Source organism: Blautia sp. DFI.9.10, assembly GCF_024461705.1.
Taxonomy (GTDB): Bacteria; Bacillota; Clostridia; order Lachnospirales; family Lachnospiraceae; genus Blautia_A; species Blautia_A fusiformis.
Map to the genome: position 1 here is coordinate 115,344 of NZ_JANGAA010000001.1, position 115,343 is coordinate 230,686.

The following is a 115,343-nucleotide window of genomic DNA, read 5'->3' on the forward strand; positions in this document are numbered from 1 at the left end:
AGTAAGGTCGTTATCGAATTCCTGTGTGTTATCCTTCGGAAAATATGCCTGGGAAGTGGTAACGCCCCATTTGTAATTTCCTTCATCCGGCTCCATTTCACCTGTAAGGATCTTGAAGAAGGTTGTGATGGCCTGCTCGTTGGCGCCCACAAAGGCAACCTTATCTTCACGACCAAGAGTGAAGGAAATGTTGTCCAGAACCTTTACTCCATCAATGGTCTTGGACAGATTTTCCACCATGAGGACCTCGTTTCCGATCTCACGGTTCGGGCGGAAGTCGATGTATGGATATTTACGGCTGGAAGGACGCATGTCATCCAGCTGGATCTTTTCCAGGGCACGCTTTCTGGAAGTCGCCTGCTTGGATTTGGAAGCATTGGCGCTGAAACGGGAGATGAACTCCTGGAGCTCTTTGATCTTCTCCTCTTTCTTTTTGTTGGCCTCTTTCATCTGCTTGATCAGAAGCTGGCTGGATTCAAACCAGAAGTCGTAGTTTCCGGCATAAAGCTGGATCTTGCCATAATCGATATCAGCAGTATGTGTGCAGACCTTGTTCAGGAAATAACGGTCATGGGATACTACGATAACTGTATTGTCAAAATTGATCAGGAACTCCTCCAGCCATTCGATAGCAGGAAGATCCAGGTGGTTGGTCGGCTCATCAAGAAGAAGGATATCAGGATTTCCGAAAAGAGCCTGTGCAAGAAGAACCTTGACCTTCATACTACCGGTAAGGTCTGCCATCTGTGTATAGTGGAACTCGGTGTCGACTCCGAGACCGTTGAGAAGAGTAGCAGCATCGGACTCTGCTTCCCATCCGTTCATTTCTGCAAACTCACCCTCAAGCTCACTGGCACGGATGCCATCTTCGTCTGTGAAATCTTCCTTTGCGTAAATGGCTTCTTTCTCTTTCATGATCTGATAGAGTCTTTCATTACCCATGATGACAGTATCCAGAACCGGATAAGCATCATATTTGAAGTGATCCTGCTGCAGGAAAGAAAGTCTCTGACCGGGGGTGATCACAATGTCGCCCTTGGTAGGCTCGAGCTGACCGGAAAGGATTTTGAGGAATGTAGATTTTCCTGCGCCGTTGGCGCCGATCAATCCATAACAGTTACCCTCTGTAAATTTGATGTTAACGTCTTCAAACAGCGCTTTTTTTCCAACGCGCAGTGTGATGTTATTTGCTGAAATCATATCATACCTCTTTTTTCATTAAATAAATATCGTTTCAATTACATACGAAAGCATTACAATCGTTTCCTATTGTACCGTAAACTGAAAAATTTGCAAGCTGTATTTTCCTTTTTTCGGCTAAATAAAGGAAAAACAGGGGATTACTATGAATCACAGGAAAATAATAACCTTTTATTATATAAAAAAATGGGTTATACTGTCGTATGTGGTAATGAAGTATTCCGGGAATATGGATATCCGGCTCTCTGGCACATCAGAAACACCCAGGAACGTGGCAGATCGGATGGAATGCGGAAACTATCATAAATCAGCAGCTTAGTTGAACAGAAGAGAGGTTAAAAATGTTTATCACCAGAGAAAGCGATTATGCGATGCGGGTTATCCGCGCATTGATGTGGGAGCCGCGTTTGAGCGTCAGCGAGATCTGTGAGAGGGAATCGATCACAGCACCCTTTGCATACAAGATACTGAAGAAGCTTCAGAATGCAGGGCTCGTGGAAGGATACCGCGGAGTTCATGGCGGTTACGCGCTGAAGAGAGATCCGGAAGAACTGTCATTATATGAGATATACAGTGCGATCGATCCGGATATGTCCATCATTGAGTGCCTGAACGGCACATATCAGTGTCCAAGGAACGGACAGGACGGAGTTCCCTGCCATGCACATGATGAGCTTCAGGAGATCCAGGATCAGCTGTGGACAATGCTCCGTCGGAAATCCATGAAGGATCTTTTCGGAAAAGAGGAGAAGTGATTCCCGGATGTGAGTTGGGATAAGCGTATGAGATGATAAGGAGAGCAGTTTGGAGAGGGAAAATTCCGAACAGCTCTTTTTTATTTGTGAAAAAGATAACGGCGTTTGTACAGGATAATATACAAAAAACAATGAAAGAAAATGGACATAACTGGGAATCTATGATATAATAACCAATGGAATTTTAGGCCTTCATAAGCCTAAATAATATATTTTTTAACAAACCTTTAAGGAGGAAAAAACAATGGCAAGAAAGATGAAAACCATGGATGGTAACCATGCAGCCGCTCATGCATCATACGCTTTTTCTGATGTAGCTGCTATTTACCCGATTACCCCTTCATCTGTAATGGCTGAGGCTACAGACGAGTGGGCAACTCAGGGAAGAAAGAACATCTTTGGACAGGAAGTACAGGTTACAGAGATGCAGTCTGAGGCAGGTGCAGCAGGTGCCGTTCACGGTTCTCTGGCAGCAGGTGCCCTGACTACAACCTACACAGCTTCCCAGGGTCTTCTGCTTATGATCCCGAACCTTTACAAGATCGCTGGTGAGCAGCTTCCGGGAGTTATCAACGTATCTGCCCGTGCACTTGCTTCCCACGCACTTTGTATTTTCGGTGACCATTCCGACGTTATGGCCTGTCGTCAGACTGGATGTGCAATGCTTTGTGAGTCTTCTGTACAGGAGGTTATGGACCTTACACCGGTTGCTCATCTTGCAGCAATCAAAGGAAAAGTTCCATTCATCAACTTCTTCGACGGATTCCGTACATCTCATGAGATCCAGAAGATCGAGACATGGGACTATGAAGATCTGAAAGATATGGCAGATATGGACGCGATCGCAGAGTTCCGTAACCGTGCTCTGAACCCGAACCATCCATGTCAGAGAGGTTCCGCTCAGAACCCGGATATCTTCTTCCAGGCAAGAGAGGCATGTAATCCATATTATGACGCTCTTCCGGCAGTTGTTCAGGAGTACATGGACAAAGTTAACGAGAAGATCGGAACAGACTACAAACTGTTCAACTACTACGGAGCTGCTGACGCTGAGCACATCATCGTAGCTATGGGTTCCGTAAACGATACCATCGAGGAGACCATCGATTACCTTATGGCAGCTGGCAAGAAAGTCGGTGTTGTTAAAGTTCGTCTTTACAGACCATTCTGTGCACAGGCTCTTATCGATGCAATCCCGGATACAGTTAAGCAGATCTCTGTTCTTGACAGAACAAAAGAGCCAGGAGCTCTTGGCGAGCCTCTGTATCTTGATGTTGTTGCAGCTCTTCGCGACAGCAAGTTCAGCGATGTTAAGATCTTTACAGGACGTTACGGACTTGGTTCCAAAGATACAACACCTGCACAGATCGTAGCAGTATATGAGAACACTGAGAAAGAGAAATTCACAATCGGTATCGTTGATGATGTTACAAACCTTTCTCTTGAGACAGGCGCACCACTTGTTACAACACCAGAGGGAACAACAAACTGCAAGTTCTGGGGACTTGGAGCTGATGGTACTGTAGGTGCTAACAAGAACTCCATCAAGATCATCGGTGATAACACAGACATGTACGCTCAGGCTTACTTCGATTATGATTCCAAGAAGTCCGGCGGTGTTACAATGTCTCACCTTCGTTTCGGTAAGAAACCGATCAAATCCACATACCTGATCCACAAGGCAAACTTCGTTGCATGTCATAATCCGTCCTATGTTAACAAATATAACATGGTACAGGAGCTTGTTGACGGAGGTACATTCCTTCTGAACTGTGCTTGGGATATGGAAGGACTTGAGAAACATCTTCCAGGACAGGTTAAAGCTTTCATCGCTAACCACAATATCAAATTCTACACCATCGATGGTGTTAAGATTGGTATTGAGACTGGCATGGGACCAACACGTATCAACACAATCCTTCAGTCCGCATTCTTCAAACTTACAGGAATCATTCCTGAGGAGCAGGCTATCGAGCTTATGAAAGCTGCTGCTAAAGCTACTTACGGACGTAAAGGTGATGACGTTGTTAAGAAGAACTGGGCAGCTATCGATGCCGGTGCTAAACAGATCGTAGAGGTTCAGGTTCCGGAGAGCTGGAAGAACGCTGAGGACGAGGGACTCTTCATGTCTCACGCATCCCACGGTGCTCAGGAAGCTCAGGACTTCGTAAACAACATCCAGTGCAAGATCAATGCTCAGGAAGGTAACAGCCTCCCAGTATCTGCATTCAAGGATTATGTAGATGGTACAACACCATCCGGAACAGCTGCATATGAGAAACGTGGTATCGCAGTTAACGTTCCTGTATGGGTTCCGGACAACTGTATCCAGTGTAACCGCTGTGCATACGTCTGCCCACATGCTGCAATCCGTCCGGTTGCTATGACAGCAGATGAGACAGCTAACGCTCCAGAGGGAATCAAGACACTTCCACTTACAGGAATGAAAGACTATACATTCACAATGACTGTATCCGCTCTTGACTGTACAGGATGTGGTTCCTGCGCAAATGTCTGCCCAGGAAAGAAAGGCAACAAAGCTCTTGAGATGGCTCCGCTTGAAGCTAACACAGAAGAGCAGAAATTCTTCGATTACGGTGTAACACTTCCTCAGAAAGAAGACGTTATCGCTAAATATAAAGAGACAACTGTAAAAGGCAGCCAGTTCAAACAGCCGCTCCTTGAGTTCTCCGGCGCTTGTGCAGGTTGTGGTGAGACACCATACGCTAAGCTGATCACACAGCTCTTTGGTGACAGAATGTACATTGCAAATGCTACAGGATGTTCCTCTATCTGGGGTAACTCTTCACCATCTACACCATACACAACAAACGCTAAGGGACAGGGACCTGCATGGTCAAACTCTCTGTTCGAGGATAACGCAGAGTTCGGTTATGGTATGCTTCTTGCACAGCGTGCGATCCGTGGCGGTCTGAAAGAGAAGATCGAAGACCTTGTAGCTAACGGAACAAACGAGGATGTTAAGGCAGCTGGTCAGGAATGGCTGGATACTTATGCTGTAGGCGCAACAAATGGTGCAGCTACAGAGAAACTCGTTGCAGCTCTTGAGGCTTGCGGATGTGACAAGGCTAACGAGATCCTTGCACAGAAAGACTTCCTCTCCAAGAAATCCCAGTGGATCTTCGGTGGTGACGGATGGGCTTACGATATCGGATTCGGTGGTGTTGACCACGTTCTTGCAAGCGGACGTGACATCAACGTTATGGTATTCGATACAGAGGTTTACTCCAACACAGGCGGACAGTCTTCCAAATCTACACCGACAGGTGCGATCGCTCAGTTCGCAGCAGGCGGAAAAGAGACTAAGAAGAAAGATATGGCATCTATCGCAATGAGCTATGGCTATGTATATGTAGCACAGATTTCCATGGGTGCTGACTTCAACCAGACTGTAAAAGCAATCGCAGAGGCAGAGGCATATCCGGGACCATCCCTGATCATCGCTTACGCTCCATGTATCAACCATGGTATCAAGAAAGGTATGAGCAAAGCTCAGACAGAGGAAGAGCTGGCAGTTAAGTGCGGATACTGGCACAACTTCAGATTCAACCCGGCTGCTGAGAACAAGTTCAGTCTTGATTCCAAGACACCGGATATGGAGAACTATATGGACTTCCTGAACGGTGAGGTTCGTTACAATTCTCTGCAGCGTCAGAATCCTGAGAAAGCTGCAAGACTGTTTGCTAAGAACGAGTCTGAGGCTCAGGCTAGATATGAGTATCTGCAGAAACTTATCACTCTTTACGGAGCAGATAAGAAAGAAGACTAATTATTGATCAATAGTTACTGTTTATACAGTGTGCTTGCTGATTAAGCATTAGGTGACAGGCCTGCGGTGTTTAGCGCACCGCAGGCCTGTTTTCATATACAGGAGAGATATACATGAAGAGAATTTTTTCGAAGGAGAAATCCCGGAAAGAGAAAAAAGCAGATTTTTATATTCTGTATACGATTGTTTTTGCGGCGATCTCGCTGTTTATTTACAGTTGTTTTTATTTCAATGGAAAATCCCTGATCTGGAGTCATGACGGTGTTCCGCAGCACATCAATGCATTGGCCTATTATGGAAAATATCTGCGGAATGTTCTGCAGACGCTGGTGACGGAGCATAAGCTTTCCCTTCCTATGTGGGATATGCATATCGGATACGGTTCCGATATCCTTACAACACTTCATTATTATGCGATCGGTGATCCGCTGACCTTACTGTCCGTTTTTGTACCGGAAAAAGACACAGAGATCTTATATGAGCTTCTGATCTTTCTCCGCATTTATCTGGCGGGTATCACATTCAGCATTTACTGCTTTTACCGCAAGAATCCCAAACAGGCTACATTTCTTGGAAGCCTTGTTTATATTTTTGCAGGATGGACCATTTATGCGTCCATGAAGCATCCATATTTTTCCAATCCCATGATCTATCTGCCGCTGGTCCTTATGGGAATTGAAAAGATTTACAAAAAAGAAAAGCCATACCTTTTTATCTGTGCGACGGCTGTAGCGGCAATGTCTAATTTTTATTTCTTTTATATGATCAGTATCTTTATGGTGCTGTATGCAGCTTTCCGGTATTTTGGAATATTCCGTAAGCGTTCAGTAAAAGATGTATTTCAGTGGTTCCTGAAATTTGCTGGCTTTTATCTGGTCGCACTTATGATCGCTGCACTGATCTTTTTACCTGTGGTCATGACTCTGTTTGGAACAGAGCGCTTTCAGGCGCAGAATTATGTGCCGCTGTTATATGACCGCATTTACTACGAAAAATATCTCGGCTGCCTGATCGGCGAAAATATGATCCAGTGGGGAGTTGCTGGATATTCCGCAGTTGCAATGGCAGGCGTGTTTGTGATCTTTTCCAAAAAGAAAAAATATACGGGACTGAAGCTGGGCTTTGTGCTTCTGAATCTGTTTTTGCTGATCCCCTTTGCAGGTCATGTACTGAATGGATTTTCATACGTGTCCAACCGATGGATCTGGGCGTATGGAATGCTGATCGCATATATCTTGGTACAGGCATATCCGGAACTGTTTACGCTGGGCATCAGGGAAAAACGACGGATATTTGTGATGCTGCTGATATATGGCGTGCTGGCACTGTTTTCAGAATCCGCTCGTACGGAACGCAATATCATGGCACTGATGATGCTGGTCCTGGCTGTGTTTACAGTGGTTTCCTACGGAAACGTATTTACACAGGGAAAATATCTCTGTGGAATGATCGTGGCCGTGCTTGTGACAAGCATCCTTCTGAATGTTTCATACCAGTATTCTTACGAAAAAGATTATCTGTCAGAATTTGAGGAAAAGGATCAGGCGCTGGAGAAGCTTCAGTCCGGACCGGACAAAGCGATCCGGTCAATGGACGATTCAGCGGTTACCAGATATGACCAGTACAAAACGGGCTCTTATGTAAACACTGCCATGTATATGGGAACCAACAGTACTTCCTATTATTTCAGTGTGGCCAATGGAAATATCAGCCGTTTCTTTGATGAGATGTATCTGAATACCCCCTGGGATTATCATTACAGCAGCCTAGACGGACGGAGTATCCTAGATCGTCTTGCCTCGGTGAAATATTTTGCCATCAAAAAAAGCGGATATGGGTATCTGCCATACGGCTATGACAGTGAAGCAGCAGTCACAAAAAAATACAGGATCTACGAAGACGAGGATTCCCTTCCTCTTGGTTATACCTATGATTCCTGGATCCCCAGAGAAAAGTATGAAAAGCTTTCCGTGACCGAAAAGCAGCAGGCACTCCTGCAGGGGGCAGTTCTGGAGGACAGCAGTCTTTCTGAGACAGACCTCATCTTTGACGATAAGAAAGCAGATTTTACACTGGAAGCAGGAAAAGGCTGTAAGATCAAAGACGGAAAGATCATTGTGGCCAAAGAAGGAGCAACCGTACAGATCGGATATCAGGGAGAGCCGGAGGCAGAGGTTTATCTTGTGGCAAAAAATCTGGATTTTAATGCCTATTCTCCACGTGCAGTGGTCAGTGATAAAAAATGGGATTCCATGACAGAATATGAGAAGAATACCGTGCGTTATGAAGACAATAACTGGCGCTACTGGAAAGAAAGCAAGGAATCAGCAGTGGATGTTTCGCTGGGCTCCGTGGACAAGACTATCCGGATCTTTACAGATAAATACAACGGCTACAGCGGAAGACATAATTTTCTTCTGAATATGGGATATAAAAACTATTCTGCAGGAACTATGACACTGACATTCTCCATGCCGGGAGAATATACCTTTGATGATCTGTATGTGGCATGTCAGCCCATGGCTTCTGTTGAAGAACAGACAGAGGAGCTTGGAAAAGAAAGTCTTCAGAATATCAAAACGGAGACAAATTGCATTCGTGGAGATATCACAACCACTTCCGATAAGATCCTGGTATTTTCCATTCCATACAGCGCAGGCTTTACCGCCTATGTAGATGGAGAAAAAACAGAACTTGTGCAGGCAAACAGTATGTATATGGGACTGGAATTAAAAAAAGGCAGGCATACGATCGCACTCAGATATTGTACACCGTATATTGTGCCCGGAATGATACTGACGGTGCTTGGCCTGATCCTGTTTGCCGGGATCGTAATATCTTACCGGCGCCAGGGAAAACAAAAAGAAAGGGGAAAACAGGAGAAATGAGCCGATTATCGGTAGTTTTGCCTGCCTGTAACGAGGAACCGATGGTGGAGAAAACCTGCCGGACTCTCAGAGAGCTCCTGGGGCAGGCCGGGATCCGTTATGAACTGGTCCTGGTAGATGACGGTTCCTCTGACGGGACCTGGGCAGCCATAGAAAAAGTATCCAGGGAAGATAAAAATGTGACAGGTGTGCATTTTTCCAGAAATTTCGGAAAAGAAGCAGCAATCGTGGCCGGCCTTGCACAGGCATGCGGAGATGCGGTGGCAGTGATGGACTGTGACCTGCAGCATCCGCCGGAAATCCTCTTGGAAATGTACCGGCTCTGGAAGCAGGGCTACGAGGTTGTGGAGGGCATCAAGAAAAACCGGGGAAAAGAAACTCTTTTTCACAGAAAAAGTGCCGGATTTTTCTATCGGATCATGTCCCGTGCCACCGGCTTTGATATGGAAAACGCTTCCGACTTCAAGCTGCTGGACAGGAAAGCGGTGGAGAGTGTTCTCGCCATGCCTGAGCGCAGCATGTTTTTCCGGGCGGCATCATCCTGGATAGGCTTCAAAAGCATCTCCGTACCTTTTGAGGTGCAGGAGCGTGAGGCCGGAGAATCCAAATGGTCTGCAGGAACGCTGATCAGCTATGCGTTTCGGAATATCGTGGCATTTACAACACTTCCGCTGCAGTTTGTAACAGCCGGTGCTGTGGGTTGCTTTGGGTGCTCCCTGCTCCTTCTGGTCTATTCTCTGGTCCGGTATTTTTCCGGGCATGCGGTGGAAGGCTATACCACACTTCTGATCGTGATGCTCTTTATCGGAAGTGCTGTGATGATGAGCCTTGGGATCATCGGATATTATATCGCCAGGATCTATGAGGAAGTAAAACGTCGTCCAAGATATATCGTATCAAAGATCATACGAGGAGGAGATACCAATGAAAAAGTGGATCCTTAAATTCTATGAAAATGATGTGATCCGTTATATTTTCTGGGGTGGTTGTACGACTCTCGTAAATCTGTTAAGCTTTTATATCATGAGGGCAATGGGAATCCCGCTGATGAGTGCCAACATCATATCGATCATCCTGGCGATCCTGTTTGCCTATGTTGTGAATTCCAGATTTGTATTTCATGACCGCTGTGAAACATGGAGGGATCATATACGGCCCTTTCTGAAATTTATAAGTGCCCGTCTGGTGACCATGGTCATTGAGGTAGGTGGCGTATGGTTTCTGGCGGAGATCCTGGGATTCCGGGATATGTTTGCAAAATTCTGCACACAATTTATCGTGCTGGCGTTGAATTATATCTTTAGTAAATTTATTATTTTTACCACAGGTAAAAGGATTGGAGGTAGCAAATGATGACTTTGGATGAGGCAGTGAAGAAAGTCCGCCCTCTGGATGAAAAGGCTATGGAGGGGGCGAGAAAGAGATGGGACAGTATTGCAAAGCCCCTGCATTCTCTGGGAGAGCTGGAGAATATGCTGACACAGATCGCAGGTATCACAGGTACACCGGAGGTACGTGTGGAGAAAAAAGCAGTGGTTGCCATGTGCGCGGATAATGGAGTTGTAGAAGAGGGTGTGACCCAGACCGGACAGGAAGTGACGGCTGTTGTGGCTGAGAATTTTCTGGAAGGGACTACTACCTGCTGTGTGATGTGCCGTCAGTGTGGAGCAGAGCTTTTTCCTGTAGATGTGGGAATGGTCACAGATACAAAGGTCCGTACAGATCTTAAGGTTGCCTATGGGACCAGAAATATGACCAGAGAGCCGGCAATGACAAGAGGTCAGGCAATCCGTGGCATCGAAGCCGGAATTGCCATGGCAGAGGAGCTGAAGGAAAAAGGCTATCAGGTTCTTGCAACCGGCGAGATGGGCATCGGAAATACCACCACCAGCAGTGCGGTAGCAGCTGTGCTTCTCGGAAAACCGGTGGAAGATATGACCGGACGTGGTGCCGGATTGACCAGTGAAGGGCTTGTCCGGAAGATCAATGCGATCAAAAAGGCGATCGCCCTGAATAATCCGGATCGTTCAGATGCCATTGACGTCCTGGCAAAGGTAGGGGGACTGGATATTGCAGGAATGGCAGGAGTATTCATTGGAGGAGCAGCACTTGGAATGCCGGTTGTCATGGACGGATTTATTTCCTGCGTATCTGCACTGATCGCAGTAAAGATCTGCCCGCAGGTAAGTGATCATATCATTGCGTCTCATGTATCCAAAGAGCCTGCAGCACAGCTGCTCCTGAAGGAGCTTGGCAAGGAAGCGATCATCCACGCCGGCATGTGCCTGGGCGAGGGAACCGGAGCTGTGGCACTGTTTCCGATGATGGATCTGTCCTGTGCAGTATATAATTCCATGAGTACCTTTGGTGATATCAATGTAGAACAGTACGAGGAGCTGAAATAATATGCTGGTTGTTGTAACAGGAGGCAGCGGAAGCGGAAAATCTGCTTTTGCGGAAGAAACCGTACTTTCCCTTGGCGAAGCCAGAAGGATCTATATCGCCACCATGCAGGCTTTTGACGAAGAAAGCCACAGGCGCATCCGCAGACACCGGCACATGCGTGCAGGAAAAGGCTTCGAGACAATTGAAAGATATACAGAGCTGGATGAGCTGCTCATTCCGAAGGACTGCGTGGTCCTTCTGGAGTGCATGTCCAATCTGGTTGCAAATGAGATGTTCCGGGAAGGCGGCTTCCACCCGGAGGTGGCAGAAAAGATCACAGAAGGAGTGAAAAATCTTCTTTCCCAGGCAAAGCATGTGGTGATCGTCACCAACGAGATCTTTTCAGACGGGATTCTCTACGAGGAAGAATCAGAACAGTATAAAAAAGAACTGGGACAGATCAACCAGAAGCTGGCAGAGATGGCAGAAGAGGTTGTGGAAGTCGTATACGGGATCCCTGTATGGCATAAAGGAGGAAAGGAAGCATGAAAAGTTTATGGAACAGTTTTAAGGCAGCCTTTGCCATGTTTTCAAAGATCCCCATGCCCATGGTGGACTGGAAGAAGGAAAACATAAAATTTATGATGTGCTTTTTCCCCTTTGTGGGTACTGCCATCGGCATCCTGACCTGGCTTGCAGGAGGAGTCCTCGGTGTACACGTAGCTCTGGAGCCATTTTTTCTCGCTGTGATCCTTACTGTGATCCCGGTATTTGTTACCGGCGGCATTCATGTAGACGGGCTTCTGGACACGTCAGATGCATTAAGCTCCTGGCAGGAACGCACAAGGAGGCTGGAGATCCTGAAGGATTCCCATGCAGGTGCATTTGCCATTATCACAGCCTGTGTATATTTTATCCTCTGGCTGGGAGCCTGGGATCAGCTCCTTGGAAATTATAACGGGATCTGTATCATGAGCCTGGGCTTTATGATGTCCAGATGTCTTTCCGGGATCGGTGTGATTACATTTCCCAAGGCAAGGACAGACGGGACTGTGGCAGAATTTTCCAAAAATGCGTCAGAGATCGCAGTGCGAAATGTTCTTATCACGATGTTTGTGATCCTTGCAGCGCTGATGATATGGGTAGATCCGGTCCTGGGTGTTCTGGCAGCTGTCAGCGCACTTCTGGTATTCTGGTGGTATCACCATATGGCTTTGAAATATTTTGGAGGGACCACAGGTGATCTTTCCGGATTTTTCCTTTGCATCTGCGAGGTCGTGATGGCACTGGTGCTTGCTTTTGGTGGCACGTTTAATCTGTAATGAAGATTTGGATGAGGTAAAAATATTATGGAAATGATAATCGGAGGCGCATATCAGGGAAAAGCTGCCTATGCAAAAGCACAGTTCCCGGATGTGGACTGGAAATTCGGAGGAGAGATCACAGAAGAGGAGCTTCTGAAGGCAGCGGGTGTTCTGGGATTTCAGGAATACATAAGAAAAGCTCTGAAGGCAGGAGAAGATCTCACCGGTCTGGCAGAAAAGCTGGCACAGCAGGATCCGGATGTGATCCTTGTCAGTGAGGAGGTAGGCTACGGGATCGTTCCGGCGGATGCTTTTGAACGGCAGTACCGAGAAGCTGTTGGCCGGGTGTGCACTGCACTGGCTGCAAAAAGCAGAAGGGTCACAAGAGTGGTATGCGGGATCGGGACGGTGCTGAAGGATGATTAGATTATATCTGATACGACACGGACAGACACCCGGAAATAAGCTTCAGCGTTATATCGGAACAACGGATGAACCGCTGAGTACGGAGGGAAAGGAATTTCTGGAAAAGCTGACCTATCCCATGCCGGAGGCTCTTTATGTAAGTCCGCTCTGCCGCTGTGTGGAAACTGCGGAGATCCTTTTTCCAGGAAAAAGCTTTCATATCATCGAAGAGCTTTCCGAGTGTGATTTTGGAGAGTTTGAGAATAAAAATTATAAAGAGCTTTCCGGAAATCAGGATTATCAGAGGTGGATCGACAGCAATGGAACGCTTCCTTTTCCGGGAGGAGAAAGTCGAGAAGCGTTTAAGTGCCGGAGCCTTACAGGATTTCAGAAGGCTGTCACACAGTGTATCCGTAACAACATAAAGACAGCGGCTCTTGTGATACATGGCGGTACGATCATGAACATTATGGAAGAATATGCGGACAGACCCAGGGCTTTTTATGAATGGCATGTAAAAAACGGCGGCGGTTATTTGGCAGAGCTGGAGCCTGCGCTGTGGCAGAAGGGACGGAGAGAGCTCTGTGTCCGTGAAGCATATATGGAGGGTTAAGTTATGAATGAGCAGAAGATCAGCTGGAAACGCAGCGACTTGAAATGGCGCGGAAAACAGGCATTCAAAAAAAATTACTGGTCAGCCGTGCTGGTAAGTCTGGTGCTGGCTATTGTGATGGCAACCGGCGGAAGCGGTGCGGCCACAGGCAGTGCCGGAAATGCGGTAAGTCCGGACTACGGTGTTACAACGTATCGTTTGGGTACGGATATCAATGGTGTTACTTCTTATGTCAGCCATGTATTTCGCTCCCCACTGGCAGTGCTTTTTGCACTTCTGAGTGCCAGTGCCGTGGTAGCGGTGGCTCTGATCGGAATCCTTTTTCATTTCTTTGTGGGAAATGTTTTGGAGGTAGGCGGAAGAGATTTTTACATTGAGAACCTTTATTCTGTACCCGGGCCCGGAAAACTCCTCAGTGCATTTCGTTCCGGGAATTACGGTAATATCGTAAAAACCATGTTTTTACGGGACCTGTATCTTGTATTGTGGACGCTGCTTTTTATTATTCCCGGAGTGGTAAAATCCTACGAATATAAGATGATCCCTTATCTTCTTGCGGAATATCCGGATATGAGCACAAAGGAAGTGTTTGCAAAAAGCCGTGAGATGATGAACGGACAGAAGATGGATACCTTTATCCTGGATCTTTCCTTTATTCCCTGGTCTGTCCTTTCGGCAATTACGGCCGGGATCGCGGGACTCTTTTATGTATCCCCGTATAAGGATGCAACCTATGCGGAGCTTTATGATACTCTTGCGGCAGGAATGCCGGGAAACGAACAGCAGGTGTATGAAGATGAAAATAGCGGTATATACGGATAAAATGATCCTTGTGAGAGGTGGCGGAGATCTGGCCACAGGAGTGATTCACAAGCTTCATCAGAGTGGCTATCAGGTCCTGATCCTGGAATGTGACCGTCCAAGTGCCATCCGCCGTCATGTGGCCTTCTGTGAAGCTGTTTATGACGGAACTGCAGAGGTAGAAGGCGTTGTGTGCAGGAGGATCACGGAGAACGATATCCGGACCCAGTGTAGGAAATGCTGGGCACAGGGAGAGATCCCCCTTCTGATAGATACCCATGGAAAACATATCCGCGAACTGGAGCCGGAGGCAGTGATCGATGCCATCCTTGCCAAAAAGAATCTTGGGACCAGCAGGGATATGGCACCACTGACTGTGGGACTTGGCCCGGGCTTTACCGCAGGGGAGGATGTGGATTACGTGATCGAGACCATGCGTGGCCATAACCTGGGAAGGATCATAAAAAAAGGCAGTGCCCTGCCGAATACCGGAGTGCCGGGACTGATCGCAGGGATCGGAAAGGAACGTGTGATCCATTCACCGGCAGCCGGTAACATGAAAAACATCTGTCAGATTGCAGATCTTGTTGAAAAAGACCAGGTGATCGCCATGGTAGGTGATACGCCGGTGAAGGCTACCATTTCCGGCGTGATCCGGGGGCTGATCCGGGACGGTTACCCTGTTTTTGAGGGAATGAAGATCGCGGACATCGACCCAAGGGCAGAACAGAAGAAAAACTGTTTTACGATCTCAGACAAGGCAAGGTGTATCGCAGGGGGAGTTCTGGAGGTGCTGCTTTCCTGCGGAGTGCTTCCGGGAACAGAGAAAGCTGTGAGGAATGAGAATCTGTGACCGATACAGAGTCTGGTGTCCCTGAAAGAAGTTAGAAGATAAATGGAGTGTGTCATGAAGAAAAATGAAAAAGCGTTTACTGTGGCATTCACAGGAGGCGGCGGAAAGACCAGTCTGATCTTTGGACTGGCAGAAATATTTTCCGGACAGGGAAAACGTGTGATCGTGACCACAACCACGCATATGGCATGGGAACCGGAACGTCCTTTTGCGGAGGCAGAGGACATTCCGGGAGCATGCCGGCTTATAGAACAATACGGATACGTCATCGCGGCTCATCACAAGGCCGGGCAGCCAAAGATTTCCGGCCCCGAAAAGGAGATCCTGGAAAAGCTGCCCGGCTTTTGTGATCTTCTTCTTGTGGAAGCTGACGGATCCAGGCGCCGACCCCTTAAAGTGCCGGCTGTTCATGAGCCGGTGATCCCTTCTTTTGCAGATGTGGTAGTAGGAGTGATCGGTCTTGACTGCATCGGCAAAAGGATCTGTGATACGGCACACCGTCCGGATGATGTGGCGGGATTTCTGGGAAAGCGTACAGATGAGCCTGTGACATGGATGGATGTGTGGAAGATCATCCGGTCTGAAGACGGATTGCAAAAAGGAGTGGACGGACGAAGATTTCTTGCGTATCTGAACAAGGCAGATACTCTGGAGGATCCTTGTGTGGCGGAGAAGCTTATGGCACAAGGTCAGGAGTCTGGGATCATGGTGATCTGCGGAAGCCTGCAGAGAAGTGTAAACAGCTAGTACAGCGAAAATTAAGTTTCTGCTATATTGACGCAGGATGATTTCTTCATCTGCAAGGCGGAGGAATGAGGCGTAGCGGTGGCTACGACGATTGACGACAACGCAGCAGATGAAAAATCAGGCAAGTCAATATGGCGGTTACTTAATATTCGCTGTACTAGAATCGAAAGGAAGTGGAGCGGTGATATGAAACTGGGACTGATCATGCTGGCAGCAGGAAACAGCCGGCGGTTTGGAAGCAATAAGTTGCTGTACGGGATAGACGGAATGCCGATGTACAGGCATATTCTCCTGGAACTGAAAGAAGTGAAAGCAGCACTGGAGGAACAGGGACACAGGTGTGAGATCACAGTTGTCACACAGTATGAGGAGATCGCGCAGGAAGCGGAGAAGCTCGGCGCGAGGTTTCTTTATAATCTGCATCCGGATGCGGGGATATCTTCCTCACTGAAGATCGGGCTGCGGGTCAACCGGGAGATGGATGCTTGTTTGTTTACGGTGGCAGATCAGCCGTGGTTGCGGTGGGAGACGGTTTTTGGACTGGTGGATGTGTTTTTGAGAGATGGGAAGGGGATCGCCTGTGTGGAGCATGATGGGAAGACCGGGAATCCCTGTGTTTTTTCGAAGAAGTATTATGGGGAGCTGATGGAACTTTCCGGTGATGTCGGAGGGAAGAGGGTGGTTGTGGCACATCGGGGGGATGTGGCTGTGATGAAGGTTGAGGATGGAAGGGAGATGGTGGATGTGGATTTTTCGGACGGACGCCGGTGAGGTACCGTCTGGTTTGTGCTGGGGCTTCGTCGGGGGCTGGCTTCTAAGGCGCTGGAAATCTGCTAAAACCGCTGAAAAAAATCCAGAACTCGCTCCTACGTCGCTCAAACAGCTGGATTTTTTCCAGCAACGCAGATTCCCACCGCCTAAGAAGCGCACCCCTCCTGCAGAGCCAGCCCAAACCAGACGCTACCTCGCCGGCTGACGTGCGAAGGAGTGGAGGGCTAGAGTGAAGGCGTGAGTTTAAAGAATATAGCGAAAAGAGTTGCTGACGTGCGAAAGGGGAGATAGGCTAGAGTGAAAGTGTGAAGTTTGTAGAAGCAGAGCATCGATGATGAAAGCACCGGCTGATGTGTGAAATCACCGTGTCTGAGACAATTTTCACTTATACAAAAGCCAGCAGGGAACCGCCCTGGCGTAGTGGGATGTTCTGCAGGAGTCCTGCTGATTCTTAGGTGGTGTGGTTTCTGCGTTATTCCAAAAAGTTCTGCTGTCTGAGCGTCTGGACGCGAGTTCAGAACTTTTTGGAATGGTTTTAGCAGAAGCCGCAGCACCTTAGAAGCCAGCGGACGACGAAGCCCTTCCCGCTACGCCAGGGCGGTTCCCTGCGTACGTTCGTTATAATTTATAATTATAAGGTAGACAAATCTCAAATAAAATGATTCTTAGCCGCTTCTTCCTCAGCCAGACGAACCGTCTCACCGGAAGGATTGGAGATCACTGCTGAAGCTACGATCTCACAAGGCGGGTTCCCTTTTACACTGTCAACGGCAGCCGTAACAGCAGAAACATCACCAGTCAGAAAAACAGTGGCATGTCCACCACACTTTGTCTGCCAGGTAAGAAAAGAAACATCAGAAGTCTTCAGCATCTGGTCGATCACCAGGATTGCATTACTGCTGCCAACAACCTCAACTAAACCAAAAGCACCATAATTCATAAATCCGTCGCCCCCTTTATTTATTGATCGTCATCTTCAGTGCAATCTCAGTATCCTCAGAAGGAGAAGCGATCACAGTATGAGAAACAACCTTACCAAGAGGTTTGGCTGCCTCCAGCGCAACCTCCATAGCTGCATTAACGTCAGAAACAGAACCACGCATCTTGACACAGGCGCCACTCTTCAGACGGTTACGCTCAACACTTTGGATCCTGACATTGGCTGCTTTGGAAGCAGCATCAAGAGCAACAAAACAGGCAACCAGGTTATCAAGCTCAAAAACACCTACAGCCATGCCCTTATAATTATTATCCATAAAAATACCTCCATGCGGAACAGATTCCCAGTAATGTGGTTTCTTGACCGGTTTTACGTGGAATCATTACCGTTTTTATGGCTTTATTATAACTTTTTTAGACAAAAATAGCAAGAAATAAATACACAGATAACAAAGTGTTACTGAGAACGGAGTAACAGTAGCTCACAAAAAACACCTTGCGGGATATTACAGTGAACAAACAGTAACGTCTGATATTTCCGCAGTAGCCATACAGGGAAATATTTACTTTGCATATCAGATATAGTATATTTACAATAGTAAAAAAGCAAGAAGGTGTAAAGAAATGCAGATACATCAGACAGACTTTTCAACAGGAAATGTCTATCGTAACATTATGGAGGTGGCTGTGCCGATGATCATTGCACAGATCCTGAACCTCCTTTACAACATTGTAGACCGGATCTATATCGGAAGGATTCCTGAGATCGGAGCCACTGCACTGACAGGAGTGGGACTGTGTTTTCCTATTATCACCCTGATCACCGCATTTACCTATCTTTTTGGAAATGGAGGAGCACCGCTTTGCTCCATGGAACGGGGAAGAGGAAACCGGGAAGAAGCAGAAATGCTCATGGGAAACACCTTTGTGATGCTGATCGGCACAGGAGTGATCCTGACAGCCATTGGCCTTATCTTTTACAGACCGATCCTATATGCCTTTGGCGCCAGTGATGTAACCTTTTCCTATGCGTCAGACTACATAAGGATCTATCTTCTGGGAACCCTGTTTGTGATGATCACTCTGGGAATGAACCCGTTTATCAACAGCCAGGGCTTTGGAAACACAGGAATGCTCACGATACTGATCGGTGCTGTACTGAACATTCTTCTGGATCCCCTGTTTATCTTTGGGATGCACATGGGAGTCCGGGGAGCGGCTTTGGCGACTATCATTTCCCAGTTCTGTTCCGCCATCTGGGTTTTACGCTTCCTTACAGGAAAAAAGGCGATCCTGAACCTGAAAAAAAGCGCCATGAGGATCTCCTGGAAAAGAGTGGGCAGTATCGTAAGCCTGGGTATGTCCGGTTTTTTTATGGCATTTACAAACAGTCTTGTGCAGGTGGTATGCAATGCCACACTCCAGACCTGGGGTGGTGATATCTACGTTGGTGTCATGACAGTTTTAAATTCTGTCCGTGACATTTTCACCATGCCGGTCCATGGGCTTACCACAGGTGCTTCTCCGGTCATGAGCTTCAATTATGGAGAAAAAGCATACGACAGAGTCAAAAAAGCAATTAAATTTATTACAGCTGTCTGTGTGATCTATACCCTGGCAGGCTGGGGAATCCTGAAGCTGCTTCCGGAATTTTTTATCCGGATCTTTAACAGCGATCCCGGGCTTCTGGAAAAGGGAGTTCCCGCCCTTCATATTTACTTTTTCGGCTTCTGCTTTATGGCCTTGCAGTTTACCGGACAAAGCGTGTTCGTGGCACTGGGAAAGGCAAAAAAGGCCACCTTTTTTTCTCTGCTCCGAAAGGTAGTGATCGTAGTACCGCTGACGCTCCTGCTGCCTTCTGTGAATGGCCTGGGAACAGACGGCGTGTTCTGGGCGGAACCGGTTTCCAACCTTGTAGGCGGCTGTGCATGCTTTTTCACCATGCTGGCGACGGTACTGCCGGAGCTGAACAAACGTAAGGCATAAGACGGGCCGGATAAAGGTTTGCGGGAAATTTTGATATGTGTTAGAATGGACAGGATGATTTTTCTGCAAACTAAGCAGAAATCTTAAGAAAGTCCGGCGTATAGCCGGACAGGAATGAGAGGAAAACATAATGGCTTTATTTCAGGCATTTCGGGCAGTAAGACCTGCTTCAGAAAAAGCAGAAAAGGTGGCTGCACTTCCCTATGACGTAGTCAGCAGAGAGGAAGCGCGAGAGATCGGGAAAAAAAATCCGGAATCTTTTCTCCATATAGACCGTGCAGAGATGGATCTGGATCCGGAAACCAATCTTTATGATCCGAAGGTTTATCAGAAGGCAAGGGAAAATCTGGATCGTTTCCAGAAAGAAGGGATCCTGATCCAGGATGAGAAACCGAACTATTATCTGTATGAACTGATCCGTAAGGGAAGATCCCAGACCGGGATCGTAGGTGTCAGCTCCATTGATGATTACATGAATGGTGTGATCAAAAAGCATGAGCTTACAAGAGAGGATAAGGAGCAGGACCGCATCCGTCATGTGGATGTCTGTGATGCCAACACAGGCCCTATTTTTCTGGCGTGCAGATATCCGGCAGAGCTTCTTACTCTTATGGAAGAATGGAAAGATGCACATGCTCCTGTGTATGATTTTACTTCCGATGACGAGATCACACATCGTGTATGGGTCGTAGATGAGGAAGAAAAGATCCGGACTATACATAGTCTTTTTGGCGGGATCTCCTCTATCTATATTGCAGATGGACACCACAGAGCAGCCTCCGCAGTAAAGGTTGGACAGAAGAGAAGAGCGGAGCATCCGGACTACACCGGAAAAGAAGAATTTAACTTTTTCCTGTCTGTGGTATTTCCGTATGACCAGCTGACCATCCTTCCGTATCACAGGATCGTAAAGGATATCAAGGGTATGGAACCCAAAGCCTTTATCGGAAGCATGAAGTTTAATTTTGAGCTGATGGCAATGCCGGGATTTCCATGTAAACCGGTGGAGAAACACTGCTTTGGGCTGTATGTAGACGGAGAATGGTTCCATCTGAAGGCATATCCGGATATCTATGCGGGTAAAGACAGCGTAGGTCAGCTGGATGTGTCTATTCTTCAGGATAAGGTCCTGGGTCCGGTTCTGGGGATCAGTGACCCGCGTACCGATGAGAGGATCCGCTTTATGGGAGGAAACCACCGGCTGAAGGATCTGGCAGCAGCTGCAGATGAGACAGGAGGAGCTGCCTTTGCCATGTATCCTACATCCATGGAGGAGCTGATGACGATCGCAGACGAGGGTAAGCTTATGCCGCCAAAGAGCACCTGGTTTGAACCGAAGCTCCGCAGTGGTCTTTTTATCCATAAGCTTTCAGACTGATGCCGGATGCTTTATAGATTTTTAATAAAATTGTCAGGAAAATCTTAGGAAATCACTACAGATTGCTCACATTTGTCCGGTAAGATACAAGTATATTCTGAGCAAACGCGAAAGAGGGTTTTTCATGACAAACGAACAGTATTACGATTGTATCCAGCCATATCAGAACGCATGTCAGATCATGCGCGCCAAGCTTGAGGTGCTCAACGGAAGCCTGTATCAGAAGTCTTCCGTATCTCCGATCCACAATATCCAGGAACGGATCAAATCCAAGAAGAGCATCGAAAAGAAGCTGGAGAAGCTGGGACATTCGGACAGTGTGCAGAACGCCAAGGATCATCTCCGGGATATCGCTGGGATCCGTGTGATCTGCTACTTTATTGATGATATATACAATCTTGTAAATGCGCTGAAGCGGCAGAGTGAACTGATCTTTATCAGGGAAAAGGATTACATACAGAATCCCAAGCCTAACGGATACCGCAGCTTTCACGTGATCATTGCAGTTCCGGTGTATTATCTGGATACCATGGAGTATTTTCCGGTGGAGATCCAGCTGAGGACGATGACCATGGATCTCTGGGCAAGCATGGAGCACCGTGTCTGTTACAAGAAGCTTCCGGAACACAGGGATGAGCTGGCGGAGGCCTTCTGTCAGTATGCAGATATCCTTGGAAAGATCGAGGAACAGTTTGAAGCCTACAATGAAACAGGAATGCTGGAGGAGATCACACCTGCCCAGATTACTGAGAATCCGACGGAGGGATAGGAATGGAGATCGAAGAGGAATTTATATCCGGTTTCTGCCGTACCATGAACGGGGGCGAAACCGTCTGCTGTGAGTATACACGGCAGGAGGACAGCAGCAGGAAGCTGACCTTTATGGACTGCGCGCATGAAAGATGTGTAAACACAGGCGCCTGTGAGATCTTCAAACAGGCCCATGAGCTGGAGCAGAAATAAAAGATCAAAGAAAAGAAAACAGCGAAAAAGCAATAATGATAAAACAGCAATTATAAAAAATCACAGAATACAGGAGGAGTGAGTATGAAGCACACAGTAGATGCAATGGGGAAACAGTGTCCGATCCCGGTTGTAATGACCAAGAAGATCCTTGACAAGGCAGAGCAGGGAGACGAGATCTTGATCCTGGTAGACAACGAAACAGCAGTAAACAATTTGAGCAGACTTGCCGGAAGTACCGGATGCAGTTTCGTATCCAGAAAAACAGAAGGTGGTTACGAGATCAATATGACAGTAAAATCTGATCCTGCTGCAAGAAGCCAGACAGAGCCTGAGATCGTCTGCACACCGGCTGTTCCGCAGGGAGATTATACCGTTGCCATCACTTCCGATAAGATGGGAGATGGAGATCCGGAGCTTGGCGGGATCCTGCTCAAGGGATTTGTGTATGCGCTGACACAGCTGGAGACACCGCCGTCAGTTATGCTGTTTTATAATGGCGGAGCCAGACTTACCGCACAGGATTCACCATGTATCGAAGACCTTAAGACCTTACAGGAGCAGGGAACCGAGATCCTGACCTGCGGAACCTGCGTGAACTTCTACGGACTGAAGGAACCGGCAGTGGGAACCGTAACAAATATGTATACCATAGCGGAAAAGCTCACAAAAGCAGGAAAAGTGATCCGCCCGTAAACAGAAAAACATATAGAAACAACAAAAGCATATAGAAACAATAGAAACTTACAGAAGCAGATAGAAACAAATAGAAATATACAGAAATGCCGCAGAGCCATTTTGAAGCCTGCGGCATTTCTGACATCCAGTTGGTATCTGGCTGATATCCGGTTATGAGCAAGCAACGAAGCGGATCGGGAATATCCGCCTGACTTAGCTCCGAACTTACAATTCCACATCAAGCTGCTGCTGCCACTCAAAATGTGATTAAACATACTCACATCGAGATAATGCGGATTCTCACGAATACCGCTTACTGTTTCTTTGTGTATGCTTTTGAGTAACCGGAGTTATCTCTACTCACAGATCCTAAGTACACTCCACAGTCGTTAATTCCCGAAATAGCCTTCGGTACATACTTACGTTTGCGGGATCATGCAACTTCGTAAGTCTCTGCATCTCTCAGATTCCGTGCTGCATTGAGATCTCTGTCCTCAATATATCCACATGTGCATCTGTAGATCCTGTCTGAAAGTTTCAGATCTTTTTTAATACAGCTGCAGCAGTGGCAGATCCTGGAAGATGGATACCATCGGTCAACTACTCTCAGTTCGATTCCATATTCAGCACATTTTGTTTTCAATTTTGTCCGGAATTCATAGAATTTCTGGGACGCAACTGCTTTTGAGAGATGCCGGTTCTTCATCATCCCGGATATGTTCAGATCCTCAATCGTTATATGAGACGGCTTGGTTTTCACTATCTCAGATATTACCTTGTTGATATGATCTGTACGGATATTTTCTATCCGATGATGAAGTTTCTGTACTTTAAGCTTTTGTTTGCATATATTTGCTCTTTGAGTGGTCTCCCCTTTCTTTAAGTTCTCATATTTACGGGAAAGCTTTCGCTGTGCCCGTCTTAATTGTTTCTCAAGTTTTCTAATCCGTGCTGTTTTATTGATATTTCTGTATACAGTTCCATTTGATACAACTGCAAAGTCTTTCAGCCCCAGATCAATTCCAATCCCATCAGTGAAATTTCCATCTGCTTCCGGAGCAGGTATATCGACAAGTGCAGACACATAATATCTGCCTGCTTTCATGGAAACTGCCCCGCTTCGGATCACATATCCATCCTTAGAGGTCGGAATGTAACCTTTTTCTTTCAGCCTTATCCAGCCAAGTGTTGGGATCTTGATCCTGTGACGTTCACAGAGACAGTCTTTGGGATTATTCTTTACAAAATACATTTTTACATCAGATCTTCCTTTTTTCTTATATCTCGGGAAACTACTCTGATGATGAAAAAATCTTGAAAAAGCGGTACAGGCATTTTCGATTGCATTCTTTACCGATTTGGAACTGACTTCTCTGATCCAGAAATATTCCGGATGCCTTGGAAGGTATTCATTGTTCAGCCATACACTGAACGACTTGCCGCTCATAAATCTTTCACCGGCATCATAACGTTCTTTATTATGAAACAGGTAGAAATTATAAATATATCTGCATGTGCCGATTGTCTTATGTATTTTGATCTTCTGCTCTTCTGTAGGATCGATCTCTGTCTTGAAGCTCTTCAGCAATCTCCTCATCCTTTTCTATCTGTTTTTTATACTTACGAAGTCCATATAATCTACAGGAAAACACATGAAGGATGGAAATAATATCCTGTACAAGTTCTTCCTGTGGTGACAGTTCTTCATTGTTCACCACCAGTATCGTTGTGTGGAATTTCATGCAGAATCTTTCAAACCAGTCGTATCCAAAACGGATAAATCTGTCTTTATGCGTGATCACTATGGTTTTGACCTTCTGCTCCATGACTTCGTCCAGTAATCCATTCCATTTCTTGCGGTTATAATTAAGTCCGCTTCCATAATCTTCAATGCACTGGTCTACGATCATTCCTCTGGCATTACAGAACTGACGCAGAAATGCTGTCTGATCTTGAAGATCATCCCTTTGGTTTTTGGTAGATACTCTTGCATAAATAACAACTTTTCGTTTATCATGTTCTATATTTATACCTTTAAATTGAAGATACTGGTCATATGTGTAATAACGTCTGTCTGTTGGAGTTCGGTTTGCTTTTAAGATTCCCTCTCTGTCCCATCTCTGAAGCGTTTTTACAGAAACACCTAATAATTCCGCAAAATCTTTTGGTTTATAATTTGTGATATTTGATGTGTCCATAATATACCTCCATAAGTATATTTAAACACATTTAATATCTTTTTGCAATATATTTAGTTACTTATATCATCCTCCTCAATATGATGGCGCTTTGCATAGCCGGTAAGCATCAGCGTCAGTGCGCCGTCGCCGGTCACGTTGCATGCAGTTCCGAAGCTGTCCTGCAGTGCAAAGATGGTAAGCATCAATGCAGTGCCGGAGCTGTCGAATTTCAGTATTCCGGTGATGATGCCAAGGGATGCCATGACGGTTCCGCCGGGAACACCGGGAGCTCCGATGGCAAAGATACCCAGAAGAAGGCAGAACAGAACCATGGTACCCGGCGTGGGAACGGAACCGTACAGGATCTTCGAAATCGCCATACAGAAGAAAACCTCTGTCAGAACGGAGCCACAGAGATGGATGTTTGCAAAAAGAGGAATCCCGAAGCTGACCAGATCCTTACGGAGTGGTTTTGCCTTGGAGGCGCACTGCAGTGCAACGGCCAGTGTGGCTGCAGAGGACATGGTCCCTACGGCAGTCAGATAGGCAGGACCATAATGGCGGACAACCTCCAGAGGATTTTCTCCGGAATAGATACCTGCAAGGATGTAAAGAAGAGCCATCCAGATAAAATGCCCGGCAAGCACCAGTACGATGATCTTCAGAAAAACAGGCAGCTGTCTGGTGATGGTTCCCTCGTAGGCAAGGCCACAGAAGGTAGTGCCGATAAATAACGGAAGAATGGGGATGATGATTCGAGCCACCAGAGAAAGAACGATTTTCTGAAATTCATCCAGGAGCCCAGTGATCAGCTTCGCCTTTGTCCAGGTAGCGGCAAGTCCCAGCATCATTGCAAAAACAAGAGCACTCATAACGGACATGATCTGCGGGATCTCCAGCTCAAAGATCACCTCCGGCAGCCGCTTCAGTCCTGCAGCATAGGAATGGATGGACAGATGTGGAATGATGAGAAAGCCAGAGGCTGTGGAAAAAAGCGCTGCGCCAACAGAGGAGCCGTAAGCGAGGACAACCGCAACACCCAGCATCAGCGAAGCATTTTTGCCAAGCCTGGTAATGGACGGAGCGATAAATCCCAGCACGATCAGCGGCACGCAGAAGGTAATGATCTGGCCCAGAATGTACTTGATAGTAACTGTGATATTAAGAACTGCCATGGAGATTCCGTTGGTGCTGTATCGGTTCAGGATAAGACCGGCTATGATCCCCAGGATCACAGCGACCAGCAGCTTAAATGGCAGACTGTTGAAAAAAGATGTTTTTTTCATTGGAAAACCTCCTCGGATAGTATAAAATAAAGCCAGAGTTTATTATAAAGGTATTTGATAAAAATCACAAGGAGGATGAAATGATTTATCTGGATAACGCGGCTACAAGCTTTCATAAGCCGGACTGTGTGCCGTGTGCTGTGGTGGAAGCCATGCAGCATGCAGGAAACAGCGGAAGGGGCAGCAGCGGCGAAGCAATGGCAGCCTCAAGGCTTATTTTTAATACAAGATGCCAGATCGCAGAGATGTTTGACGTATGGGGACCGGAATGTGTGGCCTTTACATCCAATGACACGGAAGCGCTCAATATCGCCCTGCAGGGAACACTTCATCCAGAGGAGGAAACTATCCATGCAATCTGTACGGAGATGGATCACAACAGTGTGCTCCGTCCGCTGTACCGCCTGGAAAAAAAAGGCATGAAGCTTACGATCCTGCCGGCAGACCGCAAGGGACGGATCTCCCTTACGGAGCTTGAAGCAGCCATCCGTCCGGAGACGAAGGTGATCGTCTGTACCCACGCCTCCAATCTGACAGGAAATCTCAATGATATCCACGCCATCGGTGAGATCGCACAGAAGCACCAGAAGCTTTTTATTGTGGATGCTGCCCAGACAGCAGGAGTATTTCCGATTTCCATGAAAAAAGATCATATAGATATTCTTTGCTTTTCCGGACATAAGGGCCTTATGGGCCCACAGGGCACAGGAGCCATCTGTGTCCGTCCGGGGGTAGCTGTGGAGCCTCTGAAGGTAGGCGGAAGCGGCGTCCTCACCTTTCAGAGAGAGCATCCGCAGGATATGCCGGAGACACTGGAGGCAGGCACCTTGAACAGCCATGGGATCGCAGGTCTTGGCGCAGCCATCAGCTGGATTACCGAAATTGGAACAGAACAGATCCGAAAAAGAGAGCAGCAGCTGATGTGGCGTTTTTATGACCAGGTAAAGGAAATTCCGGGAGTCACCCTGTACGGGGATTTTTCCAGGGAAGAACGCTCCCCTGTGGTGACTCTGAATATTGCAGGGATGGACTCGGCAGAGGTGGCCATGGTCCTTGATGAAGAGTACGGGATCAGTGTAAGAGCCGGCGGCCACTGTGCACCGCTGATGCACAAAGCACTGGGAACCGAAAAAACGGGAGCTGTCCGCTTTAGCTTTTCTTATTTTAATACGGAAGAAGAGGTGGACACTGCTGCCAGGGCGGTAAAGGAGCTTGCCGCGGAATAAACAGCGAAAGACGGACAGAAAGGACACAAAGCATGTATCAGACAATATATGATGTGGTAGAAAAAAGAGGGCGTGTAAAAACAGGGATCCTTCTGAACGGAAAGGATGCCGGGCTGAAATATCTTTTGGAAGAAAGCAGCTTTTTTTATCCGAAGAGAGCAGAAAGAAATAAAGAAGCAGAAGAATTCCTGAAGGCTTCCGTGGAAGCAGCTGTGGAAACCGGCGTTGTGAAAAACGGAGACCGGGAGATATTTGTGGAAACCTACGAGAAGAATCCCAGGCTGATCATACTGGGTGGCGGCCATGTTTCTCTTCCGGTAGCAGAGATCGGCAGGATGCTGGGCTTTCATGTAACAGTCATGGATGACCGGGAGGAATTTGTGACGGAGGAAAGATTTCCCATGGTAGATGAGAGAATCTTTGGAGATTTTGATACCCTGTCCGACAGGATCCCTCCCTATGAAAATGCCTACTATGTAGTGGTGACACGAGGCCATCTGGGAGATTCCGCCTGTGCAAGAGCGATCCTTAAGAGACCCTTTGCATATTTCGGAATGATCGGAAGCAGGACAAAGGTGCGGATCACCAGGGAAAAGCTCCTAAAAGAGGGCTTTATGGAGGAACAGCTGGATCAGATCCATGCCCCCATCGGACTTCCCATCGGAGGACAGATGCCGGCTGAGATCGCCGTGAGCATCATGGCAGAGATCGTGCAGGAAAAGAACCGGCATTTCCGCACCTACTGTGATGAGGAGGTGGAGGCAGCAGTACGCCGCAGGACACCGGGAACCATGGTCACGATCATCGAGAAGAAGGGCTCCTCACCAAGAGGAACTGGGAGCAAGATGTTCGTATTCCGGGACGGAAGCACGGCAGGAAGCATCGGCGGCGGAAAAGTGGAGTTTGAAGCCGGAAAACACGCAGTAAATATCCGAAATACGGAAACAAAGGTTTACGAGCTGGGACAGGGGGCAGGAGATCTGGGAATGATCTGCGGCGGAACTGTCCGGGTGCTTTTTGAGCCGGTAAATATGTGAAAGAACCGGCCAGGACTTGCATAATATTGCAGAATCGTGTATATTGGACGCAGAGAATTTTTTACCGGCGTATAAGGAGGAATCAGATAACATGAAGAAAAAATGTATTATGGCTTTGATAATAGGCGCGGCTTTCCTTGCACAGGGCTGTGGATATGAGGAAGGAACCGATGCAGTGGTAACAGTAGTAGATTCCACACCGACGCCGGAGCCCACAGAGAAGCCGAAGGCAACTGCAACACCTACACCAGAAGCAGCGGCAGCAGATTCCACAGCAGACGGAACAGCAGCGGCAGCGGATTCCACGGCAGACGGAGCAGCAGCGGCAACAGATCCCGCAGCACAGACAGCAGCTACGGAGCAGACCCCAAGCGGCATTAACGTACAGGCACAGGATGCTACTTACTATGCAGTGGAGGGTGTGAATTTACGTTCTGACGCCAACGCAGAGGCAGAATTTGTGGCAGGTGTCCTTTCCGGAGAATCCCTGAAGTGTACCGGTGTCTGTGACAATGGATGGATTCGTGTGGATTATAATGGCCAGACCTGCTACGCATCCGGTGATTATGTCAGCACAACACCGCCGGTGGGCGCAGTGGCAGCAGATACTACCGCAGAAGATACTACCACAGAAGCAGCACAGTAGAGCACAGACTACAGGCTTTGACCAGATCAGGGAAATCCTGATCCTGCTTTAATTGCAGATATCTCCTTGATATAATAAAAAACAGGCAACTGTATCCGATGAAAGAACATCGATACAGGTAGCCTGTTTTTTTGTTTCGGCATATAGTCCGTTCAGAACACAAGGATCATGCCAGCGGATCGTACCCGCAGATCATTCCGGATAAACAAGACGGTCCGGCTTGATATCGTAGAGAACCTCGTTCAGGAATTTCTTTGCCAGATATTTTGCCATGCCAAGGTTCATATCCAGATAATTTCCGCAGTCCTTGGGAGAAGCTCCCGGGATCTCACCCTCAAAATCGCGGATAAATTCAAACATCTCAATCATCAGCGGAACGATATCTCTGGATTCATAATCCCCGTTAAGAAGAAGATAATTTCCGGTACGGCAGCCCATAGGACCCCAGTAAATGACCTTCGGGCCAAATTCCTTATGGTTCCGCAGGAAGGTAGCTGCCAGATGCTCCATGGCGTGAAGCTCGGCTGTGTTCATAACAGGCTCCTCATTGGGAGAAGTCATACGGATATCGAAGGTAGTGATCACCTGATCTCCAACCGGATCCTTACGTGAAACGTATACGCCTGGCTGAAGCTTGATATGGTCAATGGTAAAACTTGTGATCTTTTCCATGTTGATTCCTCACTTTCTTATATGTACGGAGCCCATAATAAGCTCCATACATGATTTTAGCAGAGAACCGGAAGAGATACAAGGCAAAACAAAGGGAATCCTGCACCTGGTTCCGTGCAAAGTTGACTTTATGAAAAGATGATGTTAAACTGAGAAAAGCTTACAGGGGGGAGAGTGAAAAGCTCACCTGAAAATGCCGGAACAGGCGTTTTCGGGATCTGATAAGGAGGACTTATAAATATGAAACGTAAGGTTTTAGCCGTATTATTTGCGACAGCTCTTACCGCAGGAATGCTTTCCGGATGCGGAAGCACAGACAGTACTTCTGACAAAGCAGACCAGAAGGAAGAATCTCTGGAGAAAGAAACCTCAGAAGGACAGACAGGCGTAGATGAAGAGACAGCAGCCAATGCAGTATCCGAGGAGGAGGCTGAGGCGGCAGGCTTTTCAGACCATGAAGAAAGCGCCGATGATCAGGAGGCTTCCGGCGATGCAGAGGACACTTCACATGAAACCGAAGCTTCTGCAGACAGCTCCGCAGACAGTACAGAGGATACAGACAGCGCAGACGGAGAATTTTCCGATGGTTCCGAGGATGCACAAATGGCAGGAACAACTGTGATCGATACCAGCCAGCAGCTGACAGGAACCCATCATGCTGCCATCACCGTAAAGGATTATGGCGAGATCGATGTAGAGCTGGATGCAGACACCGCACCCATCACAGTCACAAATTTTGTAAAGCTGGTACAGGACAATTTTTATGACGGTCTGACCTTCCACCGGATCATTGACGGATTTATGATCCAGGGCGGAGATCCAAACGGAGACGGAACCGGCGGAGCAGAGGATACCATCAAGGGCGAATTTTCCAGCAATGGAGTGAAGAACGATATTTCTCATGTAAGAGGAACCATTTCCATGGCCCGCAGCACAGATCCGGACAGCGCAAGCTCTCAGTTCTTTATCGTACAGTCCGATTCCACACATCTGGACGGCGACTATGCTGCATTCGGACACGTGACCTCCGGGATGGACATTGTAGATCAGATCTGCAAGGATGCCAAGCCGACAGACGGCAACGGAACCATTGCAAAGGATCAGCAGCCGGTGATCGAGAGTATCCGTATGGTTGACTGACAGGAGGGAGAAGGATGCTGAAAGGGAAAACAGTGCTTCTTGGCATCACAGGAAGTATTGCTGCATACAAGATCGCATATCTGGCAAGTGCATTACATAAGCTTCATGCAGATGTCCATGTACTGATGACAGAGAATGCAACGAACTTTATCAATCCGATCACATTTGAAACACTGACCGGGAATAAATGCCTGGTGGATACCTTTGACCGGAACTTTCAGTTTCAGGTAGAGCACGTATCCATTGCCAAGAAGGCAGATGTTGTGATGATCGCACCGGCCAGTGCAAACGTGATCGGAAAGCTGGCCAACGGCCTTGCGGACGATATGCTCACCACTACGGTAATGGCCTGCAGGTGTCAGAAGATCCTTGCACCGGCCATGAATACCGCCATGTATGAGAATCCCGTGGTGCAGGACAATATCCGGAAGCTGCAAACCTACGGATATGAGGTGATCACACCGGCCAGCGGCTATCTGGCATGCGGGGACACCGGAGCTGGAAAAATGCCGGAGCCGGAAACCCTTCTGGAATATATCCTGAAGGAAGCCGCCTTCCAGAAAGACCTTGCCGGCAAAAAGCTCCTGGTAACGGCAGGACCTACCCAGGAGGCCATCGACCCGGTCCGCTGTCTCACCAACCATTCATCCGGAAAGATGGGATACGCCATTGCAAAAATGGCCATGCTCAGAGGAGCGGAGGTTACGCTGGTAAGCGGACCTACTGCCATTGAGCCGCCCCTTTTTGTGAAGGTCGTACCTGTGACATCCGCCAGAGATATGTTTGAGGCAGTCACCGGTTTAAGTGATGAACAGGACATCATCATCAAGGCTGCCGCAGTGGCAGACTACCGTCCGAAGCAGGTCAGCGAAGACAAGGTTAAGAAAAAAGACGATCAGGCTTCCATAGAGCTTGAGAGGACAGACGACATTCTGAAATATCTGGGCCAGCACAAAAAGCAGGGCCAGTTCCTCTGCGGATTTTCCATGGAGACCAGAGACATGCTCCGTAATTCCAGAGCCAAGCTTGAGAAGAAAAACCTGGATATGGTGGCAGCCAACAACCTGAAGGTAGAAGGCGCCGGATTCCAGGGAGATACCAATGTCCTGACTCTGATCACACAGGACGAAGAAGTGTCACTCCCGCTTATGAGCAAGGAGGATGCAGCGTTAAAGATCCTGGATAAGATCCTTCTGCTTACCACAAAGGCAGAAGCATAGCTACAGAACCGGTCAGATAGCCGGTTTTAACAACGAAAAGCGGAACAAAAAGATCACCGCTTTCCATCACCGTATTGTATCCGCAGAAAACGCCGGGAAATGCTGTATTTCCGGAAATATTCACAGAGCGGAACGGTAACAAGGAGGAGAAGAAATGAAAAACAACAGATTTACAACAGCGCAGCTTACGTTACTGGGCCTGATGGCAGCGATCCTTCTGCTGATGGCCTACACACCACTGGGATATCTGAACATCGGGCCATTGGCCATTTCCTTTAACGTGATCCCGGTAGCCATCAGTGCAGTCGTCCTTGGACCTGTAGGAGGAGCCGTGGCAGGTGCGATCTTCGGCCTGACCAGCTTTCTTCAGTGCATAGGAGTAGGCGGCTCCAGTGCAATGGGAGTTGTGCTTTTCGGTATCAATCCGGTATTTGCCTTTATACAGCGCTTCATCCCACGTCTTCTGGACGGTATCTGCCTCGGATATATTTTTAAAGGCATGCGAAAGGTCAGCAATACCTATGTGGCATGTGCAGTAACCGGATTCTTTTCCGCATTCCTGAATACACTGTTCTTCATGGCAGCACTTGTAGGACTGTTCGGAAATACCGATTATGTAAAAAATCTGATGGGCGGTCATAACATTATCATCGGCTGCTGTCTCATGGTAGGGATCAACGCAGTATGCGAAATGATTTCCTCCACAGTGATCACAGGAGCAGTGGGAGCTGCACTTTCCAAGGCACATCTGATCCCATCTGCACAGATCAGCCGTAAGAAGACAAAAGCATAAAGACAGGGAAAATAAAATTATGATATTAGCAATTGATATTGGAAATACCAACATAGTCGTGGGCTGCATCGATGATCAAAAAACATACTTCATCGAGAGACTTGCTACCGTAAGAACAAAAACAGAACTGGAATATGCCGTAGACCTGAAAACCTTACTGGAAATCTACCACATCAAAAAGGCAGACATAGAAGGCTGTATCATTTCATCTGTAGTCCCGCAGATCACCAACATTGCCAAGCTGGCAGCAGAAAAGATCCTTAAAAAAGAAGTCATGGTCCTGGGACCAGGAGTAAAAACAGGTCTGAACATCATGATGGACAACCCCGGACAGCTGGGCGCGGATCTTGTGGCAGACGCTGTGGCAGGATTAAATGAATATCCGGTTCCGTTTATTGTGATCGATATGGGAACCGCCACTACCGTTTCGGTTGTCAACAGCAAAAAGCAATACATTGGCGGAATGATCCTTCCTGGCATCGGAATATCCCTGGATGCACTGACAGCCAGAGCATCCCAGCTCAGCGGGATCAGCATCGATGCCCCGAAGCATGTGATCGGGCGCAATACCATCGAATGCATGAAAAGCGGCGTGCTCTACAGCAACGCAGCAGCCATCGACGGGATCATAGACCGGGTGGAAGAAGAGCTTGGTGAGAAAACAACCGTGATCGCAACAGGCGGTCTTGCAAAAAAGATCATTTCTCACTGTAAGAAAGAAATCATTTTGGATGAGGACCTTCTGCTCAAAGGACTCCTTGTGATCTACAAAAAAAATAAATGAAAATAATAAAAAAATCAGCTGCCGGTGCAGGAAACACCTACCGGACAGCTGATTTTTTTACTGTAAAAATGCTCTGCGGAAATCCTCAGGCACAGGTGCCAGGAAACACATAGGCTCCCCGGTGATGGGGTGAGCAAATTCCAGCTGGAAGGAATGCAGGGCCTGGCGTCCGATCCGGTCAAAAACCGGATGATACAGAAAATCCCCCGGCAGCGGACAGCCGATATATTTCATATGCACCCGGATCTGATGAGTCCGCCCCGTATCCAGATGCAGCTCCACAAGAGCATATCCATTGCTGACTGCAAGACGCTCATAATGAGTCACGGCAGCCTCCCCACGCTCAAAATTAACCTCCCTTGTGATCACAGAAGCATCCATTCTCGCAACAGGAGCGGAGATCATCCCCCTTTCCGGCGGAATCCCGTCAGTAAGTGCAAGATAGGTACGCCGGATCTGACGCTGCTTCATTTGGGCAGAGAGAAGAGCCCCGCTCAGAGGGTTCTTAGCCAGCACCAGCACCCCGGTGGTATCCCTGTCCAACCGGTTGATGCAGCGGTAGACAAAAGCCTTCCCCTGCTGCTTATAATACCAGGCAACACCGTTGGCAAGGGTATTCTCGTAGTTTCCGGCAGAGGGATGCACAGGCATATCAGCAGGCTTGTTCAGCACAAGGATATCCTCATCCTCATACAGGATATCCAGAGGCAGCGGCACCGGAATAATGGAAGGCTCCGCTCTGTCCCCGGCCTCCTCCGGAACAAGGATCCGAAGAACATCCCCCTCCCTCAGGACCGTTCTGCCAAAAGCCGGCTGTCCGTTCAGCAGGATCGCCTGCTCCGCCCGTTTCATAGTAGTCAATATATGTTTAGAAAAACCCTTCTTCCGAAGAAATCCAAGAACATTTTCCCCGGACTCCCCGGTTGAGATCGTATAGGTAATAATTCTCTGCATAGAAAAAAATCCTTTTCTGAAATTTGGCAGGCCAAAAGCCAGATCGCGCGGCCTGCGGGTATAGTATAGCATTTGGGAATGGAAATGTCGATTAGGCATAAAAAAAGAGCTGGTACAAGAGGAAACATCCTTGGACAGCTCGTGGATTATGGGATTTGTGTCGCTTATTATCTTCATTAGTCACAGACCAAAAAAGATATATTTTACAGCCATATGTAAGGATACCATTGATATTTTCCTTTGTCAAGGCGTGCCAAAGACATGAAGCATGCTAATAATGTCGTTTTTTAAGCATCATATGCAGTCGTTTTCTATCAAAAAGTAAATAAACAGTCTGATAATCATCGAAATCTAACATTAGTGGTCACTAAAAGTGGTCACTTTTTTCTTGCGTAAATCCGCGTAAAATCAATATTTTTCAAGCTTTTTTCCTTTTTCTTTCCAATTATTAGTGGTCAAAATCGTGGTCAACTGTGCCGAAAAAAGCAGCATTTAACAGTGTTTCAAGCTCTTTTTCGCTAATGAAGATATTAAGCGATACCTGACAGCAGAAAGAGATGCCATGAAAACAGGATACAGTATCAAAACATGGAAAATGCGGCTCTTTTGTCCGGAAAAGCAGATGATCGAAACAACCGAAGCCCTGTATCGGGAAGCCGTAGCCTTTTACTATGAGCTCCTGAAAGAAAGCGAAGAGCTCTGGGCCGAAAATCTGCTGACCATCCAGGGACATCTGGAAAAACTCACTGTTCCCGGAAGAGACGGAAGAGAACCAAAGTACATTCCGCCAGGCGGAAAGCTCCCCGTTTATTTTCGGAGATCTGCCATGAACAAAGCTGCAATGGCAGTAAAGACCGCAGCAAGTGCAGAAAGCTTCCCCGAAAAGATCGATGCCAACATCACCTTTTTCAAGGGAATGTACAGAGACCTGACAGACACCTCCGTAGTGCTGAAGCTCTGGAACGGAAAGAAATGGATCTGGGTACCCTGCGGACTTACAGGACGTCCCTTCCCAAAGGAAGCGGCGATCCTTTCACCAACACTGGTCCATGAGGAAAAATGGCTCATGTTCCATGTACCTGTCAAGCAGGAGAACTCCGATGCCCGGACAGCAAAGGAACGAATGCAGGAAGGCGCTAGAGTATGCAGCGTCCGCTTTACCAATACGGACAGCTTTGCAGTATGCACAGTTCTGGATGAAGAATCCAGGCAGCTGGCTGTAAAAAACTGCAGAGGTGGAAATGCATACCGACATCATTGCAAAGCTTTGATGAAAAAAGTAGAAGCATCCAGGGCATTTACCGATAAAGACAACGTCAGTCAGCCAAACAGGAAATATTACATGCATCTCAAGCACCTGAATGAACATTATGCACATCAGGTCAGCAAGGAGATCATGGATTTCTGCAAGGAAAATCACACCGGGATACTGGTACTGCCGGAGTATGATGAAGATTTTTCCAGGATATCCATGTACAGAAGCGGCAATTATTCGCCCCTTCACTTAAGTATCCGCATTCGGAATTATCTGAAATACAAAGCCTGGGCAGAAGGAATCCTGGTACTTGAGCTACGCGCCGACGGAACAGAAAAGCGATGTTCCATCTGCGGAGCCACCGGAAAAAAACAGGGCAGCGTATTCATTTGCCAGAACGGCCATCAGGTCAACCGTTTCCTGAACGGCGCCCGAAACCTGGGCCGCAAATGCCAGGAAAGCTTCCGGAAAAACAACAAACCAAGTTAATAAGCGGCAGAAATGCCTCTTATATATAAATGCTGAGTGATCAGCAAGAGAGGAAGCGCCAGTGACGCCTCCTTTCCGGTTGAATACCGCCAGGCGGCCCAACGCAGGCGTCGCCGAAGATCTGTGCCTTGTGGTGCGGGGTGTATTCGAAGTTATAAGAATGTGAAATTGCTGAAACTTGGCCTGTGCTGAGTTCAGTATATAGATGTTAAAAAATGAGGATGGAACAGAGATATGGATTCTAGAAAAGAAGTACAGCATGTATATTTGGTTGGTGCAAAGAGTTTAGGTGCATACGGGGGATATGAGACCTTTGTATACAAGCTTACAGAGTATCATCAGAATAAGGAAAACATCAAATATCATGTTGCCTGCAAGGCCAATGGTGATGGCTGCATGGACGAGAACAAATTTGAGGGTGTGACAAAGCTTAACGACCATGAGTTTGAACTCCACAATGCCCATTGCTTTAAGATCAATATTCCACAGATCGGGCCTGCGCAGGCAATTTATTATGATGTTGCAGCGTTGAAAGCATGTTGTGAACATATCAGGAAAAACCATATTCCTCATCCGATTGTTTATATAATGGCTTGTCGTATAGGACCTTTTGCAGGCCATTTTTATAAAGAAATACATAAGTTAGGCGGCAAAGTATATTTAAATCCAGATGGTCATGAGTGGATGCGGGCAAAATGGTCTGCACCGATCCGGAAATATTGGAAGATTTCCGAACAGATGATGGTTAAATATTGTGACCTGGCTATCTGCGACTCTGTGAATATCGAAAAATATATCCATGAATGTTATGACGGTAAAGGTATTAAAGGTAGAAATCCGAAAACTACGTTTATTGCTTATGGTGCAGATTTGACACTTAGCAAGCTGGCTGACGATGATGAAAAGCTTGTGAGCTGGTATAAAGAAAAAGGATTGAAAAAAAAGAATTATTACCTTGTCGTCGGTCGTTTTGTACCAGAGAACTCTTTTGAAGTTATGATCCGTGAGTTCATGAAGAGTAATAGTCAGAAAGATTTTGCACTGATCACAAATGTTAACGATAAGTTTCTGAATGAACTGGAGGAAAAACTGCATTTCAAGAGTGACGATAGAATTAAATTTGTTGGCACTGTATACGATCAGGAATTACTGAAAAAAATTCGTGAGAATGCATATGCATATTTCCATGGCCATACAGTTGGTGGTACCAACCCTTCACTGATTGAGGCTCTTGGAAGTACGGACTTGAATCTGCTGGTTGATGTTGGATTTAATAAAGAGGTTGCAGAAGATTGCGCGTTATATTGGAGTCGAAAACAGGGAAGTCTTGCAAAATTAATAGATAAAGCAGATCAGATGAGTGCTGATGAAATAGCAGAAATGGGTCGGAGAGCCAAGATGCGTGTGGCAGAAGAGTATACGTGGGATAAAATCTGTGGACAGTATGAAGAAGCTTTTGTGAATGGGGAGAACTGACTATGAAAATATTGGCAATACACAATTTCCATAGAAAAGGTTCAGCAAGTGGTGATGATCAGGTATTCAAGAGCGAAACTGCGTTGCTGGAAAGTCACGGAAATCAAGTGATTAAATATACGGTTTCAAATGATGAGTTCGACAATGCAGGATTGATTGGAAAGCTATCGGCAACATTTGGAATGCTGTGGAGTTCAAAAAATTACAGAGCAGTACGACAAATGATAGAGAAAGAAAAACCGGATATTGTACATATTCATACTTTTTTTCCATTACTTTCACCGTCAATTCTGTATGCAGCTAAACGAAGCGGAGTGAAAGTTGTAGCCACATTACATGACACCCGTTTTGTTTGTCCATGTTCAACATCTCTGAGAGGAACAGAACTGTGTAATGAATGCGGTGATGGAAAGTATTTTCGTATGTGCAAATACGGGTGTTTTAAAAACTCCAGATTGCAGAGTTTCATTGTGGCAGGAATTTTCACCTATCACCGTATAAGAAAAAGCTTTTACAAGCAGATTGATCGTTATATTTGTTTAAATGAAAATCAGATTCGACTTCTGACAAATATAGGATTTGATAAAAATAAAATTATCAAGAAATATAATTTTGTACCTGATGCAGAAGCAAATCTCAAGGCGGTAAAAGTTGAGGGTTTGCCTGAACGATATGTTGTATTTTACGGTCGTATTGGTGAAGAGAAGGGTATCAGGATTTTGATGAAAATATGGGACGAAATATCAGATATTCCCATAGTTGTAATGGGAGGTGGTCCTCTTGAGAATGAATTTAAACAGTGGGCGAAGCAACATGATAACGTCTATTTCTTAGGATATACACAGCATGATAAATGTCTCTCGATTGTGAAAGGGGGAGAATTTGTAGTTTTTCCTTCTATTTGGTATGAGGGGTGCTCTATGGTTGAAATTGAAACGGAAAGTTTAGGTAAAGGACTTATTGCTACTGATTTAGGCTTTTCGGTTGAAGCAATAGAAGATGGCGTTAATGGTTATAAAGTAGCACTTGGCGATATAATTGATTTTGGTAAGAAGATAAAAGGACTTTGGAATAATCCTCAAAAATGTATGTGCATAGGTGTTAATGCTAGAAAAGACTACGAAAATAAGTATATGCCTGAAGACAATTATCAACAGCTGATAAATATTTATAGAGATACATTAGGAATATAATTTTTGAAATAAAAAATTCTTTATAGAACTTCGTTAAATTAACTAGAAGAGGTGTAGTGAATGAATAACAATGTTGATATTGTAATAACTTGGGTGGATGGAAGTGATCCTAATTGGTTGGCTGAAAAAAAATGTATACGAAAAAGTCTAATAATGTAAGATACAGAGATTGGGATAATTTAGTATATATTTTTCGTGGTATTGAACAATTTATGCCTTGGGTTCACAAAATATATTTTGTAACGTGGGGACATCTTCCGAAGTGGTTAAATATAGATAATGAGAAATTAGTAATCGTAAATCATCAGGATTATATTCCAGAAAAATACTTGCCAACATTTAATTCTAATGTTTTAGATTTAAATATGTTTAGAATTCCTGGTTTATCGGAACAATATATAAATTTTAATGATGATACATTTGTAATAAAACCTACTAAACTAGAAGATTTTTTCTATAATGGAAAACCTAAAGATATGGCATGTATTAGTCCACAACCTATTAATAGAGACATGATTATGAATATAGAGTTAAATAATATGGAAATAATAAATGATTATTTTTCTATTAATGATATCAAACGAAATAAGAAAAAATGGTTGAATTTTAAGATGTATGGTAGTTATGCTATACGAACTTTAATTTTCATGAGATTCAAAACTATTTTAGGTTTTTTTGTACCACATATACCTATATCTCACTTAAAGTCAGTTGTAGAAGAATTATGGGAAAAAGAATATGCTGAGTATGATAAAACTTGTATGCACAAATTTAGAACTAAAGAAGATATAAATGATTGGCTTTCAAGATCATGGCAATTAGCAACTGGCAATTTTGAACCTAGAAGCAAATATTTTGGAACCATGTGTGATGCAAGTGAAATAGATTTGATTAAGAAGATTTTATGGAAATCAAAGTACAAAATGTTATGTATTAATGATTCTGATAAAATAGATGAGTCCAGCTTCAAAGAAAATAAAAAGCTAATAAATGGAGAATTAAACAAGTTATTGCCACAAAAAAGTTCTTTTGAAATCTGAAATGTATTTAAGATTTAATTCAGGAATGGAAGATTTAATGAAATATAATAAAAATGCTTCGAATAGTTTATTCAGTGAGAGAAGCGCAAAAAATAAAGTATTAATAATAGTACCACATGAAGACGACGAAACAATAATAGCAGGAAACATAATTGACCTTTTAAAATTAAATGGTAATGATATTAAGGTAGCTTATTTAACGAATGGTGATTATTCAATACCAGCTGAAATTAGAGCAAAAGAAGCTATACATGCAATTAGAACATTGGGTTTGAATGAGGATGATGTGTTTTTTTTAGGCTATCCAGATACCCAATTTGGAGAGAATACATCGTTGATAGAGACAACGGATAAACCTTATAGGTCTAAAGCAGGAAAGCTAGAAACATATTGTTGTAATAATTTTAAGGAATTTTGTTTTCAGACTAAAGGTATTCATCATGAGTACATTGGTGAAAATGTTATTAGTGATTTAGAAGAAATTATAAAATTTCTTTATCCGGATATAATAATCTGTAATGATTATGATAAACATCCAGATCACATGACTGTATCTTATGGAATAGATATGGCATTAGATAGAATAATAAGAGAGGACATTAATAATACATATAGACCATTATTATGGAAGAGTTTTGCATATTCACTTGGATATTTTGCAAAAGATCTTTTGAAAAATAGCAACATTAATTCAACTATGGTGCCGGATTGTGATAGTGTATCGTCTGATTTTAACATTATTAATAAATCTATTTTTCAATGGAATAAAAGAATTAGAATTCCAAATTCTCCTTTTAATAATTGGAATGACTTCGTATATAAACAACGTTTGTTTAAGGCATTGGCATGTCATAAATCACAGTTTGCAGCGTTTCGTATTGGCAGAGTGTGGAGAGGCGATGAAGTATACTGGGAAAGAAGAACGGATAGTGTTTTAAGTAATTCAGAGTATTATTTAAATGGAAGAGAAGTTAAGTCATTGAGTAATTTTTGTTTATATAAAGCAAAAAATTTTTCAAGCAATACGCTTGAATTTATTGATGATTCTCTAGTGTTTAATAATAACGATGAATTGTTAATAAAATGCCCGAAAAAATCTATTGAACAGATAGTTATATATGGATTTATAGGGTCTGAATGTGAGAGAGGGAGAATTAATCTTACATTAAATAATGGATTTTCAAGATCTTTTGATTTTATCTCAAAATACGGTTCACCATTTAATATAAATATACCTCGTCAAAATGATATAGTTTGGATGAGATTTCACTTTAGTTCTAAAAACAAATGTAAGATTTCTAGAATAGAAGGTTTTGCAGAAAAACAAATGAATAATTCAATCATCAAGCCTTATATCAAAATACTTATAGATGATAATTTTACGAATCATTATTATATACCATCTAAAAATCGGGTGTTGACGGTAGATTTGTATAGATTTAAAGTTGAGGATTCTGTAAACCTTAAAATTGTGCAGGGAAAAGCCGATATTATAAATAAAAATCAGATAAAAATTTTATCGTTGAAAAAACCGATCATTTTACGAGCTTCATGTGATAGTGAACCGATTTATGATCAGGTGACGATCAGCAAAGAGAATAACGTGGTTCATAATTTTAAAAATTTATTCAATTGTATTTTTTTAAAGCTTTTTAGAGTTAATTCACACGTATATTTATTTAAAAGATTATGCAAAGCGAAGGGATTAAAATCAGCAGTATTGTTTTATAAAAGAAAAATGGAGAATAAATAATGATGATATGTAAGGATATGGTGTTATGAAAACTAAAAAAATATCAAGAATAGATATAATTATTTTCTTTTGCTTATTTTATCCAATTCTTCCGGTATACGCTAAAATAGCTTCAATAAATTTACGAAATCTTTTGTGTTTAATATTTGTTGCTGTTTCTTTATTTTACATTGGAAGAAATGTAAGTTTACCTTCGAAGAACATTTGGACATCAGTATGTTTTTTAATTTGGATTATTGGGAGAAGTATTCAAGATATTAGTTCTGGATTTTTCCTTGAAGGTTTTTATTTTCTTTTATTAACTATAGTTTCTTTTATTTGTCTATATAATTTGATTAAAAATCATAACGATTTTCTTATTGCTTTGAAGACAATTTTAATTGGAGCTTCTTTAGTGTCAATATTGGGTATTTTTGAAGAAATTACAAGGGTGAATGTTTTCTCATTTCTAAATACCGATTATGAATTGATTTATAACCCGTTGCGATTTGGATTGCTGAGAATATTAGGTTTTTCTCAGCATACAATTGCGCATGGTGTATATGTTATGTTTATGATGTCTATATGTATGTACATGTGGCAGTTTGTAAATAAAAAAACAGAAAAGTTTTTCATTATAACAATATATTCATTGTTATGTATAAATTTGCTATTAACGCTATCTAGATCAATTATAATATGTACTATTGCGTCGCAATTTTTGATTTTATACATGATGGGTGCAAGAAAACTGTTTAAAATGATTTTTAAAACGATTATTTTTATCATTCCAATACTCTTTATTGTTACGTTGTTTATACCGGCATTAGGTAAAACTATAAAATATGGATTCTTAATGATTGCAGCATTATTTGATAGTAAAGTTGCATCATCCATTTCATCAGCATTTGGAAATGATAATTTGATGGGTGTTGGTAATAGATTTGATTTGTACGGATGGGTATCTGAAAAAATGGCAGGGCATTGGCTATTTGGTCATGGATTGTATGCGGATTTTTCATATTCTTTTACTCAAAGTAATGGATTTTATTCTTGGATACAAACGAAAGATAGTATTGAAGTTGAATATTTGAATACATTATATCAGTTTGGAATTTTTGGAATGATGACTGAAGTATTATCGTTTCTTTCAGTTTTAGGATTGAACATTAAAAAATATAGCTCAAAGCTATTTTTTGAAAAAAAAATTAGTTTCAATAAGATTGCATTTGTAACATTAATTTTTTATTATTTGCAATTGTTTGCAGTGAATCAATCTTCCGATAAATATGTATTTTATATATTTGTAATGTTTACAATTATTTATAATGGAAGAGTTGCACAAGAAAAATAGAACAGGAAAGGAATACTTTTATATGATTATTAAGAAATATAATAGTATAAAAAAAATAGAAGAAATATATGATGAATTGTATAATAGTTTACCGAAAAAGCATGCGTTTCAATCATTAAGCTTTTTAAAGCAAACAGATACTTTATATTATAAACTTAGGTGGCGTTCGTCAGTTAGTTATTATGTAGTATTTGAACAAGATAAACCTATTCTTATAGCTGGATTTAGAAAATACAATAAAGATACTGTTATACTTTTGGGGTCAAGAGCGGGGTATGATTATTGTGACATAATTTGGAGTAATGAAAACGTTTTTGAAGATGGGATAAAATTAGTTTTTGCTGAATTAAAAAGAAGCAAGATTAAAAATATTATTTGGAAATTTTGGGAAGTTGACAGTTATTCCTTCACAACTATTAAAAAACTTGTAAATGTAGTAGAAATAAATGAAGTTAAGAATACAAGAATTAATATTGGAAATTATGATTCTTATGATGATTATTGGAAATCATTAGGAAAACATGCAAAGCAGAATGTCAGGACAGCTTATAATAGACTAAAACGTGAGAATAAGAAAATCGAATTTAAATTTTATGATTCAAATACTATATGTGAGAATAACTTTTGCACAAAATTAGATGAATTTCTTGACTTATATTTGGTACGACAATCCTTAAAATATAAAGGTGGAAAAAAATTACATCAATTGTATTTATCTAAATTTAATTATATCACCAATTCTTTAAGAAATGATCATTCTATAATGATGGAAATTAGAATTGATGATGAGTTGGCTGCTTTTATGCAGGGTACATTAAATAGCGATTGGAGTGAATATGAGATTCCTAGACTGGCAATAAATGATAAATTTGCTTTTTTCTCACCAGGAATGATTCTTGTAAATGAAGCCATAAAATATATGATGGGTAATACTGATATTAAGATATTTAATCTATGCCGTGGAGATGAGAAGTATAAATATGATATGGGGGGAGAGAATTACTACACAGCAAATGTAAAGTTGACTTTAAATTAAGGGAATAATTGACTTATAAAAAAATATATAAGGAGCTTGTATGATATGGAAAATAAAGATTGTAAAATTATAGCTTATTATTTGCCTCAATTCCACCAAATCCCAGAAAACGATACCTTTTGGGGAAAGGGATTTACAGAATGGGTAAATGTTAAAAAAGCAAAACCATTATTTGAAGGACATTGCCAGCCTAGGGTTCCTTTAAATAATAATTATTATGATTTATCAGATGAAAATGTGCTTATATGGCAAGCTGAATTAGCTAAAAAATATGGTGTGTATGGATTCTGTTTTTATCATTACTGGTTTTATGAAAAACCAATTTTAGAGAAACCTCTTTATAACTTTTTATATAATAAAGATATAGATATTAATTTTTGCTTTTGCTGGGCTAATGAATCGTGGACCAATGCATGGTCAAGTTCAGATAGGTCAGTAATTATGGAGCAGAAATATGGGGATAAAGAGGAGTGGGAAAGACATTTTAATTTTTTACTACCATTTTTCAAAGATGATAGATATATCAAGGAGGAAAACAAACCTCTTTTAGTAATTTATAGACCATATTTGTGTGAATGTATTGTAGAAATGTTGGATTATTGGAAGGATTTGGCTGTAAAGAATGGCTTTTCCGGATTAAAAATTGCTTCACAGAGATTTGAAAAGCCTGAAGATAATTACCAAGCATATAATTACTTAGATTACCACATTGAATATCAACCTGACTATGATAAATGTCATTATAAAAATGCGGATAAGTTGACATTTAAGTTAAAGAAATTTGTTAAAAATATTTTTCTAGAAAAATTGAATATTGATATTCATATTAAGAAGAAAAATCGAAAACCAATAATTTTTAGTTATGATGATATGTGGAATGAAATAATTTCAGTACACCCAGAATCAAATAAAAGTATTGCTGGTGGTTTTGTAGATTGGGATAATACGCCACGACATGGATCCAGAGGAACTTGTTTTGAAGGAGCTACACCTGATAAATTTGAGAAATATTTGAGAATGCAAATGAAACATATTGACAAAGAATACTTGAATGATTATCTTTTTATGTTTGCATGGAATGAGTGGGGAGAAGGCGGGTATTTGGAACCGGATGAAAAAAACGAATATAAATACTTGCAAGCAATTTATAATGCATTATTTTTATAAAGTAATATAGATATGCTTGTCTGGGATAGAAATTGGAAAACAACATTTTCTGATTGAAAAGAGGGAAGAGGGTGAATTTATGAAGATTGGATTACTTGGATTTGAATTTGATTCGCCAAATAAAGGGTGTGAAGCCTTAGGTTATTCTTTTGTTAGTTTAATTAAAAAAAATTATCCTGATAAAGTTGAATTTTATGTGTTTACTAACGATGAATTGGGACTGTTTCCGGAATATTTTGATGATATTTGCTTTGAAAAAGTTCCATTAAAAATTAAAGATTTTTCTTTTCAAATGATTAAAGCTATGAGAAAATGTGATTTTATTTTTGATGTCACTTTGGGAGATAGTTTTTCAGATATTTATTCTATAGATCAATGTTTGTCAAATATTAGATTTAAGTTTTTAGCAGAAATATTTGGTAGAAAATATATTTTATTACCACAGACTTATGGCCCTTTTGAAGATAAAAAATGCAGGGATCGTAGTATACATATATTGAATCATGCAGATTATATATTTTGCCGTGATAAAAAATCTATGGAATATATTCGAGCGTTAGGAATAAAGAGTACACATTTACAATTGACTACAGATATGGCATTTGCTTTGCCTTATAATGAAGAGAAATATACAATTGATTCTAATAATATAAAAATTGGGATAAATGTATCGGGATTACTTTGGAAAGGTGGATTTGAAAGGAAAAATCAATTTGGATTGTCTTTTGATTATAGACAATTTATTTATGATATTTTAACTTATTTTACTGATAAAGTTAATGCAGAAGTATATTTGATTCCTCATGTTATTGATAACGCTGAATCAGCTAGAGATGATGATTATAGATATTTGAAAACAATTAGCGAAAATAATACTTTTGTTAAAATTGCACCTGCTTTTTCTTCGCCCATTGATGCTAAGAGTTTTATATCAAAAATGGACTTTTTCATTGGTTCAAGAATGCATGCTACGATTGCATCTTTTTCTAGTGGGGTACCAACGGTAGCGGTTTCTTATAGTAGAAAATTTGAAGGGTTATTTGGATCAATGAATTATCCTTATGTTGTACATGGAAATGAAGAAACAATAGAAGAAGCCGAGAATCATATTATAAATTGGTTTAATCAAAGAGATATTATTAAAAAACAATTATTAAAGAGCAATAGCATTATAGAAAATAGTTTATTGTTTTTTGAAACAGAATTAACAAAAATCTTAGAAATGGAATGATATAATGAATTCATATTTTCAACATTATTGTACTGGATGCGGATTATGCCAAAGTACTGGTTATACAAAACTAAAATATCGTGAAGACGGATTTCCTTATCCAGAAAATAGTTCAAAGGATATGGATAAGTTTTGCGACAGAGTTTGCCCTATGGGAAAATATTATTTGAATTTACGGAAATATAATAATCCATGGGGAAGTTATGTTGATTATTATTCTGGCTATTCAAATAATAAAAATGTCAGATTGAAAGCATCAAGTGGAGGAATATTGACTGAAATCTGTGTTGCGCTTTTGAAGTTAAATCTTGTTGATGCAATTATTCAAACTAAATATGATGAAATTAATCCCATAGAAACTGTTACGGTAGTAAATCGTACAGAAGATGAAGTTTTAAATTGTGCTGGTTCACGATATGCAGTATCTTCACCATTGATAGATATTAACAATATTGTTAATGAGAATAAGAAGTATGCTTTTGTAGGAAAACCTTGCGATGTTGCTGCACTTAGAAATTATGCTGAGATGAATTCTACGATAAAAAAATCGGTAATATATTACTTTTCTTTCTTTTGTGCAGGTACGCCGAGTAGATTGGCTAATGAAAAAATGTTAGATGCATTGCATTGCCCTAAAGATGAATGTAAAAGTATGATATATCGTGGAAATGGGTGGCCAGGAAGGGTAACTGCTGTTAGAAATGATGGTCAAGAATATAGTATGGATTATAACACTGCGTGGATGTCAATATTGGGAAGGGTAATTAGAAGAAGTTGTAAATTTTGTGTTGACAGTATTGGTGAAGCCGCAGATATTTCATGTGGGGACTATTGGAAATTAGATGAAAATAATAATCCATCTTTTGAAGAAGCAGATGGTGTAAATTGTATATTTACATGGACTAATAAAGGAAATGAATTGCTAAATTTAATTGCTAAAGAGAAGAACATTTGCATTCAGAAAGAAAATATTGATAAACTAAAATATGCACAACCAAACCATTTTAATAGGAGATGTACAATTCTATGTAAGACAATTGCTATGAGAATGTTTTTTAGAAAATCACCCAAATATGCATTTTCAAAAATGTTCTTGTTGGCTAAGTATAAGAGTCTTAGAGACGGATTTAGAATTTTTAAAGGCACTGTTAAGAGGATTTTACAGGGGAGAATATAGAATGTCTGGTGAGCATTATTTTGATTTGCCTATAATAGGAAAATATTTAAAAAAAGTAATTATAAATAAAGAAGGTGGAGAAAAACTATCATTGACTTTACGCAGTTATGTTAGCGAAAAATATAAAGTTAACGTTGGAAAATATACTTACGGTTCGGTTTTTTCTAGCGATTTTAATATAGGTGGATCTTTTGTTAACGTGGGACAATATTGTTCATTTGCATCTGATGTTAATTATTATGGTGCAAATCACCCTTATAACCGATTTTCAATGTCACCATACTTTTATAACAAATTGTTTGGTTTTGATGTTGAAGATGTAGATAGATTTGGACTAACTATAGGTCATGATGTTTGGATTGGAGCAAGAACTATTATTACGTGTAGTTGTTCTTCGATTGGGAATGGAGCGGTTATAGGTGCTGGATCAGTTGTTACAAAAGATGTTCCTCCTTATAGTATAGTTGCTGGTGTGCCAGCCAAAATTATAAAAAATAGATTTGATAAAAAGACAATGAGCCTGCTTGAAAAATCAAGATGGTTTGAGTTATCACCAGAACAATTAATAGATTTTTACCAATATAAGGATGATCCAGCAACATTTGCAAAAGAAATTATTACAAAATATGGTGAGGATTCATAATGAACGATAATGTGAGCTTAAAAAAAGCAAGTACTTTTTATTTGATAGGGTCCTTGTTTAATAAAGGAATAGGATTTATTACAGTTCCGATTTTTACTAGAATATTAACACTATCTGATTACGGAATTGTAACAACATATAATTCTTGGGTTAGTATAATATCTATGTTTATAAGTCTTGCACTTTATATGGGAATAAGGTTATCTTTTGTTGATTATGAAAAGAAGGTTAATGATTTTTTATCAACTATTTTGTTATTTACATTCAGTTATGGTTGTTGCATATTAGCATTTGTATGTGTAATTGCTTATATTCTTCCTGTATCAGTGAATATTGGAATAATTGTTCTATGTCTATTGCAATCTTTGGGTAGTGCATTAATTGAGGAGGTATCCCAATTTTTGCTAATGCAAGTAAGATATAAGTTTAGAACAGCTATTATGATCATACCAAATTTGATTTCTACTATTGTAGCAGTAGTTGTCATTAGATATGTTCTGAGAAGTAATCTTTATTTGGGACGTATAGTCCCAACAGCAATGATAACATTTGGAATTGGAATTGGTGTAGCATTATATTTTTTACCTAAAGGAAAGATTACAATTAATTCCAATTATTTAACTTATGCATTGAAATTATCTTTGCCATTGGTTCTTCATGGCATAGCATTAAATATTTTATCACAGTCAGATAGAACTATGATTACTTGGCTTAAAGATTCGAGAGAAACTGGTATATATGGACTCATATATAATTTTAGTATGATTGCTACAGTAATTACAACTGCTTTTGATGGAATCTGGGTTCCATTTTTTATGGATAATATGAAGAAAGGTGATAGCAAGGCGATTAATGAGTATTTTCTTAAATACATAGAATTAATGACGATTGCTATGATAGGAGTAATATTAGTGGGACCAGAAGTTGTTAAATTACTGTCAACAAGAGAATATTGGCAGGGAATTGTTATAATTCCGCCAATTGTATTGTCTAATTATCTTATTTTCATTTACACATTATATGTTTATATTGAACATTTTTATAAGAAAACGGTTTTTATTTCAGTTAATACTACAATAGCTGCTGTAAGTAACATAGTTATGAACTACTTTTTTATATTAAAATGGGGATATACAGGTGCTGCTTATTCAACACTAATATCTTATGGACTTTCATTAATATTACATTATATATACTCAAGAAGGTTGAATAAAACTGTATTGCCTTTTAAAGATGTTCTTTTACATTTGATATTAATCCTGATAATTGTAGCATTGTTTTATATATTTGTAAATGTATGGTTAATGAGATGGATAATTGCATTAATTTGTGTGGTATTTTTGGTTATTAAAGAGAGAGCGTTTATTATGCTGTTATTAAAAAAATAAATGGAACTATGAGGAACAGTTTGTAAATAGAATCGTACTATGATAAGTTGGATTTGCCTACGATGGTGATGCAGATCGTTGCCTGTGCGTGGATGAGAAGGGGAATGTCATCACCGGTGATCATATCCTGTATATTTACGGTTGCTATATGAAAGAACGTGGTAAGTTGCTGAATAATACAGTTGTTACTACGGTCATGTCAAACTTTGGTTTGTATAAGGCGTTTGATGAGCAGGGTATTGGTTATGCCAAGACTGCCGTCGGTGATAAGTATGTTTACGAGTATATGGTGAAGAATGACTGCCGTATCGGTGGTGAGCAGAGCGGGCATATTATTTTCTCCAAGTATGCCAGCACCGGCGATGGTATCCTGACCAGTCTGAAGATGATGGAAGTCATGCTGACAAAGAAGAAGCCGATGAGTGAACTGACAGCACCGATGAAGATCTATCCACAGGTGTTGGAAAATATCCGTGTGACCGATAAGAAGGCTGCACAGAATGATCCTGCTGTACAGGAAGCGGTGTCCAGGGTTGCAGAAGCACTGGGTGATACTGGCCGTATTCTTGTCCGTGAGTCCGGAACGGAGCCGGGCGTGCGTGTTATGGTTGAAGCACCTGACCATGATACCTGCCAGAAGTATGTTGATGAAGTGGTCAACGTAATTTGCGAAAAGGGATATAAAGCATAAAGTCAATGACGACTCTGGGCAATCATCCAGAGCCGTTTTGCATAATAGGGAAGTATAATAGACGAGAGATTTAAATAACGGGAGGGATAAACCTATGTGTGGAATCGTTGGTTTTACAGGAAAACGGCCGGCAGCACCAATCCTGCTGGATGGCCTGTCGAAACTGGAATATAGAGGATATGACTCAGCTGGACTGGCTGTCCGTGATGGAGAGGCTCTGGCAGAGGTCGTGAAGGCAAAGGGCCGCCTGACGAATCTGGTCGAGAAAACAGATGCAGGCAAAGCGTTAAAAGGAGCCTGTGGTATTGGACATACCCGCTGGGCTACACATGGTGAGCCCAGCCAGATCAATGCGCATCCTCATGTTTCTGGTAACTGCAGTAAATCCGGTTCCGGTGCTGTGGAGTCTGAGGTCGTTGGTGTACATAACGGCATCATTGAGAATTACACAGAATTGAAAGAGAAGCTGCTGAAGCACGGCTACACTTTTTATAGTCAGACCGATACAGAGGTGGTTGTTAAGCTGGTTGATTACTATTATAAAAAGTACAACCTTGGTCCCATTGATGCCATTGCGAAGACAATGGTCCGTGTTCGAGGTTCTTATGCTCTTGAGCTGATGTTTCGTGACTATCCGGGCGAGATCTGGGTGGCACGTAAGGATAGTCCAATGATCATTGGTATTGCAGATGGCGAGACTTATGTGGCTTCCGATGTCCCGGCAATCCTGAAATATACGAGAAATGTATATTATATCGGGAATCTTGAGTTTGCAAAGCTGACACCGGGCGAAGCTCATTTTTATGATCTGAACGGTGACGAGATCGAGAAGCAGACTACAGAAATCAAGTGGGATGCGGAGGCTGCTGAAAAGGGCGGCTTTGAGCATTTCATGATGAAAGAGATCCACGAGCAACCGAAGGCTGTCCAGGATACCCTTAATTCCGTGATCAGGAATGGTGCGATCGACCTGTCCAGTGTGGAGATCAATGAGGATGAGATTAAGAATTTTGAGCAGATCTATATTGTTGCCTGCGGTTCTGCATGGCATGTTGGTATGGCTGCTCAATATGTACTGGAGGATATGGCAGATATCCCGGTACGTGTGGAGCTTGCGTCAGAGTTCCGATATCGTAAAATGCCAGTTAATCAGAAAGCCCTGGTGATCGTTGTCAGCCAGTCTGGTGAAACAGCAGATACACTGGCAGCATTGCGGCTTGCAAAGGAAAAGGGTATCGCCACGATGGCGATCGTCAATGTGGTTGGCAGCAGTATTGCCCGTGAAGCAGATAAGGTGTTCTACACACTTGCTGGTCCGGAGATCTCTGTTGCTACGACTAAGGCATACAGCGCACAGCTTGTGGCTATGTACTGCCTGGCTGTTCAGTTTGCAAAAGTCAGAGGAAAGATCACAGACGAGCAGTATGGTTACTATATTTCTGAGCTGCAGACCATTCCGGAGAAGCTGCAGAAGGTCCTGGAAGATAAAGAACGTATCCAGTGGTTTGCTGCTAAGTATGCCAATGCCCATGATGTATTCTTTGTGGGCCGTGGTATTGACTATGCGGTTTGCCTGGAGGGCAGTTTGAAGTTGAAGGAAATCAGCTATATCCATTCTGAAGCATATGCAGCAGGTGAGCTGAAACATGGCACGATCAGTCTGATCGAGCAGGGAACGTTGGTCATTGGTGTATTGACTCAGAGCGGACTTTATGAGAAGACTGTAAGCAATATGTTAGAGTGCAAGAGCCGCGGATCTTACCTGATGGGGCTGACTACATATGGCAAATACGAGATTGAGGATCAGGTGAACTTCACTGTGTATGTACCGAAGGTAGATGAGCATTTTGTGGGCAGTCTGGCAGTGATTCCTCTGCAGCTTCTGGGTTATTATGTTTCTGTTGCTAAGGGGCTGGATGTCGATAAGCCGAGAAATCTTGCAAAGAGTGTTACTGTGGAATAAAAAATACGTGTATAAGGCTGGTTTATTTGTAGATTTGTGATATACTAAAATGCGAGTGAAAGACTGAAATAAAAATAATGCCGTGTGTGAAACATATGCTCCTTCAGAGCTAAAGCACACACGGTATATTTTAAAAACTGCTATATAGTTTATAACGAAAATAAGACAAACTAAAAAGGAGCACCCAAAAATGAATCTATCAAAAATGAATCTATCAAAAATACACCACATCGCAATCATCGTATCCAACTACGAATCCGCAAAGGATTTCTACGTAAACAAGCTTGGCTTCTCCGTTATCAGAGAAAACTACCGTGCGGAGCGCAGGGACTGGAAACTGGATCTGCGTGTGGATGAGCACACGGAGCTGGAGATTTTTGCAGAACCAAATCCACCGAAGCGGGTGAGCTGTCCGGAGGCTTGTGGTCTGCGTCATCTAGCTTTCTGTGTGGAGAGCGTGGAGCAGACGGTGAAAGAGCTGGCGGAGGTCGGGATCGAATGTGAGCCGATCCGTGTAGATGATTTTACCGGCAAGAAGATGACGTTTTTTCATGACCCGGACGGACTGCCGCTGGAGCTGCATGAGTAAGGGGATTGGAACAAATGATATTTCGTAAGGCAGTAAAAGATGATTTTGACAACATAAAATCTCTGTATTGGGAGCTGATCGATCAGGAGCAGGGTGATCCATCGTTTCCACATTGGAAGAAAGGTATCCATCCTTCTGATGAAATGCTGCATAACAGTATTGGTAAGGAGGAACTGTATGTACTGGCAGATGACGGCGAGATGACCTTCAAAATGTATGAGCTGGTTTTGTAATCTATGGGTGAGAAAAGAGCGTATAAACCAAGAAGGCCCGGAGGTGGCCGCAGGAAATCTAAGCCGGAGTATGATGCCGGGAAGATCCTTAAGGAGCTGATGGATTCGTCTGTTGTGCTTTATGAAGAGGGGATGTCTTTGCAGGCTATTGCAGATGAGCTGGGGCTGAATCCAATCAAGGTTCGGAAGCTGCTTATCACGGCCGGTGTGTATGTATCGGATATGGCGGAGAAGGTGCAGGTGACCTTTGATGATTTCAGAAAAACACAGGATCATAAAGCTGCTGTCCTTTCAACTGCAAATGCTCTTGGCCTGTCCAGGTCCTCTGTTACTTCATATCTTCCGTACAAAAAGGGTGTGTATTTTCCGGGTACAGCACCGACAGATAAGATCAGTGTTGGAGCTGAACGGCAGCGGAGGTACAGAGCGATGAAGTGTTGGAGGAATGCTCCAACACTGTAAAAAAGACAAAAGAAAGACTGCCGCAGGTTTCACGCCTGCGGCATTTTGCAGTTTGTACAAAAAACACAGAAAATATATTGGAAAAAGAGCGGGAAAAGGGTATAATGTCAGAGAAAGTGTGATTGATAAAATACAGACGTTTTTTTCTGCTTTGTCAGGTCATAAATAAGTGAGGCGGAGGATGTAACAATGGAACAGCAGCATATGTTTACCAACCGGATGATCCGTAATCTTCTGGTGCCGGTAGTGCTGGAACAGATTTTGAATTCGATAATGGGAACCGCAGATACCATGATGGTCAGCAATGTGGGATCTGCGGCTCTTTCGGCGGTATCGCTGGTGGATTCCATCAATGTGCTTCTGATCCAGGCTTTTTCGGCGCTGGCAGCGGGAGGCGCCATTGTCTGCGCCCAGTATATCGGACAGAGGAATTATGAGAAGGCGAATATGTCTGCCAGGCAGGTGCTTTTTATCATCACAGCGATCTCTGTAGTGGTGTCTGCAGTCTGTCTGATCTTTCAGAAGCCGCTTTTGAGGCTGATCTTTGGTGCGGTGGATGCGGATGTTATGCGTGCATCGGAAATTTATTTCTTTTTCACGGCACTGTCATTCCCCTTTATTGCGGCTTATGATTCTGCGGCTTCGATTTTTCGTGCCCAGGAGAATACCAAGGGGCCTATGACCATCTCTATGATCTCCAATATCATGAACATTGGCGGAAATGCGGTTCTGATCTGGGTTTTCCACCTTGGTGTTGCAGGAGCGGCGATCTCCACACTGGTTTCCCGTATTTTCTGTGCAGTGGTTGTTCTCTGGCAGCTGCGTAAGGATCGTCAGCCTGTCGTTGTGAGGGATTACCTGAAGATCCGTCCGGACTGGAATATGATCGGACGTATCCTGGGACTTGGGATCCCTTCGGGAATTGAGAACAGTATGTTTCAGCTTGGAAAGCTTGCCATCCAGTCTACGGTTTCCACACTGGGAACAGCAGCCATCGCAGCGCAGGCAATGACCAATATCCTTGAGAACCTGAATGGTATCGCGGCCATCGGAGTAGGTGTGGGCCTGATGACCATCGTAGGCCAGTGTCTTGGTGCCGGCCGCAAGGATGAGGCGGTCTATTACATAAAAAAACTCTGCGTCATTGCAGAGGCAGTTATTATCGTAAGCTGTCTGATCGTGTATGTTTTGGTCAGACCGGTGACGATCCTTGGCGGAATGGAGAGTACCAGTGCAGAAATGTGCATCCACATGATCACATGGATCACCATCGTAAAGCCTGTGGTATGGACAATGGCGTTCGTGCCAGGGTATGGTCTTCGTGCAGCCGGTGATGTGAAGTTTTCCATGATCACCTCCTGCTGTACCATGTGGGCATGCAGGTTCTGTCTCTGTGTTTTCCTGATCCGTGTCCTGGGCTTCGGGCCTATGGGTGTCTGGATCGGAATGTTTGCAGACTGGACTGTTCGTGGAATCATTTTTACCTGGCGTTTCCACAGCCGCAAATGGCTGGAGCACAAGGTAATCTGAAAAGGAGGGCATCGTATATATGAAGAATGGACTGGAAGACCAGTATGTCATAAAAAACAACAAGCGCCTCCGTTATGGCTACACAACAGGCTCCTGTGCAGCCGGGGCAGCCAGGGGTGCAGTCCGGATGCTGCTCTCGGGAGAGACTCTTTCTGAGGTAGAGCTTGATACCCCAAAGGGGATCACCCTCACATTACAGCTTCACGATATTACCCGGGGCGAAACGTATGTCTCCTGTGCGGTACAGAAGGATGCGGGTGATGATCCGGATACCACCAACGGGATCCTGGTCTATGTAAAAGCGGAGAAGTTTTCTGTTTCAGCGGCAGAACAGGCCGGGCAGCAGCAGAAAACAGAGAGATCCCGGCCTCAGATCATCCTGGACGGAGGGGTCGGTGTGGGGCGTGTCACCAAGCCGGGACTTTCCCAGAACGTGGGCGAGGCGGCGATCAATCCGGTTCCCAGAGCCATGATCCTGCGGGAAGCCGAAGAGGCGGCCCAGGAATATGACTACGAGGGCGGTCTGAAGCTTACCGTATCCGTCCCTCAGGGGGAAGAGATCGCGAAGAAAACCTTTAATCCCCGTCTTGGCATTCTTGGCGGGATCTCCATACTTGGAACCAGCGGGATCGTAGAGCCTATGAGTGAGAAGGCTCTGATCGAAAGCATCCATGTGGAGATGAAGCAGCATTTCTGCCAGGGAGAAAACTATATCCTGGTGACACCGGGGAATTACGGTGCGGATTATCTCAGGGAGCATATGTCCATTCCCTTTGAGAACAATATCAAGTGCAGCAATTATGTAGGAGAGACCATTGACATGGCCATTGATATGGGTGTAAAGGGCATTCTTTTTGTGGCTCATATCGGTAAGTTTGTAAAGGTTGCCGCCGGGATCATGAATACCCATTCCCACTGTGCTGATGGAAGGATGGAGGTTCTCTGTGCAAGTGCCATCCGTGCAGGGGGCTCTCTGGAATGTGCCAGAGAGATCCTGGAGGCGGGGACTACCGATGAGGCGCTGGCTGTTCTTGACAGCTATGGTATCCTGAAAGAGACTATGGCTGTGGTCATGGAGAAGATCCAGTTTTATCTGGACCACAGATCCTATGAGCAGATCCTTCTGGGTGCTGTGGTGTTTTCCAATGTATACGGACTGCTGGGGCAGACCCGGGATGCAGAGGAGCTGATCCATAAGATACAGGAGCAGGCAGTCGGGGTGGATGATATTTCATGACAGGAAACCCCGGTCCGGATGGAATTTTTTTAATTTCAGGACAAAATTTGGTATAAATAACAGACAGGTTTTATCCTGTCTGGAAAATATAGTTAGGAGGAAAGAAATATGGCAGGTAAATTATATGGTGTAGGTGTAGGACCGGGAGATCCGGAGCTTCTTACCTTAAAAGCACTTCGTCTTGTAAAGGAGGCAGAGGTGATCGCACTTCCGGGACAGGTTCCGGAGGATACGGTAGCGTTTAAGATCGTGGAGGGGGCTTATCCGGAGCTTGGAAAGAAGGAGCTTCTTGCAGTTCCTTTTCCGATGTCCAAGGATCCGGAGGTGCTGAAGAGCTATCACGATGCAGGAGCAGATAAAGTCAAGGCTGTCCTGGACCAGGGTAAAGACGTGGTATTTCTCACACTGGGAGATCCTACCGTGTATTCCACATATCTCTATATCCATCACAGACTTGTGGCTCAGGGCTATGAGACGGAGATCGTTTGTGGCATCACATCCTTCTGTGCAGTTTCCGCCCGTCTGAACACCGGACTTGTGGAGAAGGCAGAGCCTCTTCACGTGATCCCGGCTTCCTATCAGATCGAGGATGCGCTGAAGCTTTCCGGTACCAAGGTCCTTATGAAGGCCGGAAAGAAAATGAAGGATGTGAAGGCGGAGCTTCTTTCCCAGGGGGCAGAGGCCATGATGATCGAAAACTGCGGAATGCCGGATGAAAAGATCTACCGGACCGTGGAGGAGATCCCTGAGGATGCAGGATATTATTCCCTGATCATTATCAAAGAAAACAAAGACAGAAGAGAGGAATAGATTATGGTACATTTTGTAGGAGCAGGTCCGGGAGCACCGGATCTTATTACAGTAAGAGGTAAACAGTATCTGGAAGAGGCAGATGTGATCATCTATGCGGGATCTCTTGTAAATCCCCAGCTTCTGGAGTATTCCAAGGATGTGTGCACCATCCATAACAGTGCAAAGATGACCCTTGAGGAAGTGATCTCTGTTATGGAGAGAGCAGAGGCTGAGGGTAAGATGACCGTTCGTCTCCACACCGGCGATCCATGTATCTACGGTGCGATCCGTGAGCAGATGGATATCCTGGATGAAAAGGGAATCCCCTATGATTCCTGCCCGGGTGTCAGTGCCTTCTGCGGAGCTGCATCTGCACTGAACCTGGAGTATACACTTCCGGATATTTCCCAGAGTGTGATCATCACAAGAATGGAAGGAAGGACACCGGTGCCGGAAAAAGAGAGCATTCAGTCCTTTGCCGCTCATAATGCGACTATGGTTATTTTCCTCAGTACAGGTATGCTGGAGGAGCTGAGCCGCAGACTGGTGGAGGGCGGATACCGTGAGGACACACCGGCTGCCATCGTCTACAAGGCAACCTGGCCCGATGAGAAGAAGTTTATCTGTACAGTGGGTACTCTGGCGCAGACAGCAAAAGAGAACAAGATCACAAAAACAGCGCTTATGCTGGTAGGCGATGCGGTCAATGCTGCAAGCTATGACAGATCCAAGCTGTATGATCCGGGCTTTACCACAGAGTTCCGTGAGGCTACGAAATAAAATATGAACATTTCCATCATTTGCTTCAGTATGACAGGGCTGGAGACAGGGGAAAGGCTTCAGAGGGCGCTGGAAAAAGAGGGTGAGAGTGTCACCCTTGCAAAAAAGAGCCGGTACCTTCCGGATCCGATCTCTGTTTCCACCTCCCAGTGGGCAGGGGAACAGTTTCGGACAGGAAAAGAGGGCGTGATCTTTGTTGGTGCCTGCGGGATCGCAGTGCGCAGTATCGCACCTTACATTGCCGGAAAAAAGACGGATCCGGCTGTGCTGGTGATCGATGAATGCGGAAAATTTGTCATTGCTCTTCTTTCCGGACATCTGGGCGGAGCCAATGAGCTGGCTCTTCGCTGTGCCGGATATCTTAAGGCGGTGCCGGTTGTGACAACAGCCACAGATCTTCACAGCCGTTTTGCAGTGGATGTTTTTGCAAAAAAGAATGGCTGTGCTATTTTTCATATGAAGGCTGCAAAGGAGGCTTCTGCGGCCCTTCTTGCAGGAGAGAGCGTTGGCTTTTACAGTGAGTTTCCATGGGATGGAGAGCTGCCGGAGGGTCTGGTGCTTTGCGGAAAAGACGGAAGGCCCTCAGCTGCAGCGGATCCGGATAAGGGTGAGAAAGCCGGTGAGGCACCGGAAACAGGTATTGCGGTGACGATCCACAGAGGCTGCCTGCCCTTTAAAAATACAGTCCATGTGGTGCCGCCCGCTGCAGTTCTGGGAATGGGCTGCCGCAGGGGAAAGGATGCAGCCTCCATCCGGAAGGCGGCAGAGGAATGTCTGAAGGAATCGGATGTTTACAGAGAAGCACTGAGCGCTATTGCCAGTATCGATCTGAAGAAGGAAGAGGTGGGACTTCTTTCTCTGGCAGAAGCCTGGCAGCTTCCGTTTCTGACCTTTACAGAGGAAGAGCTGAAGGCAGTGCAGGGTGAATTTACCCCGTCACAATTTGTAAAAAAGATAACAGGTGTAGAGAATGTCTGTGAGAGAAGCGCGGTTCTGGGTTGCGGACAGGGTACACTGATCAGAAAAAAAACAGGCCGGGACGGTGTGACCACCGCCCTTGCAGCCGGAAATCGGAGGATACGTTTTGAGTAAGATTTATGTTGTAGGAATTGGCCCGGGTGCGTATGACCAGATGACTGGAAGAGCGATCCGTGCATTAAATGAAAGTGATGTGATCATCGGTTACACGGTGTATGTGGATCTTGTAAAGGAGTATTTTGCAGGCAAAGAGTTCATGACCACACCGATGAAAAAAGAGGTAGACCGCTGTGTACTTGCTTTTGACGAGGCAAAAAAAGGAAAAACCGTTTCCATGATCTGCAGTGGTGACGCCGGTGTTTACGGTATGGCAGGTCTGATGTATGAGGTGGGAGAAAACTATCCGGATGTGGAGTTGACCATTATCCCGGGTGTGACAGCAGCCACAGGCGGCGCCGCAGTGCTGGGTGCACCGCTGATCCATGACTTCTGCCTGATCAGCTTAAGTGATCTTCTGACTCCGTGGGAGAAGATCGAGGCAAGGCTTCTGGCAGCAGCACAGGCGGATTTTGTGGTATGCCTTTACAATCCGTCCAGCAGAAAACGTAAGGATTATCTTCAGAAGGCCTGTGATCTGATGATGAAATACAAGTCCCCGGATACTGTCTGCGGCACGGTTGCCCAGATCGCACGTGACGGCGAGACTGCACAGGTTATGACACTGAAGGAACTCCGTGATACAGAAGTGGATATGTTTACTACCGTATTTGTGGGAAATTCACAGACTAAGAATGTAAACGGCAAGATGGTAACACCAAGGGGATATAAGAATGTATAAAGCCATTGTTTTTGCGGGGACCACCGAGGGCTATGCGCTCTGTGAGTTCCTTGCGGAAAATCATGTTCCGGTCTATGCCTGTGCAGCCACGGAATATGGCGGCTCCCTTCTGAAGGAAAATGAATTTCTCCATGTCAGCGCCGGAAGGCTGAAAACCGAAGATATGGAGGAGCTTTTCCGAAGGGAAGCGCCGGAGATCGTTCTGGACGCCACTCATCCCTATGCAGCAGAGGTGACAAAAAATATCCGGACTGCCTGTGAGAACGGAAGCATCCGCTATCAGCGTGTCCTTCGCCCGGAGGGGGAGAAGAACAGGGAAGCCATCTATGTGGAAAGCACGGAGAAGGCGGCAGAGCTTCTTTCCGGTACAGAGGGGAACATTTTTCTTACCACAGGAAGCAAGGAGCTGTCTAAATTTACAGTGATCCCGGATTACCAGGAGAGGCTTTTTGCCCGGGTGCTGTCCATCCCTTCCGTGATCAGCTCCTGTGCGGAGCTGGGGATCGAAGGAAAGCATCTCATCGGTATGCAGGGGCCATTTTCCACAGAGATCAACGAAGCCATGCTTCGACAGTTTCAGTGCAGCTATCTGGTCACCAAGGATACCGGTCTGGCAGGTGGATTCCCGGAAAAGATGGAGGCCTGTCAGCGCTGCGGTGTCACACCTGTGATCATCGGAAGACCTTTGCAGGAGGAGGGGCTGTCCCTGCCGGAAGCAAGGGTATTTCTGGCAAAGCTGTTCGGCCTTACCCTGTCACAGAGGGTTTCTCTTGTAGGCATCGGCATGGGTGCGGAAAAAACACTGACCCTGGAAGGAAAGAAGGCCTTTGATGAGGCGGAGCTTCTGATCGGTGCAAAGCGTATGACAGATGCTGTACAGAGGCCGGGGCAGATGGTTCTCCATGAGTACCGCAGTGATAAGATCGTGGAGTATATCAAGACACATCCACAGTACCGTACCGTTGCCATTGCCCTTTCCGGCGATGTGGGCTTCTACAGCGGCGCAAGGAAGCTGATGGATCTTCTGGATGGCGATGTCCAGGTGATCTGCGGTATTTCTTCCGTTGTTTATTTTATGGCGAAGATCGGTCTTTCCTGGGATGATGCGAAGATCGTCAGTGCTCATGGAAGAGACTGCAATCTGATTGCCCTGATCCGGCATAACCCCAAGGTTTTTTCCATTCTGGGAACAGAGGATGGGGTAGCCCGGCTGGCTTCCAGACTGGTTGCGTATGGAATGGGTGATGTGACCCTCTATGTGGGCGAAAATCTTTCCTACGAAAATGAAAAGATCTTTCATGCCAGTGCGGCAGAGCTTACAGAATACCGGGGAGATGCGTTAAGCGTGGTAACTGCGTGCAATGAAAACGCAGTACCTTTGCCCGCAGTTCACGGGATCTGTGATGAGGAATTTCTCCGTGGGAAGGCGCCTATGACAAAGGAAGAGGTGCGTACGGTTTCTCTGTCCAAGCTTCGTCTTCAGGAAAATTCTGTCTGCTATGATGTGGGAGCGGGCACAGGCTCGGTTTCCGTTGAGATGGCGCTTCGTGCCTGGAAGGGGCAGGTCTATGCCATCGAGAAAAAGGAAGATGCCCTTGCTCTTCTGAAGGAGAACAGGCGGAAATTTGCCACAGATAATCTGGAGATCGTGCCAGGTACTGCACCGGAAGCAATGGTGGAACTGCCTGTTCCAACACATGCCTTTATCGGCGGGTCTTCCGGAAATATGAATGAGATCATCCGGCTTCTTCTGGACAAAAATCCGGGAGTACGGATCGTGATCAACTGCATCACCCTGGAGACGGTGACGGAAGCCATGAATGCCATCCGAGATTTCAGCCTGACGGATGTGGATATCGTACAGCTGTCTGCGGCAAGATCCAAATCTATCGGAAGGTATCATATGATGATGGGTGAGAATCCGATCTATATCATTTCCTGCAGCGGAAGAGGGGAGGAGATTTAGGTGAAGATCCCGAGAATACTTCTTGCGGCAGGTGCCAGCGGAAGCGGAAAAACCCTGATCACCTGCGGGCTTCTTCAGGCGCTGGTGAACCGTGGCCTTAAGGTGGCTTCTTTTAAATGCGGCCCGGATTACATAGATCCTATGTTCCACAGCCGTGTGATCGGTACAAGATCCCGAAACCTGGATACGTTTTTTACAGATGGAGACAGAACCCGGTATCTTCTGGCAAAGAACGCATCGGACTGTGAGATCGCAGTGATGGAGGGAGTCATGGGGTATTATGATGGTGTAGGAGGGATCACCTCCAGAGCCAGCGCCTATGATCTGGCCTCCACCACAGATACACCGGTGATCCTGATCGTAAACAGCCGTGGCATGAGTGTTTCCCTGGCTGCCTATGTAAAGGGCTTTCTGGAATACAAAAAGGACAGTCATATCTGCGGCGTGATCTTTAACCAGATGTCTCCCATGCTGTATCCCAGGATGAAGAAGCTTCTGGAAGAGGAGCTTTCCGTAAAGGTGCTGGGATATGTTCCGAAGGTGGAGGACTGTGTGATCGAAAGCCGTCATCTGGGGCTGGTGCTTCCGGAGGAGATCCCGGAGCTGAAAAGCCGTCTGCAGAAGCTTTCCGAGGTACTGGAGAAAACCCTGGATATCGATGGGATCCTGGAGCTTGCAGGGGAAGCACCGGAGCTTGCGGCACCGGAGACGGAAATGCTGATACAGAAGGATACTGCCTTCGGATACCGTACAGAGGAAAAGGTGCGGATCGGTGTGGCGGATGATGAAGCCTTCTGCTTTTTCTATGCGGATAATTTAAATCTTCTGGAGCAGATGGGAGCGGAGCTGGTACGTTTTTCACCCATTCATGACAGAGAGCTTCCGGAGAATCTGGACGGGCTTCTTTTAAGCGGCGGTTACCCGGAATTAAACGGGGAGGCGCTGGAAGAAAATCAGGAAATGTGCACCCGGATCCGAGAAGCCATCCGTGACGGAATGCCCTGTCTGGCAGAGTGCGGCGGATTCATGTATCTTCATCAGGAGATGGAGGATATGGAAGGAAAGCAGCGCAGAGTCTGCGGGGTGATCCCTGGAAAGGCTTACCGCACACCGAAGCTGAATCGGTTCGGCTATATCACCCTTACGGAAAAACAGGATTCCGGACTTGGTGAGATCCCGGCTCATGAATTCCATTATTTTGATTCCACAGATTGCGGAGAGGATTTTCATGCGGCAAAGCCGGCATCTAAAAGAGGATGGGATTGTATCCATGACCGGGGCAGGCTGATGGCAGGATTTCCGCATCTTTATTATTACGGAAATCCCAGGGTTCCGGCACGCTTTCTGAAGAACGCACTGGAATATAAGAAAGAACGGAGGCAGAAAAAAGATGCTGAAATATAGTCTTCCTGCACTGGTCATAGGATTTGTGCTGGATCTTCTGATCGGAGATCCCAGATGGCTTTATCATCCGATCTGTGTCATCGGCAATCTGATCGCAGTGCTGGAAAAAATGATCCGGAAGATTTTTCCGAAAAATCACGGCGGTGAGCTGACAGGAGGCTTTCTGATCGTAGTGCTTGTCTGTCTGTTCAGCGGCGGGGTGCCGCTTCTGGTGCTTTATTATCTTTACCGGTATCTGCCGGTGACCGGATTTGTGCTGGAGGTTTTCTGGTGCTATCAGCTTCTTGCCACCCGTTCCCTGAAAGATGAGAGTATGAAGGTTTATGACCGGCTGAAAAACGGAACTCTGGACGAGGCACGCTATGCGGTGTCCATGATCGTAGGCCGTGATACCAGAGAGCTTACGGAAACCGGCGTGACAAAGGCTGCTGTGGAAACCGTTGCGGAAAATGCATCCGACGGCGTGATCGCCCCCATGCTTTATATGGCTATCGGCGGGGTGCCGCTGATGTTTTTGTATAAGGGTATCAATACCATGGATTCCATGCTTGGATATAAAAATGACAAATATCTTTATTTCGGCCGTATTGCGGCAAAGCTGGATGATGTGGCCAATTATATCCCTGCCAGGATCTCCGGATGGCTGATGGTGGCAGGAACTGTTTTTACAGGAATGGATACAAAAAACGCGGCAAAGATCTACAAACGTGACCGGAGAAATCATGCAAGCCCCAACTCTGCTCAGACAGAGGCTGCCATGGCCGGAGCGCTGGATGTACAGCTTGCGGGAAATGCATATTATTTCGGGAAATTATATGAAAAACCCACGATCGGGGATCCGATCCGCCCGGTGGAGCCGGAGGATATCAAAAGAGCTAACCGGCTGATGTACGCGGCATCCATACTGGGGGTGGTTGTATTTGGACTGCTCAGTGCGGGGATCCGGTTCGGGTTATTAAGGTAACAATAAATACAGACAGGAGAATGACCAATGACAAAACACATACATGGAGGAGACGTATATAAACATAAAGACTGCCTGGATTTTTCGGCAAATCTGAATCCTTTGGGAACACCGGAAAGTGTGAAGCAGGCCATTATCCACAGTCTGGATCATATTGCACAGTATCCCCAGGTGGGATGCGGCGTTCTCAGGGAAAGGATCGCAGAATCGGAAGGGGTAAAAGCGGAAGAGGTAATATGTGGTAACGGAGCAGCAGAAGTGATCTTTACGCTCTGTCATGCAGTAAAGCCAAAGCGGGCTCTGATCCCGGCGCCTACTTTTGCGGAATACGGACAGGCTCTGGCCAGCACTGGCTGTGAGCTGGAATATTACATGCTGACGGAAAATGACGGTTTTGTGCTCAGTGAAGCATATCTGGATATCCTCCATAAGGGACTGGATATGGCTTTCTTATGTAACCCCAACAATCCTACCGGCATGCTGATTCCCCACAGGCTTCTGAAAAGGATCCTGGAAAAATGCAGAAAGCTGGATATCCTGCTGGTGGTAGATGAGTGTTTCCTTGATTTTGTAAAGGAACCGGAAGAGTATTCTCTGAAGCGTTCTCTTTCCGGGTTCAATAATCTTTTTATCCTGAAGGCATTTACAAAAAGATATGCCATGGCCGGTGTGCGGCTGGGCTATGGCCTCTGTTCTGACAGAAAGCTGCTGGAAAGGATGGAGCTCTGCGTTCAGCCATGGAATGTTTCCACCATGGCCCAGGCAGCCGGGCTCCAGGCACTTACAGAGACGGAATATGTAGAGGAGGGAAGACAGCTTGTTTTTCGGGAGGCACAGTGGCTGAAGGATGAGCTGGCCCGCATTGGGTATAAAGTATTTCCGTCGGAAGCAAATTATATTTTCTTTAAAGGACCGGAGGAGCTCTTTGACTTCTGTCTGCGCAAGCGGATCCTGATCCGTGACTGCAGCAATTATCCGGGTCTTACAAAGGGGTATTACCGGATCGCGGTAAAGCGCCATGAAGAAAATGTAAAACTGATCGAAGTACTTGAGGGAGGTATATTATGGCAAAAGCAATAATGGTACAGGGAACCATGTCCAATGCCGGAAAAAGCCTGCTGGCTGCGGGACTTTGCAGGATCTTTAAGCAGGATGGATATCGTGTGGCTCCTTTTAAATCACAAAATATGGCACTGAATTCCTTTATCACAGAGGATGGTCTTGAGATGGGACGGGCCCAGGTCATGCAGGCAGAGGCAGCCGGGATCCGGCCGTCTGTCCTGATGAATCCGATCCTTCTGAAGCCTACCAATGATGTAGGCTCCCAGGTGATCGTAAACGGAGAGGTTCTTGGAACCATGAGTGCTAGGGATTATTTCAAATATAAGAAGACCCTGGTCCCGGATGTGATGAAGGCGTACAACGCTCTTGCAGCAGATAACGATATCATTGTCATCGAAGGTGCGGGAAGTCCTGCCGAGATCAATCTCAAGGATGAGGATATTGTAAATATGGGTATGGCAAAGATGGCCAAGGCACCGGTCCTTCTTGTGGGAGATATTGACCGTGGAGGTGTTTTTGCCCAGCTGATCGGTACGGTGGAGCTTCTGGAGGACGATGAGAAGGCTATGGTAAAGGGGCTGATCATCAACAAATTTCGCGGAGATAAGACTATTTTGGACCCTGGTGTTGTCATGCTTGAGGAAAGAAGCGGGATCCCGGTGGTGGGTGTGGCGCCTTATCTGGATATCCAGGTGGAGGATGAGGACAGCCTGACGGAGCGTTTTGACCGGAAGCAGGAAGCCGGTGTCATTGATATCGCAGTGGTCCGTACACCAAGGATTTCCAACTTTACGGATTTTAATCCTTTTGAGAGCATTCCCGGAGTTTCTCTCCGCTATGTAAAACACCCGAGAGATCTTCACTCTCCGGATATGATCATCCTTCCTGGAACCAAGAACACCATGGGTGATCTGATCTGGATGCGGGAAAGCGGAATGGAGGCAGCGGTTCTCAAGGAAGCCTCCAGAGGCAAGCTGATCTTTGGTGTCTGCGGCGGCTATCAGATGCTGGGCGAGACCTTAAGCGACCCTCATGGAGTTGAAAATGGCGGTTCCATGAAAGGAATGGGACTTCTTCCCATGGAAACGGTATTTGCCGAAAAGAAAACCAGGACCAGGGTGCAGGGGCATTTCGGTCAGCTGTCCGGTGTGTTTGCTCCTCTTTCCGGTGCGGAGATCGAGGGCTATGAGATCCATATGGGCGAAAGCATCCTGAAGGACAATGCAGGAACAGCCACGAAGATCACAGACAGCGTCAGCGGTAAGAAAAAAGAAGAGGGTGCTTTTGCAGGAAATGTGTGCGGAACCTATATTCACGGCGTTTTCGATAAGGAAGCATCTGCAGAGGCGATCATCCGCGTGATCGGCGAGAAAAAAGGTATTGATGTGGAAAATATGACAGGCGTGGATTTTGCGGCATTTAAGGAACAGCAGTATGATATCCTGGCTTCAGAGTTGCGGAAGCATCTGGATATGAAAAAAATCTATGAGATACTGGAAAACGGGATTACGGAGGAAGAATAGAAATGAAAGTTGAGCTTGAAAATGTAAAACCCATGGAGATTGAAAAAAGAAGCTTTGAGATCATCACAGAAGAGCTGGGGGATACTCCCCTGATCCCGGGAACAGAGCTGATCGTAAAACGCTGCATCCACACAAGCGCAGATTTTGATTATGCAAAAAATCTCTGCTTCTCGGAGGGTGCAGTGGAGATGGCCATGGACGCCATCCGCAACGGTGCCTGCATCGTCACAGATACCCAGATGGCAAAGGCCGGGATCAACAAGCGTGCACTTGCCCGCTACGGCGGTGAGGCTTACTGTTTCATGTCCGATGAGGATGTGGCTGCCCTTGCAAAAAAGAACGGGACTACCAGAGCCACAGCCAGCATGGACAAGGCCGCAGAGATGGATAAAAAGCTGATCTTTGCCATTGGGAACGCACCTACCGCACTGGTACGTCTTTATGAGCTTATTGAGAACGGAAAGCTTTCTCCTGAGCTGATCATCGGTGTGCCGGTAGGCTTTGTGAATGTTGTGCAGTCCAAGGAGCTGATCATGCACGCAGATGTGCCTTATATTGTGGCAAAAGGACGCAAGGGTGGAAGCAACATCGCTGCGTGCATTGTAAATGCCCTGCTCTACATGATCGATAACCGGAGAGATTAGGAGCCGGTAACCTCCTTCAGAAGCTGACAGGCAGGCAGAAAATCCTTGGATGGAATGGAGGAGCAGGAGAGGACCAAGGTGACCTCGGCTCCGTTTTCTCTGAGAACCTCCAGTCCCAGACCATGGTTCCGGGCTCTGTCTGTCAGTTCACTGCCTGTGAGAGAACAGGGGAGAGTAAGGGCAAGGCTGGTTCCTGCGGCTCCTGTTTGGATCTGGCAGTCCTGGCCGAAGGTTTCCCGGACAGCCTGGGAAAGAGCCTTCAGCTTCTGGGAATAAAGGCGGCGGAGCTTTCTTGTCTGGGAAGCCAGATGCCCGTCGCGGATAAACTGGCAGAGTGCGATCTGTTCTGCCTTGGAAGCAGTCTGATTATAAAAGGCTGCTTTTTTTGTATATTTTTCCCGGAGAGAGCGTGGCAATACCATGAAGCTGACACGGATGGAGGGCAGCAGCAGCCTGGAAAAGGAACCGATATAGACAACGTTTTCACCACCTGCAAGACCGAAAAGTGAAGGCGTCGGTTTCTGGAAATAAACAAATTCGTTTTCGAAATCATCCTCAATGATCAGATGGTCATCGATCTCCGCATGACGGATCAGCTCCAGGCGTCGTTTTACCGGCATGATCTCGCCCCATTTCGTCATGTGAGCAGGAGAAACATAGATCACATCGCAGCTTTTGTCCCGGTAATGGACATCAAAGCCGTAATCCTGAAAGATGGTGCTGCATGTGGTGAAGGACGGTGTGGGGAACGAAACGGTTTTCCGTTCATGGATCAGAGGGCAGAGGATCTGGAGAAGGGGCTGGAGACCGGCCCCTACTACAATGTCATCCGGGGAGCAGATCACATTTCTGCGTTCCCGGATATAGTCTGCGAGAACCTCCCGGAAATCGCTTTCACCCTGGGGTTCGCCATAAGAAAGCATACGGTCGCCCTGGCGGAGGGCGCTTTTGATGTAACGCTGCCACAGATCAAAACGGAAGCTTTCCCGGTCAACACCGGAAGAGGCAAAATCATAAAGGCAGGGCGTGATATCCTTATCCTGTTTTTCGGGGGTAAGCAGATGCTGCTTGGAAGCAATGCCGGTGACATAATAGCCGCTCTGTGCCCTGGCGATGATATAGCCGTCTGCTGCCAGCAGAAGATAGGCATTTTCGATGGTGGTACGGCTCAGCTTCAGCTCCTGGGCGCATTTGCGGAGGGAGGGCATTTTGCTTCCGGGAAGGAGACGGCCTTCCAGGATCAGCTTCCGATAATAGTGGTAAACCTCCAGATAAAGGTGTTCTTTTTTGTGTTCTGCAGATATATTTAACATAAGTATGATGATTTCCTTCCAAAAATGATTGCGTAAACCTGACAGTTCATTCTATAATATTACAGAAAAAAACTCAAGACTGGAGAATTACCATGAAAAAAATAGCAGTGATCAATGATCTTTCCGGGCTGGGGAAATGTTCACTGACAGCAGCGATCCCGGTGATCTCGGTGATGGGAGTCCAGGCGTGTCCACTTCCCACCGCTGTTTTAAGCAACCAGACCGGTTATGAAAGTTATTTCTGTGAGGATTTCACAGAGCATATGGAACCATATATGGAGCAGTGGAAAAAAAGAGGATTTTTCCCGGATGGGATCTATACAGGATTTCTTTCTGATGATAAGCAGGCAGACAGGATCCTGAAATTTATGGATGCGTTTGCAGGAAAGGATACTTTGATCCTTACAGATCCGGTGATGGGGGATGACGGCGCGGTTTATCCGATCTATACAGAAGAACTCCGCAGCCGGTTCTGCGAACTGACACGTCGTTCCTATGTGATCACACCGAACCTTACGGAAGCCCTCCTTCTTCTCTACGGAAAAGAAAAAATGGAGGAGATCTGGAATAAACTGCAAAAGGTATCAGAGGCCCGGCGGATGGAAGAAATCCGGGAGATCGGGTGCGGACTTGCCCGGAAATTTTCACTTCCTGCCGTTGTGATCACTGGAGTGGATCACAGGGAGGAGGGGCAGCCTCTGAAAATGGGGAATCTTGTCCTGGAAAACGGAAACAGCTCCTGGGTATTTGCAGAGAAATCCGGCGGAAGCTATTCCGGGACAGGAGATCTTTTTGCATCCGTGCTCAGTGCAGGGCTGGTAAAAAGATATTCCATGAAAACCTGTGCAGAGCTGGCCGTGGACTTTATCTCGGCATCGATCCGGGATGCGGTGGAGGAAGGAACAGACCGTAACGATGGTGTATGCTTTGAACAGCATCTCGGCATGCTGCTTCCATAAAAACATAAGGGGATAAAAAAGAGCTGACCGTCAGGCCAGCTCTTCCCATTTTTCATAAAGCTCTTCCAGTTCTTCAGCGATGGCTGCTTTTTCGCGGCTCAGCTTTGTACATTCCGCTACATTGGTGCAGACATCCGGAAGGACCATAGTCTCGTCGATCTCGCTGTCTCTTGTTTCCAGCTCTTCGATACGGGCTTCGACTTTTTTCAGCTCGGCTTCCCGTTTTCGTTTCTTTGCCTGTTCTTCCTTCATCTGCTGCCAGGAAAGCTTGTTCTCGGAAACCGATTTTTCTTCGGCAGGTGCCTCCGGAGAAGTGCTTCCCGGTGCATAGGTACTGGTCAGCTCCTCCTTCTTTTCCAGATAGTAATCATAATCACCGATGTAATTTACCACTGCTTGGTTTGTCAGTTCCATGATCCTGGTCGCAGTCTGATTGATAAAGTAACGGTCATGGGATACATAAAGGACTGTACCGGTGTAGCTGACTAGTGCTTCCTCCAAGATCTCCTTGGAAGCAATATCCAGATGGTTGGTAGGCTCGTCAAGGATCAGGAAGTTGGCTTCGGAAAGCATCAGCTTTGCAAGGGAAACACGGCCTCTTTCTCCACCGGAAAGTGCGGAGATTTCCTTGAAAACATCATCTCCGGTAAAGAGAAATGCAGCAAGCATATTTCGGATCTCGGTCTCTGTGAGAGTCGGATAAGTATCGGAGATCTCCTGGAAAATCGTCTTGTCCATATGCAGAACATGATGTTCCTGATCGTAATAACCGATCTGCACCTTGGAACCAAGGGAAAATTTGCCGGCATCTGCCTCAATAAGACCGTTGATGATCTTCAGCATGGTGGTCTTTCCGGTTCCGTTGTTTCCGATCAGTGCCACACGCTCGCCGCGTTTGATATCAAAGGAGATATCGGAGAACAGGGTCTGTCCCGGAAAGGCCTTGGAAAGCGCTTCCACGTGGAGCACATCGTTTCCGCTTAACACCCGTGGTTCCAGCGAGATACGCATCCGGTCCTGGAGCTCAAGAGGCTTTTCGATCCTCTGTACACGGTCCAGCATTTTTTCACGGCTTTCCGCACGCTTGATGGATTTTTCACGGTTAAAGGATTTCAGCTTGGCGATAACGGCTTCCTGATGCTTGATATCCCGCTGCTGATTTAAGTATGCCTTGTACTGTGCATCACGAAGCTGAGCCTTCTTGAGAGCATAGGCAGAGTAGTTGCCGCTGTATACGCGGGTCTGTCCGGCTTCGATCTCAATGACCTTGGTGACTACCTTATCCAGAAAATAACGGTCATGGGAGACGATAAAAACAGCTCCCGGATAATTCAGAAGATAAGTTTCCAGCCAGGAGATGCTTTCCATATCCAGGTGATTGGTTGGCTCATCCAGAAGCAGGATATCCGGCTTGGAAAGAAGCATCTTGCCCAGCGCCACGCGGGTTTTCTGACCGCCGGAAAGAGTTTCGATCTGCTTGTCATAATCTTCCTCCGTGAAGCCGAGACCCTTTAAGACACCGGTCAGCTCACTTTTGTAAGCGTATCCGTTCTCCAGCTCAAACTGATGGGTCAGGCGGGTATAGGTTTCCATCAGACGGTTCAGCTCATCACCGGTCACCGTGTTCATTTCCTGTTCCATATTGCGGATACGGCGTTCCATATCGATGATGTGCTGCTTGGTGGTAAGAAGCTCCTCGTAGATGGTATGATGTCCGTGGATATCCTGGTACTGGGCAAGATAGCCGATATTTTTATCCCGGGCAAGCACCACGGTACCGGAATCAGCAGAAAGCTCCTGCATGATGATCCGCAGCAGTGTGGTCTTTCCTGCACCGTTGCATCCGATCAGAGCAGCCTTTTCACGGTCTTCAATGTGAAAGGATGCATCATTTAAAATTACTTTTTCGCCAAAGGCCTTGCATATATTCTGACATGATAAAATCATAAAAACTGTCCTCCTGTATAAAGAATCACCCCTGTTTATGCCTGAACAGGGAAAAATCCTCCACCTATTATAACGGAAACTGCCGGGATTTCAAAGAAAAAATCAATTATTAGAAAAATTATAAAGAAATTTGTACAGAATAGACAACTTTAATTGACAGGAAAATGTCAATTCGTTATAATTAACCTAGTGTAAGGTAAGGAGGAAAACTATCGTGGAGACAAAACAAATCTCGAAAGCGGTGATTAAGCGTCTGCCACGCTATTACCGCTACTTAGGAGAGCTGATGGAAGACAATGTAGAACGTATTTCTTCCAATGAGTTAAGTAAGAAGATGCATACCACAGCTTCTCAGATCCGTCAGGATCTTAATAATTTCGGCGGTTTTGGGCAGCAGGGGTATGGCTATAATGTACACTATCTTTATACAGAGATCGGTAAGATCCTGGGACTAGATACCGTTCATCCGATGATCATCCTGGGTGCCGGTAATCTGGGACAGGCACTTGCCAATTATGTGGATTTTGAGAAGCGCGGGTTCAGGCTGGTTGGTATCTTTGACGTAAATCCTGTGCTTGAGGGCATCGCAGTCCGTGGACTTGAGATCCAGATGCTCAGTGAGCTTCCGTTTTTCCTGAGAGAGAATAACGTGGAGATCGCGATCCTGACACTTCCCAAGAATAAAGCCAAGGAAATGGCAGATATTCTGGTGGAGAACGGGATCAAGGCAATCTGGAATTTTGCACATCTTGATCTTGAGACACCGGATGATGTGATCGTAGAGAACGTTCATCTTTCCGAGAGTCTGATGACACTGTCTTATAATCTCAGCAAATACAGGCAGGAACATGTGGATAAGTAAGAATTGTTAAGCTGCCGGAAACGGCAGCTTTCTCTATGACAGAGGGGAGGCAGAAGACAGAATGAAGAAGCTTGTTACCTGCAAAGAAATGAAGGATCTGGACTCCACAACGATCCGTGAGATCGGAGTTCCCTCCGAGGTTCTGATGGAGCGGGCAGCACTGAAGGTGGTAGAGGAAACAGAAAAGTATCTCCAGAAGGACGAAAGGATCCTGGTAGTCTGCGGAAGCGGAAACAATGGCGGTGACGGTATCGCTGTTGCCAGATTGTTCCATCTGAAGGGGATCCGGGTAGAGTTTTATATGGTCGGAAACAAAGATAAAATGACCAGAGAGACAGCTCTTCAGTATAAGATCGCTTCCGGTTATCGTGTCCCGGAGGTGAATAACCCGCAGTGGAGTGAATATACTACTATAGTAGATGCCGTGTTTGGGGTAGGCCTGACGCGTCCGATCGAGGGGCATTATGCTGATATCATCCATGAGATGAACAGTGCGAGGGCCAAAAAGATCGCAGTTGACATCCCGTCAGGAGTGAACGGAGATACTGGCCTGGAAATGGGAATTGCCTTCAGCGCCGATCTGACTGTCACATTTGCCTACCGGAAAAGAGGTCTTTGCTTTTATCCGGGAAGACTGTATGCAGGAAGGATCGTTACCGCCGATATCGGGATCTATGAGCAGGAAGCTGTGACTGCATCTGCCGCCTGTCTGGAAAATAAAGATCTGCAGCTGTTTCCGGAACGTGATCCCGGCGGAAACAAGGGTACCTTCGGAAAAGTGCTCTTTGTGACCGGAAGTGAGGGAATGTGCGGAGCCGCTTATTTAAGCGCCAGTGCAGCACTTCGTGCCGGTGCGGGAATGGTAAAGATCCAGACTGTGGAAGCCAACAGGATCCCGCTGCAGATACTCCTTCCGGAGGCTATGGTCTGCAGCCGCTTTGATCAGGAATCCAATGAACAGCTTCTATCCTGGTGTGATGTGATCGTGATCGGACCGGGACTTGGAACATCAGTGGCCAGCCGTGAGAGAGAACAGTGGTTTCTCACGGCGGCTGCCCGGGAGAAAAAGCCGCTGATCCTGGATGCGGACGGCCTGAACCTTCTGGCTGCACATCCACAGTGGTATCAGTATCTGGGAGAGCATGTAGTCCTGACACCGCATATCGGAGAAATGAGCCGGCTCAGTGGCAGAACGATCCAGGAGATCCAGCATGAGATCGCAGATACTGCACTGAAATGTGCTGCGGAAACAGGCTCTGTGTGCGTATTGAAGGATGCATGTACGGTGATCGCAGATGAGAAAGGCCAGATGTATCTGAATCTTTCCGGTAATTCCGGAATGGCAACTGCAGGAAGCGGAGATGTGCTTTCCGGGATCCTGGCAGCAGTGTTATGTATGTATCTGAAAACGGAGGAACAGCCTCCCATGGTTTTAAAGGCCGCGTTAGGTGTTTATCTTCACGGACTTTGCGGTGATCTTGCAGCCGCTGAAAAAGGAAAGCGCAGTATGCTGGCAGGAGATATCATAGAATATCTGCCCAAGGCATTAGCTATAGGTGAAGAGGAGTCGAAGTTATGAAGAAATACGAGAGAGTAAAAGCACTGGTATCACTGGATGCCATTGCCCACAATTTTGAGGAAATGCATAAAAATGTCAAAGAAGGGACAAAGATCATCGCTGTGATCAAGGCAGACGGTTATGGTCATGGTGCCAGAGCTATTGCCCGTCTGATCCAGGACTATGACTATATCTGGGGATTTGCAACAGCTACTGCAGAGGAGGCACTGGAGCTTCGGCATGCAGGGATCACCAAGCCTGTCCTGATCCTTGGCCTTGTATTTGAGGAATATTATGAAGAGCTTGCAGCCAATGATATCCGGATCACCATATCGGATCTTAATACAGCAGCAGAATATGCAAAAGCAGGTGCACGCATTGGAAAAAATGTACATATTCATCTGGCTCTGGATACGGGAATGACAAGGATCGGATATGCGGATATTCCAGAAAATGCGATAAAGATCGAAAAAATCTCAAAAATCCCGAATCTGGTGATCGAGGGAATGTTTACCCATTTTGCCAGGGCGGATGAGACCGACCGTTCTCCTGCACTGGTGCAGTTGGACCGTTATCTCCGTTTTGCAGAGCTTCTGGAAAAAAGAGGTGTTCATATTCCGGTACGTCACTGCTCCAACAGTGCAGGTATCATCCGTGTTCCGGAAGCAAATCTCAATGTTGTTCGTGCCGGCATCACTATTTACGGTATTTATCCGTCAGAGGAGGTAGAACGTGATATTGTGAAGCTGACACCTGCAATGGAGCTGAAAAGTCATGTATCCTATGTGAAAAATGTGGAACGTGGAACAGCGGTAAGCTATGGAGGAACGTTTGTTACAGAACGCTTTACCAGAATGGCAACGATCCCCGTAGGTTATGCAGATGGCTATCCGAGACAGCTTTCCAATAAGGGCTGGGTCCTGATCCGGGGCAAAAAAGCTCCGATCCTCGGACGTGTCTGCATGGATCAGTTTATGGTTGATGTCACAGATATCCCGGAGGTGAAGGCCGGGGACGAGGTCACCCTGATGGGAAGAGATGGGGAGGAATTTATCAGTGTGGAGACACTGGGAGATCTTTCCGGAAGATTTTCCTATGAATTTGTCTGCGGGATCAGTAAACGTGTTCCGCGGGTTTATATCAAAGACGGTAAGGAATGCGGAGAAGAGGAGAGCTTTTTCCAGTAGATCCGTAAATACCCGGATCCGGAAAACGTCGGGTCAGACATAAGGCCGGTAAAAAAGTACCACGCATGGTATACACAAAGAAATTGTGGAAATACTTATCTGTAAAAAGGAATACGGCTTGCAAATAAGCCGGACCAGAATCGGAGTGTGAATTGTGTGGTTATAAAAAGAGGGGATATTTTTTACGCGGACTTAAGACCTGTAGTGGGCAGTGAACAGGGCGGCATCCGTCCGGTGCTGATCATCCAGAACGATGTGGGCAACCGTCACAGTCCCACAGTGATCTGTGCGGCAATTACATCAAAAATGAATAAGGCAAAGCTGCCGACACATATTGAGATCGATGCATCCGCCTACGGGATCGAAAAGGATTCTGTGATCCTTCTGGAACAGCTCCGCACCATCGACAAGCGGCGTCTGAAGGATAAGGTGTGTCATCTGGACAGTGCTATGCTTGATAAGGTGAATCATGCGCTTGAGATCAGTCTGGAACTGACTTTTTAGGGGAACATGAGGAATTTTGACCGGTTTGTTTTCTGATTCTTGACGAAATCTTTCATAAGTGCTATATTAAACCGAGTTGCAATTATGTAAAACGGTACCCAAAATGAGCAGGGCACGAAAGAAAATATACGGTAACAAGGAGAGGAAGATACCATGTCAGGACATTCAAAATTTGCCAACATCAAACATAAGAAAGAGAAAAATGATGCCAAGAAGGGTAAGATCTTCACAGTCATCGGCCGTGAGATCGTTATGGCAGTAAAGGCCGGCGGCCCGGATCCTGCAAACAACAGCAAGCTTCGTGATGTCATTGCAAAAGCAAAAGCGAACAACATGCCGAACGATACGATCGATCGTGGAATCAAGAAGGCAGCAGGTGCGGATTCTGCAGACAGCTACGAGAAGGCTGTATATGAGGGATATGGTCCGAACGGTGTTGCTATTATCGTAGAGACTCTTACAGATAACAAGAATCGTACTGCAGGTAATGTACGTAACGCGTTTACCAAGGGTAACGGAAGCATCGGAACACAGGGATGCGTATCCTTTATGTTCGACCAGAAGGGCCAGATCATCATCGACAAGGAAGAGCTTGAGGATGAGTGCGGCGAGATGGATGCGGACGAGCTGATGATGACAGCCCTGGATGCAGGTGCTGAGGACTTCAACGAGGAAGAGGACAGCTTTGAGATCATCACAGCACCGGACGATTTCAGTGCTGTACGTGAGGCTCTTGAGAAAGCCGGAATCCCGCTTGTAGAAGCACAGATCGCCATGATCCCGCAGACCTATGTGGAGCTGACGGATGATCAGGCTATCAAAGATCTTCACAGAACACTGGATCTTCTTGATGATGACGACGACGTTACTGACGTATGGACAAACTGGGACGAATGATCTCTGAATAGAAAGTAATATTTTGCATATAATACCTCCAGAATTTCAGATTCCGGAGGTATTTTTTTATGGAAAAACAGAGCGAAGAGAGAAAACAGAAGGAACTGGACCGGGAAGCGAGCCAGAACGAACAGATCCGGGAAACCGGGCAGGCAGTGCTCGATGGAAATTTCCGGAAGCATAAAGTGGAGCTTCTGACGGTGATCGGGGAAATCGAAGGTCATGAATCCGCGCCGTCTCACAGCAAAACAACCAAGTATGAGCATGTACTGCCAAAGCTGGCTCTCATTGAGGACGATGAGGAGATCGAGGGGCTTCTGATCCTTTTAAATACGGTAGGAGGAGATGTGGAGGCAGGGCTTGCCATTGCGGAGATGATCGCGTCTCTGAGTATCCCTACGGTTTCCCTGGTGCTGGGCGGGGGACATTCCATAGGTGTTCCCATGGCGGTATCAGCAGATTATTCCTTTATCGTGCCAAGTGCTACCATGGTGGTCCATCCGGTGCGCCAGAACGGAATGTTCATCGGCGTAGCGCAGTCCTACCGCAATATGGAAAAGATCCAGGACCGGATCATTGCCTTTGTATCCGGACATTCACATATCACGGCAGAACGGATGGAGGAGCTGATGCTGGATACCTCCCAGCTTGTAAAAGATGTGGGGACTATGCTGGAGGGTGAGGAAGCGGTAAAGGAAGGACTCATCGATGAAGTAGGAGGGATCCGGGAGGCACTGGACCGATTGTATACCCTTATCGAAAGGAAAAAAACACAGAAATAACCAGTTTTGTATGTGGCTTTTGATGATACTAGTTGCATAAGACTAACATGGTTGCGCTGTGCTGTGGTAAAGAAATTTGACAGAAATTGTAAATCTACTCTTGTCATATGCTGATTTTTAGCGTATTATTAATAAAGGTTTATAATTTGCGCGAGGAGGAAGACCATGTATAAGGTTTTAAAAGCTGAAACGCTGGCAGCTAAGATCCATCTTATGGTTGTGCATGCACCACGTGTGGCAAGCCACTGTCTGCCAGGACAATTTATCATTGTGAAACTTGACGAAAAGGGAGAAAGGATCCCGCTTACCATCTGCGATTACGATCGCGAGGCCGGTACAGTTACCATCGTATTCCAGGAGATCGGAGCATCTACCATTAAGATGTCCGCACTGAAGGCGGGAGATTCATTCCGTGATTTCGTAGGACCTCTGGGATGTCCGTCTGAGTTCGTCCATGAGGATATCGAAGAACTTAAGAAGAAAAAAATGGTATTCGTAGCCGGTGGTGTCGGTACCGCACCTGTTTATCCGCAGGTTAAATGGCTCCATGAGCACGGCATCACAGCGGATGTTATCCTTGGTTCCAAGACTAAGGATATGGTTATCCTTGAGAAAGAGCTTGGCGCTGTTTCCAATCTTTATGTTACAACAGATGACGGTTCCTATGGCCGTTCCGGTATGGTAACAAAGACTCTTGAGGATCTTGTGACAAACGAGGGCAAGCATTATGACGTCTGTGTAGCGATCGGACCGATGATCATGATGAAATTTGTCTGTCTTCTTACCAAGAAGCTTGGTATTCACACAATTGTCAGCATGAACCCGATCATGGTTGACGGAACCGGTATGTGCGGCGCTTGTCGTCTCCAGGTCGGTGATGAGATCAAATTTGCCTGTGTAGACGGACCGGAGTTCGACGGACATCTCGTTGATTTCGATCAGGCTATGAAGAGAAGCCAGATGTATAAGACCCAGGAGGGCCGTGCATTACTGAAGCTTCAGGAAGGCGATACCCACCACGGTGGATGCGGACATTGCGGAGGTGACAACTAATGGCAGATGCAAAAATGTTAAAAAAAGTTCCTGTAAGAGAGCAGGATCCGAAGGTACGTGCGACAAACTTCGAGGAAGTATGTCTTGGATATAATCAGGAAGAAGCAATGGAAGAGGCACAGAGATGCCTTGGCTGTAAGAAACCGAAATGTGTAGAGGGATGTCCGGTATCCATCAATATTCCGGGATTTATCGAGCACATCAAAGAAGGCAACATGGAAGAGGCTTACAAGGTGATCGGTTTATCTTCCGCACTTCCGGCTATCTGTGGTCGTGTATGTCCGCAGGAATCCCAGTGTGAGGGACAGTGTATCCGCGGTAAGAAGGGTGAGGCTGTTTCTATCGGTAAGCTGGAGAGATTCGTTGCAGACTATGCTCTGGAGCATGATATCAAACCTGCAGGAGCAGAGGTTAAGAACGGACATAAGGTTGCAGTGATCGGTTCCGGTCCATCCGGACTTACCTGTGCAGGTGACCTTGCAAAGGCAGGATACGATGTAACTGTGTTCGAGGCTCTTCATGAGCTTGGCGGTGTTCTTGTTTACGGTATTCCGGAGTTCCGTCTTCCGAAGCAGAAGGTTGTTAAGAAAGAAATCGAGAAGGTCAAAGAGCTTGGCGTTAAATTCGAGACAAACGTTGTCATCGGTAAATCCACTACCATCGATCAGCTGATCGAGGATGAGGGCTTTGAGGCTGTATTCATCGGTTCCGGTGCAGGACTTCCGATGTTCATGGGTATCCCGGGTGAGAATGCAAGCGGTGTATTCTCTGCAAACGAGTACCTGACAAGAAGCAACCTCATGAAAGCATTCGATGATTCCTATGATACACCGATCGCAGCAGGCAAAAAGGTTGCAGTTGTCGGCGGTGGTAACGTTGCCATGGATGCTGCAAGAACAGCGCTGAGACTTGGTGCTGAGGTACATATCGTATACAGAAGAAGTGAGGCAGAGCTTCCTGCACGAGCAGAGGAAGTTCATCACGCTAAGGAAGAGGGCATCATCTTTGATCTTCTTACAAATCCGAAGGAGATCCTCGTTGATGAGAACGGTCACGTAAACGGTATGAAGGTTGTCAAGATGGAGCTTGGTGAGCCGGATGCATCCGGAAGAAGACGTCCGGTAGAGATTCCTGGTTCCGAGTATGATATGGATGTAGATACTGTCATCATGTCTCTTGGTACTTCACCGAACCCGCTGATCTCTTCCACAACCAAGGGCCTTGACATCAACAAGAGAAGATGTATCGTTGCCGAGGAAGAAACCGGTAAGACATCCAAGGACGGCGTATATGCCGGTGGTGATGCCGTTACAGGTGCAGCTACCGTAATCCTTGCCATGGGTGCAGGTAAAGCTGGTGCAAAAGGTATCGACGAATATCTGAAAAATAAATAAGCAGAAAGTCTGTTTATAAACAGATCCTCCGACTGTGTTTTCTGATGCAGCCGGAGGATTTTTTTTCTTGCAGATCAAAAAAGAACATTTGTTTGAAACTTTTGCCAAGTGAAGATTGTAAGTTTTACTCAGTTATGCTATAATGTGTTGGAAAAAATTTAAGAAAAGGAAATATCATTATGTCAGTGATACATGCGATTATATTGGGAATCATTCAGGGAATCACCGAATTTCTGCCGGTGAGCAGCTTCGGACATCTCTGTGGAGTGCAGGATCTTTTGGGCGGTACCAGAGGCTCCGGTGTGCTTTTTGAAGTGATGCTCCATCTGGGAACTATGATAGCTCTGATCCTTGTTTTTCTGAAGGACATCAAGAAGATCGGGATCGAGCTGATCGGAATGATACTGGATCTGATCGGAAATGCCAATATTTTTCTCTATAACCGTAGGACTGGGAAAGAACTTACCTACGCAAAGATCATAAGCGGAACTTACCGGAAGCTTACTGCCCTGATCATGGTATCCACCATTCCTACAGTCCTGATCGGATATCAGTGCAAACGACTTGTTGTGCGAAGCGCATCCTCACACATGTTTTCCGGGATCGGAATCCTTCTTACAGGTGTGATCCTCCTTGTTGTGGACTACAGTAATGTCAATGGCAGCAAGGGAACAAAAGAAACCAGCTTCGGAGATGCTATGTGGATGGGTATCTGCCAGGGTCTTTCTGTGTTTCCGGGACTTTCCAGGCTTGGACTTACCATGAGTGCAGGACTTTTCTGCGGCCTCGGAAGAAAGTTTGCAGTGAAATATTCGCTGCTGATGAGCATTCCGGCTGTGTTGGGAGCTTTTTTTGTGGAGATGGGAGAGTTTACTTCTGTTCATATGACTGTTGGCCAGGGATTTACTTATGTTCTTGGAATGATCGTGGCCGGGATCACAGGCTATCTGGTGATCCGTTTTATGCTTAAGCTTTCGAATCAGGTCAGACTGCGTTATTTTGCATTTTATTCTTTTGCAGCCGGAATCCTTATTCTGGCAGCGAATTATATTTGATATCAACTGGGAGGAGTCTGACAATGGCAGCTTCAAAAACGACAAAAAAAAGAAAAAGAAAACCTGCGGCGAAGCAGCAGCCTGTCGGTAACCGCTTTCAGACAGAGATCCTGATCCTTGTGATGTTTGCGGCCTGCCTGATCCTGATGATCAGTGCATTTGGTATGGGAGGGATCGTAGGAAATGCCATCAGTGCCGTATGCTTTGGCATCATGGGACTTTGTGCATATATTTTCCCGATCCTGCTTTTTGCCGGAGTTACGTTCCTGATCGTGAACAATACCAACCGTCTTGCCTACAAAAAGGTACTGGCGGGCGTGGTATTTTTTGTGTTCCTCTGCGGCTTTCTTCAGCTGATCACAGAGGGCTATACGCCAAGTACCACGTTTTCGGATTATTATTCACTGAGTTCGGAATACCGTACCGGCGGTGGAGTATTCGGTGGTGCAGTATGTATTTCCACAGCATCCGCTTTTGGCGTTGTGGGCGGAACTGTGATCATCGTTCTGGTGCTTCTTGTGTCTCTGATCATCATAACACAGAGATCCTTCTTCGGATTTATGAATAAGATCCTGGACTTTTTTACAGATGCAGCAAGAGAGGGCAGAGAAGCTTATCTTGAGGGACAGCCGGACAGAGAAAAGCAGAAGGAGCTTCGCAGAAAGATCCGTGCGGAAAAAAGAGCGGAGAAGATCCGCCGGCTGGAAGAAGAGCTGGAGGAAGAAGAACTTGCCCTTACAGAGAAAGATCCGGAAAATATCTCAAAAAAACAAAAGAAAAAAACAAGAAGATCGCAGAAAGAAAGACAGGCTGCGGTGAAGGCGAACCGGGAAGGAGAATTTAATCTTCCTTCTTTCCTTGATGAACAAAAGGCTGTACTTCCGGCAGATACAGATCTGACAGAAGAGGATCCAGGGCTTGATGAGAAACCGGAGGAGCATGCTCAGCCGCTGGAATTCCAGATCCACCGTTCACAGTCCCAGCCGGCCCGGGAAGAGTCGGAGGAGCCGGATTTCGAAAGAGAAATGCAGGAAGCCGAAGAGGAGGATGCTTATGCCGGCTATGAGGATGTAGATATTCCCGAGATGCAGCAGATCCTGCCGGCAAAGACAGCTGCAGCAGCAAAAGCTTCCCGGGAAACAGGAAAGGCAGCCGTTCCTGCTGAGATAAAGGAGGATCCTCAGCCGGAAGCTGAACAGAAGGCATCCCATCAGCCCTCCAGAAACCCGAAGTCATCTCAGACAGAGATCGAGCATGGGATCAGAAATATCCAGCATGAGATCAGCCAGGGAGAAGCTCCGGAGAAGAAACCATATCAGTATCCGCCGCTGAAGCTTCTGAAGCGCGGAGATGGCAGATCTCAGGGAGATTCCGATGCACATCTGCGTAAAACAGCACAGAAGCTTCAGGAAACCCTGCATAATTTCGGCGTCAATGTAACCGTTACCAATGTGAGTTGCGGACCTACCGTTACCCGCTATGAGCTGCAGCCGGAAATGGGTGTGAAGGTCAGCAAGATCGTTGGTCTTTCCGATGATATTAAGCTGAATCTTGCTACACCGGATATCCGCATCGAAGCACCGATACCGGGAAAGGCAGCCGTGGGGATCGAGGTTCCGAACAAGGAGAACAGCCCGGTCATGCTGAGGGATCTTCTTCAGTCAGAGGAGTTTAAAAATGCAAAATCCAAGTTGTCCTTTGCAGCAGGTAAGGATATTGCCGGAAAACCGGTAGTGGCAGATATTGCCAAGATGCCGCATCTTCTTATCGCCGGAGCAACCGGCTCCGGAAAATCCGTCTGCATCAATACGCTGATCATCAGCATCCTTTATAAGGCTACACCGGATGAGGTGCGTCTGATCATGATCGATCCGAAGGTGGTGGAGCTCAGTGTATATAACGGGATCCCGCACCTGTTCATTCCGGTGGTCACAGATCCGAAGAAAGCGGCCGGTGCGCTGAACTGGGCTGTTTCCGAGATGACCAGCCGTTACAATGCCTTTGCGGAATATGGGGTACGTAATCTTGGAGAATATAACAAAAAGGTTGCCAATATGCGGGTCCCGGAGGGAGAAAAGGCACCTGAGAAGATGCCGCAGATCGTGATCATCGTGGACGAGCTTGCGGATCTTATGATGGTTGCGCCGGGAGAAGTTGAGGATGCGATCTGCCGTCTGGCCCAGCTGGCACGTGCAGCTGGTATCCATCTGATCATTGCTACCCAGAGGCCATCGGTCAATGTCATCACAGGTCTGATCAAGGCCAATATGCCGTCCAGGATCGCATTTTCCGTATCCTCCGGCGTGGATTCCAGGACGATCCTGGATATGAACGGTGCCGAGAAGCTTCTTGGCAAGGGCGATATGCTGTTTTATCCTCAGGGATATCAGAAGCCGGCCAGACTGCAGGGCGCTTTTGTTTCCGATGAGGAGGTCAGTGCAGTCGTAGAATATGTTTCTGACAAAAATCAGGGTGCTGTTTATGATACCTCCATCGAGAAGCAGGTCAATACAGCCGGTGTCCCGGGAGGAGCCGGCGGCGGTGACAGAGATGTCTATTTTACAGAAGCCGGTAAATTTATCATTGAGAAGGAAAAGGCCTCCATCGGTATGCTCCAGCGTATGTTCAAGATCGGATTTAACCGTGCGGCAAGGATCATGGATCAGCTTTGTGACGCAGGAGTGGTAGGTCCGGAGGAAGGAACTAAGCCAAGGAAGGTTTTGATGTCAGCAGAAGAATTTGAGAATTATCTGGAGGAGAACGGCGGATGAAAATAAGTATCCTGACAGTAGGGAAGATCAAGGAAAAATATCTGCGGGATGCCATTGCGGAGTATTCCAAGCGCCTCGGGCGTTACTGCAAGCTGGAGATCATAGAAGTGTCCGACGAAAAAACGCCGGATAATGCCAGCGAAACAGTAGAAGATGCCATTCGGAACAAGGAAGGGGAGCGTCTTCTTAAATATATCCGGGATGATGCGTTTGTGATTACTCTGGAGATCGGAGGCGAACAGCTGACCTCTGAGAACTTCGCACGGAAGATCAACGAGCTGGGAATACGTGGGACCAGCCATATCCAGTTTGTGATCGGTGGCTCTATCGGTCTTGGAAAAGAAGTACTGAATAGATCAGACTATGCTTTAAGCTTTTCGAAGATGACATTTCCTCATCAGCTGATGCGTGTGATCCTTCTGGAACAGATCTACCGCAGCTATCGTATCATCAGTGGAGAGCCCTATCATAAATAATATCATACTACATATCTGCAAATATCTTGACAATTTTCGGATATGTAGTATGATAAAAAAAGAGTAGCACTCGAAGCTCAAGAGTGCTAATAATCACAGAAAGAAGGAAATGAATATGGCATTAAAACCAGTTGCAGACAGAGTTATCGTAAAATATTTTGAGACAGAAGACAAAACCGCATCCGGCATCGTACTTCCGGACAGCTCCAAGGAGAAAACCCAACAGGCAGAGGTTATCGCAGTAGGTGGCGGTAAGGTCGTAGACGGTAAAGAAGTACCGGTACAGGTAAAGCCGGGCGACCGTGTGATCTACGGAAAATACACAGGAACCGAGATCAAATATGAGGGTGAGAAATATCTGGTGATCAACGCAGATGATATCATTGCCATCGTAAAAGACTGATGAAGAATTTTTATCGTAATTTTCTGAAATTATGCTCCATGCTGGTGCTGCAGAATGTAGTGACCTTAAGTGTCAATCTTGCGGACAACATTATGCTTGGAGCCTTCAGCGAAACTGCATTATCCGGTGTGACTACCGTAAACCAGGTACAGTTCGTCTTTCAGCAGCTGCTTATGGCGCTGGGAGACGGACTTGTCATATTCGGAAGTCAGTACTGGGGAAAGAAAGAGACAGAGCCGGTAAGGAAGATCAGTGCCTGGGCCATGCGCACAGGCTTTTTTATTGCCCTTATGCTGTTTATCCTGGCCAGCCTTTTTCCAACACAGCTGCTGGGGCTTTTTACAACAGACCAGACGATTATCGAAGCCGGTCTTTCCTATCTGGCGATCATCCGGTTTACTTACTTTTTCTTTGCGGTGACGCAGATCCTGCTTGCTACACTGCGCTGTGTGGAAATTGCAGGGGTTGCCTTCGGGCTTTCGGTAATGACTTAAGTGTAGTAATGGTAGGAATGTCCTATCAGATGCCGACAAACGGTGGTATCATCCGGGGAAGCGGAAGCATCGCCTATTCCATGAAGGTTGACCTGATCAGTACCTGGGGGATCGTGATCCCTCTGTCCATGTTTATGGCATTTGTGGTCAATGCATCCCCGGCAATGGTGGTATGCTGCCTGAATGCAGATCAGATCTTTAAATGCGTGCCTGCATTTTTGAAGTGCAATTACGGACACTGGATCAAAAATATGACGAATTAAGGAAATATATATAGATCAGAGGCAAGATACAGAAAATTTATCTTGACGCCTGTGTGATCTGTATGTAGAATAAATACAAGCTTTAACGAAATGCAGTAAAAAAATCTCTGAAGAGCCAGGGACAGCTTGACAAAGGTAATATGGTATAGTATTATCTTGCCTATATCATATTAAACTGGTGGGAAAAGAGGTATACTCACTGAAACACAGGAGGAACAGGAAATGAGAAAAAAAGTACTGGCAGCGCTTCTGGCAGCTGCAGTGGCAGGAACAACTGTTATGTCAGGAATGACTGTTTTTGCAGCAGAAACAGAAGGAACCAAGGCGGAAGGCGGAAATATTACCATTGCAGAAACAGCAGATCCGCAGAACATCAATCCGCTTTATGTTGTGGATCAGACAAGCTTCGATATGATGCAGGCTCTGTACAGCCCGTTTTTTGAGATCGTGAACGGAGAGATGTATTACGGAAACGGACTTTGCGAAAGTGTAACAGCCAATGATGATGCCAGCGAATTCACACTGAAGCTCAAAGACGGACTGAAATGGCATGACGGTCAGCCGATTACAGCCGATGATGTGGTATTCACCATGCAGGTGCTGGTAGATGAGAAGCAGAATGTTCCGTATTCTTCTTACGGATACGTTAATGACAAGGCAGTAGAGGCAGAGAAGGTTGATGACCTTACAGTCAAGATTTCCCTTGGATCATCTTCCGCAGGATTTCTTGGTGGACTGAGCCAGGTTTACTGTATTCCGAAGCATATTTATGACGGCGTGGAGAATATCGGAGAAAGTGATCTCAACAATGAACCGGTGGGAAGTGGTCCTTTTAAGTTCGAGGAATACAAATCCGGAGAGTATTATAAAGTAACAAAATTCGATGACTATTTTGATGATGTAAATCTGGATTCCATCACCTTCAAGATCGTAAAGGATTCCAGCTCCGCCAATGCGGCACTTGCAAGCGGAGATCTGGATGCACGTCTGATCAGCGCAGATGATTACGATACCGTCAGTGCTTACGATAACGTAAACATCAATACCTATAATTCCGGACGTGTCAACGCCATGTTCATGAATGAGCTGAACGAAGATCTTCAGGATGTAAAGGTACGTCAGGCGATCGCATACGCACTGAATAAAGAGGAGTTCTGTCAGTTTGCTTTCCTTTCCGAGGATTATGCAGAGCCTGCAGATTCTATTTTTACACCGGATACACTCTACTATACAAAACCGGACAATACCTACGACAATGATCCGGCTAAAGCACAGGAGCTCCTTTCCGAAGCAGGAAAGACAAGTCTTTCTCTGAACCTGATGTATATCTCCACAGATAAGACAATGGAGAGTGAAGCTCTGTATGTACAGTCTGCCCTTGCCAATGTAGGAATCACCATCAATCTTCTTCCTACAGATGAGTCTACCTTCAAGAATAAGACAAAGGATACGGAGTGCACAGATTATGATCTGGTACTGAGCTTCTACACTCTGGGAGAAGAGCCGAGCCTTTATGCAGACATGAGTTCTTCCGTCAGCCGTTCCAACTATTCCAGGATCAAGGATACAGATCTGGATGCATTGTGGGAAGAGGGCAACAGCACTGCAGATGAGACAAAACGTGGCGAGATTTATAAGGAGATCCAGAATACGATCAATGATAACATGTATATCTATCCGATCGCTTATTCCAATGGTTTCTATGCGGTAAGTAAAGATTTCGGAGGCTTTGATGAATGTCTGTTAAAAACTATTTATTATGATTATTCCAAGATCTACACATTGGAGAAATAAATAATTTTATAGCGGATGAATACCGGAAACAGAAAGAGGCTGACGCGTTTTTGCGCCAGCCGATTTCCTGTTTTCGGGGAAAATAAAGGAGGTACATTTTGAAGAAGATCGTAAACCGTCTGATACAGTGTATTCTGACACTGTTTATTGTCTCTGTTCTCTGCTTTGCACTGACAAAAGCAGCGCCCGGAGATCCTGTCCTGACTTATGTGGAACCAAATATGAGTGAAGAATATATCCAGAACCTGAGAGAAAGCCTGGGACTTACAAAGCCTGTCTATGAGCAGTACTTTCTGTGGCTGGGAAGGATCCTTCACGGGAATTTCGGAAATTCCCTGATGAATAACCGACCGGTCCTGACACAGATGCTGGAGAGGCTTCCCGCAACCGTGATCCTAATGGGAACCAGCATGCTGCTTGGTTTTCTCATTGCCATTGTACTGGGCCTGTATTCCGGAAAGAATAAAAATGGTGTTCTGGATAAGATCACCAGCATGTTCTGTTATGTAGGTATCTCCATTCCTACGTTCTGGTTCGGTATCATGCTGATCTATCTCTTCAGTGTGCATCTCCATATCCTGCCAAGTATCGGTATGCATTCAGACGGCAACCGTTCCTTAGGAGATCTGATCCTTCATATGGTCATGCCCTGCGCAGTTCTGACCTTTGCAAATGCGTCACAGTACATACGGTATTTAAGAAGCAGTACCATTACGGAAATGTCCTCCGATTATGTTATGGTGCAGAAGGCTTACGGAATGAAAGAGTCTGGAATCCTTTTCCGGCATGTACTGAAAAATGCCATGCTTCCTATGATCACAGTTCTCGGAATGAGCCTGCAGTCTCTGGTTTCCGGTGCCATTATCACCGAGCAGGTTTTTGCATGGCCGGGAATCGGTCAGCTGGCAGTGACCGCTGTTATGCAGTATGATTATCCCCTGATCATGGGAATCACCATGTTTACCGCGCTTCTCGTGGTGCTCGGAAATCTTCTGGCAGATATCCTGTATGCTGTCTTTGATCCGAGGATCCGCAAAGCAGGATGTTAGGAGGTAAAGGGACATGAGAGAAAATATCTGGAAAAATATCAAACTTGGTTTTAAGACAAATAAACTTGCAGTGGTAGGTGCAGCAGCGATCATCCTGCTGGCACTGATCTCCATTTTTGCCTTTTTGTATCCGGTAGATCCCAATGCCATCAGCGCCACAGAGAGACTGAATGCTCCTTCCATGGCGCATCTTTTCGGTACGGATGATATGGGACGGGATTATCTGGCCCGCTGTATTTACGGAGGAAGAGCATCCCTTCTGGTGGGCTTCCTTTCCATGGTGCTTTCGACAGCCCTTGGTGTGATCATCGGTTCCATCAGCGGTTTTGTGGGAGGAACGGTGGATGCGGTGCTGATGCGTTTGGTGGATGCACTGATGAGCCTTCCGACATTTCTGATCATGATCGTTATGAATGCCTTCCTGAAACCGGGACTTCAGAACATTGTCCTGATCATCGGCTTTCTGACCTGGATGAACATTGCCAGGATCGTCCGTGGCGAGACCATTTCCCTGAACGAGAGAGAGTATGTCATCTATGCAAAGATCTCCGGACAGAAGAAATTCTCCACCATTGTACATCATATCCTGCCTAACATCATGCCTACCATTATCGTGGCTGCAACCATGAACATTGCCAATGCCATCCTGATGGAATCTGCACTGAGCTTTTTCGGCCTGGGTATCCAGCCGCCTACGGCTTCCTGGGGAAGTATGCTGAGCAATGCACAGCGCTATATCCAGCAGGCACCGTATCTGGCTATTTTCCCCGGAATCCTGATTCTGATCACGGTCGTCAGCTTCAATTATCTGGGAGAAGTATTAAGAAAAGTATTCGAGCCCAAGTAAGGAGGACATTTACATATGGAAAAATTACTGGAAGTAAAAGATCTGAAGGTGTCTTTCTTTACAGACCTTGGAGAGACACAGGCAGTAAAAGGTGCAGGCTTTGCCATCGGTGAGGGGGATTTTTTCGGGATCGTAGGAGAGTCCGGAAGCGGAAAAAGCGTGACTACCAAATCCATTCTCCGTCTCGGACCATCCAACTGTAAGATCATGGGTGGTGAGATCTTGTTCCGGGGAGAAGATATCCTGAAGAAAAATGAAGCAGAGCTCCGTGAGATCCGCGGTGGTGAGATCGCCATGATCTTTCAGGATTCTCTTTCCGCACTGAATCCGGTTTACACTGTTGGCAATAAGATGGTAGAGCTGATCCGGCGCCATACCAATATGAACAAAAAAGAAGCAAAGGCCCGGGTGCTGGAGCTTCTCACAGCCGTTGGCATCACAGACCCGGAAAAGGCTATGAACAGCTATCCCCACGAGCTTTCCGGCGGTATGCGCCAGCGTGTGATGATCGCCATGGCCATGAGCAGTGATCCGAAGATTCTGATCGCAGATGAGCCCACCACAGCCCTGGATGTTACGATCCAGGCGCAGATCCTTCATCTGCTTCTGGAGCTTCAGAAAAAAAACAATATGAGCATCATCCTGATCACTCATGATTTGGGCGTTGTAGCGCAGACCTGTAAACGGGTAGCTGTCATGTGTGGTGGCTACGTGGTGGAAGAGGGAACTGTAGAAGAGATCTTTCTTCATCCGGGACATCCCTATACACAGGCACTGATCGCAAGCATGCCGCGGGTGGGAGGTACCTTTGAACAGTTTCTGGAGAGAGATCTTTCGGACGGAAACGGTGATCTGTGTCCCTTCCTGAATCGCTGTAAATATGCGGACAAAACCTGTGAAGCCTGTCTTCCGAAATATTATGAGGCTTCAGAGGGACACAGGATATTCTGTCACAGAAGGGAGGAGAAGAGATGAGCAAGCCCTTAATTGAAGTAAAAGATCTGAAAGTATATTTTAAACAGAAATCTCCGAAGCTTCTGTCCTTTAAGCCGGGCATACTGAAGGCTGTGGATCAGGTAAGCTTTTCGATTGAAAAGGGGAAAACCTTCGGTCTGGTAGGAGAATCCGGAAGCGGAAAATCTACCATCGGAAAGGCAATCCTACGTTATCATAAACCCACAGGCGGTGAGATTTTTTATGAAGGAACAGAGATCGGAGCCATGGGGGAAAAAGAACTGCTTCCATACCGCAAAAAAATGCAGTCCGTTTTTCAGGATCCCTATTCCTCTCTGGACCCAAGCCATACAGTGCAGGATATCATCTGTGAGCCTATGGCGATCCATAAAATGTACACTCCAAAGGAACGTAAGGAGCGTGCAAAAGAACTGATCCGCGTGGTTGGCCTCAAAGAGCAGGATCTTTTGAAGTATCCTCATGAGTTTTCCGGCGGACAGCGTCAGAGGATTTCCATTGCAAGAGCACTTTCCGTACAGCCGGAATTTGTAGTCTGCGATGAGCCCATTTCTGCGCTGGATGTTTCCCTGCAGGCCCAGATCGTTCAGATGCTTCAGGATCTTCAGGAAAAATACGGGCTGACCTATCTGTTCATCAGCCATCAGCTGCAGGTGGTCCAGAAGATCTGTGATGAGATCGGGGTGCTTTATCTTGGAAATCTCATGGAGATCGCAGATGCAGATAAGCTCTATTCCAATCCGCTGCATCCTTATACAAAAATGCTGATCTCCTCGATACCGGTTCCGGACCCGAGAGTCAAAACTCTGGATCAGATCGTTACGGATACCGGAGTACAGTCCAGATCTATCGGGGGCTGCCGCTTCCATAACCGCTGTCCGTGGTGTGAGGAACGCTGCAGACAGGAAACCCCGGCACTTCGTCAGGTGGAGCCGGGACATATGGTAGCATGTCATAAATATCAGGAAAAGAAATAATCATAAAATACGGGAAGGTAAATAAAAAAGTGGACAAAAATATATATAAAAACTATCTGGCGATCCTCCGTGAGGAGATGATCCCGGCTATGGGATGTACAGAACCGATCGCTCTGGCCTATGGTGCGGCAAGAGCAAGAGAGATCCTTGGGAAAGAGCCGGAGCGTATCGTAGCAAAATGTTCCGGAAATATCATCAAAAATGTGCGTTGTGTAATCATTCCCAATTCAGGAGGCTTAAAGGGGATTCCTGCAGGTGTGATCCTTGGGGCGGTGGCAGGAGATGCCTCACTGGATATGGAAGTTCTTTCCAAAGTCGATGAAAAGGGCAGGGCACGCTGCCGGGAACTTCTGGAGGCAGATATCTGTAAGGTGGAGCTTCTGGACACGCCGGTAGTCCTTCACATTATCATCGAAATGTATGCCGGTGAAGATGCCGTCAGCCTGGAGATCAAATACGACCATATCAACGTGACCAGGATCAGCAAAAACGGAGAGATCCTCCTTGATGCAGATAAAGCAGTGGAAGAAAAGGAAGAGACGGACCGCGGCCTGTTAAATCTGGAGGATATTCGGGAATTTGCAGATACCGTAGAGCTTTCCGATGTAAAGGAGCTTCTGGATGCGCAGATCAGAAGCAACATGGCCATTGCTCATGAGGGAATGACCGGAAAATACGGCCTGGGTATCGGGCGCGTGATCCGTGAAAATTATTCTCACGATATGCTCACCAGAATGAGAAGTCTTACTGCAGCGGCTTCTGAGGCACGTATGGGTGGCTGTGATATGCCGGTTGTCATCAATTCCGGAAGCGGAAATCAGGGAATTGCATGTTCTGTTCCGCTGATCGTCTATGCAAGAGAGATGGATCTGCCGGATTACAGCCTCTACAGGGCTCTGGTGTTTTCCAATCTCCTCACAGTCTATCAGAAGCAATATATAGGGAAGCTGTCTGCCTTCTGCGGTGCGGTATCGGCCTCCTGTGCAGCCGGAGCTGCCATTACCTATATGGTAGGCGGAGATATTTCCCTGATCAAAAAAACGATCGAGAATACCCTTGCCAATATTCCGGGAATCATCTGTGATGGGGCCAAGATTTCCTGTGCTGCCAAGATCGCAGCCTGTCTTGACGCAGCCTTCCTGGCGCATCATCTTGCCATGAACGGGCAGTCTTATGCACCTTATACAGGAATTCTCCAGGAAGAAACCGCAGAGACCATCAGCTGTGTGGGTCAGATCGGAAAAGACGGTATGAAGGAAACAGACAGAGAGATCCTCAAGATCATGCTGGAGCATTGATCCGTATCGGAGACGGCACAGATTAAACAGAAAAGGTTGGATTTATGGACAACGAATTAAGAATTGCAATACTGATCGATGCAGATAATGTATCAGACAAATACATCAAGATCATCGTGGATGAAGTGGCAAACATCGGCATAGCCACCTACAAACGGATCTATGGAGACTGGACCAGTGCACGGCTTTCCTCCTGGAAAAAGGTTCTTCTGGAGGATTCCATCATTCCTATCCAGCAGTACAGCTATACCACCGGAAAAAACGCCACCGATTCGGCGATGATCATTGATGCCATGGATATTCTGTATTCCGGAAATGTGGATGGATATTGTATTGTTTCTTCGGACAGTGATTTCACCCGTCTGGCAGCAAGGCTCCGGGAATCCGGAATGCTGGTCCTGGGTATGGGTGAGGAGAAGACGCCGAAGCCGTTTATTTCCGCATGCAACCAGTTTAAATATCTGGATCTTCTCTATCGCAACCAACAGGAGGAAGAGAAGAAGGAAGATCTGGCTACTGCAGCAGAAGCTAAAAAATCCGGAAACAGCAGTAAACAGAGCAGCTCCGGCTCTAGGAAGAACAAAGATCTCAAGCGGGTGCGCAAGGCCATTAATGCCATCATCGAGAAATTTTCTGACGAAGAGGGATGGCTTTCCTCCGGACAGCTGGGCGACCAGCTTGGGAAACGACTTCCGGATTTTGATGTGCGTAATTACGGATATTCCAAGCTGACCCCCTTTATCAAATCTCTGGGAAATTATGAGACAGGCAGGATCCCCACAGGAAGCGGAGGGAGAAAGCAGATCTATTTCCGGATGAAGGAGGATAAACAATGAAGAATTATCTGGCACCTATGGAGGGCGTAACCAACTGGGTTTACCGGAATGCATATCATGACTGTTTTTATCCCATGGATAAATACTTTACGCCCTTCATCACTGCTAAGCCCAATAAACGTCTCAGCAGCAAGGAGATCAAAGAGGTATCACCGGAAACCAACGGAGATCTTCCGGTGATCCCCCAGATCCTGACCAACAATGCGGAGGATTTTGTGAAAACAGCGCATATCTTCCGGGATGAATACGGACACAGGGAAGTGAATCTCAATCTGGGATGCCCCTCGGGAACTGTCACAGCCAAGGGAAAGGGTGCCGGTTTCCTGGGCGAGCCGGATAAGCTGGAACGTTTTCTGGATGAGATCTTCGAAAAGACCGGGATGGAGATCTCCATAAAAACGAGAGTGGGAACGGATTATGAGGAAGACTGGGAACGGCTTCTTGAGATCTACGGCAGATATCCGCTGAAGGAGCTGATCATCCATCCACGCCTTCTGAAGGATCATTATAAGGGGGTTCCCAGATATGGACTGTATGAGGTGGCAAGGGAAAAGCTGAAGGTTCCCCTGGGATATAACGGGGATATTTTTTCGGTGGAGGCTTATCAGGAAATCCGGGAGAAATTTCCGGATGCAGACAGCGTCATGTACGGAAGAGGCCTGATCGCAAGGCCCTATCTTCTGGATGCCATTATGCAAAAAGAAGACGGAGAGGATCACCGGGAAGAATACCGAAAAAAGCTGCGGCAGTTCCATGACCGTCTTTACCGGGATTATCAGGAATATCTTTCGGGAGAACGAAATGTACTTTTCCGCATGAAGGAATTGTGGAGTTATATGGCACCGGGCTTTACCAATTATGCCAGATATCTGAAAAAGATCAAAAAATCCCAGCATTTTGGTGACTATGAGGCAGCAGTTATGAGCCTTTTTGGAGAACAGGAGATCTTAGAGGTATGAACAGTATAAAAGAAAAATTTGATGAGTTTATTTCCCAGTATCCCATTTTTGAGTATCGTGTGCTGGATACCGGGGATATTAAAGTACAGTCACGTGTGCGTACGATCTGTAAACAGGAATGTGAACGTTATGGGAGCACATGGGCCTGTCCTCCGGCAGTGGGAGAGCTGTCAGAATGCGAAAAGAAGATCAGGAGCTATCCGAAAGCAGTTTTCTTTTCCAGCGTTGCGGAGGTATCGGATATCATGAACATGAAGGAGATGCTTTCCACAAGAATGGAACACGAAGCGCTTACAGAGAAGGTACGTGATTTTCTGGAGGGAGAGGGCTATGAGACCTTTACGCTTTCCACGGAATCCTGTGACTTCTGTGAACGCTGTGCCTATCTGGACGGAAAACCATGCCGTTTTCCGGAGCATATGCATCCATGTCTGGAAAGCTATGGCGTGGTAGTCAGTGAGATCGTAGAAAAGGAAGCTATGGAATACAATCTGGGTGGAAATACCATTCTCTGGTTTTCCATGGTGCTGATCCGCAGATAAAAGACAAAAAGCAGATACAGTGAAAGATACATAAGAAGAAATCCTCCGGCATAGATTAATGATAAAAGCCGGAGGATTTTTTTAATGAGAAAAATGTCAGCTTTTCTGGAGCTTCCCGGGGAACCGGCATTTCGGGAGGTGCAGGTGATACTTACGGGAAAACGCCGGGCAGTGATCGAAAATTACCGGAATATCCAGAGCTATACAAGGGAGGAGATCCTGATACTGACACCTTCCGGCAGACTTGTGATCCGTGGGAAAAACCTTGTGATCCCCTGCTACACAACCCTTGAACTATGTATCCGCGGGCAGATCGAAAGCATTACGCTGGAGGAGGGAAATAAGTAATGATCCCAGGTTTTGTGCGGGTTTCTGTTAAGGGGCAGCAGTGCCAGCGGTTTGTGAACCTTTGCAGAGGCAGGGAAATGGATCTGAAAAGGATCATCCGTACCGGTGAGACGGAGCTTCAGCTGACTATGAAGGTAGCGGATTTTCTGCAGATCTCGCCACTGCGGAGAAAAACAGGGGTACATATCCACATCCTGAAAAAAAGAGGACCTTTGTTTTTTCTGCTTTTCTGTAAAAGAAGAAAAATGATCCCTGCAGGGTTTCTGGCAGTTTTCTGCCTCCTTTTTTTTCTGTCAGGCAGAGTGTGGAACGTTGAGATCCGGGGAAATATTTTAAATCCCACACCCCAGCTGATGAGCTTTCTGAAAGAGCAGGGGGTCTGTTTCGGAGTATCCAGAAAGAAGATCAGCTGCAGTGCACTTGCAGCTTCCCTGCGAAGAGAATTTCCGGAGATCACCTGGGTGTCTGCCGGATTTTCGGGAACGGGCCTGCGTTTTGAGATCCGGGAGGGAACTGCCGGAGAAAAAACAGAGCCGGAAGAAAAATCCTGCAGTTTGTTTTCAACACTGGACGGTGTGATCGATTCCATGGTCACACGGCAGGGAACTCCTCTTGTCAGGGCCGGGGATGAAATAAAAAAAGGCCAGGAACTGGTTTCCGGGATCGTGGACATCACCGATGACAGCCAGGAGGTCATCCGCTATGCATATGTTCAGGCAGATGCGGATATTTACATCCGACATACCATTGCCTATTACGATACCTTTCCGTTGGACATAGAGAAAAAGGTATGGTCCGGTAAAAAGAAAACAAGGCTTTTTTTTCAGCTGGGAAACTGGTTTCTGGACTTTTCCTCTCCTCTGAAACAAAATGAGGAACGCCTCGTCAGCCGGGAACCTCTTTTCAGTATCGGGATTTTTCGTTCTCCTGTTACACTGGGAATCGCTGCGATCAGGAAGTACGAAGTACAGAAAGAGCAGCTGACAGAGGATGCCGCAAAAAAACAGGCCATACAAAGGCTTTATGCCTATGAAGAAAAATTAATAGAAAAAGGGGTTCAAATATCTGAAAATAATGTTAAAATAGAAATAAATCACCAGGACTGCGTCAGCAGAGGCACTCTTACCGTCATTGAACGGACCGGAAGAGAAGCCCCCACAGAAAAAAAGACGCAGCCAAAAGAAAGGACACCAGAGGATGGCTAGCAGCATTATCGAATTATATGTGGATGTGCCGGCAGACCGCCAGGCGAATATTTTCGGACAGTTTGACGAGCATCTGAAGCTGATCGAACGTACTCTGAACGTAACCATGATCTTCCGTGACGGTTCTCTTAAGATCCTGGGAAGCCAGGAGGGAGCCACACAGGCCAGGGCGATCGTGGAGGAACTGAACACACTTGCGGGCAGAGGCAATACCATCACACAGCAGAATGTGAATTACGCACTTTCCCTTGCCATGGAGAAGATCGGCTCCGTGATGGAGGAGATCGACAAGGATTTTATCTGTAATACCATACAGGGCAGACCCATCAAGCCCAAGACTCTCGGACAGAAGGACTATGTGGAACAGATCCGTAAGAAGATGATCGTGTTCGGCGTGGGACCTGCCGGAACCGGCAAAACCTATCTTGCCATGGCTATGGCAGTAACTGCTTTTCGCAATGAGGAGGTTTCCAGGATCATTCTTACCAGACCCGCCATTGAGGCAGGCGAGAAGCTGGGATTCCTTCCTGGCGATCTCCAGAGCAAGGTCGATCCCTATCTGCGTCCTCTTTATGACGCATTGTATCAGATCATGGGCGCAGACAGCTTTGCCAAAAACATGGAGAAGGGGCTCATCGAGGTTGCCCCTCTTGCCTATATGAGGGGACGTACACTGGATAATGCCTTCATCATCCTGGATGAGGCACAGAATACCACACCTGCCCAGATGAAGATGTTCCTGACCAGGATCGGCTTCGGTTCCAAGGTGATCATCACAGGAGATGCATCCCAGAAGGACCTTCCCAGGGATGCCACATCTGGTCTGGATGTGGCGATGAAGGTGCTGAAGAAGATCGATGACATCGGATTCTGTCAGCTGACCAGCAAGGATGTTGTACGTCACCCACTTGTACAGCAGATCGTACAGGCCTATGACGATTATGAAAAAAAACAGAAGCCTGCCAAATCCAGGAAGGATGACAGGTATGCTGTAAAAAATAAGGAGTACAGAAGATGACCATAAATATCGAATATGAGACAGATCAGGAGCTGGGCATTGACTATGCTGCCCTTGCATCCCAGGTTGCGGACAAGGTTCTTGAAATGGAGAAATGTCCCTATGACGGACAGGTCAATCTTGTCCTGACAGACAACGAGGAGATCAAGAGGGTAAATACAGAATTCCGGAATATCCAGGCTCCTACGGATGTGCTGTCATTTCCTATGATCCCCTTTGAGACACCGGCGGATTATTCCGTTGTGGAAGAGGATGAGTCCTATTTTGATCTGGACAGTGATGAACTCCTTCTTGGAGATATCATGATCTCCGTGCCCAAGGTTTTTGCCCAGGCAGAGGAATACGGACATAGTGTGACAAGGGAATTCTGTTTCCTGGTAGCACACAGTATGCTGCATCTTCTGGGTTATGATCATATGACAGAGGATGAGGCGAAGGTCATGGAAGCCAAGCAGGCAGCGGCACTGAAGGAGCTGGGGATTAACCGTTAGTACAGCGAATGACTGCGGGCTGTCCCACGGAAAAGCTAAGCGGAAAACTCTTCCGCTTTAAGAAAAGGAGGTAATATATGAGAATGAAAAAGACAGGTATCCTGGCAGGTATCACAGCTGCATGCATCTGCATTGCCCAGACTGTTCCCGCTTTTGGAGCAGGGCAGGATCTGGTAGGCTTTGTCCCCAATGAGGAAAAACAGGAAGAAACCCAGGTAAAGAGCTATCTTACCGGCGAAAATGTTCCGGAGAGCATTGGACGGAGAAGACCGGTTGCCGTGATGATGGGTAACAACAGTGTCGGAGCTCCCCAGAGTGGTATCGGACATGCCGGTGTTGTTTACGAAGCGCCGGTAGAAGGTAATATTACCCGTCTTATGGGCATTCTCGAAGATTACGATGAGCTGGAACGGATCGGTTCCGTTCGCAGCTGCCGTGACTATTATCTCTTTTATGCCAACGAATTTAATGCGATCTATGCCCACTACGGACAGGCTGCCTATGCACTGCCTTATCTGGAGCAGCATGTGATCGATAACCTCAACGGGATCCAGATCGGCAAGCTTGCTTTTTTCCGCACAACAGACAGGAAGGCACCTCACAATGCCTACACAGATGCCAGCCACCTTCAGGCAGGCATAGATGCCATGGGATACAGCCAGGAATATAAAGAAGAATATACCGGACATTATCTTTTTGCAGAAGATGGTACAGAGACTGTACCGGATGGGATCACAGCCAGCCTTGTGAAGCTGGATAATTTTACTGACAATCATCCCTGGTATGAATACGATGAAGAGACAAAGGAATATAAGAGATTCCAGTTTGGCAAGGAACATGTGGATCAGCTGGATAATGAACCGCTTACCTGCGACAATATCATCCTTCAGTATTCATCCTGCCCGGCCTACGATGGAAACGGCTATCTGAATATTGATGCCATTTCCGGCGGAGAGGGCAAGTTTATTACCAGAGGCAAAGCCATCGATATCCGCTGGGAGAAGGATTCTCCATGGGGGATCACGCATTATTACGACGGAAATGAACAGGAGATCCGTCTGAATCCGGGTACTACCTGGGTGGAGATCGTACAGAATGACAGGATCGATTCCGTTACTTATCAGTAAGACTAATATACAGGTATCAGGAGAAACAAAAAACATGAACGCAAATTACAGGGAACGACTGAAAGACAAGAAACGTATCGTTATCAAGATCGGATCATCATCACTGATCCACGCAGAAACTGGAAGACTGGATTTCCGTAAGCTGGAGATCCTGGCCAGAGAACTCAGCGACCTTCATAACCAGGGAAAAGACGTAGTGCTGGTATCCTCCGGAGCCATTGCGGTAGGTGCAGCTGCACTGGGGATGAAGGGAAAGCCGGCAGAGCTTGAGAAAAAACAGGCCTGTGCAGCTGTGGGCCAGGCCAGGCTGATGACCATATATCAGAAGCTTTTCGGGGAATACAATCAGATGGTGGCACAGATCCTGATGACCAAGAATACCATGGTCAACAATACCAACCGCAGGAATGCACAGAATACCTTCCAGCAGCTTCTAGCAGAAAAGGTGATCCCCATCGTAAACGAAAACGACTCGGTATCCTCCTACGAATTCCAGAACCTGGTAAAATTCGGAGACAACGATACCCTTTCCTCTGTGGTTGCTGCACTGATCGATGCGGATCTTCTGATCCTCATGTCCGATATTGACGGTCTTTTTACAGACGATCCCAATTCCAATCCGGATGCACAGTTTATCGACATTGTAGAAAATATGGATGACAATATGCGTAAGCTTGGCAAATCCTCTACAGGAAGCAATGTCGGTACCGGGGGAATGGCAACCAAGCTTACCGCTGCGATCATCGCAACTGCGGCAGGGGCGGACATGGTCATTGCCAACGGAAACGACTTCCACAACATCCACAGGATCGTGGAAGGCAGGAGCTGCGGAACATTATTTGTAGGAAACAAGAAGGAAGAATTCTTCCTCATTGATTATATCGAAAAACTGCTTTAAGGAGAGTATCATTATGATGGACAATATCAAGATCGACAGGATCAACGCACTGGCACATAAACAGAAAAGTGTAGGTCTTACCGAGGAAGAAAAGGTGGAACAGGCGAAGCTTCGGAGAGAATATCTGGATGCAGTGAAGGGAAATCTCCGTGCGCATCTGAATAATATCGATATCAAAGAAAAGGATGGCAGCATCACCAATCTTGGAGAAAAATATGGAAGAAAAAAAGGAAATTAGAAAAAAGATCTTCAAAGCCAGAAAAGAACATACCGATGCCTGGATCCGGGAAAATAGTCTCCGGATCACAGAGGCCCTGACACAGCTTCCGGAATACCGGAATGCAGAACGGATCATGGCATACGCAGATTATAACCATGAAGTGATCACACGCTATATTATCGAGCAAGCCTGGAAAGACGGCAAGGAAGTGGCAGTGCCAAAGGTTTTCGGAAAGGATATGGTATTTTACAGACTGACCGATTTCAGTCAGCTGGAATCCGGCTACTTCGGGATCCCTGAGCCAAAGGAAGACGGAGAAACGGTTTCCTGGGAAGAAGCCATGATGGTCATGCCCGGGGTGGCTTTTGACGTGAATTGCAACCGGGTAGGCTATGGCGGCGGTTTTTATGACCGCTTTCTGGAAAAACATCCGGAGGTCTGCCGCGTTGCAGTAGGATTTTCCTTCCAGATTCTTCCGGAAGTTCCCACAGAGCCTACGGATATCCGTCCGCAGGTCATTGTGACGGAAGAGAATATATACCGCGATGCACAGTAAGATATTGCTGTAAAGACAGAAAGAAAGGCAGGAATATTTGGAAATGAATGAAATGCTTGAAAAATTGGGACAGAATGCGAAAGATGCGGAGATAGTCCTTCGAAATCTTTCCACAAATGACAAAAATAAAACCCTGGAAGCTGTGGCAAAGGCTCTTGTCGCTCATACAGATGAGATCCTGAAGGCCAATGCCCTGGATGTGGAAAACGGCAAAAAGAATCAGATGCCGGAAGGACTGATCGACCGTCTGATGCTGACACCGGAGAGGATCGAAGGAATGGCAGACGGACTTCGTCAGCTTACCGGTCTTGAAGATCCCATCGGGGAAGTTACCGGTATGAAAAAACGTCCCAACGGACTTCTGATCGGACAGAAACGTGTTCCCTTAGGTGTGATCGGCATTATTTACGAAGCACGTCCCAATGTTACTTCAGATGCATTCGGTCTCTGCTTCAAAACCGGAAATGTCGTGATCCTGAAGGGTGGAAGCGACGCAATCCATTCCAATACTGCCATTGTCAACTGTATCCGTGAGGCATTGAAGTCCTGCGGCATTATCGAGGATGCTATCCAGCTGATCCAGGATACATCCAGAGAAACGGCTGCGGAATTTATGAAGCTGAACCGGTATGTGGATGTACTGATCCCACGTGGCGGAAGAGGACTGATCAAAGCAGTGGTAAACCAGAGTACGATCCCTGTCATCGAGACCGGAACCGGAAACTGCCATATCTATGTGGACGAGACTGCAGACCTTCAGATGGCAGCGGATATTGTGATCAATGCAAAGACCCAGCGTGTGGGCGTATGCAATGCATGCGAGTCCCTTCTTGTAAACCGTAAGGTGAAGGACGATTTCCTGCCGGTACTGGCCGGACGCCTTAAGGCGAAGCATGTGGAGGTCCGTGCAGATGAAGCGGCAAAGGCTCTGATGCCGGGAGCAGTTCCTGCAACAGAAGAGGACTGGGGAACGGAATATCTTGACTATATCCTTTCTGTAAAGGTAGTGGATTCCGTGGAGGAAGCCATTGCACATATCAATAAATATAATACAAAGCATTCGGAGGCCATCATTACCAATGATTACACCCATGCCCAGAAATTCCTGGATGAGGTAGATGCAGCGGCAGTTTATGTGAACGCTTCTACCAGATTCACCGATGGAAATGAGTTTGGATTCGGTGCGGAGATCGGGATCAGCACCCAGAAGCTCCATGCAAGAGGCCCAATGGGACTCCTTGCACTGACCACCACCAAGTATATCATTTATGGTAATGGACAGGTACGTCCGTAAGACAGATACAGTAAAGCGGATTCTTTGGTCCGCTTTACTTTTTTGAAGCGTTGTGCTATACTTTTTTGTAATTGGATTTAAACAGACTAACTCATAACAGGAGGACTTATAAATGAAAAAAAAGCAGCTTTTTGCAGTCCTGCTTGCAGGTTCCATGACTGTTGGAATGGCACCTGCCGCAGCGTTTGCCGCTGAAGATACCGGAGCGGTAACAGAGGCAGAAGCAACGACTGCAGACGAGAATACAGAAACACCAGATGACGGAGCAGCTGTGGATGACCAGTCACAGAGTGAAGCCGACTCCCAGGCAGAGGCAGAAGCCCAGGCAGCGGCTCAGGCTCAGGCAGAGGCAGAAGCACAGGCAGCAGCCCAGGCCCAGGCGGAAGCAGAGGCCCAGGCAGCAGCCCAGGCTCAGGCGGAAGCAGAGGCCCAGGCAGCAGCTCAGGCTCAGGCGGAAGAGGCGCAGCAGGAGCAGCAAACTACTGCGGCAGATGCAACGGTTACTACTGCGGCAGAACTTCAGGCAGCGATTAATAATGCACCTGATTTTGCAGGATCTATTGATGATAGTGATCTATATACATCTGCTTATAAGATTCTGATCAGTGCATCGTTTAATCTCACAGATACTATTACCGTTCCTGCCAATAAAAATATTGCAATTTTTGGTGCAACAAATGCTACAACTGTAGTTGGACGTGGAAGTGTTGCAGGAGATATGTTCAAAGTAAGTGCAGGAAGTATTTTGTCCATGACACAGAATGAAGGTGACGGCTCCTCAGAAATCGGTAAACTTTCTGTTGAAGGTAAGAAAGACGATGAAACTGCAGCCGATGGATCGATTGTTTCCGTAGAAGCTGGCGCTAAATTTGTGATGACGACAGGTGTTACCCTTTCCAAGAATGTTTCTACTGCAGCAGGTGCGGCAGTTAAAAACAGCGGTAAACTTGTAATTACAGGTGGAGAGATCAAAGATAATGTATCTACAGGCGGAGCTGTTTACAGCACAGGTACAGTTTCACTTGAAAAAGGTGAGGGTGCGTCTGATGACGAACCAAAGATCATCGAGAACTATACAAGCGCAGAAAAGAGCGTAAAATCCAATATCGTATTAGGACAGCAGGATCAGAGTGCTGGAAGTATCATCATTGCTGGTGCATTTGAGAACCAGAATGTTGGATATTCCGTAGAGAATCCGGCAGTTGACTATACAGTTTTCCAGAAGCCTGAATCTTTAGCTGCGGATGCATTTGCAAAGGCAATTAAGGCGATGAGCTATGAAGGCGACCAGAGTTATGGAATAAATACAGCTACAGGTCTGCTTGTTTCCAACATTCCAACGATTAATATTGATAATCCTACAAGTAAAGAAGCAAATACTGTTTCTGTAACCTTCACATCTGATAAAGCAGGTACATATTACTATAAATATGTTGCAAAAGGTGCGGAAGCTCCGACCATCGAGACAGCTACAGAAGGTGGAACGGTTAAGGCAGGAGAAACTACTTCCCTGAAACTTACCAAGGTCACAGACAAGACTATTGACCTTTATGTATGGGTAAAAGAAAGTGAAAGTGGTAACGCCATTGTTGGTGAAGGTGTAAAGAAGGATATTGCAGTAACACAGGCACAGAATCCAGTTGATCCGAAACCGGCAGCACCAAAGGTTACAAAAATCAGCGCAGAAAGTAAAACAGCAACAACTGCAGAAGTAGTTCTTCAGTCTGATAAGAGTGGTACATGCTATTACAAATGGGTGGCAAAGGGAGCGGATAAACCTTCCATTACAACTAAAGACAGCAAGATTGCGGTCACCGCAAAAAAAGATTGTAAGATTGATCTGAAAAATCTGGAAGGTGATGCGATTGATCTCTATGTGCAGGTAGTAGCAAAAGATGGATCAAAGACAGCAGTGACCAAGATTGCAACTGTTACTTTGAAAGAAACAGCTAAAACACCTGCGAAGATTTCCAACGTAAGCTATAAATGGAAAGGTCATACATCTGCGACTGTAACTATGCGTTCTGATAAAGCAGGTGTGTACTATTATGAATGGGTAAAACGTGGTTCCAAAGCTCCGACAGTTGATAAAATGAGCAAAGGAACAAAGGTTTCCGCAAATAAGGATTTCACGATCAGTTTGAAAGATTTGGATGCAAACAATGCGATTGATGTTTATGTGAGTATCAAAGGAACTGACGGAACTGTAAGTACACCAAAGAAGATTACATTGGATGAAGCTAAGCGTCCGGCAAATGTCAGATGGGTTGGCTTTTCATGGATCAACCATACATCTGCGAATGTTACCCTTATTTCGAATAAGAGCGGTACCTGTTATTATAAATGGGTTTCTCGTAACAGTGATGGCACATCTGCCACTCCGAAAGATCTTACATCTACCGGAAAACAGATAACATTTACTGCTGATAAGAAATTTAATATCGGTCTTGAGGATTTAGATTCTGACAACCCAATTGATCTTTATATCCAGATCAAAGATAAAAATGGTGTTTTGACGAATCCATTGAAAATAGCATTTAAAGAAGATTCCAGACCGAAAGTTGCAGATCCAACTCCGACTGACACACCGGATGCATACATCCCAAATGTAAAAGAGAGCGTAGTACAGGGACTGGATGAGGCAATTCAGTTCTATCCGAATCAGTTCTATGAATTTACTGTGATCGGTGCAGGAACAACCAATCAGGATCCAAATGAGGGTGATGTGAAGTGGGTTCCGGTTTACTGGAGTACAGCTGCAAACCCAACCCAGAGCCAGATGCATACAGCATGGAAGATTGGTTCCGGCAAGGGAATCAACAAAGACGCTACATACAACCTGTACGTATTCTTCCAGAAATACATCTACACGGGTGGTCAGTGGCAGGAGACAGACACCATTGAATCCGCAGTATATCAGTTTAGATCTGCAAAACTGACACCTACCGGAACTCCGGGAGCAGACGGTACATATGGTACCGGCGGCCAGACAGGTTCTGATCCGGATGCAACCATAACAGGAGAGGCATCTGTAACATCCTCCAACGGAGGCAACGGAACCAGATCTAAGAATGCAGTATCAACAGCCGATAACTCACCGATCGGAACCATGTCCGCACTGGCAGTGGCATCCCTTCTTGCAGGTGGATATGTGATCGTGAGAAGAAGAAAAAAGGACATCTAAACGCACAATAGCCAAAATAGCATAACAAATAAAAAAATCACCGGTTTTCCGAAAGAACAGGAAAGCCGGTGATTTTTTGTAAAGATAAATTTACAGATTTTTCTTCTTATAGATAAACCAGGAAGCTGCAATGCTGAATGCAATTAGATAGACTGTCAGGATCAGGACACTGAGGTAATTGACTCCACCGCCGGAAGCAATGGTACGGATCAGATGACTGGTCTGTGACAGTGGAAGAGCAGCTACAAAATTCCCAAGAAAGCCTGGGATCTTCTCTGTAGAGAAGAAGGTGTTGCACAAAAAAGCCATTGGCATAATGATATAATTGGAAAAACGAGGTACATCCGCATGGTTTTTGGCAAGGAAAGAAACCACAACACCGATGGCTGAAAATACAGCACCGTTGAGGAACATCACCAGCAATGACCATCCGTTGAACACAAGACCGGTTCCGATCGGCATGGTCAGAAGAAGGATGATCCCTCCTGCATAAAGCCCGCGGAGACTGCCTCCGATGATCTGTCCGGCAATAAACTGCCACAGAGGTGTCGGAGATATCATAACCTGGTCAAAGGCTTTCTCATAAAGACGCTGCACATTCAGATTCTGTGCGATAGCATTAAAGCTTCCGTTCATTGTAGTCAGTGAAACCACACCAGGGATCAGGAAATTCAGATAAGGCTCTCCGTGTGAGGAGGTCTGGATCCCCATTCCAAAAACGATCAGATACATCAGCGGCGCGATCATGGCCGCCAGCGTGATCTTATAGAAATCCCTTCGGAACTCCACCCATTTTTCCCATAAAATAGTAAGTATTCCCATGATAATTCATCGTCCATTCTGTTAAATTATAAGATAACTGTGGCTGATGCCGGCTTATCGCTGCATCAGATGCCTGCCTGCGCGCTCCACAAAAACATCCTCCAGAGTTGTCTCCCGAAGGGTGCACTGTCCGTCCAGCGAGGACAGAAAAGAGATGGCCTCTTCCCGACTGTGGAAGTAGTGGCTTTTTGCCCCTTCCGGTGTTTCCTGATCTACGGTGTATTTGCCCAGGCCGTCGATCAGGCCCGATGGAGTATTGATCTCCTCTAGCTTTCCGTGATCCATAAGTGCTACCCGGTTGCAGAGAGACTGTGCCTCTTCCATATAGTGGGTTGTCAGAAGAATGGTCAGATTTTTTCCGTTCAGCTGACGGAGAAGATTCCACATTTGTCGTCTGGATAGCGCGTCCATGCCTGCAGTGGGCTCGTCCAGAAGAAGGATCTCTGGACTTGTGAGAAGTGCCCGGCATACCATAAGCTTTCGTTTCATACCACCGGAAAGCTTCCTTACAGTCCGCTTGCGGAAGGGAAGAAGTCCACAGAAATCCAGAAGCTCTTCAGTTTTCCGTTTGATCTCTTTTCGTGGCATGAAATAAAGACGGCCCTGATATTCCATGATCTCGTCCATGTTCATATCCTGGCGCATGGAATATTCCTGCGTGATCACGCTGATCTTGCGCTTCAGATCCGGTCGGTTGCGTCCAAGTGTCTGCCCATCAATGAGGATTTCGCCCTCTGTGGGCAGGAGCAGAGTGGAAAGCAGACTGATCGTGGTGGTCTTTCCGGCACCGTTGGGTCCCAGCAGACCGAAAAATTCGCCGGTTTCTATGCGAAGATCCAGAGAATCCACAGCAGTAAAACTGTCGAATTTTTTTGTGAGATTTTTTGTTTCGATCATCTCTGTTCATTTCCTTTCGTTTGTATGCAAATTTCACTCTATTATACTGGAAAAGAAGAGACATTTCAACAATTCTGAGATGTTCTTTACAGAAAAGGGGCATTGTGCTATAGTGATACGAAGGAAAAACAGAAAACGGAGAGAAAACCATGAAACACAGGATGAGAACAATAATGCTGCTTCTTCTGACTATGCTGCTGCTATGCCCGATACAGGTTCTGGCTGCAGGTGGAGAGAACGCAGTGAAGACAGATCTGGAGGACGGAGAATATTCCATACAGGTGGAGCTGGAAGGCGGAAGCGGAAAGGCCAGCGTTTCTTCCCCCACATTGATGCTGGTAAAAGAGGGGAAGATGTATGCACGGCTCCAGTGGAGCAGCTCCAACTATGATTATATGATCGTAGATGGGGAAAAATATCTCAATGAGAGCGAGGAAGGCAGAAATTCTGTTTTTACTGTCCCGGTAACTGCCCTGGATGATAAGATGGAAGTGATCGCAGATACACTGGCCATGGGCGCCCCGCATGAGATCGATTATACGCTGACCTTTTATGAGGCTTCTATTGGCTCCAAGGGCCAGCTTCCTCAGGAGGCAGCGAAAAGAGTGGTTGCAGTTGCGCTGGTGATCATCATCGGCGGCGGTATTCTGAATTATTTTGTAAACAAAAGGAATCGGTGTTAAACCGGTTCTTTTTTTATGCTCTTTCGCATAATATACATAATAATGAACATGTATAAAGACGGAAGGAAGGGAACATCATGGATACAGTACAGGATAAAACCTACGAAGCAATTTATTATTCACTGTGGGAGGCAGCCAGGCGTTACAGCAGCTTTACACAGTTTCGGGTGATCGGAAAAAGCCACGATGACCGGATGATCCCTATGCTGGAGATCGGACAAGGAGATGCCTGTATTTTCTGTGTGGCTGGCTTTTCCGGAACGGATGGACAGATGACGGACAGGCTTACCAGGATGGCACTGGAGCTTTGCAGAATATATGAATGCAACTGGACCGTGGACGAGCTTTATGAGGTAAAAAAGCTCCTGGATCAGACCAGGCTTTGTATCATACCGGTGGTCAATCCGGATGGATATGAGATCTGCCGGAAGGGCTACAATACTGTGCGAAATCCCATTTTCCGTCAAATGCTGAAAATGCAGGATGTTCCCTGCGATGAATTCGAGGGAAATGCAAGAGGAATGGATACTGCAAGGAATTTTCCTACTACCTTCTGCAGCAGAAAAAAGATCCATCAGCAGCCTGCCAGTGAAAATGAGACACGTGCACTGATCCGGATCTTTCAGGAATACGGAGGACGTGGCCTGCTGGTTTTCTGCGGATATGGAAAAAAGGTGGTTTATTATCGGCGGGATCAGAATTTTTCCACTGGTCAGAGATGCTACCGTCTTGCACGTCACTTAAAAAAATGTACCAGGGGAAAGCTGGAGCAGCTTGCAATAGAACGAGAAGCGCAGAACGGGCGAAGGAGCACAGGCAGGCCGGAACAGTATTACGGAGAAATGATCCGCCAGCCGGCTTTCCGGATCGAATTGCCGGTAAATTCCGGAAATAAAGAAGAGGAAGAACGGGAAATCCGTGATCTGATGCTGCTTCCATTGGAATATATTTACTCTCTGGTACAGCTGTAAAAAAATCTGGCGTTGCACGGATGCAGGGTCTGTCAGCTTATGAAAAATAGGGTGACAGACATACCCGCTGAGAAACCAGTGTCGAATCCTGTCGGACGAATTTGATTGACTTCCGGATCTGTGGACCCTATAATAATATCATCTGAAACAAATCTTTTTTAACAAATGTCGCAGGAATCTTTCACCTCTGTAAGTAATGAGAGGAACTGCACATCTGAGCATATCTGCTCGAATAATTTCCATTCAGTATTTTTGCTGTATTATTATTTTGCTTATGCTTGTCCTCACTTCAAAATCTGTGCGTTTAAGTGATGGGAGCATGTTGCGAATTGCCATATTGACTGCTATACAGGGAGGACTTTTTTATGGCTCAATTTATGTGGGGCAGGTCTCCGCCGGAATTTTCCTGATATCCGAACACTGTTTCTTTCCCTGCAGAGGGAAGTGATCATCAAATATCGTATGTAGAACAGAATACAGGAATGAAAATATTTTTTCGATGTATCGGCAACACAGTTCTGGGACTGATGCTGGTGATGGCATTGGTGCTTCTTATTCCCGGACTTTTCGGGATTCGGCCCTATGTGGTCTATTCCGGATCCATGGAACCTGAGATCCCAACCGGAGCTGTGGTTTTTACAAAGGAAGGAGAGTTTTCTCCGAAAAAGGGAGATATCATTACTTTTCATAACGGAGATACCGTTGTCACCCACAGAGTGGTTAAAAAAGAAAAGGATATCTTTATCACAAAAGGTGACGCCAACAAGACAGAAGATCCTGTTCCCGCAGAGGCGTCACAGATCATCGGGCGGGTAGTCTTTCACCTGCCTTATCTGGGCTACGTGATCCATTTTCTGAAAGCCCGGATCCCTTTTGCCGCAGTTTGCATAGCGGCATGTCTGTCAGTACTCTTTGATCTGGCATATACCCCAAAAAAGAAAAAAATACAGGGAGGAATTTAATCATGATGAAAAACAGAAAACTGGTAAAAGGAATCGCACTTGCTGCTGTGATCACTGCACTGGCAGCCGGAGGAACAGCTGCATATCTCACGGATTTTGAAACGGCAACCAACAGCTTTACCGTAGGAAAAGTGGATATCGACCTGGATGAACCTAACTGGAAACCGGAGGACAATACAGATCTGGTTCCTACTCAGGTGATCCGGAAGGACCCCTATGTAGCAAATAAAGGAGTAAATGAAGCATTTGTCTATCTGGAAGTTTCTGTTCCGGTCCGAAATGTGATCACGGTAGCCAAGGATGGTACCAGGAATGCGCTTGCAAAAACAGAGCTGTTCAGCTTCACCAAAAACAAGGACTGGACACAGCTGGAGCGGACCGAAGTGGGGCAGAATATGGTTTACACCTATGCATATAACCACATCTTGAAGCCGGGAACAAAGACTACAACTCTTTTTGATACAGTAACCTTTGCCAATATCATCGAAGGTCAGCTGGATACACAGCAGATCGATATGCCGGTACGGGCTTATGCGATCCAGGCTACCAATACCGGGGATGACAAGACTACGGTTCTGGAGCAGGCAACTGCTGCTTACCAGAAATATGTAAATCAGAATAAAGGACAGGCCGGTGGTGTCACGAAATGAATAAATTAAAAAGACCCGTTTTCCTTCTCCTGACAACAGGGCTCCTGTGCGCAACAGGGACTGCGGCGTATTTTTCAGACTTCGAAAAAAAGATAAATTCTGCTGCAGTGGGGTATGTGACAACGGAGATCGAGGAAGATTTTCCGGATCCTACACCTACGCCTATGGAGAATGGTCCATCCTACAGAAAAGAGATCCGGATCGGAAATTTTTCCGGCAGTGTGAAAGGGTTCCAGGCAGACTGCTATGTGAGGATGTCCCTTTCCTACTCCAATGACGATATCGGCAGAGGCGTGAAATTAACAGGTCTGGATACGGCAAACTGGGTGTATAACAGTCAGGACGGCTATTATTACTACCGGAAAAAAATATCCGAGGGTGAAAAAACAACTCCTCTGTGTACCGGATTTCAGATCGATCCCCAAAAGATTGATGATACTTACAGGGACAGCATTAAGGATTTTGAGATCAATGTTTATGAGGAAGCTGTACAGGCAGAAGGATTTTCAGATTATGAAAGTGCGTGGAGGTATTTTTCAGATCCGGTTTCTGCTCAGGCAGAAAGGAGGGGGAATGCTTGAAAAAACACCTTAAAGCCCTGCTGGTAGGTGCTGCTGTGGCAGGCAGTATCCTGGCGTGCACGGCTGCTTATGCCAGATTTTCAGATTCCGTGACAGTGACCAATCACATATCAGTGGGAGATATCAATATTTCTCTTCGGGAACTGGAAAAAAAGGACGGCCGAGAAATGAAATATCAGGATCGCCGGATCGTTCTTCCGGGAGATGAGATATCCAAGATCCCCAGGATCACCAATCACTCAGAGCCATGCTGGGTAAGGGTGAAGATCTCTTATACAGATGATCTGGAAGGTTTGGATGGTCTGGATGACAGGAATCTTACAGGAATGTCACCGAGATGGATCCGGAAGGGAGAGTATTTTTATTATACCAGGAAGCTGGAACAGGGAGACAGCGTGGATATTTTTACCGGTGTGACTGTACCATCCCAATGGGATGAATCCTACCAGGATAAGAAGCTGGGGATCACCATCGTGGCGGATGCTGTCCAGGCGGCAAATTTTGCACCGGATTTCCGTGCCATGTCACCCTGGGGAAATCAGAAGATCTTAAGATGTATCCACGATACCGATGGTCTTGTGGTTCAGAAAAAAAGTCAGGTGGATCTGAAGGTGGAGTTTGAAGGAAATGCGCACAAACTGATCGCGGCTCCGGAAGACTTTTTTTCCGGATTTTCCACGGCAATGCCGGGAGATGTTTTTCATGATTCTGTAGAGATCCGTAATACAACGGAGCATGCAGCAAAGATCTTCTTCCGCACATCACCGGAATGTAAATCGGTAAAGGATCAGGAATTTCTGAAAAAGCTGAAGCTGGTGATCACCATGAATGATAAAAAGCTGTATTCCGGGGATCTTCTGGCTGCATCTCTCAATAAAGCCGTGTCCCTGGGGGAATTTTCCAGCGGAGAAAAAGGAAACTTGAGATTTGAGGTTACGGTTCCGGCAGAGCTGGATAATTTATATGCTCTTCGAGCTGCAGATGTGAAATGGATCTTTTCTGTGGAGGAGGATCAGGAGACGGCAGATACCAGCCCTGTTCCACGCCGGAATGGCAGGAAAGAAGCCACAGAAAGAGCTTCCGGAAATAACAGTTCTTCGGTAAGGACAACACCAGTGAAGACAGGAGATGAATCTCCTGTGATCCTGTTTGCACTGATGGCTGGTATGGCGCTGCTTACCTGCAGTCTGACGCTATGGAAAGGAGGACGAAAAAATTGAAAAGAAGAATGATCGGTGCATGGATGGCATTGATGATCACAGCTTCTTCTCTTGTGGTTTCGGCCAGTCCTGCAGCAGATATGAGTTCGGTATCAGCAGATCCGCAGCAGGAACAGACAGAACCGGAGGAAGAAGAGGAGGCCCCGGACATTCCGGTAACAGATCAGCCTGGGGAGGCTGAGATGCCGGTTCCGACAGCCTTGCCTGAACCGGAAACGGTGGAGAAAGCTTTTGAAGAAGGTAAAGATAATACTGAAAATACGGACAGTGATGAGCTGATCGAACCGGAAGAAGAACCGGAAGCTGTTTCAAAAGAAGGAGAAAATATAGCTCTGACAGAGATACCGGAGCAGACAGAGGATTCGGGATTTACTGTATTCACGGAAGAAAACGCGGAAATCCTTACAGGAGAAAGTGAAGAGGATCAGGAACTGATCCAGGATATCGAAAACGGAGAGATCATTGCTCTTTCTGCAGCACTTCCCGGGGAGTTCCGGGAAGCTGGTAGTGTGGAAGTAATCTCAGAAGGAGAGGATGCCCTTGCAGTTGCAGCACTTTCTCCGTCCCAGTATTATCTGGACAGCTGGACCAGGGTTTACTGCGATGAGATCTGGACAGCTGCCAATGATTTTCTTGGTTCCGGAAATAAAACTCGTATGGGATGTACGTATCGCTCTGTACATTATATCGATGATACAGGAGAGGAAAAGGTTTCACCTCTGTATTGCCTGAAAGCAACTCAGGATGGGTTGGACAGTATGACGCTGAAGAATGAGGCAGTAAAAGCACTGACTAATTCTGTGATCCAGAAGCTTTTGTACTTTGGTTACGGAGGACCGGGGGATCTGGGAACCGGATACGACCCCTCCTGCAGTCACATAGACTGGTCAAAATGGCAGAACCGTTATGTATTTACGCATATTGCGCTGTCAAAGGTATACTTTAATGACTGTGGATATGCCACAGCAGCAGAAGTAGAACATACAGGGATAAACCGCCTGATCGATAAGATCCAGACATTGACGATCCCTGCAAGAAACAAGGCAGCCGTTTATGTTTCCGAAGACGGTTCCTGGGCAGCAGCATCCGGAAAGACGATCCCGTTAAGTGTATTCCGAAGCAGACCTGCAGGTTTTCCCTTTGTTCCGGACAGTATGAAGGACGGATTTCAGATGAGTACTCTTATGAAAGTAACAGATGGAGCAAAAGCAGGGAACGGGATCACCATAACAAGAGGAGCCGCAGAAAAATGGCAGCTGGCCTACTGGACAAGTGCAGCGGATTATAATTCTCACAAAACCAATCCCAAAATGATGTCGGGGACAAGCCTGAGCCTTAAGGATGGAGCATATTTTTTTCTGATCTTTCCGTTAAATGCATCTGCAACAAAGAAGTTTTCCTGCAAAATGCTACTTCAGCCGGTTTCCTATATCCTGGTTGACGGAAGTGCCCAGGCAGGAAAAGATGGAGTACAGGATTTTGGCGCTTACGTATACCAGGGAACAAGAGGAAGCCTTTCCTTTTCAGTAAAGCCATCGGTTTACGGCAATGCAAAGCTGGTCAAGAAGGAACCCAACACGGGAAAACTGATCCAGGGAGCGCAGTACGGACTGTTTGCAGCAGAAGCTCTGACCTCCGGATACCGGACTATGTACAGTAAGGATCAGAAGGTTTCAACCGGAACAACAAACGCCAGTGGAGAGATCCTTTTTTCAAAACTGGTTCCGGGAAAATACTATGTGAAAGAAACGAAAGCCGCTGCAGGCTATAAACTGAACACCGCTATCAAAAATGTTACAGTAACCGGCGGAAAGACAACAACCGTCAGCGTAACGGATATCATGGATATCAGCGGAACAGTATCCATCAGAAAGAAAGACGGAAATACCGGCGATCCACTGGCAGGAGCTGAATTCACCCTGTATCAGTGGAGTAAAAAAAGCAAAGCCTACGTAACCTTAAAAAAACTGACTTATGATGGACAGAAGCGTACCTATAACTCCGGGAAATTTAATTATACCGAAGACAATCAGGGAAAATTCCGTGTGCGTGAGACAAAATCTCCTCCCAATTACACCGGAAACTGGCAGAAGAATTTTACGCTGGATAAGCCGGGAGAAAAGCAGGAATTTCTGTTTGAAGCAGTGAACTACCAGACTGAAAAACGAAGAATTGAAGTTCGTAAGATCGATGCGAAAACCGGTGAGATCCTGAAAGGTGCGGAATTTACACTTTATGAATACAGTGCAGCAAAAAAAGCCTATAAAGAAAAAGGAACACTTCTGGATTATGATAGCTCAAGTGAGCTTTATGTAAGCAGTGAACTTTTAAAGACTTCGGATAATGAGGGAAAATATAAGATCGTGGAAACAAAGACTCCGCCCGGATATACAGGAAGCTGGGAAGAAGAGGTGGATATCACAGACAAGGATGCACGCCTTTCCTTTGAAGTTGTCAATGAACAGGAAAAGGAATATACAGGGGTGATCCGTCTGAGAAAAACAGATATCTATACCGGGGAAGTTCTGGAAGATGCTGAATTTACCGTGCTTCAGTGGAATAGAGGGAAGCAGACTTACCAGAATAACCTGGGCGGGCAGAGCATCCTGAAGTTTGACGGAGAAACCGGATGGTACTCTACCGAAGAGCTGGTGCTTACAGATGCTAATCAGGGAAGGTTCAAAGTAGTGGAAACAAAAAATCCGGAAAACTATACAGGCAAATACGAAAAGGAGGTAATCTTCCAGAAAAAAGAAAATACAGATACTGTGGATCTGAAAGCAGAGAATACTCCGGTAACACTTCCGCTGGGAAATATCACCATCATAAAAAAGATCAAAGAGGAGGATATTACCTGGGCTCATGGAAATCCAACCTTTTCCTTTGTGGCAGAAGGTACGGATCTATCCGGAAATCCTCACAGATATGAGGATTATGTCACCTTTACCAGAGGAAGCTATGAAACCGATAAAAATGGCTATGCAACATTATCGGTCACTCTCAGGAATATCCCACTGGGGCAGTATACAGTCTGGGAAAAACCGGTACTACGCTACTATCTGAAAGATGTACGGGCAAATACAGAGAATGTCCGCATCATAAAAGGCGCTGCACCTGCATATGGTACAGATCCCCGGAAGATTGCTTCCGGTACGGCTGCTCTGACAATGCAAAACAAAAATGCATCGCTGACTTTTGTAAATGAGAAATCCAGATATGATCGATATTCCCATAATGACAGCATAAAAAATACCATACCCGTATCATTTTCCTGAAAAAAAGACAGGAGGGCAGGAGTAATCCTGCCCTCCGCAGCGTATTTTATATAGTAAAAAACAAACTGTAAAAAGAAATAAAAAAACTACATATATACCCAAAGATATGGTATACTTTTTTACAAATACTGTGAACTCAAGAACTCTCTGGGAGGTCGATGATGAAAACAGACGAAAAAAATCCCGTTTTTGATATTCGGGATACATTGGAAAAATACGCTTGCATTTATCGAAATACTACACTGAAGCTTTTTCAGTACTGTCAGGAGACGGACATATATGAACGTTTGGATGAATACCTGAGACCTGTAAAAAATATTACGGATTTTAAGACCAGTGGACAGAAATACAGCAATGTTTATAAAGACGACTGGAAGTACCTGACGGATTTTCTGATATCCCGGGAAGGCGGGACGATAGAAGTGCGGTGTATCAATAAAGACGGTAATGCGAGTCTTCTGACAGTACGGGGATTTATAGCACAGGATAAAAATACCGGATATCATTATTTCATAGGA

General features: G+C 45.7%; 108 protein-coding genes and 2 pseudogenes (2 of these 110 cut by a window edge). 98 read left to right on the forward strand and 12 right to left on the reverse strand.

Features of this window, described 5'->3' with window-relative positions; translation table 11 throughout:
• Positions 1-1,200, reverse strand: the 5' portion of a protein-coding gene (locus NE671_RS00495) for an ABC-F family ATP-binding cassette domain-containing protein (RefSeq protein ID WP_021650411.1). 441 nt of this gene lie to the left of the window's left edge; only the first 1,200 of its 1,641 coding nucleotides appear in the window; it begins with the start codon at positions 1,198-1,200; its stop codon lies beyond the left edge, outside the window.
• 341 nt (positions 1,201-1,541) lie between these two features.
• Here NE671_RS00495 and NE671_RS00500 point away from each other — a divergent pair, with 341 nt between their 5' ends.
• From NE671_RS00500 to NE671_RS00565, 14 genes are all read left to right on the forward strand, one after another.
• Positions 1,542-1,955 (forward strand): RrF2 family transcriptional regulator, encoded by a 414-nt coding sequence (locus NE671_RS00500; RefSeq protein ID WP_015524747.1) that lies wholly within the window; start codon positions 1,542-1,544, stop codon positions 1,953-1,955.
• Positions 1,956-2,199: 244 nt separating this feature from the next.
• On the forward strand, positions 2,200-5,745 hold the full coding sequence (gene nifJ, locus NE671_RS00505) for a pyruvate:ferredoxin (flavodoxin) oxidoreductase (RefSeq protein ID WP_015524748.1): 3,546 nt from the start codon (positions 2,200-2,202) through the stop codon (positions 5,743-5,745).
• A 113-nt stretch (positions 5,746-5,858) separates the two neighbouring features.
• Positions 5,859-8,633 (forward strand): YfhO family protein, encoded by a 2,775-nt coding sequence (locus NE671_RS00510; RefSeq protein WP_021650415.1) that lies wholly within the window; start codon positions 5,859-5,861, stop codon positions 8,631-8,633.
• A complete protein-coding gene (locus tag NE671_RS00515) occupies positions 8,630-9,577 on the forward strand; it encodes a glycosyltransferase family 2 protein (RefSeq protein WP_015524751.1) in 948 nt (315 codons plus the stop codon). Before NE671_RS00510 ends, NE671_RS00515 begins: the two co-directional genes overlap by 4 nt.
• Positions 9,558-9,986 carry a GtrA family protein gene (locus NE671_RS00520; RefSeq protein WP_114002571.1) on the forward strand — a complete coding sequence of 143 codons (429 nt, stop codon included), beginning with the start codon at positions 9,558-9,560 and terminating at the stop codon, positions 9,984-9,986. Before NE671_RS00515 ends, NE671_RS00520 begins: the two co-directional genes overlap by 20 nt.
• A complete protein-coding gene (gene cobT, locus NE671_RS00525; RefSeq protein ID WP_173746423.1) occupies positions 9,986-11,038 on the forward strand; it encodes a nicotinate-nucleotide--dimethylbenzimidazole phosphoribosyltransferase in 1,053 nt (350 codons plus the stop codon). Before NE671_RS00520 ends, cobT begins: the two co-directional genes overlap by 1 nt.
• Position 11,039: 1 nt before the next feature.
• Positions 11,040-11,567 (forward strand): bifunctional adenosylcobinamide kinase/adenosylcobinamide-phosphate guanylyltransferase, encoded by a 528-nt coding sequence (locus tag NE671_RS00530; protein WP_092069010.1) that lies wholly within the window; start codon positions 11,040-11,042, stop codon positions 11,565-11,567.
• Positions 11,564-12,340: an adenosylcobinamide-GDP ribazoletransferase gene (locus tag NE671_RS00535; RefSeq protein ID WP_256163532.1), complete on the forward strand. Its 777-nt coding sequence runs from the start codon at positions 11,564-11,566 to the stop codon at positions 12,338-12,340. Before NE671_RS00530 ends, NE671_RS00535 begins: the two co-directional genes overlap by 4 nt.
• A gap of 27 nt (positions 12,341-12,367) precedes the next feature.
• The gene (locus NE671_RS00540; RefSeq protein WP_022426466.1) at positions 12,368-12,748 is read left to right on the forward strand and encodes a bifunctional adenosylcobinamide kinase/adenosylcobinamide-phosphate guanylyltransferase; all 381 of its coding nucleotides are present in this window, start codon (positions 12,368-12,370) and stop codon (positions 12,746-12,748) included.
• On the forward strand, positions 12,741-13,340 hold the full coding sequence (locus tag NE671_RS00545) for a histidine phosphatase family protein (protein ID WP_092069016.1): 600 nt from the start codon (positions 12,741-12,743) through the stop codon (positions 13,338-13,340). Before NE671_RS00540 ends, NE671_RS00545 begins: the two co-directional genes overlap by 8 nt.
• A gap of 3 nt (positions 13,341-13,343) precedes the next feature.
• Complete coding sequence (locus tag NE671_RS00550) at positions 13,344-14,162, forward strand: DUF975 family protein (RefSeq protein WP_173760890.1); 819 nt, start codon at positions 13,344-13,346, stop codon at positions 14,160-14,162.
• A complete protein-coding gene (yqeB, locus tag NE671_RS00555) occupies positions 14,137-14,994 on the forward strand; it encodes a selenium-dependent molybdenum cofactor biosynthesis protein YqeB (protein WP_256163533.1) in 858 nt (285 codons plus the stop codon). The genes NE671_RS00550 and yqeB overlap by 26 nt, the downstream gene beginning before the upstream one ends.
• Before the next feature lie 54 nt (positions 14,995-15,048).
• A complete protein-coding gene (yqeC, locus tag NE671_RS00560; RefSeq protein WP_059085605.1) occupies positions 15,049-15,741 on the forward strand; it encodes a selenium cofactor biosynthesis protein YqeC in 693 nt (230 codons plus the stop codon).
• Positions 15,742-15,819: 78 nt separating this feature from the next.
• The gene (locus tag NE671_RS00565; protein ID WP_256163535.1) at positions 15,820-16,512 is read left to right on the forward strand and encodes a nucleotidyltransferase family protein; all 693 of its coding nucleotides are present in this window, start codon (positions 15,820-15,822) and stop codon (positions 16,510-16,512) included.
• Between the two features lie 649 nt (positions 16,513-17,161).
• Here the strand turns inward: NE671_RS00565 and NE671_RS00570 are convergent.
• Together NE671_RS00570 and NE671_RS00575 are read right to left on the reverse strand one after the other, a co-directional pair.
• Positions 17,162-17,452 carry a BMC domain-containing protein gene (locus tag NE671_RS00570; RefSeq protein WP_015524765.1) on the reverse strand — a complete coding sequence of 97 codons (291 nt, stop codon included), beginning with the start codon at positions 17,450-17,452 and terminating at the stop codon, positions 17,162-17,164.
• Positions 17,453-17,468: 16 nt separating this feature from the next.
• Positions 17,469-17,768 carry a BMC domain-containing protein gene (locus NE671_RS00575; RefSeq protein WP_015524766.1) on the reverse strand — a complete coding sequence of 100 codons (300 nt, stop codon included), beginning with the start codon at positions 17,766-17,768 and terminating at the stop codon, positions 17,469-17,471.
• A gap of 307 nt (positions 17,769-18,075) precedes the next feature.
• On the opposite strand from NE671_RS00575, the gene NE671_RS00580 reads away from it, so the two are divergent.
• The 5 genes from NE671_RS00580 to yedF all read left to right on the forward strand — a co-directional run bounded on the left by NE671_RS00580 (position 18,076) and on the right by yedF (position 22,474).
• Complete coding sequence (locus NE671_RS00580) at positions 18,076-19,437, forward strand: MATE family efflux transporter (RefSeq protein WP_173741308.1); 1,362 nt, start codon at positions 18,076-18,078, stop codon at positions 19,435-19,437.
• 130 nt (positions 19,438-19,567) lie between these two features.
• Positions 19,568-20,815, forward strand: coding sequence for a DUF1015 domain-containing protein (locus NE671_RS00585; RefSeq protein ID WP_256163536.1), 1,248 nt, complete (start codon positions 19,568-19,570; stop codon positions 20,813-20,815).
• Positions 20,816-20,939: 124 nt separating this feature from the next.
• Complete coding sequence (locus NE671_RS00590) at positions 20,940-21,584, forward strand: GTP pyrophosphokinase (protein ID WP_015524770.1); 645 nt, start codon at positions 20,940-20,942, stop codon at positions 21,582-21,584.
• A gap of 2 nt (positions 21,585-21,586) precedes the next feature.
• Positions 21,587-21,778, forward strand: a complete 192-nt coding sequence (locus NE671_RS00595; RefSeq protein WP_015524771.1) for a hypothetical protein — start codon at positions 21,587-21,589, stop codon at positions 21,776-21,778.
• Positions 21,779-21,862: 84 nt separating this feature from the next.
• Positions 21,863-22,474: a sulfurtransferase-like selenium metabolism protein YedF gene (yedF, locus tag NE671_RS00600; protein ID WP_256163538.1), complete on the forward strand. Its 612-nt coding sequence runs from the start codon at positions 21,863-21,865 to the stop codon at positions 22,472-22,474.
• 415 nt (positions 22,475-22,889) lie between these two features.
• Here the strand turns inward: yedF and NE671_RS00605 are convergent, their stop codons facing one another.
• From NE671_RS00605 to NE671_RS00615, 3 genes are all read right to left on the reverse strand, one after another.
• A complete protein-coding gene (locus NE671_RS00605) occupies positions 22,890-24,053 on the reverse strand; it encodes an RNA-guided endonuclease InsQ/TnpB family protein (protein WP_059085610.1) in 1,164 nt (387 codons plus the stop codon).
• Positions 23,983-24,639 (reverse strand): IS607 family transposase, encoded by a 657-nt coding sequence (locus NE671_RS00610; protein ID WP_173722306.1) that lies wholly within the window; start codon positions 24,637-24,639, stop codon positions 23,983-23,985. Before NE671_RS00610 ends, NE671_RS00605 begins: the two co-directional genes overlap by 71 nt.
• A 68-nt stretch (positions 24,640-24,707) precedes the next feature.
• Positions 24,708-25,922 carry a dicarboxylate/amino acid:cation symporter gene (locus NE671_RS00615; RefSeq protein WP_215638463.1) on the reverse strand — a complete coding sequence of 405 codons (1,215 nt, stop codon included), beginning with the start codon at positions 25,920-25,922 and terminating at the stop codon, positions 24,708-24,710.
• 80 nt (positions 25,923-26,002) lie between these two features.
• On the opposite strand from NE671_RS00615, the gene NE671_RS00620 reads away from it, so the two are divergent.
• The 3 genes from NE671_RS00620 (at position 26,003) to NE671_RS00630 (ending at position 28,831) form a co-directional block, all read left to right on the forward strand.
• Complete coding sequence (locus NE671_RS00620; protein ID WP_215638462.1) at positions 26,003-27,148, forward strand: aminotransferase class V-fold PLP-dependent enzyme; 1,146 nt, start codon at positions 26,003-26,005, stop codon at positions 27,146-27,148.
• Between the two features lie 32 nt (positions 27,149-27,180).
• Positions 27,181-28,185, forward strand: coding sequence for an XdhC family protein (locus NE671_RS00625; protein ID WP_173745951.1), 1,005 nt, complete (start codon positions 27,181-27,183; stop codon positions 28,183-28,185).
• A 91-nt stretch (positions 28,186-28,276) separates the two neighbouring features.
• Positions 28,277-28,831, forward strand: a complete 555-nt coding sequence (locus NE671_RS00630) for an SH3 domain-containing protein (protein WP_129974831.1) — start codon at positions 28,277-28,279, stop codon at positions 28,829-28,831.
• 192 nt (positions 28,832-29,023) lie between these two features.
• Here NE671_RS00630 and NE671_RS00635 read toward each other — a convergent pair whose 3' ends face one another.
• The gene (locus NE671_RS00635) at positions 29,024-29,503 is read right to left on the reverse strand and encodes an S-ribosylhomocysteine lyase (RefSeq protein WP_015524777.1); all 480 of its coding nucleotides are present in this window, start codon (positions 29,501-29,503) and stop codon (positions 29,024-29,026) included.
• A 636-nt stretch (positions 29,504-30,139) separates the two neighbouring features.
• Between NE671_RS00635 and NE671_RS16145 the strand changes: the two are divergent.
• The 4 genes and pseudogenes from NE671_RS16145 to NE671_RS00655 form a co-directional block, all read left to right on the forward strand.
• A pseudogene (locus NE671_RS16145) lies at positions 30,140-30,643 on the forward strand (peptidylprolyl isomerase); the annotation flags it as partial.
• 14 nt (positions 30,644-30,657) lie between these two features.
• Positions 30,658-31,863 carry a bifunctional phosphopantothenoylcysteine decarboxylase/phosphopantothenate--cysteine ligase CoaBC gene (gene coaBC / locus NE671_RS00645; protein ID WP_021651707.1) on the forward strand — a complete coding sequence of 402 codons (1,206 nt, stop codon included), beginning with the start codon at positions 30,658-30,660 and terminating at the stop codon, positions 31,861-31,863.
• Positions 31,864-32,017: 154 nt separating this feature from the next.
• Positions 32,018-32,656, forward strand: coding sequence for an ECF transporter S component (locus NE671_RS00650; RefSeq protein WP_021651709.1), 639 nt, complete (start codon positions 32,018-32,020; stop codon positions 32,654-32,656).
• Between the two features lie 19 nt (positions 32,657-32,675).
• Positions 32,676-33,440, forward strand: a complete 765-nt coding sequence (locus NE671_RS00655) for a type III pantothenate kinase (protein ID WP_021651710.1) — start codon at positions 32,676-32,678, stop codon at positions 33,438-33,440.
• 57 nt (positions 33,441-33,497) lie between these two features.
• On the opposite strand, the gene NE671_RS00660 is transcribed toward NE671_RS00655, so the two are convergent.
• Complete coding sequence (locus NE671_RS00660; protein WP_256163540.1) at positions 33,498-34,394, reverse strand: RluA family pseudouridine synthase; 897 nt, start codon at positions 34,392-34,394, stop codon at positions 33,498-33,500.
• A gap of 562 nt (positions 34,395-34,956) precedes the next feature.
• Here NE671_RS00660 and NE671_RS00665 point away from each other — a divergent pair.
• From NE671_RS00665 to NE671_RS00805, 30 genes and pseudogenes are all read left to right on the forward strand, one after another.
• The gene (locus NE671_RS00665; protein WP_022426819.1) at positions 34,957-36,138 is read left to right on the forward strand and encodes a zinc ribbon domain-containing protein; all 1,182 of its coding nucleotides are present in this window, start codon (positions 34,957-34,959) and stop codon (positions 36,136-36,138) included.
• Between the two features lie 234 nt (positions 36,139-36,372).
• Positions 36,373-37,614, forward strand: coding sequence for a beta 1-4 rhamnosyltransferase Cps2T (gene cps2T / locus NE671_RS00670; protein WP_022426818.1), 1,242 nt, complete (start codon positions 36,373-36,375; stop codon positions 37,612-37,614).
• A 2-nt stretch (positions 37,615-37,616) separates the two neighbouring features.
• Positions 37,617-38,807 carry a glycosyltransferase family 4 protein gene (locus NE671_RS00675; RefSeq protein WP_022426817.1) on the forward strand — a complete coding sequence of 397 codons (1,191 nt, stop codon included), beginning with the start codon at positions 37,617-37,619 and terminating at the stop codon, positions 38,805-38,807.
• 60 nt (positions 38,808-38,867) lie between these two features.
• Entirely contained in the window at positions 38,868-38,966 is a 99-nt protein-coding gene (locus NE671_RS16150) for a Stealth CR1 domain-containing protein (RefSeq protein WP_412354378.1), read from the forward strand.
• The gene (locus NE671_RS00680; protein ID WP_256163541.1) at positions 38,939-39,847 is read left to right on the forward strand and encodes a stealth conserved region 3 domain-containing protein; all 909 of its coding nucleotides are present in this window, start codon (positions 38,939-38,941) and stop codon (positions 39,845-39,847) included. The genes NE671_RS16150 and NE671_RS00680 overlap by 28 nt, the downstream gene beginning before the upstream one ends.
• Before the next feature lie 37 nt (positions 39,848-39,884).
• Positions 39,885-41,600, forward strand: coding sequence for a PIG-L family deacetylase (locus NE671_RS00685; RefSeq protein ID WP_022426815.1), 1,716 nt, complete (start codon positions 39,885-39,887; stop codon positions 41,598-41,600).
• Positions 41,601-41,625: 25 nt separating this feature from the next.
• Entirely contained in the window at positions 41,626-42,933 is a 1,308-nt protein-coding gene (locus tag NE671_RS00690) for an O-antigen ligase family protein (protein ID WP_022426814.1), read from the forward strand.
• A 22-nt stretch (positions 42,934-42,955) separates the two neighbouring features.
• Positions 42,956-43,969 (forward strand): GNAT family N-acetyltransferase, encoded by a 1,014-nt coding sequence (locus NE671_RS00695; RefSeq protein ID WP_022426813.1) that lies wholly within the window; start codon positions 42,956-42,958, stop codon positions 43,967-43,969.
• A gap of 45 nt (positions 43,970-44,014) precedes the next feature.
• Positions 44,015-45,136, forward strand: coding sequence for a glycosyltransferase WbsX family protein (locus NE671_RS00700; protein ID WP_022426812.1), 1,122 nt, complete (start codon positions 44,015-44,017; stop codon positions 45,134-45,136).
• A gap of 79 nt (positions 45,137-45,215) precedes the next feature.
• Positions 45,216-46,367, forward strand: coding sequence for a polysaccharide pyruvyl transferase family protein (locus NE671_RS00705; RefSeq protein ID WP_022426811.1), 1,152 nt, complete (start codon positions 45,216-45,218; stop codon positions 46,365-46,367).
• A gap of 4 nt (positions 46,368-46,371) precedes the next feature.
• A complete protein-coding gene (locus NE671_RS00710; RefSeq protein ID WP_256163543.1) occupies positions 46,372-47,544 on the forward strand; it encodes a Coenzyme F420 hydrogenase/dehydrogenase, beta subunit C-terminal domain in 1,173 nt (390 codons plus the stop codon).
• Between the two features lies 1 nt (position 47,545).
• Positions 47,546-48,187, forward strand: a complete 642-nt coding sequence (locus NE671_RS15830; protein WP_022426809.1) for a CatB-related O-acetyltransferase — start codon at positions 47,546-47,548, stop codon at positions 48,185-48,187.
• Positions 48,187-49,575, forward strand: a complete 1,389-nt coding sequence (locus tag NE671_RS00720; RefSeq protein ID WP_022426808.1) for a lipopolysaccharide biosynthesis protein — start codon at positions 48,187-48,189, stop codon at positions 49,573-49,575. The genes NE671_RS15830 and NE671_RS00720 overlap by 1 nt, the downstream gene beginning before the upstream one ends.
• A 46-nt stretch (positions 49,576-49,621) precedes the next feature.
• Positions 49,622-50,266: pseudogene (locus tag NE671_RS00725) on the forward strand (phosphoglucosamine mutase); the annotation flags it as partial.
• A 94-nt stretch (positions 50,267-50,360) separates the two neighbouring features.
• A complete protein-coding gene (gene glmS, locus NE671_RS00730; protein ID WP_022426806.1) occupies positions 50,361-52,229 on the forward strand; it encodes a glutamine--fructose-6-phosphate transaminase (isomerizing) in 1,869 nt (622 codons plus the stop codon).
• A gap of 205 nt (positions 52,230-52,434) precedes the next feature.
• Positions 52,435-52,818, forward strand: coding sequence for an SMU1112c/YaeR family gloxylase I-like metalloprotein (gene gloA2, locus NE671_RS00735; RefSeq protein WP_173722305.1), 384 nt, complete (start codon positions 52,435-52,437; stop codon positions 52,816-52,818).
• A gap of 14 nt (positions 52,819-52,832) precedes the next feature.
• Positions 52,833-53,051, forward strand: a complete 219-nt coding sequence (locus NE671_RS00740; RefSeq protein ID WP_173740744.1) for a hypothetical protein — start codon at positions 52,833-52,835, stop codon at positions 53,049-53,051.
• 3 nt (positions 53,052-53,054) lie between these two features.
• Positions 53,055-53,513, forward strand: coding sequence for a hypothetical protein (locus tag NE671_RS00745; RefSeq protein ID WP_173740743.1), 459 nt, complete (start codon positions 53,055-53,057; stop codon positions 53,511-53,513).
• Between the two features lie 189 nt (positions 53,514-53,702).
• On the forward strand, positions 53,703-55,043 hold the full coding sequence (locus NE671_RS00750; protein WP_173740742.1) for an MATE family efflux transporter: 1,341 nt from the start codon (positions 53,703-53,705) through the stop codon (positions 55,041-55,043).
• A 19-nt stretch (positions 55,044-55,062) separates the two neighbouring features.
• Positions 55,063-56,280, forward strand: coding sequence for a cobalt-precorrin-5B (C(1))-methyltransferase CbiD (cbiD, locus tag NE671_RS00755; RefSeq protein WP_173740741.1), 1,218 nt, complete (start codon positions 55,063-55,065; stop codon positions 56,278-56,280).
• 108 nt (positions 56,281-56,388) lie between these two features.
• Positions 56,389-57,090: a precorrin-2 C(20)-methyltransferase gene (cobI, locus tag NE671_RS00760; RefSeq protein WP_015524809.1), complete on the forward strand. Its 702-nt coding sequence runs from the start codon at positions 56,389-56,391 to the stop codon at positions 57,088-57,090.
• Positions 57,091-57,093: 3 nt separating this feature from the next.
• A complete protein-coding gene (cobM, locus tag NE671_RS00765; RefSeq protein ID WP_173740740.1) occupies positions 57,094-57,852 on the forward strand; it encodes a precorrin-4 C(11)-methyltransferase in 759 nt (252 codons plus the stop codon).
• A gap of 3 nt (positions 57,853-57,855) precedes the next feature.
• Positions 57,856-58,944: a cobalt-precorrin 5A hydrolase gene (locus NE671_RS00770; protein ID WP_173740739.1), complete on the forward strand. Its 1,089-nt coding sequence runs from the start codon at positions 57,856-57,858 to the stop codon at positions 58,942-58,944.
• Positions 58,937-59,668 carry a precorrin-3B C(17)-methyltransferase gene (gene cobJ, locus NE671_RS00775; protein ID WP_021650567.1) on the forward strand — a complete coding sequence of 244 codons (732 nt, stop codon included), beginning with the start codon at positions 58,937-58,939 and terminating at the stop codon, positions 59,666-59,668. Before NE671_RS00770 ends, cobJ begins: the two co-directional genes overlap by 8 nt.
• Entirely contained in the window at positions 59,661-61,634 is a 1,974-nt protein-coding gene (gene cobK, locus NE671_RS00780) for a precorrin-6A reductase (RefSeq protein ID WP_173740738.1), read from the forward strand. Before cobJ ends, cobK begins: the two co-directional genes overlap by 8 nt.
• On the forward strand, positions 61,635-63,038 hold the full coding sequence (locus NE671_RS00785) for a cobyrinate a,c-diamide synthase (RefSeq protein WP_173739640.1): 1,404 nt from the start codon (positions 61,635-61,637) through the stop codon (positions 63,036-63,038).
• Positions 63,025-64,002 carry an adenosylcobinamide-phosphate synthase CbiB gene (cbiB, locus tag NE671_RS00790; RefSeq protein WP_173739639.1) on the forward strand — a complete coding sequence of 326 codons (978 nt, stop codon included), beginning with the start codon at positions 63,025-63,027 and terminating at the stop codon, positions 64,000-64,002. The genes NE671_RS00785 and cbiB overlap by 14 nt, the downstream gene beginning before the upstream one ends.
• A 27-nt stretch (positions 64,003-64,029) precedes the next feature.
• Positions 64,030-65,082 carry a threonine-phosphate decarboxylase CobD gene (gene cobD, locus NE671_RS00795; RefSeq protein ID WP_022426795.1) on the forward strand — a complete coding sequence of 351 codons (1,053 nt, stop codon included), beginning with the start codon at positions 64,030-64,032 and terminating at the stop codon, positions 65,080-65,082.
• Positions 65,067-66,587, forward strand: a complete 1,521-nt coding sequence (locus tag NE671_RS00800) for a cobyric acid synthase (protein WP_173739637.1) — start codon at positions 65,067-65,069, stop codon at positions 66,585-66,587. Before cobD ends, NE671_RS00800 begins: the two co-directional genes overlap by 16 nt.
• Before the next feature lie 2 nt (positions 66,588-66,589).
• Entirely contained in the window at positions 66,590-67,231 is a 642-nt protein-coding gene (locus NE671_RS00805) for a precorrin-8X methylmutase (protein WP_015524817.1), read from the forward strand.
• Here NE671_RS00805 and pdxR read toward each other — a convergent pair.
• A complete protein-coding gene (pdxR, locus tag NE671_RS00810; RefSeq protein WP_173739636.1) occupies positions 67,228-68,544 on the reverse strand; it encodes a MocR-like pyridoxine biosynthesis transcription factor PdxR in 1,317 nt (438 codons plus the stop codon). The two genes, NE671_RS00805 and pdxR, sit on opposite strands and share 4 nt — an antisense overlap.
• Before the next feature lie 92 nt (positions 68,545-68,636).
• Here pdxR and NE671_RS00815 point away from each other — a divergent pair, with 92 nt between their 5' ends.
• Positions 68,637-69,503, forward strand: coding sequence for a pyridoxamine kinase (locus NE671_RS00815; protein ID WP_021650560.1), 867 nt, complete (start codon positions 68,637-68,639; stop codon positions 69,501-69,503).
• A gap of 30 nt (positions 69,504-69,533) precedes the next feature.
• Here the strand turns inward: NE671_RS00815 and abc-f are convergent, their stop codons facing one another.
• Positions 69,534-71,450, reverse strand: a complete 1,917-nt coding sequence (abc-f, locus tag NE671_RS00820; protein WP_022426792.1) for a ribosomal protection-like ABC-F family protein — start codon at positions 71,448-71,450, stop codon at positions 69,534-69,536.
• Between the two features lie 214 nt (positions 71,451-71,664).
• On the opposite strand from abc-f, the gene NE671_RS00825 reads away from it, so the two are divergent.
• The 33 genes from NE671_RS00825 to NE671_RS00980 all read left to right on the forward strand — a co-directional run bounded on the left by NE671_RS00825 (position 71,665) and on the right by NE671_RS00980 (position 104,764).
• The gene (locus NE671_RS00825; RefSeq protein WP_021650558.1) at positions 71,665-72,312 is read left to right on the forward strand and encodes a redox-sensing transcriptional repressor Rex; all 648 of its coding nucleotides are present in this window, start codon (positions 71,665-71,667) and stop codon (positions 72,310-72,312) included.
• Positions 72,313-72,373: 61 nt separating this feature from the next.
• Positions 72,374-73,891 (forward strand): NAD(P)H-hydrate dehydratase, encoded by a 1,518-nt coding sequence (locus tag NE671_RS00830; protein ID WP_173740737.1) that lies wholly within the window; start codon positions 72,374-72,376, stop codon positions 73,889-73,891.
• On the forward strand, positions 73,888-75,057 hold the full coding sequence (alr, locus tag NE671_RS00835) for an alanine racemase (RefSeq protein WP_110102265.1): 1,170 nt from the start codon (positions 73,888-73,890) through the stop codon (positions 75,055-75,057). Before NE671_RS00830 ends, alr begins: the two co-directional genes overlap by 4 nt.
• Before the next feature lie 156 nt (positions 75,058-75,213).
• Positions 75,214-75,561: a type II toxin-antitoxin system PemK/MazF family toxin gene (locus NE671_RS00840; protein WP_021650556.1), complete on the forward strand. Its 348-nt coding sequence runs from the start codon at positions 75,214-75,216 to the stop codon at positions 75,559-75,561.
• 153 nt (positions 75,562-75,714) lie between these two features.
• Positions 75,715-76,458, forward strand: a complete 744-nt coding sequence (locus NE671_RS00845; protein WP_015524823.1) for a YebC/PmpR family DNA-binding transcriptional regulator — start codon at positions 75,715-75,717, stop codon at positions 76,456-76,458.
• A 68-nt stretch (positions 76,459-76,526) separates the two neighbouring features.
• Positions 76,527-77,240: a ClpP family protease gene (locus NE671_RS00850; RefSeq protein WP_021650555.1), complete on the forward strand. Its 714-nt coding sequence runs from the start codon at positions 76,527-76,529 to the stop codon at positions 77,238-77,240.
• Between the two features lie 165 nt (positions 77,241-77,405).
• On the forward strand, positions 77,406-78,293 hold the full coding sequence (locus NE671_RS00855; RefSeq protein ID WP_015524825.1) for a sulfide/dihydroorotate dehydrogenase-like FAD/NAD-binding protein: 888 nt from the start codon (positions 77,406-77,408) through the stop codon (positions 78,291-78,293).
• Positions 78,293-79,687, forward strand: coding sequence for an NADPH-dependent glutamate synthase (gltA, locus tag NE671_RS00860; RefSeq protein ID WP_021650554.1), 1,395 nt, complete (start codon positions 78,293-78,295; stop codon positions 79,685-79,687). The genes NE671_RS00855 and gltA overlap by 1 nt, the downstream gene beginning before the upstream one ends.
• Before the next feature lie 179 nt (positions 79,688-79,866).
• Positions 79,867-80,742, forward strand: coding sequence for an undecaprenyl-diphosphate phosphatase (locus NE671_RS00865; RefSeq protein WP_147603006.1), 876 nt, complete (start codon positions 79,867-79,869; stop codon positions 80,740-80,742).
• 23 nt (positions 80,743-80,765) lie between these two features.
• Positions 80,766-83,513 carry a DNA translocase FtsK gene (locus NE671_RS00870; protein WP_021650553.1) on the forward strand — a complete coding sequence of 916 codons (2,748 nt, stop codon included), beginning with the start codon at positions 80,766-80,768 and terminating at the stop codon, positions 83,511-83,513.
• Positions 83,510-83,989, forward strand: coding sequence for a 23S rRNA (pseudouridine(1915)-N(3))-methyltransferase RlmH (rlmH, locus tag NE671_RS00875; RefSeq protein WP_173740736.1), 480 nt, complete (start codon positions 83,510-83,512; stop codon positions 83,987-83,989). The genes NE671_RS00870 and rlmH overlap by 4 nt, the downstream gene beginning before the upstream one ends.
• A gap of 115 nt (positions 83,990-84,104) precedes the next feature.
• Positions 84,105-84,392, forward strand: a complete 288-nt coding sequence (groES, locus tag NE671_RS00880) for a co-chaperone GroES (protein ID WP_044960825.1) — start codon at positions 84,105-84,107, stop codon at positions 84,390-84,392.
• A complete protein-coding gene (locus NE671_RS00885; RefSeq protein WP_330605348.1) occupies positions 84,392-84,886 on the forward strand; it encodes an MATE family efflux transporter in 495 nt (164 codons plus the stop codon). The genes groES and NE671_RS00885 overlap by 1 nt, the downstream gene beginning before the upstream one ends.
• 8 nt (positions 84,887-84,894) lie before the next feature.
• The gene (locus NE671_RS15885) at positions 84,895-85,149 is read left to right on the forward strand and encodes a hypothetical protein (protein ID WP_330605347.1); all 255 of its coding nucleotides are present in this window, start codon (positions 84,895-84,897) and stop codon (positions 85,147-85,149) included.
• A gap of 222 nt (positions 85,150-85,371) precedes the next feature.
• Complete coding sequence (locus NE671_RS00890) at positions 85,372-86,943, forward strand: ABC transporter substrate-binding protein (protein ID WP_114002421.1); 1,572 nt, start codon at positions 85,372-85,374, stop codon at positions 86,941-86,943.
• A 98-nt stretch (positions 86,944-87,041) separates the two neighbouring features.
• Entirely contained in the window at positions 87,042-87,992 is a 951-nt protein-coding gene (locus NE671_RS00895; RefSeq protein ID WP_021650547.1) for an ABC transporter permease, read from the forward strand.
• 13 nt (positions 87,993-88,005) lie between these two features.
• The gene (locus NE671_RS00900) at positions 88,006-88,839 is read left to right on the forward strand and encodes an ABC transporter permease (RefSeq protein ID WP_021650546.1); all 834 of its coding nucleotides are present in this window, start codon (positions 88,006-88,008) and stop codon (positions 88,837-88,839) included.
• Positions 88,840-88,854: 15 nt separating this feature from the next.
• A complete protein-coding gene (locus NE671_RS00905; RefSeq protein ID WP_022426783.1) occupies positions 88,855-89,814 on the forward strand; it encodes an ABC transporter ATP-binding protein in 960 nt (319 codons plus the stop codon).
• A complete protein-coding gene (locus tag NE671_RS00910; RefSeq protein WP_118368852.1) occupies positions 89,811-90,788 on the forward strand; it encodes an ABC transporter ATP-binding protein in 978 nt (325 codons plus the stop codon). Before NE671_RS00905 ends, NE671_RS00910 begins: the two co-directional genes overlap by 4 nt.
• Positions 90,789-90,865: 77 nt before the next feature.
• Complete coding sequence (locus NE671_RS00915; RefSeq protein ID WP_173740747.1) at positions 90,866-92,086, forward strand: L-cysteine desulfidase family protein; 1,221 nt, start codon at positions 90,866-90,868, stop codon at positions 92,084-92,086.
• A 44-nt stretch (positions 92,087-92,130) separates the two neighbouring features.
• Positions 92,131-92,922 (forward strand): NYN domain-containing protein, encoded by a 792-nt coding sequence (locus tag NE671_RS00920; protein ID WP_022426781.1) that lies wholly within the window; start codon positions 92,131-92,133, stop codon positions 92,920-92,922.
• Entirely contained in the window at positions 92,919-93,881 is a 963-nt protein-coding gene (locus NE671_RS00925) for a tRNA dihydrouridine synthase (protein ID WP_173740735.1), read from the forward strand. Before NE671_RS00920 ends, NE671_RS00925 begins: the two co-directional genes overlap by 4 nt.
• On the forward strand, positions 93,878-94,423 hold the full coding sequence (locus NE671_RS00930) for a DUF2284 domain-containing protein (RefSeq protein ID WP_015524841.1): 546 nt from the start codon (positions 93,878-93,880) through the stop codon (positions 94,421-94,423). The genes NE671_RS00925 and NE671_RS00930 overlap by 4 nt, the downstream gene beginning before the upstream one ends.
• Before the next feature lie 84 nt (positions 94,424-94,507).
• Positions 94,508-94,771 (forward strand): YabP/YqfC family sporulation protein, encoded by a 264-nt coding sequence (locus NE671_RS00935; RefSeq protein ID WP_021650540.1) that lies wholly within the window; start codon positions 94,508-94,510, stop codon positions 94,769-94,771.
• Positions 94,771-95,976 (forward strand): sporulation protein YqfD, encoded by a 1,206-nt coding sequence (locus NE671_RS00940; RefSeq protein ID WP_173740734.1) that lies wholly within the window; start codon positions 94,771-94,773, stop codon positions 95,974-95,976. Before NE671_RS00935 ends, NE671_RS00940 begins: the two co-directional genes overlap by 1 nt.
• The gene (locus NE671_RS00945; protein WP_022426778.1) at positions 95,969-96,994 is read left to right on the forward strand and encodes a PhoH family protein; all 1,026 of its coding nucleotides are present in this window, start codon (positions 95,969-95,971) and stop codon (positions 96,992-96,994) included. Before NE671_RS00940 ends, NE671_RS00945 begins: the two co-directional genes overlap by 8 nt.
• Positions 96,991-97,485, forward strand: a complete 495-nt coding sequence (ybeY, locus tag NE671_RS00950) for an rRNA maturation RNase YbeY (protein ID WP_015524845.1) — start codon at positions 96,991-96,993, stop codon at positions 97,483-97,485. The genes NE671_RS00945 and ybeY overlap by 4 nt, the downstream gene beginning before the upstream one ends.
• Before the next feature lie 77 nt (positions 97,486-97,562).
• Positions 97,563-98,612 (forward strand): DUF3048 domain-containing protein, encoded by a 1,050-nt coding sequence (locus NE671_RS00955; protein ID WP_021650536.1) that lies wholly within the window; start codon positions 97,563-97,565, stop codon positions 98,610-98,612.
• Between the two features lie 34 nt (positions 98,613-98,646).
• A complete protein-coding gene (gene proB, locus NE671_RS00960) occupies positions 98,647-99,510 on the forward strand; it encodes a glutamate 5-kinase (RefSeq protein WP_044960851.1) in 864 nt (287 codons plus the stop codon).
• Between the two features lie 16 nt (positions 99,511-99,526).
• A complete protein-coding gene (locus tag NE671_RS00965) occupies positions 99,527-99,748 on the forward strand; it encodes a DUF896 domain-containing protein (RefSeq protein ID WP_044960849.1) in 222 nt (73 codons plus the stop codon).
• Entirely contained in the window at positions 99,726-100,286 is a 561-nt protein-coding gene (locus tag NE671_RS00970) for a 5-formyltetrahydrofolate cyclo-ligase (RefSeq protein WP_022426775.1), read from the forward strand. Before NE671_RS00965 ends, NE671_RS00970 begins: the two co-directional genes overlap by 23 nt.
• A 43-nt stretch (positions 100,287-100,329) precedes the next feature.
• Entirely contained in the window at positions 100,330-101,580 is a 1,251-nt protein-coding gene (locus NE671_RS00975) for a glutamate-5-semialdehyde dehydrogenase (RefSeq protein WP_173740746.1), read from the forward strand.
• A gap of 112 nt (positions 101,581-101,692) precedes the next feature.
• Positions 101,693-104,764 carry a hypothetical protein gene (locus NE671_RS00980; protein ID WP_256163546.1) on the forward strand — a complete coding sequence of 1,024 codons (3,072 nt, stop codon included), beginning with the start codon at positions 101,693-101,695 and terminating at the stop codon, positions 104,762-104,764.
• A gap of 90 nt (positions 104,765-104,854) precedes the next feature.
• Here the strand turns inward: NE671_RS00980 and NE671_RS00985 are convergent, their stop codons facing one another.
• Both NE671_RS00985 and NE671_RS00990 read right to left on the reverse strand, forming a co-directional pair.
• Positions 104,855-105,586 carry an ABC transporter permease gene (locus NE671_RS00985; protein ID WP_021650531.1) on the reverse strand — a complete coding sequence of 244 codons (732 nt, stop codon included), beginning with the start codon at positions 105,584-105,586 and terminating at the stop codon, positions 104,855-104,857.
• A gap of 54 nt (positions 105,587-105,640) precedes the next feature.
• Positions 105,641-106,483, reverse strand: coding sequence for an ABC transporter ATP-binding protein (locus NE671_RS00990; RefSeq protein WP_021650530.1), 843 nt, complete (start codon positions 106,481-106,483; stop codon positions 105,641-105,643).
• A 149-nt stretch (positions 106,484-106,632) separates the two neighbouring features.
• On the opposite strand from NE671_RS00990, the gene NE671_RS00995 reads away from it, so the two are divergent.
• From NE671_RS00995 to NE671_RS01030, 8 genes are all read left to right on the forward strand, one after another.
• On the forward strand, positions 106,633-107,166 hold the full coding sequence (locus NE671_RS00995; RefSeq protein WP_235812344.1) for a hypothetical protein: 534 nt from the start codon (positions 106,633-106,635) through the stop codon (positions 107,164-107,166).
• 77 nt (positions 107,167-107,243) lie between these two features.
• Complete coding sequence (locus tag NE671_RS01000) at positions 107,244-108,137, forward strand: M14 family zinc carboxypeptidase (protein ID WP_015524854.1); 894 nt, start codon at positions 107,244-107,246, stop codon at positions 108,135-108,137.
• Between the two features lie 482 nt (positions 108,138-108,619).
• Complete coding sequence (locus NE671_RS01005; protein WP_021650528.1) at positions 108,620-109,099, forward strand: signal peptidase I; 480 nt, start codon at positions 108,620-108,622, stop codon at positions 109,097-109,099.
• Positions 109,100-109,101: 2 nt separating this feature from the next.
• Positions 109,102-109,749, forward strand: coding sequence for a TasA family protein (locus NE671_RS01010; RefSeq protein WP_015524856.1), 648 nt, complete (start codon positions 109,102-109,104; stop codon positions 109,747-109,749).
• The gene (locus NE671_RS01015) at positions 109,746-110,330 is read left to right on the forward strand and encodes a hypothetical protein (protein ID WP_021650527.1); all 585 of its coding nucleotides are present in this window, start codon (positions 109,746-109,748) and stop codon (positions 110,328-110,330) included. Before NE671_RS01010 ends, NE671_RS01015 begins: the two co-directional genes overlap by 4 nt.
• Positions 110,327-111,550, forward strand: a complete 1,224-nt coding sequence (locus tag NE671_RS01020; RefSeq protein WP_256163547.1) for a hypothetical protein — start codon at positions 110,327-110,329, stop codon at positions 111,548-111,550. The genes NE671_RS01015 and NE671_RS01020 overlap by 4 nt, the downstream gene beginning before the upstream one ends.
• Positions 111,547-114,825, forward strand: a complete 3,279-nt coding sequence (locus NE671_RS01025; protein WP_256163549.1) for a SpaA isopeptide-forming pilin-related protein — start codon at positions 111,547-111,549, stop codon at positions 114,823-114,825. The genes NE671_RS01020 and NE671_RS01025 overlap by 4 nt, the downstream gene beginning before the upstream one ends.
• A gap of 161 nt (positions 114,826-114,986) precedes the next feature.
• On the forward strand, positions 114,987-115,343 hold the 5' portion of the coding sequence (locus tag NE671_RS01030; RefSeq protein ID WP_256163553.1) for a GGDEF domain-containing protein. It continues 1,665 nt past the right edge of the window; 357 of the gene's 2,022 nt are visible here — the first part of the coding sequence; it begins with the start codon at positions 114,987-114,989; its stop codon lies off the right edge, out of view.

What these genes read in the sequence shown, in the direction of transcription:
- NE671_RS00550 (WP_173760890.1), top strand. Translation starts at nt 13,344, where the DNA reads ATGAATGAGCAGAAGATCAGCTGGAAACGCAGCGACTTGAAATGGCGC.
- NE671_RS00585 (WP_256163536.1), top strand. Translation starts at nt 19,568, where the DNA reads ATGGCTTTATTTCAGGCATTTCGGGCAGTAAGACCTGCTTCAGAAAAA.
- NE671_RS00930 (WP_015524841.1), top strand. Translation starts at nt 93,878, where the DNA reads ATGAACAGTATAAAAGAAAAATTTGATGAGTTTATTTCCCAGTATCCC.
- NE671_RS00905 (WP_022426783.1), top strand. Translation starts at nt 88,855, where the DNA reads ATGGAAAAATTACTGGAAGTAAAAGATCTGAAGGTGTCTTTCTTTACA.
- NE671_RS00975 (WP_173740746.1), top strand. Translation starts at nt 100,330, where the DNA reads ATGAATGAAATGCTTGAAAAATTGGGACAGAATGCGAAAGATGCGGAG.
- cobI (WP_015524809.1), top strand. Translation starts at nt 56,389, where the DNA reads ATGGCAGGTAAATTATATGGTGTAGGTGTAGGACCGGGAGATCCGGAG.
- gloA2 (WP_173722305.1), top strand. Translation starts at nt 52,435, where the DNA reads ATGAATCTATCAAAAATACACCACATCGCAATCATCGTATCCAACTAC.
- NE671_RS01000 (WP_015524854.1), top strand. Translation starts at nt 107,244, where the DNA reads ATGGATACAGTACAGGATAAAACCTACGAAGCAATTTATTATTCACTG.
- NE671_RS01005 (WP_021650528.1), top strand. Translation starts at nt 108,620, where the DNA reads ATGAAAATATTTTTTCGATGTATCGGCAACACAGTTCTGGGACTGATG.
- NE671_RS01015 (WP_021650527.1), top strand. Translation starts at nt 109,746, where the DNA reads ATGAATAAATTAAAAAGACCCGTTTTCCTTCTCCTGACAACAGGGCTC.
- rlmH (WP_173740736.1), top strand. Translation starts at nt 83,510, where the DNA reads ATGAAAATAAGTATCCTGACAGTAGGGAAGATCAAGGAAAAATATCTG.
- cobT (WP_173746423.1), top strand. Translation starts at nt 9,986, where the DNA reads ATGACTTTGGATGAGGCAGTGAAGAAAGTCCGCCCTCTGGATGAAAAG.
- NE671_RS00500 (WP_015524747.1), top strand. Translation starts at nt 1,542, where the DNA reads ATGTTTATCACCAGAGAAAGCGATTATGCGATGCGGGTTATCCGCGCA.
- NE671_RS00940 (WP_173740734.1), top strand. Translation starts at nt 94,771, where the DNA reads ATGATCCCAGGTTTTGTGCGGGTTTCTGTTAAGGGGCAGCAGTGCCAG.
- yqeB (WP_256163533.1), top strand. Translation starts at nt 14,137, where the DNA reads ATGAAAATAGCGGTATATACGGATAAAATGATCCTTGTGAGAGGTGGC.
- cobM (WP_173740740.1), top strand. Translation starts at nt 57,094, where the DNA reads ATGGTACATTTTGTAGGAGCAGGTCCGGGAGCACCGGATCTTATTACA.
- abc-f (WP_022426792.1), bottom strand. Translation starts at nt 71,450, where the DNA reads ATGATTTTATCATGTCAGAATATATGCAAGGCCTTTGGCGAAAAAGTA.
- NE671_RS00695 (WP_022426813.1), top strand. Translation starts at nt 42,956, where the DNA reads ATGATTATTAAGAAATATAATAGTATAAAAAAAATAGAAGAAATATAT.
- NE671_RS00985 (WP_021650531.1), bottom strand. Translation starts at nt 105,586, where the DNA reads ATGGGAATACTTACTATTTTATGGGAAAAATGGGTGGAGTTCCGAAGG.
- NE671_RS00770 (WP_173740739.1), top strand. Translation starts at nt 57,856, where the DNA reads ATGAACATTTCCATCATTTGCTTCAGTATGACAGGGCTGGAGACAGGG.
- NE671_RS00655 (WP_021651710.1), top strand. Translation starts at nt 32,676, where the DNA reads ATGATATTAGCAATTGATATTGGAAATACCAACATAGTCGTGGGCTGC.
- NE671_RS00980 (WP_256163546.1), top strand. Translation starts at nt 101,693, where the DNA reads ATGAAAAAAAAGCAGCTTTTTGCAGTCCTGCTTGCAGGTTCCATGACT.
- NE671_RS00850 (WP_021650555.1), top strand. Translation starts at nt 76,527, where the DNA reads ATGGAAAAACAGAGCGAAGAGAGAAAACAGAAGGAACTGGACCGGGAA.
- NE671_RS00720 (WP_022426808.1), top strand. Translation starts at nt 48,187, where the DNA reads ATGAACGATAATGTGAGCTTAAAAAAAGCAAGTACTTTTTATTTGATA.
- NE671_RS00665 (WP_022426819.1), top strand. Translation starts at nt 34,957, where the DNA reads ATGAAAACAGGATACAGTATCAAAACATGGAAAATGCGGCTCTTTTGT.
- cobD (WP_022426795.1), top strand. Translation starts at nt 64,030, where the DNA reads ATGACAAAACACATACATGGAGGAGACGTATATAAACATAAAGACTGC.
- pdxR (WP_173739636.1), bottom strand. Translation starts at nt 68,544, where the DNA reads ATGTTAAATATATCTGCAGAACACAAAAAAGAACACCTTTATCTGGAG.
- NE671_RS00970 (WP_022426775.1), top strand. Translation starts at nt 99,726, where the DNA reads ATGGAAGAAAAAAAGGAAATTAGAAAAAAGATCTTCAAAGCCAGAAAA.
- NE671_RS00675 (WP_022426817.1), top strand. Translation starts at nt 37,617, where the DNA reads ATGAAAATATTGGCAATACACAATTTCCATAGAAAAGGTTCAGCAAGT.
- NE671_RS00740 (WP_173740744.1), top strand. Translation starts at nt 52,833, where the DNA reads ATGATATTTCGTAAGGCAGTAAAAGATGATTTTGACAACATAAAATCT.
- NE671_RS00925 (WP_173740735.1), top strand. Translation starts at nt 92,919, where the DNA reads ATGAAGAATTATCTGGCACCTATGGAGGGCGTAACCAACTGGGTTTAC.
- cbiB (WP_173739639.1), top strand. Translation starts at nt 63,025, where the DNA reads ATGCTGAAATATAGTCTTCCTGCACTGGTCATAGGATTTGTGCTGGAT.
- NE671_RS15885 (WP_330605347.1), top strand. Translation starts at nt 84,895, where the DNA reads ATGGTAGGAATGTCCTATCAGATGCCGACAAACGGTGGTATCATCCGG.
- NE671_RS00635 (WP_015524777.1), bottom strand. Translation starts at nt 29,503, where the DNA reads ATGGAAAAGATCACAAGTTTTACCATTGACCATATCAAGCTTCAGCCA.
- NE671_RS00515 (WP_015524751.1), top strand. Translation starts at nt 8,630, where the DNA reads ATGAGCCGATTATCGGTAGTTTTGCCTGCCTGTAACGAGGAACCGATG.
- NE671_RS01010 (WP_015524856.1), top strand. Translation starts at nt 109,102, where the DNA reads ATGATGAAAAACAGAAAACTGGTAAAAGGAATCGCACTTGCTGCTGTG.
- alr (WP_110102265.1), top strand. Translation starts at nt 73,888, where the DNA reads ATGAAGAAATACGAGAGAGTAAAAGCACTGGTATCACTGGATGCCATT.
- NE671_RS00680 (WP_256163541.1), top strand. Translation starts at nt 38,939, where the DNA reads ATGTATACGAAAAAGTCTAATAATGTAAGATACAGAGATTGGGATAAT.
- NE671_RS00815 (WP_021650560.1), top strand. Translation starts at nt 68,637, where the DNA reads ATGAAAAAAATAGCAGTGATCAATGATCTTTCCGGGCTGGGGAAATGT.
- NE671_RS00625 (WP_173745951.1), top strand. Translation starts at nt 27,181, where the DNA reads ATGTATCAGACAATATATGATGTGGTAGAAAAAAGAGGGCGTGTAAAA.
- NE671_RS00540 (WP_022426466.1), top strand. Translation starts at nt 12,368, where the DNA reads ATGGAAATGATAATCGGAGGCGCATATCAGGGAAAAGCTGCCTATGCA.
- NE671_RS00955 (WP_021650536.1), top strand. Translation starts at nt 97,563, where the DNA reads ATGAGAATGAAAAAGACAGGTATCCTGGCAGGTATCACAGCTGCATGC.
- NE671_RS00530 (WP_092069010.1), top strand. Translation starts at nt 11,040, where the DNA reads ATGCTGGTTGTTGTAACAGGAGGCAGCGGAAGCGGAAAATCTGCTTTT.
- glmS (WP_022426806.1), top strand. Translation starts at nt 50,361, where the DNA reads ATGTGTGGAATCGTTGGTTTTACAGGAAAACGGCCGGCAGCACCAATC.
- NE671_RS00690 (WP_022426814.1), top strand. Translation starts at nt 41,626, where the DNA reads ATGAAAACTAAAAAAATATCAAGAATAGATATAATTATTTTCTTTTGC.
- NE671_RS00750 (WP_173740742.1), top strand. Translation starts at nt 53,703, where the DNA reads ATGGAACAGCAGCATATGTTTACCAACCGGATGATCCGTAATCTTCTG.
- NE671_RS00650 (WP_021651709.1), top strand. Translation starts at nt 32,018, where the DNA reads ATGAAAAACAACAGATTTACAACAGCGCAGCTTACGTTACTGGGCCTG.
- coaBC (WP_021651707.1), top strand. Translation starts at nt 30,658, where the DNA reads ATGCTGAAAGGGAAAACAGTGCTTCTTGGCATCACAGGAAGTATTGCT.
- NE671_RS00590 (WP_015524770.1), top strand. Translation starts at nt 20,940, where the DNA reads ATGACAAACGAACAGTATTACGATTGTATCCAGCCATATCAGAACGCA.
- NE671_RS00830 (WP_173740737.1), top strand. Translation starts at nt 72,374, where the DNA reads ATGAAGAAGCTTGTTACCTGCAAAGAAATGAAGGATCTGGACTCCACA.
- NE671_RS00510 (WP_021650415.1), top strand. Translation starts at nt 5,859, where the DNA reads ATGAAGAGAATTTTTTCGAAGGAGAAATCCCGGAAAGAGAAAAAAGCA.
- NE671_RS00865 (WP_147603006.1), top strand. Translation starts at nt 79,867, where the DNA reads ATGTCAGTGATACATGCGATTATATTGGGAATCATTCAGGGAATCACC.
- NE671_RS00965 (WP_044960849.1), top strand. Translation starts at nt 99,527, where the DNA reads ATGGACAATATCAAGATCGACAGGATCAACGCACTGGCACATAAACAG.
- NE671_RS00575 (WP_015524766.1), bottom strand. Translation starts at nt 17,768, where the DNA reads ATGGATAATAATTATAAGGGCATGGCTGTAGGTGTTTTTGAGCTTGAT.
- cobK (WP_173740738.1), top strand. Translation starts at nt 59,661, where the DNA reads ATGTATAAAGCCATTGTTTTTGCGGGGACCACCGAGGGCTATGCGCTC.
- NE671_RS00685 (WP_022426815.1), top strand. Translation starts at nt 39,885, where the DNA reads ATGAAATATAATAAAAATGCTTCGAATAGTTTATTCAGTGAGAGAAGC.
- NE671_RS00745 (WP_173740743.1), top strand. Translation starts at nt 53,055, where the DNA reads ATGGGTGAGAAAAGAGCGTATAAACCAAGAAGGCCCGGAGGTGGCCGC.
- yqeC (WP_059085605.1), top strand. Translation starts at nt 15,049, where the DNA reads ATGAAGAAAAATGAAAAAGCGTTTACTGTGGCATTCACAGGAGGCGGC.
- NE671_RS00910 (WP_118368852.1), top strand. Translation starts at nt 89,811, where the DNA reads ATGAGCAAGCCCTTAATTGAAGTAAAAGATCTGAAAGTATATTTTAAA.
- ybeY (WP_015524845.1), top strand. Translation starts at nt 96,991, where the DNA reads ATGACCATAAATATCGAATATGAGACAGATCAGGAGCTGGGCATTGAC.
- NE671_RS00615 (WP_215638463.1), bottom strand. Translation starts at nt 25,922, where the DNA reads ATGAAAAAAACATCTTTTTTCAACAGTCTGCCATTTAAGCTGCTGGTC.
- NE671_RS00570 (WP_015524765.1), bottom strand. Translation starts at nt 17,452, where the DNA reads ATGAATTATGGTGCTTTTGGTTTAGTTGAGGTTGTTGGCAGCAGTAAT.
- NE671_RS00595 (WP_015524771.1), top strand. Translation starts at nt 21,587, where the DNA reads ATGGAGATCGAAGAGGAATTTATATCCGGTTTCTGCCGTACCATGAAC.
- NE671_RS00800 (WP_173739637.1), top strand. Translation starts at nt 65,067, where the DNA reads ATGGCAAAAGCAATAATGGTACAGGGAACCATGTCCAATGCCGGAAAA.
- NE671_RS00700 (WP_022426812.1), top strand. Translation starts at nt 44,015, where the DNA reads ATGGAAAATAAAGATTGTAAAATTATAGCTTATTATTTGCCTCAATTC.
- NE671_RS00580 (WP_173741308.1), top strand. Translation starts at nt 18,076, where the DNA reads ATGCAGATACATCAGACAGACTTTTCAACAGGAAATGTCTATCGTAAC.
- NE671_RS00935 (WP_021650540.1), top strand. Translation starts at nt 94,508, where the DNA reads ATGAGAAAAATGTCAGCTTTTCTGGAGCTTCCCGGGGAACCGGCATTT.
- NE671_RS00620 (WP_215638462.1), top strand. Translation starts at nt 26,003, where the DNA reads ATGATTTATCTGGATAACGCGGCTACAAGCTTTCATAAGCCGGACTGT.
- NE671_RS00520 (WP_114002571.1), top strand. Translation starts at nt 9,558, where the DNA reads ATGAAAAAGTGGATCCTTAAATTCTATGAAAATGATGTGATCCGTTAT.
- NE671_RS00900 (WP_021650546.1), top strand. Translation starts at nt 88,006, where the DNA reads ATGAGAGAAAATATCTGGAAAAATATCAAACTTGGTTTTAAGACAAAT.
- NE671_RS00995 (WP_235812344.1), top strand. Translation starts at nt 106,633, where the DNA reads ATGAAACACAGGATGAGAACAATAATGCTGCTTCTTCTGACTATGCTG.
- proB (WP_044960851.1), top strand. Translation starts at nt 98,647, where the DNA reads ATGAACGCAAATTACAGGGAACGACTGAAAGACAAGAAACGTATCGTT.
- groES (WP_044960825.1), top strand. Translation starts at nt 84,105, where the DNA reads ATGGCATTAAAACCAGTTGCAGACAGAGTTATCGTAAAATATTTTGAG.
- NE671_RS00920 (WP_022426781.1), top strand. Translation starts at nt 92,131, where the DNA reads ATGGACAACGAATTAAGAATTGCAATACTGATCGATGCAGATAATGTA.
- NE671_RS16150 (WP_412354378.1), top strand. Translation starts at nt 38,868, where the DNA reads ATGAATAACAATGTTGATATTGTAATAACTTGGGTGGATGGAAGTGAT.
- NE671_RS00845 (WP_015524823.1), top strand. Translation starts at nt 75,715, where the DNA reads ATGTCAGGACATTCAAAATTTGCCAACATCAAACATAAGAAAGAGAAA.
- NE671_RS15830 (WP_022426809.1), top strand. Translation starts at nt 47,546, where the DNA reads ATGTCTGGTGAGCATTATTTTGATTTGCCTATAATAGGAAAATATTTA.
- gltA (WP_021650554.1), top strand. Translation starts at nt 78,293, where the DNA reads ATGGCAGATGCAAAAATGTTAAAAAAAGTTCCTGTAAGAGAGCAGGAT.
- NE671_RS00890 (WP_114002421.1), top strand. Translation starts at nt 85,372, where the DNA reads ATGAGAAAAAAAGTACTGGCAGCGCTTCTGGCAGCTGCAGTGGCAGGA.
- NE671_RS00915 (WP_173740747.1), top strand. Translation starts at nt 90,866, where the DNA reads ATGATCCCGGCTATGGGATGTACAGAACCGATCGCTCTGGCCTATGGT.
- NE671_RS00535 (WP_256163532.1), top strand. Translation starts at nt 11,564, where the DNA reads ATGAAAAGTTTATGGAACAGTTTTAAGGCAGCCTTTGCCATGTTTTCA.
- NE671_RS00630 (WP_129974831.1), top strand. Translation starts at nt 28,277, where the DNA reads ATGAAGAAAAAATGTATTATGGCTTTGATAATAGGCGCGGCTTTCCTT.
- NE671_RS00545 (WP_092069016.1), top strand. Translation starts at nt 12,741, where the DNA reads ATGATTAGATTATATCTGATACGACACGGACAGACACCCGGAAATAAG.
- cbiD (WP_173740741.1), top strand. Translation starts at nt 55,063, where the DNA reads ATGAAGAATGGACTGGAAGACCAGTATGTCATAAAAAACAACAAGCGC.
- NE671_RS00855 (WP_015524825.1), top strand. Translation starts at nt 77,406, where the DNA reads ATGTATAAGGTTTTAAAAGCTGAAACGCTGGCAGCTAAGATCCATCTT.
- cps2T (WP_022426818.1), top strand. Translation starts at nt 36,373, where the DNA reads ATGGATTCTAGAAAAGAAGTACAGCATGTATATTTGGTTGGTGCAAAG.
- NE671_RS00885 (WP_330605348.1), top strand. Translation starts at nt 84,392, where the DNA reads ATGAAGAATTTTTATCGTAATTTTCTGAAATTATGCTCCATGCTGGTG.
- NE671_RS00805 (WP_015524817.1), top strand. Translation starts at nt 66,590, where the DNA reads ATGAAAGTTGAGCTTGAAAATGTAAAACCCATGGAGATTGAAAAAAGA.
- NE671_RS00990 (WP_021650530.1), bottom strand. Translation starts at nt 106,483, where the DNA reads ATGATCGAAACAAAAAATCTCACAAAAAAATTCGACAGTTTTACTGCT.
- NE671_RS00945 (WP_022426778.1), top strand. Translation starts at nt 95,969, where the DNA reads ATGGCTAGCAGCATTATCGAATTATATGTGGATGTGCCGGCAGACCGC.
- NE671_RS00870 (WP_021650553.1), top strand. Translation starts at nt 80,766, where the DNA reads ATGGCAGCTTCAAAAACGACAAAAAAAAGAAAAAGAAAACCTGCGGCG.
- nifJ (WP_015524748.1), top strand. Translation starts at nt 2,200, where the DNA reads ATGGCAAGAAAGATGAAAACCATGGATGGTAACCATGCAGCCGCTCAT.
- NE671_RS00705 (WP_022426811.1), top strand. Translation starts at nt 45,216, where the DNA reads ATGAAGATTGGATTACTTGGATTTGAATTTGATTCGCCAAATAAAGGG.
- yedF (WP_256163538.1), top strand. Translation starts at nt 21,863, where the DNA reads ATGAAGCACACAGTAGATGCAATGGGGAAACAGTGTCCGATCCCGGTT.
- NE671_RS00605 (WP_059085610.1), bottom strand. Translation starts at nt 24,053, where the DNA reads ATGAGGAGATTGCTGAAGAGCTTCAAGACAGAGATCGATCCTACAGAA.
- NE671_RS00660 (WP_256163540.1), bottom strand. Translation starts at nt 34,394, where the DNA reads ATGCAGAGAATTATTACCTATACGATCTCAACCGGGGAGTCCGGGGAA.
- NE671_RS00710 (WP_256163543.1), top strand. Translation starts at nt 46,372, where the DNA reads ATGAATTCATATTTTCAACATTATTGTACTGGATGCGGATTATGCCAA.